At 47.5% G+C, this 115,343-nt stretch carries 101 protein-coding genes and 1 pseudogene (2 of these 102 only partly in view); 27 read left to right on the top strand and 75 right to left on the bottom strand.

Going from position 1 to position 115,343, the window contains the following annotated elements:
- From ACYVI9_RS01285 to ACYVI9_RS01295, 3 genes are all read left to right on the top strand, one after another.
- On the top strand, positions 1-220 hold the 3' portion of the coding sequence (locus ACYVI9_RS01285; RefSeq protein ID WP_460759583.1) for a hypothetical protein. The gene continues 449 nt to the left of window position 1, outside the view; only the last 220 of its 669 coding nucleotides appear in the window; the start codon falls outside the window, past its left edge; it ends in the stop codon at positions 218-220.
- 15 nt (positions 221-235) lie between these two features.
- Positions 236-2,305 carry a flotillin family protein gene (locus ACYVI9_RS01290; protein WP_460759586.1) on the top strand — a complete coding sequence of 690 codons (2,070 nt, stop codon included), beginning with the start codon at positions 236-238 and terminating at the stop codon, positions 2,303-2,305.
- Between the two features lie 153 nt (positions 2,306-2,458).
- Positions 2,459-7,306 carry a DNA repair ATPase gene (locus ACYVI9_RS01295; protein WP_460759589.1) on the top strand — a complete coding sequence of 1,616 codons (4,848 nt, stop codon included), beginning with the start codon at positions 2,459-2,461 and terminating at the stop codon, positions 7,304-7,306.
- Between the two features lie 23 nt (positions 7,307-7,329).
- On the opposite strand, the gene hemL is transcribed toward ACYVI9_RS01295, so the two are convergent.
- From hemL to ACYVI9_RS01350, 11 genes are all read right to left on the bottom strand, one after another.
- Positions 7,330-8,625: a glutamate-1-semialdehyde 2,1-aminomutase gene (gene hemL, locus ACYVI9_RS01300; protein ID WP_460759591.1), complete on the bottom strand. Its 1,296-nt coding sequence runs from the start codon at positions 8,623-8,625 to the stop codon at positions 7,330-7,332.
- 50 nt (positions 8,626-8,675) lie between these two features.
- Positions 8,676-9,215, bottom strand: a complete 540-nt coding sequence (locus ACYVI9_RS01305) for an STM3941 family protein (protein ID WP_460759594.1) — start codon at positions 9,213-9,215, stop codon at positions 8,676-8,678.
- 21 nt (positions 9,216-9,236) lie between these two features.
- A complete protein-coding gene (hemB, locus tag ACYVI9_RS01310; protein WP_460759597.1) occupies positions 9,237-10,223 on the bottom strand; it encodes a porphobilinogen synthase in 987 nt (328 codons plus the stop codon).
- A gap of 10 nt (positions 10,224-10,233) precedes the next feature.
- A complete protein-coding gene (gene hemF / locus ACYVI9_RS01315) occupies positions 10,234-11,169 on the bottom strand; it encodes an oxygen-dependent coproporphyrinogen oxidase (RefSeq protein ID WP_460759599.1) in 936 nt (311 codons plus the stop codon).
- A 7-nt stretch (positions 11,170-11,176) separates the two neighbouring features.
- Positions 11,177-13,078, bottom strand: coding sequence for a M1 family metallopeptidase (locus tag ACYVI9_RS01320; RefSeq protein ID WP_460759602.1), 1,902 nt, complete (start codon positions 13,076-13,078; stop codon positions 11,177-11,179).
- A 7-nt stretch (positions 13,079-13,085) separates the two neighbouring features.
- Positions 13,086-14,129 (bottom strand): uroporphyrinogen decarboxylase, encoded by a 1,044-nt coding sequence (gene hemE / locus ACYVI9_RS01325; RefSeq protein WP_460759605.1) that lies wholly within the window; start codon positions 14,127-14,129, stop codon positions 13,086-13,088.
- Positions 14,130-14,885, bottom strand: a complete 756-nt coding sequence (locus ACYVI9_RS01330) for a uroporphyrinogen-III synthase (RefSeq protein ID WP_460759608.1) — start codon at positions 14,883-14,885, stop codon at positions 14,130-14,132.
- 8 nt (positions 14,886-14,893) lie between these two features.
- Complete coding sequence (hemC, locus tag ACYVI9_RS01335) at positions 14,894-15,871, bottom strand: hydroxymethylbilane synthase (RefSeq protein WP_460759610.1); 978 nt, start codon at positions 15,869-15,871, stop codon at positions 14,894-14,896.
- Complete coding sequence (gene hemA / locus ACYVI9_RS01340) at positions 15,840-17,090, bottom strand: glutamyl-tRNA reductase (RefSeq protein WP_460759613.1); 1,251 nt, start codon at positions 17,088-17,090, stop codon at positions 15,840-15,842. The genes hemC and hemA overlap by 32 nt, the downstream gene beginning before the upstream one ends.
- A 130-nt stretch (positions 17,091-17,220) precedes the next feature.
- Positions 17,221-18,612 (bottom strand): hypothetical protein, encoded by a 1,392-nt coding sequence (locus ACYVI9_RS01345; RefSeq protein ID WP_460759616.1) that lies wholly within the window; start codon positions 18,610-18,612, stop codon positions 17,221-17,223.
- 87 nt (positions 18,613-18,699) lie between these two features.
- Positions 18,700-19,854, bottom strand: coding sequence for a DUF418 domain-containing protein (locus ACYVI9_RS01350; RefSeq protein WP_460759619.1), 1,155 nt, complete (start codon positions 19,852-19,854; stop codon positions 18,700-18,702).
- Between the two features lie 220 nt (positions 19,855-20,074).
- Here ACYVI9_RS01350 and ACYVI9_RS01355 point away from each other — a divergent pair, with 220 nt between their 5' ends.
- A complete protein-coding gene (locus ACYVI9_RS01355; RefSeq protein WP_460759621.1) occupies positions 20,075-20,869 on the top strand; it encodes an HAD family hydrolase in 795 nt (264 codons plus the stop codon).
- On the opposite strand, the gene ACYVI9_RS01360 is transcribed toward ACYVI9_RS01355, so the two are convergent.
- The 5 genes from ACYVI9_RS01360 to uvrB form a co-directional block, all read right to left on the bottom strand.
- A complete protein-coding gene (locus tag ACYVI9_RS01360; protein ID WP_460759623.1) occupies positions 20,866-21,846 on the bottom strand; it encodes a glycosyltransferase family protein in 981 nt (326 codons plus the stop codon). The two genes, ACYVI9_RS01355 and ACYVI9_RS01360, sit on opposite strands and share 4 nt — an antisense overlap.
- Before the next feature lie 51 nt (positions 21,847-21,897).
- Positions 21,898-22,734, bottom strand: coding sequence for a UDP-2,3-diacylglucosamine diphosphatase (locus ACYVI9_RS01365; RefSeq protein ID WP_460759626.1), 837 nt, complete (start codon positions 22,732-22,734; stop codon positions 21,898-21,900).
- Between the two features lie 124 nt (positions 22,735-22,858).
- Positions 22,859-23,254, bottom strand: a complete 396-nt coding sequence (locus ACYVI9_RS01370) for a hypothetical protein (RefSeq protein ID WP_460759628.1) — start codon at positions 23,252-23,254, stop codon at positions 22,859-22,861.
- Entirely contained in the window at positions 23,251-23,670 is a 420-nt protein-coding gene (locus ACYVI9_RS01375) for a BACON domain-containing protein (protein WP_460759631.1), read from the bottom strand. Before ACYVI9_RS01375 ends, ACYVI9_RS01370 begins: the two co-directional genes overlap by 4 nt.
- Before the next feature lie 104 nt (positions 23,671-23,774).
- Positions 23,775-25,811 carry an excinuclease ABC subunit UvrB gene (gene uvrB / locus ACYVI9_RS01380; protein ID WP_460759633.1) on the bottom strand — a complete coding sequence of 679 codons (2,037 nt, stop codon included), beginning with the start codon at positions 25,809-25,811 and terminating at the stop codon, positions 23,775-23,777.
- 186 nt (positions 25,812-25,997) lie between these two features.
- Here uvrB and ACYVI9_RS01385 point away from each other — a divergent pair, with 186 nt between their 5' ends.
- On the top strand, positions 25,998-27,440 hold the full coding sequence (locus ACYVI9_RS01385; protein ID WP_460759636.1) for a S41 family peptidase: 1,443 nt from the start codon (positions 25,998-26,000) through the stop codon (positions 27,438-27,440).
- 163 nt (positions 27,441-27,603) lie between these two features.
- On the opposite strand, the gene ACYVI9_RS01390 is transcribed toward ACYVI9_RS01385, so the two are convergent.
- The gene (locus tag ACYVI9_RS01390; protein WP_460759638.1) at positions 27,604-28,431 is read right to left on the bottom strand and encodes a glycoside hydrolase family 16 protein; all 828 of its coding nucleotides are present in this window, start codon (positions 28,429-28,431) and stop codon (positions 27,604-27,606) included.
- A 602-nt stretch (positions 28,432-29,033) separates the two neighbouring features.
- The gene (hflX, locus tag ACYVI9_RS01395) at positions 29,034-30,221 is read right to left on the bottom strand and encodes a GTPase HflX (RefSeq protein WP_460759641.1); all 1,188 of its coding nucleotides are present in this window, start codon (positions 30,219-30,221) and stop codon (positions 29,034-29,036) included.
- 186 nt (positions 30,222-30,407) lie between these two features.
- Here hflX and ACYVI9_RS01400 point away from each other — a divergent pair, with 186 nt between their 5' ends.
- Entirely contained in the window at positions 30,408-31,382 is a 975-nt protein-coding gene (locus ACYVI9_RS01400; protein ID WP_460759644.1) for a deoxyhypusine synthase family protein, read from the top strand.
- A 59-nt stretch (positions 31,383-31,441) separates the two neighbouring features.
- On the opposite strand, the gene acpS is transcribed toward ACYVI9_RS01400, so the two are convergent.
- The 9 genes from acpS to ACYVI9_RS01445 form a co-directional block, all read right to left on the bottom strand.
- Entirely contained in the window at positions 31,442-31,816 is a 375-nt protein-coding gene (gene acpS, locus ACYVI9_RS01405; protein WP_460759646.1) for a holo-ACP synthase, read from the bottom strand.
- A 27-nt stretch (positions 31,817-31,843) separates the two neighbouring features.
- Complete coding sequence (gene yidD / locus ACYVI9_RS01410) at positions 31,844-32,074, bottom strand: membrane protein insertion efficiency factor YidD (protein ID WP_460759649.1); 231 nt, start codon at positions 32,072-32,074, stop codon at positions 31,844-31,846.
- A complete protein-coding gene (gene rnpA / locus ACYVI9_RS01415; protein ID WP_460759651.1) occupies positions 32,049-32,447 on the bottom strand; it encodes a ribonuclease P protein component in 399 nt (132 codons plus the stop codon). Before rnpA ends, yidD begins: the two co-directional genes overlap by 26 nt.
- Positions 32,448-32,561: 114 nt before the next feature.
- Positions 32,562-32,717 (bottom strand): 50S ribosomal protein L34, encoded by a 156-nt coding sequence (gene rpmH / locus ACYVI9_RS01420; RefSeq protein ID WP_214448476.1) that lies wholly within the window; start codon positions 32,715-32,717, stop codon positions 32,562-32,564.
- A 157-nt stretch (positions 32,718-32,874) separates the two neighbouring features.
- Positions 32,875-33,696: a glutamate racemase gene (murI, locus tag ACYVI9_RS01425; RefSeq protein WP_460759654.1), complete on the bottom strand. Its 822-nt coding sequence runs from the start codon at positions 33,694-33,696 to the stop codon at positions 32,875-32,877.
- An 80-nt stretch (positions 33,697-33,776) separates the two neighbouring features.
- Positions 33,777-34,340 carry an OmpH/Skp family outer membrane protein gene (locus ACYVI9_RS01430; RefSeq protein ID WP_460759656.1) on the bottom strand — a complete coding sequence of 188 codons (564 nt, stop codon included), beginning with the start codon at positions 34,338-34,340 and terminating at the stop codon, positions 33,777-33,779.
- A 163-nt stretch (positions 34,341-34,503) separates the two neighbouring features.
- On the bottom strand, positions 34,504-35,016 hold the full coding sequence (locus ACYVI9_RS01435; protein WP_460759659.1) for an OmpH/Skp family outer membrane protein: 513 nt from the start codon (positions 35,014-35,016) through the stop codon (positions 34,504-34,506).
- A gap of 65 nt (positions 35,017-35,081) precedes the next feature.
- Complete coding sequence (locus tag ACYVI9_RS01440) at positions 35,082-37,820, bottom strand: BamA/OMP85 family outer membrane protein (protein WP_460759661.1); 2,739 nt, start codon at positions 37,818-37,820, stop codon at positions 35,082-35,084.
- 203 nt (positions 37,821-38,023) lie between these two features.
- Positions 38,024-38,776 (bottom strand): isoprenyl transferase, encoded by a 753-nt coding sequence (locus ACYVI9_RS01445; RefSeq protein ID WP_460759664.1) that lies wholly within the window; start codon positions 38,774-38,776, stop codon positions 38,024-38,026.
- Positions 38,777-38,942: 166 nt separating this feature from the next.
- On the opposite strand from ACYVI9_RS01445, the gene ACYVI9_RS01450 reads away from it, so the two are divergent.
- Entirely contained in the window at positions 38,943-40,670 is a 1,728-nt protein-coding gene (locus ACYVI9_RS01450; protein ID WP_460759666.1) for a M14 family metallopeptidase, read from the top strand.
- A 238-nt stretch (positions 40,671-40,908) separates the two neighbouring features.
- Here the strand turns inward: ACYVI9_RS01450 and ACYVI9_RS01455 are convergent, their stop codons facing one another.
- From ACYVI9_RS01455 to ACYVI9_RS01485, 7 genes are all read right to left on the bottom strand, one after another.
- Entirely contained in the window at positions 40,909-41,799 is an 891-nt protein-coding gene (locus ACYVI9_RS01455) for a hypothetical protein (RefSeq protein ID WP_460759669.1), read from the bottom strand.
- A gap of 93 nt (positions 41,800-41,892) precedes the next feature.
- Positions 41,893-43,080, bottom strand: coding sequence for a glycine C-acetyltransferase (gene kbl, locus ACYVI9_RS01460; RefSeq protein ID WP_460759671.1), 1,188 nt, complete (start codon positions 43,078-43,080; stop codon positions 41,893-41,895).
- Positions 43,081-43,172: 92 nt separating this feature from the next.
- Positions 43,173-44,336: a DNA polymerase IV gene (gene dinB / locus ACYVI9_RS01465; protein WP_460759674.1), complete on the bottom strand. Its 1,164-nt coding sequence runs from the start codon at positions 44,334-44,336 to the stop codon at positions 43,173-43,175.
- A 61-nt stretch (positions 44,337-44,397) separates the two neighbouring features.
- Positions 44,398-44,874, bottom strand: coding sequence for a DinB family protein (locus tag ACYVI9_RS01470; protein WP_460759676.1), 477 nt, complete (start codon positions 44,872-44,874; stop codon positions 44,398-44,400).
- 424 nt (positions 44,875-45,298) lie between these two features.
- Positions 45,299-46,381 (bottom strand): hypothetical protein, encoded by a 1,083-nt coding sequence (locus ACYVI9_RS01475; protein WP_460759679.1) that lies wholly within the window; start codon positions 46,379-46,381, stop codon positions 45,299-45,301.
- Positions 46,382-46,432: 51 nt separating this feature from the next.
- Positions 46,433-49,063 (bottom strand): CHAT domain-containing protein, encoded by a 2,631-nt coding sequence (locus tag ACYVI9_RS01480; protein ID WP_460759682.1) that lies wholly within the window; start codon positions 49,061-49,063, stop codon positions 46,433-46,435.
- Positions 49,051-51,009: a PKD domain-containing protein gene (locus ACYVI9_RS01485; RefSeq protein WP_460759684.1), complete on the bottom strand. Its 1,959-nt coding sequence runs from the start codon at positions 51,007-51,009 to the stop codon at positions 49,051-49,053. The genes ACYVI9_RS01480 and ACYVI9_RS01485 overlap by 13 nt, the downstream gene beginning before the upstream one ends.
- Before the next feature lie 132 nt (positions 51,010-51,141).
- Here ACYVI9_RS01485 and ACYVI9_RS01490 point away from each other — a divergent pair, with 132 nt between their 5' ends.
- Both ACYVI9_RS01490 and ACYVI9_RS01495 read left to right on the top strand, forming a co-directional pair.
- Complete coding sequence (locus tag ACYVI9_RS01490; protein ID WP_460759687.1) at positions 51,142-51,714, top strand: RNA polymerase sigma factor; 573 nt, start codon at positions 51,142-51,144, stop codon at positions 51,712-51,714.
- Complete coding sequence (locus ACYVI9_RS01495; RefSeq protein WP_460759689.1) at positions 51,701-52,414, top strand: tetratricopeptide repeat protein; 714 nt, start codon at positions 51,701-51,703, stop codon at positions 52,412-52,414. The genes ACYVI9_RS01490 and ACYVI9_RS01495 overlap by 14 nt, the downstream gene beginning before the upstream one ends.
- A gap of 7 nt (positions 52,415-52,421) precedes the next feature.
- Here ACYVI9_RS01495 and ACYVI9_RS01500 read toward each other — a convergent pair whose 3' ends face one another.
- From ACYVI9_RS01500 to ACYVI9_RS01535, 8 genes are all read right to left on the bottom strand, one after another.
- Positions 52,422-52,697 (bottom strand): hypothetical protein, encoded by a 276-nt coding sequence (locus tag ACYVI9_RS01500; protein WP_460759692.1) that lies wholly within the window; start codon positions 52,695-52,697, stop codon positions 52,422-52,424.
- A 176-nt stretch (positions 52,698-52,873) separates the two neighbouring features.
- On the bottom strand, positions 52,874-56,638 hold the full coding sequence (locus ACYVI9_RS01505; RefSeq protein WP_460759694.1) for an SNF2-related protein: 3,765 nt from the start codon (positions 56,636-56,638) through the stop codon (positions 52,874-52,876).
- 194 nt (positions 56,639-56,832) lie between these two features.
- A complete protein-coding gene (locus ACYVI9_RS01510) occupies positions 56,833-57,558 on the bottom strand; it encodes a 2-phosphosulfolactate phosphatase (RefSeq protein ID WP_460759697.1) in 726 nt (241 codons plus the stop codon).
- Positions 57,559-57,604: 46 nt separating this feature from the next.
- Positions 57,605-58,690, bottom strand: a complete 1,086-nt coding sequence (gcvT, locus tag ACYVI9_RS01515) for a glycine cleavage system aminomethyltransferase GcvT (RefSeq protein WP_460759700.1) — start codon at positions 58,688-58,690, stop codon at positions 57,605-57,607.
- 212 nt (positions 58,691-58,902) lie between these two features.
- The gene (locus ACYVI9_RS01520) at positions 58,903-60,240 is read right to left on the bottom strand and encodes a peptidylprolyl isomerase (RefSeq protein WP_460759703.1); all 1,338 of its coding nucleotides are present in this window, start codon (positions 60,238-60,240) and stop codon (positions 58,903-58,905) included.
- Between the two features lie 156 nt (positions 60,241-60,396).
- The gene (gene infB / locus ACYVI9_RS01525) at positions 60,397-63,177 is read right to left on the bottom strand and encodes a translation initiation factor IF-2 (RefSeq protein ID WP_460759705.1); all 2,781 of its coding nucleotides are present in this window, start codon (positions 63,175-63,177) and stop codon (positions 60,397-60,399) included.
- Positions 63,178-63,285: 108 nt separating this feature from the next.
- Positions 63,286-64,533, bottom strand: coding sequence for a transcription termination factor NusA (gene nusA, locus ACYVI9_RS01530; RefSeq protein ID WP_460759708.1), 1,248 nt, complete (start codon positions 64,531-64,533; stop codon positions 63,286-63,288).
- Between the two features lie 45 nt (positions 64,534-64,578).
- Positions 64,579-65,043 carry an LSm family protein gene (locus tag ACYVI9_RS01535; RefSeq protein ID WP_460759711.1) on the bottom strand — a complete coding sequence of 155 codons (465 nt, stop codon included), beginning with the start codon at positions 65,041-65,043 and terminating at the stop codon, positions 64,579-64,581.
- A 437-nt stretch (positions 65,044-65,480) separates the two neighbouring features.
- Between ACYVI9_RS01535 and ACYVI9_RS01540 the strand changes: the two genes are divergently transcribed.
- Entirely contained in the window at positions 65,481-65,705 is a 225-nt protein-coding gene (locus ACYVI9_RS01540; RefSeq protein ID WP_460759714.1) for a hypothetical protein, read from the top strand.
- Positions 65,706-65,715: 10 nt separating this feature from the next.
- On the opposite strand, the gene ACYVI9_RS01545 is transcribed toward ACYVI9_RS01540, so the two are convergent.
- A complete protein-coding gene (locus ACYVI9_RS01545) occupies positions 65,716-66,138 on the bottom strand; it encodes a YybH family protein (protein WP_460759717.1) in 423 nt (140 codons plus the stop codon).
- Between the two features lie 24 nt (positions 66,139-66,162).
- Positions 66,163-66,564, bottom strand: a complete 402-nt coding sequence (locus ACYVI9_RS01550; protein WP_460759720.1) for a MerC domain-containing protein — start codon at positions 66,562-66,564, stop codon at positions 66,163-66,165.
- A 158-nt stretch (positions 66,565-66,722) separates the two neighbouring features.
- Here ACYVI9_RS01550 and ACYVI9_RS01555 point away from each other — a divergent pair, with 158 nt between their 5' ends.
- The 3 genes from ACYVI9_RS01555 to ACYVI9_RS01565 all read left to right on the top strand — a co-directional run bounded on the left by ACYVI9_RS01555 (position 66,723) and on the right by ACYVI9_RS01565 (position 69,384).
- Positions 66,723-67,331: an SCO family protein gene (locus ACYVI9_RS01555; RefSeq protein ID WP_460759722.1), complete on the top strand. Its 609-nt coding sequence runs from the start codon at positions 66,723-66,725 to the stop codon at positions 67,329-67,331.
- Between the two features lie 6 nt (positions 67,332-67,337).
- A complete protein-coding gene (locus tag ACYVI9_RS01560) occupies positions 67,338-67,772 on the top strand; it encodes a Fur family transcriptional regulator (protein ID WP_460759725.1) in 435 nt (144 codons plus the stop codon).
- 355 nt (positions 67,773-68,127) lie between these two features.
- On the top strand, positions 68,128-69,384 hold the full coding sequence (locus ACYVI9_RS01565) for a hypothetical protein (RefSeq protein ID WP_460759727.1): 1,257 nt from the start codon (positions 68,128-68,130) through the stop codon (positions 69,382-69,384).
- On the opposite strand, the gene ACYVI9_RS01570 is transcribed toward ACYVI9_RS01565, so the two are convergent.
- From ACYVI9_RS01570 to ACYVI9_RS01590, 5 genes are all read right to left on the bottom strand, one after another.
- The gene (locus tag ACYVI9_RS01570) at positions 69,381-69,767 is read right to left on the bottom strand and encodes a hypothetical protein (protein WP_460759730.1); all 387 of its coding nucleotides are present in this window, start codon (positions 69,765-69,767) and stop codon (positions 69,381-69,383) included. The genes ACYVI9_RS01565 and ACYVI9_RS01570 overlap by 4 nt on opposite strands.
- A 162-nt stretch (positions 69,768-69,929) precedes the next feature.
- Positions 69,930-70,406 (bottom strand): hypothetical protein, encoded by a 477-nt coding sequence (locus ACYVI9_RS01575; RefSeq protein ID WP_460759732.1) that lies wholly within the window; start codon positions 70,404-70,406, stop codon positions 69,930-69,932.
- 8 nt (positions 70,407-70,414) lie between these two features.
- Entirely contained in the window at positions 70,415-70,747 is a 333-nt protein-coding gene (locus ACYVI9_RS01580) for a hypothetical protein (RefSeq protein ID WP_460759734.1), read from the bottom strand.
- 41 nt (positions 70,748-70,788) lie between these two features.
- On the bottom strand, positions 70,789-71,349 hold the full coding sequence (locus ACYVI9_RS01585; RefSeq protein ID WP_460759737.1) for an RNA polymerase sigma factor: 561 nt from the start codon (positions 71,347-71,349) through the stop codon (positions 70,789-70,791).
- 69 nt (positions 71,350-71,418) lie between these two features.
- Complete coding sequence (locus ACYVI9_RS01590) at positions 71,419-74,301, bottom strand: outer membrane beta-barrel protein (protein ID WP_460759739.1); 2,883 nt, start codon at positions 74,299-74,301, stop codon at positions 71,419-71,421.
- 178 nt (positions 74,302-74,479) lie between these two features.
- Here ACYVI9_RS01590 and ACYVI9_RS01595 point away from each other — a divergent pair, with 178 nt between their 5' ends.
- The 4 genes from ACYVI9_RS01595 (at position 74,480) to ACYVI9_RS01610 (ending at position 78,356) form a co-directional block, all read left to right on the top strand.
- Positions 74,480-75,070: a DUF5606 family protein gene (locus tag ACYVI9_RS01595; protein WP_460759742.1), complete on the top strand. Its 591-nt coding sequence runs from the start codon at positions 74,480-74,482 to the stop codon at positions 75,068-75,070.
- A 138-nt stretch (positions 75,071-75,208) separates the two neighbouring features.
- On the top strand, positions 75,209-76,921 hold the full coding sequence (locus ACYVI9_RS01600) for a M3 family oligoendopeptidase (protein ID WP_460759744.1): 1,713 nt from the start codon (positions 75,209-75,211) through the stop codon (positions 76,919-76,921).
- A gap of 151 nt (positions 76,922-77,072) precedes the next feature.
- Entirely contained in the window at positions 77,073-77,738 is a 666-nt protein-coding gene (locus ACYVI9_RS01605; protein ID WP_460759747.1) for a YceI family protein, read from the top strand.
- A gap of 108 nt (positions 77,739-77,846) precedes the next feature.
- Positions 77,847-78,356 carry a DUF2911 domain-containing protein gene (locus ACYVI9_RS01610; RefSeq protein WP_460759749.1) on the top strand — a complete coding sequence of 170 codons (510 nt, stop codon included), beginning with the start codon at positions 77,847-77,849 and terminating at the stop codon, positions 78,354-78,356.
- A gap of 57 nt (positions 78,357-78,413) precedes the next feature.
- On the opposite strand, the gene ACYVI9_RS01615 is transcribed toward ACYVI9_RS01610, so the two are convergent.
- From ACYVI9_RS01615 to ACYVI9_RS01625, 3 genes are all read right to left on the bottom strand, one after another.
- The gene (locus ACYVI9_RS01615) at positions 78,414-79,103 is read right to left on the bottom strand and encodes an SIMPL domain-containing protein (protein WP_460759752.1); all 690 of its coding nucleotides are present in this window, start codon (positions 79,101-79,103) and stop codon (positions 78,414-78,416) included.
- 161 nt (positions 79,104-79,264) lie between these two features.
- Complete coding sequence (cysK, locus tag ACYVI9_RS01620) at positions 79,265-80,176, bottom strand: cysteine synthase A (RefSeq protein WP_460759755.1); 912 nt, start codon at positions 80,174-80,176, stop codon at positions 79,265-79,267.
- A gap of 52 nt (positions 80,177-80,228) precedes the next feature.
- Positions 80,229-81,062 (bottom strand): serine O-acetyltransferase, encoded by an 834-nt coding sequence (locus tag ACYVI9_RS01625; RefSeq protein ID WP_460759757.1) that lies wholly within the window; start codon positions 81,060-81,062, stop codon positions 80,229-80,231.
- Positions 81,063-81,197: 135 nt separating this feature from the next.
- On the opposite strand from ACYVI9_RS01625, the gene ACYVI9_RS01630 reads away from it, so the two are divergent.
- The 4 genes from ACYVI9_RS01630 to ACYVI9_RS01645 are packed head-to-tail and all read left to right on the top strand — an operon-like array spanning position 81,198 to position 84,052.
- Positions 81,198-82,043, top strand: coding sequence for an ABC transporter ATP-binding protein (locus ACYVI9_RS01630; RefSeq protein WP_460759760.1), 846 nt, complete (start codon positions 81,198-81,200; stop codon positions 82,041-82,043).
- Between the two features lie 6 nt (positions 82,044-82,049).
- Positions 82,050-82,859 carry a hypothetical protein gene (locus tag ACYVI9_RS01635; protein WP_460759762.1) on the top strand — a complete coding sequence of 270 codons (810 nt, stop codon included), beginning with the start codon at positions 82,050-82,052 and terminating at the stop codon, positions 82,857-82,859.
- Between the two features lie 30 nt (positions 82,860-82,889).
- Positions 82,890-83,261 carry a GntR family transcriptional regulator gene (locus ACYVI9_RS01640; protein WP_460759765.1) on the top strand — a complete coding sequence of 124 codons (372 nt, stop codon included), beginning with the start codon at positions 82,890-82,892 and terminating at the stop codon, positions 83,259-83,261.
- A complete protein-coding gene (locus ACYVI9_RS01645; RefSeq protein WP_460759767.1) occupies positions 83,258-84,052 on the top strand; it encodes a hypothetical protein in 795 nt (264 codons plus the stop codon). Before ACYVI9_RS01640 ends, ACYVI9_RS01645 begins: the two co-directional genes overlap by 4 nt.
- A gap of 163 nt (positions 84,053-84,215) precedes the next feature.
- Here ACYVI9_RS01645 and ACYVI9_RS01650 read toward each other — a convergent pair whose 3' ends face one another.
- The 7 genes from ACYVI9_RS01650 to ACYVI9_RS01680 form a co-directional block, all read right to left on the bottom strand.
- On the bottom strand, positions 84,216-85,145 hold the full coding sequence (locus ACYVI9_RS01650; RefSeq protein WP_460759770.1) for an FAD:protein FMN transferase: 930 nt from the start codon (positions 85,143-85,145) through the stop codon (positions 84,216-84,218).
- Between the two features lie 104 nt (positions 85,146-85,249).
- The gene (locus tag ACYVI9_RS01655) at positions 85,250-87,439 is read right to left on the bottom strand and encodes a PepSY domain-containing protein (RefSeq protein WP_460759772.1); all 2,190 of its coding nucleotides are present in this window, start codon (positions 87,437-87,439) and stop codon (positions 85,250-85,252) included.
- A 63-nt stretch (positions 87,440-87,502) separates the two neighbouring features.
- Entirely contained in the window at positions 87,503-87,982 is a 480-nt protein-coding gene (locus tag ACYVI9_RS01660) for a DUF2271 domain-containing protein (RefSeq protein ID WP_460759775.1), read from the bottom strand.
- Between the two features lie 81 nt (positions 87,983-88,063).
- Positions 88,064-89,599 carry an ankyrin repeat domain-containing protein gene (locus ACYVI9_RS01665; protein ID WP_460759777.1) on the bottom strand — a complete coding sequence of 512 codons (1,536 nt, stop codon included), beginning with the start codon at positions 89,597-89,599 and terminating at the stop codon, positions 88,064-88,066.
- A 311-nt stretch (positions 89,600-89,910) separates the two neighbouring features.
- On the bottom strand, positions 89,911-91,320 hold the full coding sequence (locus ACYVI9_RS01670) for a hypothetical protein (protein ID WP_460759780.1): 1,410 nt from the start codon (positions 91,318-91,320) through the stop codon (positions 89,911-89,913).
- A gap of 59 nt (positions 91,321-91,379) precedes the next feature.
- Complete coding sequence (locus ACYVI9_RS01675) at positions 91,380-92,828, bottom strand: TonB-dependent receptor (protein ID WP_460759782.1); 1,449 nt, start codon at positions 92,826-92,828, stop codon at positions 91,380-91,382.
- A 135-nt stretch (positions 92,829-92,963) separates the two neighbouring features.
- On the bottom strand, positions 92,964-93,782 hold the full coding sequence (locus tag ACYVI9_RS01680) for a carboxypeptidase-like regulatory domain-containing protein (RefSeq protein WP_460759785.1): 819 nt from the start codon (positions 93,780-93,782) through the stop codon (positions 92,964-92,966).
- A 307-nt stretch (positions 93,783-94,089) separates the two neighbouring features.
- On the opposite strand from ACYVI9_RS01680, the gene ACYVI9_RS01685 reads away from it, so the two are divergent.
- Together ACYVI9_RS01685 and ACYVI9_RS01690 are read left to right on the top strand one after the other, a co-directional pair.
- Entirely contained in the window at positions 94,090-95,154 is a 1,065-nt protein-coding gene (locus tag ACYVI9_RS01685) for a helix-turn-helix transcriptional regulator (protein ID WP_460759787.1), read from the top strand.
- A 131-nt stretch (positions 95,155-95,285) separates the two neighbouring features.
- Positions 95,286-95,951, top strand: a complete 666-nt coding sequence (locus ACYVI9_RS01690; RefSeq protein ID WP_460759790.1) for a DUF2461 domain-containing protein — start codon at positions 95,286-95,288, stop codon at positions 95,949-95,951.
- Positions 95,952-96,033: 82 nt separating this feature from the next.
- Here ACYVI9_RS01690 and ACYVI9_RS01695 read toward each other — a convergent pair whose 3' ends face one another.
- Entirely contained in the window at positions 96,034-97,026 is a 993-nt protein-coding gene (locus ACYVI9_RS01695) for an aspartate-semialdehyde dehydrogenase (protein ID WP_460759793.1), read from the bottom strand.
- A 256-nt stretch (positions 97,027-97,282) separates the two neighbouring features.
- Positions 97,283-97,588, bottom strand: a complete 306-nt coding sequence (locus ACYVI9_RS01700) for a hypothetical protein (protein ID WP_460759795.1) — start codon at positions 97,586-97,588, stop codon at positions 97,283-97,285.
- A gap of 224 nt (positions 97,589-97,812) precedes the next feature.
- On the opposite strand from ACYVI9_RS01700, the gene ACYVI9_RS01705 reads away from it, so the two are divergent.
- Positions 97,813-98,214, top strand: coding sequence for a winged helix-turn-helix transcriptional regulator (locus ACYVI9_RS01705; protein ID WP_460759798.1), 402 nt, complete (start codon positions 97,813-97,815; stop codon positions 98,212-98,214).
- Between the two features lie 16 nt (positions 98,215-98,230).
- On the opposite strand, the gene ACYVI9_RS01710 is transcribed toward ACYVI9_RS01705, so the two are convergent.
- From ACYVI9_RS01710 to rlmD, 8 genes and pseudogenes are all read right to left on the bottom strand, one after another.
- The gene (locus ACYVI9_RS01710) at positions 98,231-98,794 is read right to left on the bottom strand and encodes a cupin domain-containing protein (RefSeq protein WP_460759801.1); all 564 of its coding nucleotides are present in this window, start codon (positions 98,792-98,794) and stop codon (positions 98,231-98,233) included.
- Positions 98,795-98,967: 173 nt separating this feature from the next.
- Positions 98,968-99,888 (bottom strand): PfkB family carbohydrate kinase, encoded by a 921-nt coding sequence (locus ACYVI9_RS01715; protein WP_460759803.1) that lies wholly within the window; start codon positions 99,886-99,888, stop codon positions 98,968-98,970.
- 91 nt (positions 99,889-99,979) lie between these two features.
- Positions 99,980-101,263, bottom strand: a complete 1,284-nt coding sequence (locus ACYVI9_RS01720; RefSeq protein ID WP_460759805.1) for an ABC transporter permease — start codon at positions 101,261-101,263, stop codon at positions 99,980-99,982.
- Positions 101,264-101,295: 32 nt separating this feature from the next.
- Complete coding sequence (gene cysS / locus ACYVI9_RS01725) at positions 101,296-102,798, bottom strand: cysteine--tRNA ligase (protein WP_460759808.1); 1,503 nt, start codon at positions 102,796-102,798, stop codon at positions 101,296-101,298.
- 309 nt (positions 102,799-103,107) lie between these two features.
- A complete protein-coding gene (locus tag ACYVI9_RS01730) occupies positions 103,108-104,223 on the bottom strand; it encodes an endonuclease/exonuclease/phosphatase family protein (protein WP_460759810.1) in 1,116 nt (371 codons plus the stop codon).
- A 531-nt stretch (positions 104,224-104,754) separates the two neighbouring features.
- Positions 104,755-105,666 (bottom strand): annotated as a pseudogene (locus ACYVI9_RS01735) (rhomboid family intramembrane serine protease); the annotation flags it as partial.
- Positions 105,667-105,740: 74 nt separating this feature from the next.
- The gene (locus ACYVI9_RS01740) at positions 105,741-106,382 is read right to left on the bottom strand and encodes a rhomboid family intramembrane serine protease (protein ID WP_460759813.1); all 642 of its coding nucleotides are present in this window, start codon (positions 106,380-106,382) and stop codon (positions 105,741-105,743) included.
- 60 nt (positions 106,383-106,442) lie between these two features.
- Positions 106,443-107,864, bottom strand: a complete 1,422-nt coding sequence (gene rlmD, locus ACYVI9_RS01745; RefSeq protein WP_460759815.1) for a 23S rRNA (uracil(1939)-C(5))-methyltransferase RlmD — start codon at positions 107,862-107,864, stop codon at positions 106,443-106,445.
- A 170-nt stretch (positions 107,865-108,034) separates the two neighbouring features.
- On the opposite strand from rlmD, the gene lptB reads away from it, so the two are divergent.
- Entirely contained in the window at positions 108,035-108,823 is a 789-nt protein-coding gene (gene lptB, locus ACYVI9_RS01750; RefSeq protein WP_460759818.1) for an LPS export ABC transporter ATP-binding protein, read from the top strand.
- A gap of 45 nt (positions 108,824-108,868) precedes the next feature.
- Here the strand turns inward: lptB and ACYVI9_RS01755 are convergent, their stop codons facing one another.
- From ACYVI9_RS01755 to ACYVI9_RS01780, 6 genes are all read right to left on the bottom strand, one after another.
- Complete coding sequence (locus ACYVI9_RS01755) at positions 108,869-109,147, bottom strand: hypothetical protein (RefSeq protein WP_460759820.1); 279 nt, start codon at positions 109,145-109,147, stop codon at positions 108,869-108,871.
- 154 nt (positions 109,148-109,301) lie between these two features.
- Positions 109,302-110,126 carry an SDR family oxidoreductase gene (locus ACYVI9_RS01760; RefSeq protein ID WP_460759823.1) on the bottom strand — a complete coding sequence of 275 codons (825 nt, stop codon included), beginning with the start codon at positions 110,124-110,126 and terminating at the stop codon, positions 109,302-109,304.
- Between the two features lie 48 nt (positions 110,127-110,174).
- Positions 110,175-110,729: an LPS export ABC transporter periplasmic protein LptC gene (lptC, locus tag ACYVI9_RS01765; protein WP_460759826.1), complete on the bottom strand. Its 555-nt coding sequence runs from the start codon at positions 110,727-110,729 to the stop codon at positions 110,175-110,177.
- 35 nt (positions 110,730-110,764) lie between these two features.
- Positions 110,765-112,192 carry a hypothetical protein gene (locus ACYVI9_RS01770; protein ID WP_460759828.1) on the bottom strand — a complete coding sequence of 476 codons (1,428 nt, stop codon included), beginning with the start codon at positions 112,190-112,192 and terminating at the stop codon, positions 110,765-110,767.
- Positions 112,164-112,892 (bottom strand): type III pantothenate kinase, encoded by a 729-nt coding sequence (locus ACYVI9_RS01775; RefSeq protein WP_460759829.1) that lies wholly within the window; start codon positions 112,890-112,892, stop codon positions 112,164-112,166. The genes ACYVI9_RS01770 and ACYVI9_RS01775 overlap by 29 nt, the downstream gene beginning before the upstream one ends.
- An 83-nt stretch (positions 112,893-112,975) precedes the next feature.
- Positions 112,976-113,614 carry an LON peptidase substrate-binding domain-containing protein gene (locus tag ACYVI9_RS01780; protein WP_460759832.1) on the bottom strand — a complete coding sequence of 213 codons (639 nt, stop codon included), beginning with the start codon at positions 113,612-113,614 and terminating at the stop codon, positions 112,976-112,978.
- Between the two features lie 149 nt (positions 113,615-113,763).
- Between ACYVI9_RS01780 and ACYVI9_RS01785 the strand changes: the two genes are divergently transcribed.
- Complete coding sequence (locus ACYVI9_RS01785; RefSeq protein WP_460759834.1) at positions 113,764-114,669, top strand: glycosyltransferase family 2 protein; 906 nt, start codon at positions 113,764-113,766, stop codon at positions 114,667-114,669.
- A gap of 481 nt (positions 114,670-115,150) precedes the next feature.
- Positions 115,151-115,343 carry the beginning of a glycosyltransferase family 4 protein gene (locus ACYVI9_RS01790; protein WP_460759837.1) on the top strand. Its footprint extends 827 nt past the window's final position, so 193 of the gene's 1,020 nt are visible here — the first part of the coding sequence; the start codon lies at positions 115,151-115,153; its stop codon lies beyond the right edge, outside the window.

Genomic DNA, 115,343 nt, shown 5'->3' on the forward strand with positions numbered 1-115,343 from the left:
AGGGGAAGAAAGCATCGATTTTATTGGCAAAGTGGGCGCGGTCTATTCTGTCGTCAAACCTGATAAGCTGGGCCAGATTGAAATCAGAAATCAGGGAGATGTCATTCGGGTTTATGCAAAATCGATCGATCACGAAATCTATGAACCGGGCAGTCAGGTCATCATCCTGGAAGCCTCCCCGGACCAAAAATTTTTCTTCGTACAATCTTATAACCTGTAAAAATCAAAACATAATATGGCAAACTACTCTTTTTATATAACCGCCGGCTTTTTGATCCTGGCCGTTGTCGGTTTGTTTTTCTGGCTGATCTCCATGTACAAAAAAGTAAGCCAGGGAAAGATCCTGATCAGGACCGGTCAGGGTGGTGTGAAAGTATTCTTCAATGCAGGCCTCGTAATTCCCGTACTCCACAAACAGGAGATTATGGATATTTCGGTCAAAAAACTGGACATTGAACGTATGGGGAAGGAAGGTTTGATTTGTAAAGACAATATGCGGGCCGATATAAAAGTAGCTTTTTTTGTACGGGTCAATAAATCCGCTAATGATATTATTAATGTAGCGCAAACCATTGGTGCGGACCGCGCCTCCTCTCATGATACACTGACAGACCTGTTCGAGTCAAAATTTTCCGAAGCACTTAAAACCGTGGGCAAAAAATTTGACTTCATTGAACTCTATGAAGCCCGCCGGGAATTCCGGGAAGAAATTATAAATATCATTGGCACGGACCTGAATGGCTATGTGCTGGACGACTGCGCGATCGACTATCTCGAACAGACCCGGGTTGAACTCCTGGATAAGGACAATATTCTGGATGCAGAGGGGATCAAGAAAATTACTGAACTGACAGCAGCACAAAATATTAAAGCCAATCTGATCCGCAGGGATGAGGAACGAACGATCAAAAAACAGGACGTGGAAACCAGGGAGGCCATTCTGGAACTGGAACGCCAGTTAAAGGAAAAAGAAGAAACCCAACGTCGGGAGGTGGAGAATATCAAGAGCAGGGAGCAGGCGGAAATTGACTCAGTACGTGAACAGGAAAGACTGCGTTCTGAGAGAGTTCGGATACAGACAGAAGAACAACTGCAGATTCAGGAAGAAAATAAACTTCGCCAGGTAATTATTGCCGCCAAAAACAAAGAACGTGCGGAAGCCGTGGAAACAGAACGTGTATTGAAGGACAAGTTTCTGGAAGCAACAGAAAGAGAACGCGTAGTTTCACTGGCCGGTATTGAAAAAGACAAAGCCCTGGAAATCGAAAAGAAAAATATTCAGGATGCCATACGCGACCGGGTAGCGCTGGAAAAAACGGTGGTGGAAGAACAGGAAAAAATAAAAGATGTACAGGTACTCAAGGAGGCCAACCGCCAAAAGGACGCAGCCGTAATCAAAGCCAGCCAGGAAGCCGAAGCCAAACTGATCGAAGAAGTGAAAAAAGCAGAAGCACAGGAAAAAGCGGCTACCCATGAAGCCCAGAAAGTAATTATTGAAGCCAATGCCCGCAAAGAAGCCGCAGGCAAGGAGGCAGAGGCCCGCAAAACCATTGCAGATGCAAAAGCCAAGGAAGAAGCCACCGTGGGTCTTTCTGAAGCACAGGTCATGCATGCGAAGGCGGATGCTGCCGAAAGGCAGGGCTTTGTAGATGCCGCTGTAATTGAAAAAACAGCCGTAGCTGAAGCGGCCGGCATAGAAGCGAAAGCCGAAGCCAAACGAAAGGAAGGGCTGGCAGAGGCAGAGGTTATCCGTGAAAAAATCGTCGCAGAAGCCAAGGGTATCGAAGAAAAATCGCACGCCATCAAATTACTCAATGATGCCGGAAAAGAACACGAAGAATTCCGCCTTTCCCTCCAGAAGGACAAGGAAGTAGAACTGGCCGAAATTCATATTCAGAAAGATATCGCCGAAGCCCAGGCCATGGTGCTGGGTGAAGCATTCAAAAATGCGAAGATTGATATCGTGGGTGGAGAAAATACATTCTTTGACAATGTGGTGCGTCAGGTATCCAATGGCAAGGGACTGGATAAACTCATCGACAATTCCAACCATCTCTCGCAGCTTTCGGAAAACCTGCTGGGCGGTGAATCCGGTTCGGATAATATAGTGGACCGACTCCGTGAAATGGCAGACCGATACGATATCAGCAGCGAAGACATTAAAAACCTTTCGGTAGCGGCACTGATCGGCCGGATGCAGTTGGCTGCCGGCAGCAGTGATAAAGGCTTTTTAAACAATTTGCTGCAAATGGCCAGAAACATAGGTATTGAAAATAAGAAACTGCCGCAGATCGGCAGGGGCTGATTCCATCGCCGGATCAAAATCATCCGACCCCACCGGTCGGACTGATGCAGGATGCTATCGCACAGGTCAGTTAGCGTCCTGTTTTGTCGGCGCTCAATTCCGTTCGGCCCACCCACAATAATAAGAATACCGCAGCTGCGGCAACCGTGACATATGGCAGAAAATACCACCGATATACAAATGGATTCGGGAGCCTATGAGGTTATCCTACAAAGGCTCAGGGTCCAGAAAGAACAATTACTGGAGCAGGTAGATCAGCTCAACAAAGACCGTAAGGAAGTTTTTGGTGCTACCGGTTTTGAACTGCTGGCCAATCTTAGAATAAACACCCAGAATAACTGTTTTGCCAAAGATATCGTTGCCCTGGGCCAGTTTTGTCTTTTTGGCTATAATGTTCAATTCGGACTTCGCCAGGATATTGATATCGGCGATGTATTCAGTATGTACCATTTTGATGGTAAAGAATTTACCACCAGTGACCTTTCCCTGTTACAGGATGAAAACTTCATTCTGGAATTCAGAAACCTATACAAATATTTCCGATACGCTTCTTTTTCGCGCTTTTATCGAAACGGCAATCTGCTGTACATGATCTTTCAGCAGACCGAAAATGTGCAGGATATCAAAGCCTTCAAATGGTTGATCCAAGACGGTCAATTGCAATTTATCGATGCGCGAAGTGCACATGATATCCGGTATCCGCCTCAACATGATTTTGAGTGGATCCGGGCAACCCGCGACATGCAGCGAGGCGGAAAGAGTCCGCATGTATCAATTCTTGACCGGGTATTTGTGGAAACCATTAACGGAGACCTTACCATCAAAGTGGAGGACAATACCGAATCAGGTAAGGGCATTTACCGCGAGGAGGTTGCGCAAAAGGATCAGACGCTGGATGACAGTGAAATTTATTTTGCGGACCTGGGAAATATTATTCTGATGAATATCCGGCCCTATATGGAAGACTGCCGGTACTTTATCTATAATGACAAGCTGAAACATATCACCCGTGTAGATACCCTGGCAGATGCCGGACTGCTTCTGCCGGAAGAACAGGGCATCCTGTTGTCCAACGGATACTACCTGCAAAATGGTGATCATAAGATTTTTGATCGTAAAATTGATCAGCTGAAATTTGCCGCCCGTGTGGATGCGCCGAATGGCGAAGATTTTTTATATATTTTCTATCAGGAGAACAGTTACAGTTATGTATTGCTTTCCTATAATGTCATCGAACAGCAGGTACAAACCCCTATTTTTTGTAATGGCTTTACCATCTTCAACAAGGGTAAACTGGTGTATTTTATTGCGGAAAAAGATCCATCGCGTCACCACCTGCTGCAGGTCTGGCAGACCCCGTTTACCAAAGAACTGCTGCTCAACGAAGCCCAAAGCCAGCATCATCTTTATAAGATCGGCAATAAGGCGATTGTCCACGCCATGGCAGAAATCCGCGAATTGCTGGTATTGCTTAACCAACAGGACAATTATGAAGGGCTGTATGATGATCTGTTACAGAAAAGTCAGGAAATATATGATTCATTTTTCTGGATGCAGGACGAAACCCATTACCAGTTTGCTGCTATCCTGAAGGCCATCAGGCAGATCGCAACCAATGCCATTGATGAATTTAAAAAAGTGGTGCAAATGCGACAGCAGGCTGAACGATATACCCGGCAAGCTGTAGAGAAGGCTGAGAAGCTCATTTTTGAAGTTCGTACTTCCAAAAAGGAAACACTTCAGGATTTTGTTGGCTTGCTGAGCCGGCTAAGAATTTTTCGGGGCGAACTCATCGGACTGAAAAAACTGGCTTATATGGACCAGCAGCTTATCGACGCGCAGGAGGCCGAAATTGCAGAAAAGTCGGACGCGCTTTCCAAAGACTGCGTCGGGTTTCTGCTTCGGGATGACGCACTGGATTCCTATAAGCAGGAGCTCAGTAACCTGCAGGAGCAACTGACTGGCGTTAGTAAAGTAATCGAAGTCCGTGATCTGGAGCAAAATGCTGCCTCGATGGCATCCGGCCTGGAAATGCTTATTGAAATCATCAATCAGCTGAAAATTGAAGATGCTTCTCAGACCACCCGTATCATCGAGCAGATTTCTCAATTATTTTCCCAGCTCAATCAACTGCGTACGCGATTGCAGAACCAGCGCAACGAACTGAATAAACAGGAATCCGAAGCCGGATTCCAGGCACAGATCACGCTACTGGATCAGTCAATTATCAACTTTCTGGATATGGCGGATACGCCAGAGAAAGTGGATGAATACCTATCCAAACTAACAATTCAGTTGGAAGAAATTGAAATGCGTTTTGCGGAATGGGCGGAAGTACAGGAAAAGGCTGCCGAGAAAAGACAATCCCTGTATGACAGTTTCGAAGCCCGTAAAGTACAGCTGCTGGAACAGAAAAATAAAAAGACCCATCAATTGATGCAGGCAGCAAACCGTATTCTAACCGGTGCGCGCAATAAGACAAAACAACTGGACAGTGATACCGAGATTCACGCGTTTTTCTCCTCGGATCTTATGGTCGGAAGGGCCCGTCAGATCGCCCGTGACTTGCTGCAATTACAAGATACCGCCAAATCGGAAGAAATCCAGCAGCAACTCCTGGTACTCGAGCAGGAAGCTATCCGAAATCTGAAAGATCGCAAAGAACTATATGTAGACGGTACCAAACTGTTGGCCATGGGGGCGCATCGTTTTGTCATCCAGTCACAACAGATTGCATTATCACTGACGTATAAAGACAACTGCTACTATTACCATATAACCGGTACTTCCTATTTTGAGCCCGCAATTCACCCGGAACTGGCGACGTTGGGAAATGTGGTCGCCCAGGAGTTTGTTTCTGAAAACAATACCGTTCCCAGGGCCATGTATTTTACATGGAGGGTGCTGCAATCCTTCAGTAACCGGCAGTTACCGGAAGAACAGACATTGCGAAGCGCCGTCAGCAACTATCTGACCAGCCACACCGCTGAAGGTTATGTCAAAGGTGTGCATGACGCCGATGCTTATATCCTGGCCAAGAACTGGCTGGAGCTGCAACAGGATCTGGGTCTGTTATGTTTTCTGCCGACGGAAAGGGCTGTTGTTCATTTATTTTGGCACTATCTGAACGAAAAGGAACAAACGGCAATCAGTCGACAGATCGAAGCCGTAAAGTTTTTGAAGGATCATTACCAGCAGGAATACGAAATACAGCTGTTTATTGAAAGAGCGGCGGAAAAAATCACCGCCTTCCAATTGAAATATTTTCCGGAAGAAATTGTCGATACCCGAAAGTCCGCCGCCTACCTGTATAATAAAAATGCCGGTGAGATTGCCATATCCCGGCAGCACCATGAAATCTATGCCGCTTTTAAAAAGCACTTGAAAGCCGATTTTATTGATAAGAAATATGAAACCAGTCTGCAGGATCTACACCAGGACCCCTCCGTCCTGCGGGCGCTGGTGGGAAGTTGGCTCGAGCGATTTGCGCAGACCAGTGACATAGCGTTGCCGGCGCACCTCATTTTTGAATTGTCTGCCCTGCTCATTGCAGAAACGAAGACTGCTATCACGATTCTGGACGCCTCCGAGCAACGGAAGGTCGCCGGGTTGCAATCGATATCCGGTACTGACGGATCTTTTACATTGAATCACTATTACTGGGTCCGGCAACTGGAAGATTTTGACCGGCAGCAGGTGCCGCGATTTACCCGCCTTCAGGAATTGAAAAGACAGCTACTCCAGGAAAAAAATCAGCAGCTTCGTCTGGATCATTTTGCAACCGAAGTACTGAGTTCTTTTGTACGCAATCAGCTGATCAATAAAGTGTATTTTCCTGTCATTGGGGCCAATTTTTCCCGCCAGATCGGTGAAGCCGGTGAAGCCAAAAGAAGCGATCGCAGTGGTCTGCTGCTGTTGGTTTCTCCACCAGGCTACGGCAAAACCACTTTAATGGAATACATCGCAGATCGTCTGGGTCTGGTATTTATCAAAATCAATGGCCCCTCACTCGGTCATGATATTCGTTCTGTTGACCCGGGTGAAGCCAAAGACGCGGCTGCTAAAGCAGAGCTTGTGAAGCTGAATCTGGCTTTTGAAATGGGTGACAATGTCATGTTATATATAGATGATATTCAGCATTGTCATCCGGAATTTTTGCAGAAATTTATTTCACTGGCCGACGGTCAGCGAAGAATGGACGGTGTCTTTAACGGTCAGTCCAGGACTTATGATCTGCGTGGCAAACGTTTTGCACTGGTGATGGCTGGCAACCCTTATACCGAATCAGGCGCCCTGTTTAAAATACCGGATATGCTGGCCAATCGGGCAGATATTTATAACCTGGGAGATATGACCGCCAACAATAAAGCGGCTTTTGAGATGAGTATGTTGGAAAACGCACTAACATCGAATTCGTATTTACGACAGCTCACCCAGAGCGGTAATGAGAACCTGTATACGCTGGTCGATTTTTTGCAGCAGCCCGAATCACCCCTCCCCAATCTGGAGGGCAATTTTTCCGCCGCAGAGATCCAGGATTTTATCAAAGTCGTGCAACATGCCCTCCAGGCCAGAAATGTCGTATTAAAGGTCAATGCCGCGTATATCCAGTCAGCGGGTACCGAGGACGGCTTCCGCCAGGAACCGCCTTTTAAACTTCAGGGCTCCTACCGGAACATGAATAAAATACTGGCGGCGGTTCAGCCCATCATGAACGAAGCGGAAATCACCACGCTCCTTTTAGAACATTATAAGAATGAATCCCAGACCCTTACACGTGATGCAGAAGCCAACCTGCTCAAACTACGTGAAATCATGGGTCTCCAGACTGCACAGGAAATGGCACGCTGGGCGGAAATAAAAACTGAATATAAAAAATACCGGATGCTCAAGGGACTGGACGAGCAGGACAAATTTGCTCAGGTTATAGCACAGATGAATCAGTTCGTCCAGGGACTGGAAGGAATCAGGACCGTTTTGGAACAAAAACCCGGCGACTGATCAATAGGGCCGCTGTCGGCCAACTAAATGGCTTGTACCGCTTCCGCCACCATGGCAATGGTATGGTCCAGTTCTTCATAACCCAGGGCATTATTGAGAAACCAGCTTTCAAATGCAGAGGGTGGCAGGTAGACCCCTCTTTTCAACAATTCATGAAAGAAGACGCGAAAACGCTCCGTATCCGCCGCAGCCGCACTCGCAAAATCGGTCACCGGTTGTTCTGTAAAATGAATGCTCATCATAGAGCCCAGCTGATTGATCACAAAAGGCTGTCCCCAGTCCTCCAGGACTCTGCGGATGCCCGAAGCCAGATAAGCAGTTTTCTGATCCAGTTCGGTAAGTAGTTCAGGGTGGCCTTTCAATTCCTGCAATAATGTATAGCCGGCAATCATTGCAATGGGATTGCCACTCAGGGTACCCGCCTGGTATACCTGTCCCACCGGCGCAATATGATCCATGATTTCCTTTTTCCCACCGAAGGCCCCTACCGGCATACCGGCGCCAATGACTTTCCCATAAGTCACGAGATCGGCCTCAACGCCCAGTTTCTGCTGAGCACCCCCAGTCGCCAGCCGAAATCCTGTCATTACCTCATCAAAAATCAGCAGCATCCCTTCGCGATCGCAGATCCGGCGCAGGCCTTCGACAAAGCCTTCCCGCGGCAGGATACATCCCATATTGCCAGCCACCGGTTCCAATATTATGGCGGCCAGCGTTCCCCGATGCGCCTGCACCAGCTGCTCCACGCCCTCCAGATCGTTATAGGCGCAGGTCAGGGTATCTGCACTGGCACCTGCAGTGACACCTGGTACGGTTTGAATATTAAAAGTAGCCACGCCGCTTCCTGCTTTCACCAGGAAAGGATCGGCATGTCCGTGATAGCAACCCTCAAATTTGATAAATTTATTTTTCCCTGTATAACCCCGGGCCAAACGAAGCGCGCTCATACAGGCTTCGGTACCACTGCTGACCATCCGGATCAATTCCAGGTTTGGCACCATGGATCGGATCAGCTCGGCCATTTTAATCTCCAGCTCAGTAGGAGCACCAAAAGAGGTAGAACCTGCTGCCTGCCTGCAAATCGCCTGGACCACAGGCTCATAAGCATGCCCCAGAATCATTGGACCCCAGGAGGCGATATAATCAATATAGGCTTGCCCATCCACATCATAGAGATAGGCCCCACGGGCCTTTTCTATGAAAACAGGTGTTCCACCAACACTTTTAAATGCCCGCACCGGGGAGTTCACACCGCCCGGAATACTTTTCTGGGCTCTTTCAAACAGCATCCTGCTGGACGCATAACTATATCTGTTCATTGCAAATATTTCAAGTTCTCAGACCAGCTGCGGCATGCAGCGGTCCTGGTTTAAGTACGTATCGCCTTTTGCTGTTGTTGCTCATAGGCTGATTTAACGGTTTCAAAAAGCTGAGCAGCATCGGTTCTGAGCCGGCTGACAGCAATATTCACCGGCGTCTTCAGTGATTGATAATTCAGCTCCAGCATTTTCCTTTTCACAGTATTGGTTTCCTGCTGGATATAGGCTTCAGGGTGGCGGAGCATGACCGTAAGAAAATTCTCTCCGGCCCCATGCATTTTTTTGATACCGGCAATTTCCTCCCAGGGAACCTGGGCAAAAAGCACCCCCATGGAATTATCCGTAATACCTGCATCATCAATCAGAAGTCCCGGCTTGCGCTTGAATACCTTATTGGATACGATCGTAGCCGCCAGCACAAATATAACTGTGCCCACGTACCCACAACCCCGTACAAAACCATAATGATTTCCTTTGACAAAATACTGGGGATGGGTAACCATAAAGGAACAAAGGATTACCGCAATGACAAAAAAGACAAACATCCTGATAGCTTTTCTTTTATCAATCGGTATTTTGATCGGCGTCATTAATTCATGTTTTAAAAATGTTTAACTATCCTGCAGCAGGCGGGCAGCAGCTTTCGCAAAATAAGTGGCGATCAGATCTGCACCTGCTCGCTTGATGGAAGTCAGGCTCTCTATAATCGCTTTATTCTCATCCAGCCAGCCCCGTTCCGCCGCCGCCTTAATCATGGCATACTCACCACTGACATGATAAGCGCTTACCGGCAGGGTAACCGCGTTTTTGACCTCACGGATAATATCCAGGTAGGCCATCGCAGGTTTAACCATTACGATATCCGCTCCCTGCGCTACGTCCTGCAAGGTTTCATTAATGGCTTCAATCCGGTTGGCATAATTCATCTGATAGGTTTTCTTGTCGCCAAAACCAGGACTGCTGTCCAGCGCATCCCTGAAAGGACCATAGAAACAGCTGGCATATTTGGCACTGTAACTCATAATGCCGACATCGGAATATCCGTTTTCTTCCAGGGCCGTACGAAATGCGCCGATACGGCCGTCCATCATGTCGCTCGGTGCTATAAAATCAGCTCCTGCAGCTGCATGACTCAGGCTCATTCGGGTCAGTGCTTCTACTGTGGCATCATTGAGGATGGTACCCCGATCGGGATCGACAATACCATCATGCCCGTAAATCGAATAGGGATCCAGGGCGACATCGGTCATTACCACGAGATCAGCAAAACGATCCTTTATTGTTTTTACGGCGCGCTGCATCAGACCTTCGGGATTCCAGGCTTCTTTACCTGTATTGTCCTTGAGATGATCTTCGGCCTTTACAAAAAGCAATACAGACCGGATGCCCAGGTCCCATAAGGATTGAATTTCATCAAGGATCAGATCCAGGCTCATCCGATAATAACCGGGCATGGAACTTATCTCTGTTTTCAGATCCTTTCCCTCGTCAATAAACAACGGGACAATAAAATCCCGGGGACTCAAATCGGTCTCCGCTACCAGTGACCTGAGTGCGTCGGATTTTCTTAGTATGCGATTGCGTCTGATTAAATGCATGCTCATTAATTTATGTAGCGGCTGTAGCAGTTCCCCCGAGCCAGTCCCGGGGATGCTGACATGCCATTAGTAATTGTTCTTCTTCCGATCCCGCGGCGGGCTGATAATTATAGTCAAAACGAACGGTTGGGGGCAGACTCATCAGGATGCTTTCTGTCCGTCCGCCTGTTTTCAACCCAAATATAGTCCCTCGATCGTGAACCAGGTTGAACTCAACGTAGCGCCCCCGCCTGATTTCCTGCCAGTACTTGTGGGCGGCTGTAAATGGCATTTGCTTTCTTTGCTCTACAATAGGAATATACGCCTGGGTAAAACAATTGCCATTGGCCTGCTGGAACCGGAACCAATCCTGCTGGTCCATTCCGGCGCCAGGCTTCAGGTGGTCGTAAAAGACACCGCCGATTCCCCGCATCTCAAAACCACGGTGGGCATTGTTAAAATACTGATCACATTGCTGTTTAAACTCCGGATACCATTGGGTGCCAAAGGGATCCATGGCTTCTTTCAACTGGCGGTGAAAATGCACGGCATCGGCTTCAAATAAATAATAGGGCGTGAGGTCTGCACCGCCTCCAAACCAGCAGTCTTTCAATTTACCTTCCTTATCATAGAGCTCAAAATATCTCCAATTGGCGTGGGTAGTGGGAACAAAAGGATTGTAAGGATGTATCACCAGACTCAGGCCGCAGGCAAACCAACTATCTCCTTCCATGCCCAGTTGCCGACGCATGGTATCAGTTACCGGCCCATGCACTACGGAACTGTTCACCCCACCCTTTTCAAAGACTTCGCCATTACTGATAACCCTGGTCCGGCCCCCGCCGCCGCCTTCCCGCTCCCATTTATCTTCCCGGAACACAGCGTGACCGTCAGCAGCTTCCAATGCAGCACAAATTCTGTCCTGCAGGTTTTCTATATATCGGATCCAGTCTTCTTTAAAAGCCATTATTCGGTTATTTTCGATTCCATTTGTTATCCTCCGGCGTGGCGTCCATAAAGATACCACCGTCAATTTCAATAGTCTTTATCTGATCCATCTCAGTTACCTGCAGTTTGATCAGGGAAGCGGATTTCCAGGCAGTCGGGGTGTAGTGAAACCGTTTTTGTCTTCCGTCAACAAAGGTCATCACCAGGTCAAAGGGTATGGCAAATCCACCCCGGTTCTCCACGGAGACATAACGTTCATCCACCGCCTGTATGCGAACATCTATATAATTATTGGTAAAAAACCAGTTCTGAAAAAACCAGTCCAGATCCTGACCGGTGCCTGTATTAAAGGCATTAAAGTAATCCCAGGGTATGGGATGTTTGCCGTTCCACTGTTCCATATAGAAATGCAGGCCTTTTTTAAACAGGCTGTCTCCCAGCAGGTCCTTCAAAGCCAGGTAAGACAGGGCGGCCTTACCGTAGGAATTATTGCCATAGCCCGGACCACTGACCTGTGTGGACATCGTAATAATCGGTTGATCCTGTTCCGCGGAGGGATCACCGATCCATCTTTTTACCCGAAAACCTTTGAAATTGGCTTCGGCGGATGGCTTACCCGCATAGCTGATGCCAATCAGGTACTCCAGTGCCGTGGCCCAACCTTCATCCATAAAGGCATAGCGGGTTTCATTAATCCCCATATAAAAAGGAAAATAAGTATGGGCAATTTCATGATCCTGTACCAGGCGGCCAAATGCGTCATTGGCCTGTTCACTGCCAAAATCAATTTTGGAATCATTGACCATCATCGGATATTCCATGTCTGCAAAGCCCTGAAAGGCGATCATTTTTGAAAAAGGATAGGGAACGCCTGGCCAGTTATTGCTGAACCAGGCCAGCGCATAATTATTATAGCGTACGGAATTCAGAAAACTCTGGGCGCCGGCTTCATAGGCCGCCTGTGTACTGGCCCTACGGCCGGTACGATTGTCGACAATTACACTGGAAGCCTGCCAGACATAACTGCTGCTGAGTGCAAAGCAAATATCCGTAATATGGTCCGCTTTGAATTTCCAGACATTCCAGGGTTGCTGCCGGGTAACTTTTCCCTGCTGCATTTCAGAAGCGTCCGCAACGGTGATCACAGAATCGCTATTATAAGATTGTTCCAATCGGTCTGCAATCCCGGGCAGCAGTACTTCCCGGGGATTCAAAAAATCTCCGGTAGCATATACCACATAATTTTGAGGAACTGCCACCGAAAAACGGTAGTCATTAAAATCGTTATAAAACTCTGCCCGATCAGTATGCGGAATCCGGTCCCATCCATTATAATCATCATATACTGTAATGCGTGGATAACTGTAGGCAGCGTAAAAAGTCGTGGCATTAATCTGCCCCTCCCTGCCACTTTCCCTGGAAAGCGGATAGGACCAGCTAATGCTAATCTGGGTAGTGGTTCCGGGCGCTATGGGTGTTTTCAGCGGAATATCCGCTACGGTACCCCAGCCGCTGGCATCTGCCTGATAGTCGGCCCCGTTAATCCGGAGTTGATGTAAAGTCAGTCCCTGATCCAGAAAATCCGCAGCGACCTGGCCACTGCGCGGAGAAGTGGGTTTGTGTATATTATTTACAAAACGGATGGGAAGCACTTTCAAACTATCGGGACTAATATTACTGTATTGAATCTGCGCCTCTCCGCTCAGGATACGGGTGACAGGATCCATTTTGAAACTCAGGTCATATACCCCTTTATTTTGCCAGTAAGCAGGTCCCGGGCGCCCATCCGGGGCGCGGGTTCCCTTTTCGTAGGCTGTTTTTATGTTACGCGGCATATACAGCGACTGGGCCTGTACGGAAACAGCCAACACGGCGATCCAGAATATTGGGAGCATCAAACGTTGAAACATTCCTGTTGATTTTAACATGCGTACTTTATTTTTCCGATGATTCAAAACGGAAACTCTTTACAGTATCCACAAATGCCCGGGCATGGTCTACCGGAATATTCGGAAGGATGCCATGACCCAGATTAGCGATATGACCGCGGGGGCCGAAAGCCTGCAGCATGGTCCTGACTTCTTTGCGAATCTCGGTTACCGGCGCCAGCAATTTGGCAGGATCAAAATTGCCCTGAAGCACGACTTCAGGACCGGCCAGCCGGCGGGCCATTTCAGGCTCGATGCACCAGTCAATTCCGAGTCCCTGGGCACCGGTGGCCTGCATTTCCGGCAGTGAAGACCAGGCGCCTTTGGCAAAAATTATCACCGGAACCTCATCTTTCAGCGCTGTCACAATCTGACGAATGTATTGCAGGGAAAATAGTTCAAAATCCCGCTTACCCAGGAGACCACCCCAACTGTCAAATACCTGTAAAACGTCGGCCCCGGCCGCTACCTGGCCTTTCAGATAGGCAATTGTCGTGTCCGTAATCATTTGTAATAACCGATGCGCCAGTACCGGATGCTGGTAGCAGAAGCCCTTAGCCTCATCAAAGGTCTTGGAGCCCTTGCCCTGCACCATATAGCAAAGCAGGGTAAACGGTGCTCCTGCAAACCCAATCAATGGAACCCGGCCGTTAAGTTCCTGTTTGATCATTCGAATCGCTTCGAAAACATAGCCCAGTGTTTCTTCGGTATCCGGGATTCTCAGACGCTCCAGATCCTTTTCTTTTTTGACTGGTTCGGGGAGCAACGGCCCCAGATTTTCTACCAGCTGCACTTCCAGACCCATAGCCTGCGGCACTACCAGAATATCTGAAAACAGAATCGCGGCATCTACGCCGATAATATCCACCGGCTGGAGGGTAATTTCACAAGCCAGTTCCGGGCGCTGGCAACGTTCGAAAAAAGAATATTTTTCACGTAGCCGGATATATTCCGGTAGATAGCGTCCTGCCTGCCGCATCATCCAGACCGGGGTACGTTCAGTGGGTGCACCTTTCAGCGTTCTAATTATCAGGTCATTCTTCAGTTCCATCTATTGTTGCTTAATTGTTTGAATTAATTGTTCTATAACGGCTGGTGCCGTAGCTTTTGGCGCCGTATACACCGGATTATCCATCCGTTGCTGAATGGCTTTCGTTGTAGTACTGCCTATGGAAAACAGGGGAACCTGCTTTGGGATATGGTTCAGACTGCAAAAACTTTCCACGCCACTGGGACTAAAAAACAGAACCGCCTGTATGGGATCCGGAACGGACACGGGTGTGAGTTCGGTCTCATACACGACGTATTCCCTGACTGGAATACCAGCTGCCGGAAGCAGGTCCGGGATGCTGTTCATGCGGCGGTTGCCGCAGAAAAAATACAATTCCTTTACCCCGGGAAATTTTTGTATTTCGGCTGCCAGTTCGGTACCATAGGCGGCTGTCGCCAGCAATTGGGATCCAGGGAAACAGGCTTCCACCGCCTTTTGGGTTTCTCCATGAATGGAAAATAATTTCCAGGTAGGCTTTGTCGGCAGGAGCGCCGCTACCGCCTTTGCTGCAATGCCACTGGTAAAAGCCACATGTATGACACGATTAGCCAGTGGTGCCAGACTGGCCTTTAGCGCATTTTCGTTCCGGGGCCGGGTGCGTATAAAAGGGATTTGGTTGATTTGGATGCCGGCATCGGCTGCCAACCGGATGAGGGTATCGGGAAGGATCTTGGTACTGACCACCGCCGCCGGGACGCCGGCTCCCGGATTCCCGGGCGCGCTTTGTTCACGACCACCTGCTGTTGAAAGCGCCATATCCTTGATTATTTATCGCTGTTGAGCTGATCCAAAATTTGCTGACCACCACCGGCCAGTAATTCCCGGGCGGATAAAAAGCCCGCTTCGCCCATCTGGGCGGTTGTAAAAGTTTTTTGTACGGTCGCCATATCACTGCCATCGGGCGATACAATATTGCCCGAAAATAATATACCGTCTTCATGCGGTAAAGCCAGGGCGCTGATCGGCGTGGAACAACCGCCCATTAAAGCACTTAAAAAATTTCTTTCCTGATGTACGCAGGTAGCGGTCGATGCATCGTGAAGTAAATGGCAGGCTTCCAGGACGGGGTTATCACCTGATCGCGCCACGACCATAATGGCTCCCTGTGCCGGTGCCGGCAGCATCCAGTCCAGTTCCATACTGCCTGTAGGTCTGCGACCGATCCGCTCCAGTCCCGCCGCAGCAAAAATGGCTCCCTGCCAATTACTGTCCGCCAGCTTCTGCAGTCTTGTATTAACATTACCACGAAGATTCTCGATCCGGGAACCAGGGTAGCGATGCCACCATTGCGCCTTACGGCGAATACTGCTGGTGGCGACCTGCAATGGAATGGTTTTCAGATCGGCAGGATCCTCCTGTTCCAGCAATTGCTGTTGTTCGGCATTCAAATGGGGCCCGAAGACCAGCAGGTCCTTATAACTGGCCCGCTTCAATACGGCCGCCTCTACAATACCAGCGGGAAGCTGTACCGGCACATCTTTCATCGAGTGCACGGCAATATCTATGGATTGATTCAATAAAGCGATATCCAGGCTACGGGTAAATACGCCCTGAACACCCATCGCATATAAGGGTGTAACCAGGTCGATATCTCCCTGACTTTTAATGGGCACTAAACGGGCCGGCAGGCCATGCTGTGCCAGTAAATCATGTACCAGTTGCGCCTGCCAGAGGGCCAGTTCGCTGTCCCGTGTGCCAATTCGAATGGGGTCAGTTGACATCAGGTGTTTGCAAATAGTCATTAATCAAATTAATAAACTGGCAACCCTTGTCATTTCTTGTCTTCAGATTGACCGCCAGTTGCTTGACGGCTTTCTGCGCTTTGAGGGTCTGCTCCTTGAGCTGGGCATCCCTTGCAAATTCACAGGCCGGTAAATGCAGCCGGTCAATTTCCTGTAATTTACTTTTCCAGGTTTTGAGATGCAGGGCAAAACGGTAGTCTTTCAACCATTGCCAGAATGCTTCGGTATAATGGGCAATAATGGCTTGGGCCTTGGGAATTTCATTTCGCCGGCGGGCCAGTGTTTTATCGAGTATCCTGGTGGAAATTTCATCCACATCAATCACCAGCTTACCCGGTATCTTTTTGACCAGTGGATCCACATTCACCGGTACGGAAAGATCCAGGATCAGTTGGTCTTTATGGTCGGTGAAATGCTCGGCCAAAACCGTGGGTTCATTCGCATTGGTGCATACAATTACGACGTCTGCTTCGGCGATGGCAGCGGGTTTATCGCTATAAGCCCGAAAATGAAATGCGCCCTCAGCTGCCAGGGCTTTGGCAGTTTCATCCGTACGGTTCATTAATGTAATCCGGGCATCCGGAAAATAAGTGTGCAGGTTCTTGCATACATTCCAGCCAAACTTCCCGGTTCCAATGACCAGCACTTTGTCCATATTATTGGCTGGTATCGACTGTAGCAGTTCGATAGCTGCAAAAGACACTGAAACCGTACCGTTACTCAGGGCGGTTTCGGTTTTTATTCTTTTGGATGCCTGTAATACAAAATTAAGGGTACGATCCATGACCGGACCTATGACGTCCCTGGACTTGGCATATTCCACTGATTTTTTGAGTTGCCCCAATATTTCATAGTCACCCAGAATCTGGGAATCCAGTCCGGATGCCACCTGAAAAAGGTGCTGTAGGGCCGGATCGCCGTTCTTGAGATAAGCGTATTCGAAAAATGTGGGTTTATCGGCCTTACAATGGTCCAGCAGCAGGTTGACCAGCTGCATGACGGATTCCGCAAATCCGTAGATTTCAGTACGGTTGCAGGTCGATACCACAAAGACACTTTTCAGCCCGGCCGCCCTGGCATCCAGGGCAAGGGCGTCAAATTGCTCATTATTTATGGAAAATAAGCCCCGCGTTGCAGCATCAGCCTTAAGATAGTTGATTCCTGCCACACAAAATCGATCCAGGACCTGTTTTGAAATATGAAAATCTTCAGCAGACATGTGAGTCCTGCAAATGTATACAACCTGCACATGTCAAACGTCACAAATTTGTCATCACATCATCAGGGGACCCTCAGAAAAACCAAAAAAGCCGGGAACACCGGCTTTTTTGACAAAAAGATGATCGGGATCAGTTCCCGGTCTGATAAGCAGTAATAACTTCCGAAACACTGATTCCGCCATCTGTATCGTACTGCTTCAGGCGTACAAAGATTTTGCTTTCGGGGTTGGTAAGTACTGCCTCACCTGATTTATCGCAGGAGGCCAATGCCGTGCCCATACCCAACAGGAGTACCAGCATTGCGGGCCAGCGACGTTTGGGACGCAGCCCTAAAGCGATCAGTGCCAGGACAATGGCGCTGATACCCGCCATTGCCATCGCCCGGGTTACCGGTGTACTGAAACTATAATAAAGCGCTTTGTCTGAATTACCGCCATCCGCTTTCGAAAACACGGTGCCCGCCTTAGCGAAATGGACGCCATCAGCTGATACTTCCACATCGAACTTCTGATTATTGGTCTCACTCATTGTACTCCAGTTCACCTCGAGCATTCCAGCTGAAATGGCCGCCTTGATCGAACCGTACCGGACAGGCAGGACCGTATTGATCGGTAAATACACGGTGGCCAGATCGGCAATATTGGCGGCATTACCGGAGCTGATCGGACCGGTAATGGTGATGGTTGGATCCGTCGCTGATACCTTACTCATAAAATAGATGCCGCCATCACTCCCGTCCTGAACTGCGATATAAAAATTTCCGGTAGAAGAAAGTGCCAACCCCACTACAGGCCCGACGAAATTCTGACCGTCCTGATCTACCACGTCCTGCTTTTTCACCATATCTGTAACACCGTTGCTACTGTTAGATATCGCGGACTTTGCCGCATAATAGATGACCGCCTGACCTCCGGGCTGATCCAGATTTACCAGTGCATACAGGTTCCCACTGCCATCAAGGGCAATATCACCATTATTAAAATTAGTGGCAGGGGCCTGTCCTTCCAGCGTAATGGTTCCTAAAGACTCCAGATTCGTTGCCGTACCGCCGGCACCGGTCTGAAACCGGAGCAGGTAGACATTATTCGTTCCCTCTTCGGTAGCCAGTATATATACCCAGTTTCCAGGTCCGGAAGCCATTCGCCTGAAAAAAACGTTGGCAGTATCGACAGTCCCATTAGCATCACCGGAAAGCACTTCCATTCCTGTATCCGGAGCCGTTGGGGTGGAACTGGGGTAGGCCGGAATAGCGCTGACAGTAAACGTACCCTCATTGCCGGAAGACGATGAGATATAATATAGATAACCATTGGCCGCATAAGCCAGTGCAGCGCCAACAGTTGACTGATCCGTGGAAGCGTAGTTTAATACAGGTCCTGAAGCGGCGCCGTTATCAGGATCAACTCCGCCAATCTGCGTAATGCCTCCTGCTCCCCAATTGTTAATACTGTAAATTTCATCTTGTGCGTTAGCCAACACAAGGCTGCTCATTGCCCACAGGGCAAGAATTAATTTTTTCATAAAGTTTCTAATGTTTAGTTCTACTATATACTACAGATCAAGACTGATATGTACATATTCGTATAAGTATTGACGCGAGAACTGGAATTATCCATTGGACCATTTCCTCCAAAGGGATTCCAAGGGTCCGTAAGGATGCCTGGTTAGCCAGATCCGGGAAAACCAGATTTGGACCATTACAAATACCAGATACAGGAGAAAAACGAAAGTCGCCGGAAGATTTGCAGCCAGATTCAATCCATAGGGAGCAAAGGCAAAACCTGCCAGAATTGATTGCAAAACATAATTGGTTAGACTCATGCGTCCATAGAACCTTAAGGATGGCAGCAGTTTTGAAAAAATGCCGTCGTATAGGATACTAAAACACATGATATACAAAAAAGCAACTGAAACACAATACCAGTTAAAACTTATCACCCTGAGTTGCTCTGCTGTAAATCCGGTCTTTCCCTGGAGCCAAAACTTACATAAAATCGAAATAACTAGTGCAAAGATAGGCAGGGCAATGTATTTCCAAAATCTTTTTTGTTCGCCTATGAATCGTTCATAGAAACGGCTTTTCCCGCAGCTGTACCCCAGTAGGATCAGTCCAAATGTTTGCAGCAGACGACCTGACTCTACCGACCATCTTAAACTGCAATACTGACCCAGGACTATATTGGCCCGAATATTTTCCACAATTCCGCCATTGGCATTTATGAGATCAAGTTGCTGTTTAATCGCTACCGTGTTCCATTGAATGAGCGGTTGGCCACCGTGGCTGCTTCCATAGACAAGGTTGATCCATTCCAGCGGTTGTAACAAGCCACAAACACCTAGTACTACGAGCCACTTCACCGGCAAACGCATCAGTGGAAGCAGGACCAGGCCGCATAGTGCGTAAGTCAGTAGTATATCGCCGCTGGGAAAAAATACGGCATTCAAACAGCCAAATCCGATCAACAGTAACAGTCGTTTAATAAAATAAATGGTGCGGTAATCACTTCGCCCTTTGATCTGTAGAAAAAAAGACAGACCGAACAGGAAGGCAAAAATCGGAAAGGTTTTACCGTAGAAAAAATGGTACCCGAACTGCTCGAGTAATTTATCTGCAGCAGCCATCACCGATTGCGATGTGAACGCTCGGGGCTTATAATTAAAACGGGTCAGAAAATGGTGCAACAGAATGCCCAGCAGGGCAAAACCTCTCAACGCATCAATCAGCTCAATACGATATTTTTTATTTGTGCTTCGTTCAGACATGTCGCTGCAATCCCGACAAAAATAGCAAACTAGTTCTGTACGGACTACCCAATATATCAGGCGTCTCCCACTTACATGAATATGATACAACAGACTGATAGCCAGATCGCATAACCGGAAGATCTGCTTCCTGATTCAAATATAGACAGTACTGTTCCCTGTTCGCCTCCCGTCAAAACTGTACCTTTGCCGCTTTATTTTAATTCAACCATTTTTTTCAATGATCAAACTCATTGCCATCGATCTGGATGGTTCTTTACTTACGGACGACAAACGACTACCACCCGATTTTTTCCAGATAGCGGGCGAACTGCAGCGTCGCGGCATCCTGCTAACGATCGCCAGTGGTCGGCCGCTCAGTAATATCCGCTCTGTTTTTGAGCCCATTAAAGAACAGATTTACTTCGCCAGCGATAACGGAAGCTACCTGGTTTTTCAGGACCAGGAACTGATCGTGAACAGTCTGGATCATGCAGCTCTCGTAAAGTTTATCGGAATTTCGCGACAAATTCCCGAAACCTATCCGGTGCTCTGCGGAAAAAATATCGCCTATGTTGAACACCTTGATGAAGTTTTCCAGCAACAGGCCCTAAAGTATTATCAGGAATATGTGGTGGTCAAAGATCTGGCTACGGTTCAAGATGAAATTCTTAAGGTATCACTTTGTGACTTAATCGGTTCGGAAGTCAACAGTTACCCGTTTTACAAGGCGTTCGAAAACGAATACCAGGTCGTTGTGTCGGGCCAGCTCTGGCTGGATATTACCAATAAGGATGCCAGCAAAGCTACCGCTATCAGAAAAATTCAGCAGCAAACCGGTATTCGGCCGGAAGAAACCCTTGTATTTGGTGATTATCTCAATGATACTGATATGATCCGGGAAGCGGCCTACAGTTATGCTATGAAAAATGCCCATCCACAGATTCTGCAATTGGCCAAATTTGTTACCAATCTGGATAACAATCATTATGGTGTTACCGAGACGATCAAGCAATTACTGGATATTCAGCTTTAAGTACGGAACAGCCGTTGCATAATCTGAGGCACGGTCCTGCTGTAATCTACCTGCAAAGGCGTATAATCCCGCATCCATTTTTTAAACTGGAGGGGAAAATCACGGCCCGCTACATCGAGGGTCATCACACCCATTTGTTGTAAAGCCGCTGCATTGCAGCATTGCTCATACTGCCCCCGGATGGGAATGGCCAGTAACTGCTTTCCCAAATGCAGGGCTTCGGCCGGCGTCTCAAATCCCGCGCCGGCGATCAGGCCCCGACAATTAATCAGGCTGCTGTTAAAAAGCCGACGGTCAACAGGCATCCAGCAAATATTGTCCTGCCGGCTGCTTTGAGCATGGTAGATCGAAAAAATATGAAATTTAAAATCCTTTAACCCGGAGAACAATTGCCAGAGTTGCCGCTGACAATAAGAAGGAAGATAGACAGTAATATGTCCCTGGTCTCTGGGTTGTGCTTCCAGAATTTCCTTTTTAATCACTGGAGGAAGTATAAAATCATCATAGGGTTTAAAATGAAGACCCAGATACTGTTCCGCAGGTGCAAATCTTTTCAGCAACCATTCCCCTGTCCTGCTGATCTGCGGCGGGCGGGGCACCTGCAGCGACTGGAAACTCGCCTGATGGCCAAAATGGATAGACCGCAGGTTTTTCAACCGGCAGGCAGCTGCGGTGAGATAATCATAATCATTGAGAATCAGATCATATTCTTCGACGGGCAAATGACTGATTTGCCGGCGTAGGTAAACCGGATTCACAGACCAGGCAGTTTTCCAGTAATTCAGGCCACCATGACAGCTGTAAAACAGACTCAGGCCGCGGCTTCTGTACTTAATGGGGGCTTCCAGACGAAGCTGGCTATTCCCGCCACTCAGGAAAATATCCACCTGACCGTACTGTTGTAGATAAGGCAATAATTCCATACAACGACTGATATGGCCATTCCCGGTTGCCTGTACGGCATAGAATATTTTCATGTTGTTTTTTTTTAAAATCTGCTATCATTCTGCCCGGTCAGGCCGCATAGATTATTTCGACAAGGAATAAAAATAATAGGCGACTTCGGCGGGTAATACTTCAGTTGCCGGCCGGGCTTCTTCTCCGGATATGTCCGGGTGGGGCTGGTCCTCATACTGGTATAATTTCCAGTCTCCATCACAAAACTCAAGCGCCGTCATATGTTCTACCCAATCACCCGCATTTAAATAGGTGACCGAACCCCTTTCCGTTGTAATAACACGTTGGCAGGGTTGGTGAATATGACCACAGATCACGGTATCAAATCCTTTTTCGATGGCCAATGCGCCGATCTTCTGCTCGAAGGCGGTCACATTGAGTATCCGCTTATTAAACTGATGCATGGCCGCTTTTGCAAGTGATCGCTTCTCCTTTCCCAATACCTGCGTCAGCCTGTTGAAGCAACGGTTAAAGCCCAATAACAAGGCATAACCATTGCTGCCCATTCGGCCCCAGAACCGGGCTTGTCGGGTGGTTGTATGATCAAAAACATCCCCATGAAATATCCAGGTTTTCCGGCCATTGACTTCAATTACGATTTTATCGGTCAATATAAAGTCGCCCATCTGCAGATCCGTATATTTTCTTAAGACATCATCATGGTTCCCGGTAATATAGATCACCCGGGTACCCCTGCTGAGCAAGTTAAAAATTTCCCGGATGGCCTGAATATGGCTTGCCGGAAAGTACCTTTTAGAAAACTGCCAGCCGTCAATGATATCTCCGTTGAGGATCAGCAGCTGCGGTTGGATACTTTTGAGATAAGCGGTAAACGCTCTGGCACGGGCCGCGTAAGTGCCCAGATGCAAATCACTCAATACCACCAGTTCTACCTGTCGTTTGGACATCGTTTAGGGTTTCTCAAAGGTCCCTTGGTGGTATCAACTAATTGTTACGGCAGTATTATTTTGCTATTATCAAAAAGGGGCATGCGCATCGGCCTGCCGCAATTCATATACGTTAAAGGATGACTCATTCTTCAGGCAAGGTCCCCTGAGGACCTTCCTGGAACACCCTGAAGCTCAGGGATTTTCCGGTAGTTGTGGTGACCGTAACCGTATCCATTCTATTATAGGTTGAATTGGAAGTCACAGTCAATTCCAGTGCGCCTCCGGTATGACGGATAGCACACCAGCCTGTTGTGTCTTTATGGGTTATACGGTTTTTCCATTCTGCTGTATCTATATTGGTTGCGACCGGCACCAGACGACTTTGGGCAGCGGGATTGAATTCAACCAGTTTATAAGCGTCTGCAATTCCAAAATAGGGCCGGTCAAGCTCTTCATACAGCTCCGTCACTTTCTGACAGGACAGGAGCCAGAAACCTGTAATCAATAAGGTACTATATAAAAGTTTGTTTCTTTTCATTTGCGGTCATCTTTGGATAGTACCAGTTTTTTAAAATTCTGTGCGGCACCCGATGCAGAAACTTCCGCTGTATGGATTCGCTGGTAAACCACAAAAGAACGCTGCTCGCTACTGTCGTTCGTCACGGTGACTATAGCATATCGGGGCTGGCCCAGACTGTTACTATCGGCGGTCAGCTCAAACTGATTGACCGCAATTGAATCTGCCTGAAGCCAGTCTTCCTGGGCTACAGCTACTTTCCAGGGCGCGTCCGATTCCACGGTAATTGCTCTTTGCTCTTTATCCCCCGAAAAAATCAGCGTATCGCCATATACCTGTACCTGCATCCTGTAAAATGTATTTTTTATTGTCACGTTTTCACAGGCCGCTAATATAGCCGTCAGGATGATTACCAGATATACGATCCGCTTTTGCATGGCGATAAAAATAAGAAAACACTAAGGACAAAAGCCCTTATTTGATAAATTTACCAAGAAATTACAAGCCGGTGCCGCTGTTGCGGCAAACACCTGCCAGGCTGTTACTTCATGGCTTCCAAATCTTTCTGCAACCGGAACATCTCGTCTCTTAACCTGGCGGCTTCCATAAAATCCAGATCCCGGGCCGCTTTCTCCATTTCCTTCTTTGTTCGGGATATCGCTTTTTCCAACTGAGGAATGGTGGAATACACCAGTTCCTCTTCGCCGGCCAGGGGCACCGGATCCGCACTGAATGCAATCGCCTGAGGATCCTTTTCGTCAAATCCTTTTATTTCCAGAACGCTGGTCTGTTTAAAGACATCTTCCTTGGACTTTATAATCGTCCTTGGTGTAATATGATGTTCGAGATTATAAGCCATCTGCTTTTCCCGGCGCCGATGGGTTTCATCGATGGTACGTTGCATGCTGCCCGTCATGCTGTCGGCATAGAAGATAACCAGGCCGTCCACATTCCGGGCCGCCCTGCCGGCGGTCTGGGTCAGTGATTTTTCATTTCGCAGAAAACCTTCCTTATCGGCATCCAGGATCGCTACCAGGCTCACTTCCGGCAGATCCAGGCCTTCCCGCAATAAATTAACGCCCACCAACACGTCGATCTCACCGAGACGGAGTTGTCGCAGGATCTCAACCCGGTCGAGGGTATCCACTTCACTATGTATGTATTTGGATTTAATATCGATGCGGTGCAGGTATTTGTCCATTTCTTCGGCCATACGTTTGGTGAGCGTGGTAACCAGCACCCGATCCCCTTTCTTCACCCTTTTATCAATCTCATCCAACAGGTCATCGATCTGGTTGACGCTGGGCCTCACTTCGATCGGCGGATCCAGCAAGCCCGTGGGCCGGACGACCTGCTCTACAATGACACCACCTGTTTTCTCCAACTCATAGGCATCCGGTGTTGCCGACACATAAATCACCTGGTTCTGCAGGCTCTCAAACTCATGAAAATTCAGGGGCCTGTTGTCCAGCGCTGAAGGCAGCCGGAAGCCATAATCTACCAGGATCAATTTTCGACTCCGGTCACCGCCATACATACCGCTGACCTGTGGCATGGTCTGGTGACTTTCGTCCACCATCATCAGAAAGTCTTTGGGAAAATAATCCAACAAACAGAAAGGTCGGGTACCGGGACTGCGACGATCAAAAAAACGGGAATAATTTTCAATGCCATTACAATAGCCCAACTCGCGAATCATTTCCATATCGAATTCCACCCGTTCTTTAATTCTCTGAGCTTCGATCAATTTCTGATTGCTGCTGAAATATTCGACCTGTGCCTGCAGTTCATCCTGTATTTCATGAATCACCTGCTGTAGCATGTCCTTGGGTGCCACATACAGATTGGCAGGGAAAATAGCTACATGCTCCAGCGGACTGATCCGCTTACCACTGGTTATTTCAATGGTTTCAATTTCTTCAATTTCATCGCCAAAAAAACTGATCCTGTAGCCGTAATCGACATAAGGCAGGTTGATGTCTACCGTGTCACCTTTAACGCGAAAACTGCCCCGGCTAAATTCTTCCGTACTCCGGGAGTAAAGAGAATTTACCAACCCATGCAATAAAGCCTGGCGGGAAATGGTCTGACCCCGATTGATACGGATAATGCTGTTTTCATAGTCCGCCGGATTACCGGCACCATAGATACAACTGACCGAAGCGACCACAATAATATCCCGGCGCCCGCTGAGCAGGCTGGTAATGGTACGCAGCCGGAGCTTGTCCAGTTCTTCGTTTATGGCCAAATCTTTCTCAATATAGGTATCACTTACAGGCAGATAGGCTTCCGGCTGGTAATAATCATAATAGGAGACAAAATATTCTACCGCATTCTCCGGAAAAAACTGCCGAAATTCTCCGTATAGTTGGGCTACCAGGGTTTTATTATGGGTGATGATCAGCGTGGGGCGCTGGGTATTCTGAATCACATGCGCCATGGTATAGGTCTTACCACTACCCGTCACGCCAAGCAGGGTCTGATACTTTTCACCGGCTAGGACACCTTCTGTCAGTTGGGCAATGGCCGCCGGCTGGTCCCCGGCGGGCGGAAATGGACTATGAAGTTTAAAAGACAAAATCTATTTTTTAAAATATGAATTCCAAAGTTAAAAGATTAACCCAAGACGGTGAAAACACGCGATGCTAAACTAACCAGGCCCGGAAACGCCTGTTAAAACTGAACTCGGTGCCGGGATACCTGAAACGGAGCTTAACGCATTTGCAGGAAATAGTTTATTTTCCATTCCCATTTTAAATAGTTCATGAAATTAGTTTCCGGATTCCTGCTCTTGCTTTTCTGCGGTTCACTGAATGGCCAGCCCATCTATTCCCCAAAACAACTATCCGATGATCTGAAAATCTTACAGCATATCATTTTACACACTTACCCCGCTGCAAGTCAATCAGAAAGAAACAGATTTTTGGAGAAATGGGACAGCCTGGTGGCCCGTCGTCCAATGAAAGAAGGTACTGCCATCGACCTGCTTAGATTAATTTCCAAATCCGATCTGGCTGTTCATTATGATGATCACGCAGGAATTATTCTCAAGGATGAAGCCTATCCAACGGGTCCTGGATATTTCCCTTTGCCTGTTTACGCACTGGACGGACATCTCCTGGTTAATGCAGAAGGTACAGAAATTCCTTTTGGAAGCATAATTGAAAACATTAACGGCCGGGCGGCATCCTCCATTCTGGACACATTAATCGGCAGCCAGACCATGCGACATTTTCGGGAGCACCACTTATTCAGATCCTTTCCCGTACTGTACTACTTAAAATGGGGGGCATCGTATGTATTCAATATCCGGTATCGCAGTCCCGGAGCGCCGGAAATAATTCAAACGGCAGCAGTTAAAAGCCTGAACTTAACGCAATGGCTCCAGATGCGACAGCAGGAAATTTACCCGCTGTCCAGGGACCATCCCTCCCCACCCCTAACTGCAAGATATGAGCAGCAGACTCAAACCTATTACCTGAGAATTAGTCGTTTTACCGGGGAATCTTCCGATACGATTGCTGCGAAAGAAAAATTCAGATCGAGACTGGATAGCCTGTTTGCAGATGTCAATGATAAAAATCCGAAGGAGCTGATACTGGATATCCGGGATAATGGTGGTGGGCTTATGGACTTAGCGGCATTGCTTTTTTCCTATTTGGGCGATACCATCCTGAAACAGTCTTTTGATTTAAAAATGCCTCCGGTCAAAAAGATACCCCTTCATCATCTAAAACAGATTGACTTGCAACGGGTACTGAATGGCTCCGATGCACGAAAAAAACTGTACCGACTCTACGATGGTTTCCAGGGTCAAAAAACCTTTGCATGCCAACATCTTGTTTTTGAAATACCTAAACCTACACATCCTTACAAGGGCAAAGCATCATTACTGATGAACGGCGGCAGCTTTTCTGCAGCTGTCTATTTTGCAGCTTTATTCCGTCAGCATAATAGGGGCATCATTTATGGGAGCCCGGCGGGCGGTAACATTCGGCATTTGACCGCAGGGCATATACTTATGTATGAATTACCCCATTCCGGCTTACTCGTGCAGGTTCCGTTAATGCTGATAGACCTTGACAGGAATTTTTACAACTTTAATAAAGAGGGAACAGTCCATCCGGATATCAAACCTGACTTTGGCAAACGCTATAAAAATTTTCTAGAGAAAAAAGACCTGGATACGGGTGCCCTTTCCCGATAGCTGTCATGCCGTCAAAATAATCGTAACCGGCGACCATGCAGCATCGCATTTTTATAATACAGCCCCTCAATGATAAGTAGGAGACGCCGGAAATACTGCTGCAGATCACAGTTCCCGGAAACCATCTGAAAATCTAAGCCCGCGGTATTTTGGCTGAACCGGTCTATTTTTTCTGATAGACCCGGACATAATCCACTTCTAGCTTTTTCGGTAATTCCGTACCCGACGGATCTCCTCCATTCATGCCGCCCAAAGCAAAATCAAAAAGCATATACTGCGGTTGTTTGAAAGGATGAAATTCGCTGCCATCCTTATTCACCAGATTTTCCATCGGTTCGCGGATCAATAATTCGTCGTCTACATAAATAGCAATGGCTGAAGCGTCCCAATCCATCCGCCACACATGAAATTCCGCGGCCCATTTGGCATCGACCGGCCGTTTCTTACTAAACCAAAATGCCTTATAGCGCTCGTCCGTACCGATAGCAATATTAGCCAGCAGGCTATCCCGATAAAATTCCATGATATCTATTTCTCCATTGGAAGGCCAGTCTTTCTCCACTCCAAGCATCCACCAGGCCGGCCACATACCTGTACTGACGTCGATCCTGCCCCGCATTTCAAATCGTCCGTACAACCATTGCTGTTTTCCCCGGGTGATGATACTCGCAGAAGTATACCGAATGTCCTTTCGGTTGGTACGCCAATCCCGGCTGCCGGCGACAAAATTCGGATTTGGTTTTGATTCCCGCCGGGCTTCCAGAACCAGGTAGCCATCTTTACAGTAAGCGTTCTCCGGCTGGTACCACTGCTCCTCTTCATTTCGAACAAAACCCAGCTCATAACTCCAGTTCGTACTATCCGGAGGGCCGTCATGATTAAATTCATCCGCCCAAACCAGCGCGTAATCACTTTCAGCCGGTTCAGAACGCTGTTGACCTGTGGACTGGCAGGCCGTCAATACCACCAGCAGATAAAAAAACTTGTTCATTAGATTTGTTTTTAAGCGTTCAAAAGTACCAGCGCCTGTCGGTGCTGTTACCCACCGACGCTCCATTCGATATCCGTCAAATCTGATCCTGATCCGTCTTCAATAATCCTGCTTATTATTGCGGATCATTTGGATGCTGATCCAGTTCGGGCTTCTAACCACTGATCGATTGCGGAATCGGCATTAAATAATTCTTAGAAGTATCAAAAAACCATTAGGGCGACTCCGGAAGAATGCATTTATTCGTTGGCAGGAAACAGGTATCCGGCTGATCGGCCAATGTCTTTATACGGTCCGTCTAAGAAAGCATGTGCTGATGCGGTTTACTACCAATATCAATGATCTCACTTATGCGGTGCGCATCCATAATTTCAGGTATTTCAGGGAACAATTCAAGAAACGTTATGGGATCGCCCCCTATCCAATATATCCGAAAATACAACCATTCTTTATAACAAGGAAAGCAGCAGCAGTATAAAAAATCTAATGCCCCTTTCCGGGATCAGGAAAGAGAATACCTACTGGCAAGAATACAGAGACAACTGATCTGAAAACCTGTCAGTGCATCGCTTCAGCAGACGGAAATCACTTAAAAATCCTGCTCAATAAAACATGGTCTTGTAGGGGTAACGAATGGCGTAGAGCTCTTTAACCTTTTGCAGGATAATTTCTCTGAGGCCGTCTACATTGCTGCGCGCCAATGCCGACACAAATACTACATTACCATTCAAATCACGGTACCAGCGATCATACAGATCCCGCAGTATCTCTTCCTTGGTCTCATCAGCAAGCCATTCGTCAAAAGTCTGCTGCTCATATAAATCCATCTTGTTGAAAATCGTGATGACCGGCTTGTCAATCACTTTCAGCTCCTCAAGGGTTTTATTCACCACCGCTAGCTGGTCCTCATAATTGGGATGGGAAATGTCCACCACATGCAACAGGATATCGGCTTCCCGAACTTCATCCAGCGTACTTTTAAAGCTTTCTACCAGATGGTGGGGCAGTTTTCGGATAAAGCCCACCGTGTCGCTCAACAAAAAGGGCGTTTGCTCATACACCACCTTGCTGGTAGTCGTGTCCAGTGTGGCAAATAATTTGTTTTCTGCGAATACATCCCGCTTGCTCAGCAGGTTCATGATCGTGCTTTTGCCCACGTTGGTATAACCCACCAGAGCGACCCGGATAAATTCTCCCCTTTCTTTGCGCTGGGTAAAGGACTGTTTATCGATCTCGGCGAGTTTTTTACGCAGTAAACTGATCTTGTCACGGATAATCCGCCGATCGGTTTCAATTTCGGTTTCACCCGGACCCCGGGAACCAATTCCACCGCCCTGGCGTTCCAGGTGGCTCCACATACCCCGCAGCCGGGGCAGGATATACTGGTATTGTGCCAGCTCCACCTGTGTCCGTGCCTGTGCTGTTTTAGCGCGATGGGCGAATATATCCAGGATCAGGTCCGAGCGATCGATAACTTTTATTTTCAATTCTTTCTGAATATTATTGATCTGCGCCCCGCTGAGTTCATCATCAAAAATCACCAGATGGATATCGTGAGCAATCACATACTGCCGAATTTCTTCCAGCTTGCCCTTACCGACAAATGTTCGGGAATCCGGATGCTGTAATTTTTGAATAAAACGCTTGCGGGTTACCGCACCGGCCGTTTCTGCCAGAAAGGCCAGTTCGTCCAGGTAATCGTTCACCTGTCGCTCGGTCTGCTGCTGCTGAACCAGACCCACGATGACGGCATGCTCCGCAACCTTAGTTTGCTTCTTCTTTTCTATCATATTGAACCGACAAAGGTAGGAAAGATTCAATTGACCGATTGTCCTGGTCCTGTAGCCGGCAGAAGAGCCCCACGACAAAATCCATCGACCGCCGCTAAGCCCCTTCGAGTTGGCCGGTTTGCTGTATTTTTGCCCGGGCCTCCCGAGGCTTATTCATTTGAAGGATCATTAAAATTATACGCAATCATGAACAAAGGACCTGTTTCAAATTTTATCAGCCATCATTACCGGCATTTTAATGCGGCAGCCCTGATGGACGCCGCCAAAGGTTATGAGACCCATTTACTGGAAGGTGGTAAAATGATGGTCACCCTGGCCGGAGCGATGAGTACGGCAGAACTGGGTATCTCACTGGCGGAGATGATCCGTCAGGACAAAATTCATATCATCAGCTGCACCGGTGCCAATCTGGAAGAAGATGTTATGAACCTGGTAGCCCATTCTCATTATAAAAGAGTACCCGAATACCGGGACCTGACACCGCAGCAGGAATGGGATCTCCTGGAAAATCATTACAACCGGGTTACCGATACCTGCATTCCGGAGGAAGAGGCCTTCCGCCGCCTGCAACAGCATCTGGTAAAACAGTGGCAGCAGGCAGAAGCGGCCGGTGAGCGTTATTTTCCCCATGAATTTCTCTACAAGACCGTGCGCAGCGGTGAACTGGAACAGTATTATGAAATTGATCCCAAAGACAGCTGGATCCTGGCGGCAGCAGAAAAAAACCTGCCAATTATATGTCCGGGCTGGGAAGACAGCACCACGGGTAATATCTTTGCCAGTTACGTGATCAAGGGCGAACTTCAGGCCAGTACCGTGAAAAGCGGGATCGAGTACATGGTCTGGCTGACAGATTGGTACCGCAATAACAGCGGTGGAAAAGGTGTTGGCTTCTTCCAGATCGGGGGCGGCATTGCCGGAGATTTTCCGATCTGTGTGGTCCCGATGATGTACCAGGATCTGGAATGGCATGATGTTCCTTTCTGGAGCTATTTCTGCCAGATCAGCGACAGTACTACCTCCTACGGTTCTTATAGTGGTGCGGTACCCAATGAAAAAATTACCTGGGGGAAACTGGATATCCAAACCCCTAAGTTCATTGTAGAAAGTGATGCGACCATTGTTGCGCCCCTGATCTTTGCCTGGATCCTGGGCTGGTAGTTCAAAATAGATTACAGAAGACCGCAGTTGCTGATGATCCGCACTGCGGTTTTTTGTTTTTAATCCTCGATGATGACCACGGCCGCGGCGATGCCTTTCAAATGACTTAGAGACAGTTTAATTTTGGATAGGTCCAGATGGCTCAGCGTGGCTGCGGTGTCTCCGGCCAGGCTGAGCTCCGGCTTGCCGTTATCATCTCCACTGATGATGATCTCATGATAGGCAGTGCCCTTGGCCCAACCGGTACCCAGGGCTTTAAAGAAAGCCTCCTTGGCGGCAAATCTGGCACTATAATGTTCAAATTTATGGGTCTTGGGCTCGCAATAGGCAATCTCCACCGGATGGAAGACCAACTCCCGAAAGCCCTGCTCTTTTTCTATTTTTTCCTGTACCCTTGTCACTTCGATGACGTCCAGTCCGATTCCAGTTACCATAAGGTTTATTTTTGAAGTTCCCGGTACTCAGGGAACAGGATCATAGCCACTGCCGCCCCAGGGATGGCAGCGGGAAATTCTTTTCAGGGCCAGCCAGAACCCTTTAAACAGGCCGTATTTCCTGAATGCCAGTAAGGCATATTGCGAACAGGTAGGCGTATACCGGCATTTGGGTCCCAGCCAGGGAGATATTACCCACTGGTAGATCTTTATCAACAGGATAAAGGGCCAGCTAAGTATTTTCAGTAATTGTTGCATCCAGGGTGGCTAATAATTTTAGAAACAATTGGCGGCTGTCCTGATACAATAGGCTATAGTCCGGAAGCTCCCGGCCGGTATATAATAAGAAAACTGCCAGACTGCAATGATGCGCTTCGGTCCAGTTCCGCAGGGGTTCCTGCTGCAACCGACAAATTTCTCGTAATATTCTTTTGATCCGGTTGCGGTCCACGGCCCTTTTGAAATTCCGGCTACTGACGCCGACACCAAATTTCAGGCCTGCATTCCCCGTATCATTAAGAAATATCAAGCGAACAGATTTTCCCCTGAAGCGTTTTCCGCTGTCAAAAACAGCCTGCAGTTGCTTGCTGCTTTTCAGTCTCCTGGAAGGGGGAAGCCCATAAGTTTTCATCCGTATCTTGTGTTTTTTCACGGATCCTTGCCTGCTTTGGACAGCCAGGGGACTCCGTAAAACAAAAATAGCTCCCTTTAAGGAGCTATCCATATTTTCTGACCGCCGGGCGGCTTACTTCAATCTGCTTTCGTCAGAAACTGTAAGTTTTTTGCGTCCTTTGGCACGGCGACTGGCCAATACCTTACGACCATTAGCAGTCTGCATGCGTTTACGAAATCCATGGACTGTTTTACGACGGCGCCGGTGTGGTTGAAAAGTACGTTTCATATTCTAAATTATTTTCACTTTTAAAAGATGCAGCATGGGAGAACATGCCCGGGTTACTTATCACAGGAAATCACCACATTTCCTGGTTGTGAAAGGACGGCAAAGGTAAGGAAAAGCCCGGACCTGGCGAAGCCTGCGATTAAAAAATCGCATCATCCTATAAAGCGGTAAACTGACTTTGTATGGGTGCCCCGAAAAAAAGACTCCCCTTTTCATTGAAATCCTCGACTGAATCTGTCGTAAAGAATTGCAAATCACCATTTTGACTGCAATTCTCCTGAATTTCGGGATGCCGTTCCAGATAAGCTGCCAGGCTGTTGGCCACGAGTGCTCCCTGCCCCATCAGCTGTACATCTACCGGCAGGTATTCCCGGATCTGATCCGCCAGGAGCGGGTAATGGGTGCAGGCCATCAGGACCAGATCAATATTTTTACCCTCATGAAACAGCCGGTTGAGGTATTCCTTTATAAAATGCGGCGTACCCGGATTATCCATCTCATTGTTTTCAATAATAGGTACCCACATCGGGCAGGCCTGCTGAAAGACGGTTAGATCCGGAAAAAATTTTTCAATTTCTATGGGATAGGAAGCGGAACTGACGGTTCCCCGGGTAGCGAGGATGCCCACCTGCCGGGTCTGGGTATGAGCGCCAATGACCTCGGTGGTAGGCCGGATTACACCCAATACTCTTCTGTCCGGGGCGATTCGGGGCAGGTCCAGTTGCTGGATGCTGCGCAATGCCTTGGCGGAGGCTGTATTACAGGCCAGGATCACCAGCCGGCAGCCCCTTGAAAAGAACCATTGGACGGCTTCCAGACTGTATTGATAAACCGTCTCAAAACTCCGGGTCCCGTAAGGCGCCCGGGCATTATCGCCCAGGTAGAGATAGTCATAGTCCGGTAGTCTCCGGACCATTTCCTTTAAAACGGTTAAACCGCCGTAACCGGAATCAAATACACCTATCGGGGCTTTATCCATAATGGAGCAGGTCTTATGGTCCAAAAATAAAAAACCGTCTGCATACAGACGGTTTAATTTTTTTGTTCCCGATTACTGGCTTATTTGGCGCCGCCCGCTGCGGGTGCGGTCGCACCGGCCGGCGGTGTGACATTGCCTTCAGCATCGACCTTAATACCCAGTTTCTGTGCGATCGGAATATTGAGGATATCGCCGGGAGGTGCAACTACGACCACCTGCTGATCCAGTACATGGGTATAACCCTTCTCTTTGGCATAGGCATTAATGGCGTCCATTACTTTTTTATACAGGGGCCCAAAAAGCTGGCCTCGCTTGGCCTGCGATACTTCCTGCGCTCTTTGCTCCCAGGTACCGAGAATCTGGCCCAGGCGGTTTAAGTCATTTTCCAGGGCGCTTTTTACAGAGGCGTTGGTCGCTGCCTTATGCAGGCTGTCTTTTTCCTGATATTCATTCATCAGTTTGGTATAGGTACCACCGACGGAATCCTGTTGCCATTGTTGAAATTCCTGCTGGGTCTTCTGCGCTTCAGGCAGATTGTAGACCAGGGCATCTACGTTCACGTAACCGATTTTCTGGGCACCAGCGCTCAGACCGCCGGCAATAACCAGACCCAATGCAATCACAATAAATTTAACTTGTTTCATCTGATTTTTTTCGTTTTTAATTGAAAGATGCATTTCGACCAGCCACTTTATTTTTCCTGCGGCCTCCCTCCTGCATCTGTTACTTCAGTTTTTTTTTAATTTTGAAACCAAAGACTGTGGTATGCGCCACGGCTTTAATTTTTCTATTCGCTTTATTTTCAGTTTATTTTAACCTGAGCTCTTTCAAAAGTTCCTCGCTTTTGTCCAGCTTTGGGTCGGCAAATATAATGGTTTTCCCTTCACTTTTATCCAAAACGAGATCGTATCCATTGGCAGCTACCAGCCGTTTTACAGCATCGGCTACCCGGGTCTGCAGGGGCTCCATCAGCTCCATTCTTTTCTTATACAAGTCCCCTTCAAATCCAAATCGCTTTTTCTGAAGTACCATGAGTTCTTTTTCCATTCTAAAGAGTTCATCCTCTTTTTCCTGTTTCATATTATCGTTCATCATCGACTCCTGTGCCTCATAATCCGCATAAGTCCGGTCCAGGGTCGCCTGCTTGGTATCGATTTCCTTTTGCCAGGTAGCTGCCTGGGCATCTACTTTTTTCTGAATTTCTGCGTATTCCGGCATTTTTTCGAAAACATAACGGGTATCCACGATGGCATATTTCTGTGCCTGTACAGAGAGATTTGCCAGAACCAGTCCCAGTAGTAACACAAATAACTTTCTCATATTCTTAAATATTAAGTTTAGCAATTGACGTATATGCGCCTGTCGAAGTTGCTTAAACGGCACCTTTATTCCGGTTCAAAGCCCAGCATAAAGGTAAATTTACCGGCATTTTTAAGTCCCTGTCCGGGTTGCAGTCTGTCCAGACCCACCCCATAATCGAATCCAAGTAATCCAAACATCGGCAGGTAGAACCGGGCACCCAGACCGACACTACGGCGCAATTTAAACGGATTATAATCGCGGTAATCTCTCCAACCGTTGGCAGCTTCAAAAAAGGCCAGACCAAATATGGTACTGCTGGGGTTGGTTACCAACGGATAACGCAGTTCCGCCTGGTACTTATTGAACATGATGAAGAAATTACTGAAATCATTGTTCGAGACATTTTCTGGATTGATGGTCGGATCTGAAGTATTGTAGATTGGATAACCCCGCTGGGCAATGATATCAAAACCTGTCAGTGAGAAAGTCTGGTTCATACCTGCATCACCCAACTGGAATCGTTCGAAAGGAGAATAGTCCAATTCGGAATTATACCGGCCGATAAAACCATATTTAGCGGCAAATTTCAGGACAAACTGCCGGTCTTTGTTCTCACCCTTGCCCCGTCCGAGGGGTACATACCACTGGGCGCCAAAACGCCATTTATGGTATTCAACGTATTTAAACCGGTTTTCAGAATTAATCTCGGCGCCCAGCAGTGAATAAGGCGGTGTGAACTGCACACTGGCCATGATCTCACTACCACTGCGGGGGAATATCGGATCAAATACCGAAGACCGCTGCAGGGCCAGCTTGAAACTCAGGTTATTGGAGATACCATTATTGAAGGGCAATCCATAATTATAACCCATGTTCTTGACCTTATACCGGGTAAAGGAGGCCGTATACATCAACGTAAAGTAGTCATCCGGCCAGTTCAGGCGTTTACCCAGCCCGATTGAAAAGCCGTTTACCGTCAAGGAAGTATCCTTGGAATACCGGTACCGGTTATTGGTATAATCGTAGCCGAGCGTCGAATTATACTTACTATTATTATAGGAGATCGTGAGTGAATTACGTTTTTTACCGCCGAGCCAGGGTTCAGTAAAGGTCGCATTATAGGAGCGGAACAACCGACCATTGGACTGCACCCGCAGGCTCAGTTTCTGTCCATCCCCCACCGGCAATGGATCCCAGGCTTCCTTTTTCCAGATATTGCGGATGGAGAAGTTGTTAAATGTCACCCCCAGGGTACCGGTCAGGCCGATGCCACCACCCCATCCAGCCGAAAGTTCGAGCTGATCGGAAGACTTTTCCTTCAGATTCCAGTTGATGTCCACCGTACCGTCATTCTGATTGGGCATCGGTTGCGGACTGATGGATTCCTGCTCAAAATAATTCAGGGCATTGAGTTCCCGCACGGTACGCATCAGATCGCTCTGGCTGTACAGGGCGCCGGGCATGGTCCGCATTTCCCGCCGTATTACATGGTCCTTTGTGCGGTCATTACCGCGAATATTGATGTTCTTGATCCGCGCCTGCGGTCCTTCAATGATTCTGATTTCATGATCGATGGTATCTCCATGGATCGCGGTTTCCACCGGTACGACCTGAATAAACAGGTACCCCTTATCCCGGTAAGCCGTCTGAATATCCTGTGCATCCTGGCTGGGTTCCAATCCCAGGGCCTTGTTCAGGATGCCGGCATCATAGGTATCGCCTTCGTGAATGCTCAGGATTTGATTCAGCAGGGTATCGCTGAAAACAGAATTTCCCTTCCAGCTTGTTTTACCGAAATAATATTGCTGTCCTTCCTTTACCTTGATGTCAATATACATCTTATTATTCTGCACCACCTGAGTGTCGGCAAGTATCTGTGCATCCCGATAGCCGCGGGCGTTGAAATAACTCAGCACTTTCTCCTTGTCCTCATTGTATTTTTTACGATTGAACTTAGAGGAAGAGAAAAATTTAAACCGGAAATAAGGATCCAGCACTTCCAGTGATTTGGTCCCGGAAAGAAAGCCCCAATCATTCATATATTCCCCGAAATCATACCGGTCGATAGGCCCATAGGTACTGATATACCTGGACGGATAGAGCGTCATCTTGGTCATTTCCTTGGTCCCCTTCATCTTCTTCTTCAGTCTCAGGCTGCTTATTTGCTTATTTCCAAAGAAATTAATCTCGTCTATCTTAACTTTCTTTCCCTTATTGATCTTTATGGTCAGGGCATTGGAGTTCTTCAAAATGGGATCCGGCTTTTCAATCAGGTCAACTTTGACATCATAAAAACCCTTTTCTTCATAATAAGCCTCCGTCAGGTCAATTATATTGCGGCGGGTATTTTCTGAAAGAATGGTCGTTTGTTTGGCAATACCCGTTTTCTTAATCAACTCTTCCTGTTCTGTCTTCCGGGCACCTTCAAATTTAAAGTCGCCCAGCTTCGGCCTTTCTGTCACTTCCAGCTCCAGGCTGATTTTATCGCCGTTCACCCGGGTAACATACACTTTTACATCCGCTACCAGCTTCTGACGCCAGAGGTTATTGATCGCCCGGGAAAACAAATCCGTTCCCGGATAGGTAAAACGTTGACCTTTCTGAAGTCCGGCTACTGAAAGTACGATGGTCGAGTCCAGGTAGGAAGCGCCTTTGACAGTGACCTGCTCAATGACATACTCACGTTGCTGTCTGGAATTCAACCATTCTGACAATTGAGGATCTACCGATGTTACCGGAATTGTATCTGTTTGGGCACATACCGCATTCACTGTGGTGGTCAGGACCATTAAAACACAAAACCGGGATAAGAAAAACTGCATATTCGGGTTTAAATATCGGTAATCAATTTAAGTTTTTGCAAAAAGCAGGAAGTTAATTTTTAAATCACTATTCGGTAGACACTCTTTCCTATTGCGGCGGCAAATTAAAGGTAAAAAATGGAAACTGAATGTTAAAAGCATCCTGATAAACGTTATATTTCAGCCAAAGCGGATCCAAAACAAGCTGAACAGCAACTGTTTGTTCACGAGCCCTGGTTGATCTGTTTGGAGGTTTTACCAAAACGCCTTTCACGATGCTGATAGTCGATCAGTGCTTTATACAGGTTGTCTTTACGGAACTCCGGCCAACGCACGTCGGTAAAATAGAGTTCAGCATAAGCCAGTTGATACAACAAAAAATTACTGATCCGGTATTCCCCACTCGTACGGATCATGAGCTCGGGATCAGGAAAATCACTGGTGCACAAGTATTTCTGCAGCACTTCCTGATCGATTTCTTCCACCTGAAGCCGGTTCTCACGAACTTCATGGGCGATATTCTTAACCGCATTCAGTAATTCCCAGCGGCCGCTGTAGCTCAATGCCATAATCAGATTTAGTCCGGTATTGGCGGCAGTAATTTCCAGCGCCTCCTGTAGTTCCTGCCGGGCATAAGCCGGCAGCATGCTCATATCTCCGATAACATGCAGTTTGATCCGGTTTTTATGCAGGGTTTCCACTTCCTTACGGATGGTAGAGACCAGCAGTTCCATCAGGCCAACCACTTCATATTCGGGCCGGTCCCAGTTTTCCGTGCTGAAAGCATACAGTGTCAGGTATTGAATACCCAGTTCCGCGGCCCCCTCCACAATATCCCTTACACTTTCTACACCATGGTAATGACCAAATAGACGGTCCTCCCCCTGTTCCTGTGCCCAACGACCGTTGCCGTCCATAATGATGGCCACATGCTTTGGTAATTTACCTTTATCGATTTGATCTGTTAAGGATGCCATATTGTTCAGAAGCGGTGACAAAAATAAATAATATGGACAAAGTAGCGAATAAAAAACCGCCGGGCCACTGTCAGGCGCGCAGCGAAAAGACGACGACTGGTCGTTTTTTGAGCTTTCGCCGTCCATTTAAGCGGACATGGCTTAATTTCAGGGCTAAAAAGATATTATGGCCCGAGCATTGCTTTTCCTATTGCTGCTGCTGCCCCTGCATCTGCTAAGTCAGTTGCCTGCAACCGTTTTTGAACAATCAGCCGGCCGGCAAACAGCGACCTACCGTGAAATTGTCCACTGGTGGCAACAGGCAGATCAAGCCAGTGAAAAAATCAGGGTTTTTAAAATGGGGCCGACCGATGCAGGTAAACCCCTGCATCTGGTTATTATTTCCAACCAACAGGTAAAAAATCCCCATCAACTGAAAAATGAGGGCCAGCTGGTGCTGCTGATTAATAATGGCATACATCCAGGAGAACCAGATGGCATTGATGCCAGCATGCTATTGGCCAGGGATATTGCCAATGGTAAGATTCCGTTGCCGGACCAGTTACAGCTGGCCATCATTCCGGTATACAATATCGGCGGTAGTCTGAATCGATCGGAAAATTTCAGGGTCGACCAGAATGGACCCGAAGCTTTCGGTTTCCGGGGTAATGGCCAGAATCTGGACCTGAACCGGGACTTTATTAAGGCGGATTCCAGAAACGCGCTGTCTTTTGCTGAAATCTTTCATGCGGTGGATCCGGAACTTTTTGTGGATAATCATGTCAGCAATGGTGCCGATTACCAGCATGTGATGACCCTGCTCACCACACAATACCAGAAACTGGGTGGCGCAATGGGTCAGTACCTGCATGAGGTCATGGAACCGGCCTTATACCAACTGATGCAACAGAAGGGCTATGATCTGGTGCCCTATGTCAACTTTGATCACCGGCAGAAAGTAGAACAGGGATGGCAGGGCTTTTGGGACGCACCCCGGTACAGCACCGGATATGCTGCTTTATGGCATAGCTTCGGATTTATGACGGAGACCCATATGTTGAAGCCTTATACCCAACGTGTGCAGTCGACCTATGCGATGATGGTATCGATGATGGAATTTGCGGCTATTAATTACAAAACCATACAGCGACTGCGCACCGAAGCCATCGCAGCCAGCCGGCAGCAGGCCTATTTCCCGCTCAACTGGCAACTGGACAGCAGCAGGTACAGTACCATACAGTTCAGGGGCTACCAATCTGAATATCGCAAAAGTGAGGTATCAGGCCAACCCCGACTTTACTATGACCGGACCCGACCCTATACCCGGGCAATACCCTTTTACGATCATTACCAGTCCATCGACTCAGCCAAAAGACCTTCAGCCTATCTGATTCCTCAGGGTTGGTGGAAACTCACCGAAAGGCTGCGGGCTAATAAAATACGGATGTTTCCCTTAGAACAGGACAGCCTGATACAGGTTGAAATCTGCCATATTGAATCCTGGAGCGCAGCAGCGCGTCCTTATGAAGGACATTTTCTGCACCGGGACCTTCAGACCCGCACCAGCCATCGTCTGGTCAGGTTCCGAAAAGGAGACTGGTATATACCGATGGATCAGCCGGCCAATCGCTATTTGATGGCCACCCTGGAACCCGCTGCAGAAGACAGCTATTTTCGGTGGAACTTTTTTGATGCCATCCTACAGCAAAAAGAAGGCTTTTCAGATTATGCCTTTGAACCCATTGCGGCAACTTACCTACAGGACCACCCTGATATCCGACAACAACTGGAAGAAAGGCGACGTAGGGACAGCAGTTTTGCAAAAGATGGTGCTTCCCAATTACGATTTGTTTTTCGGCACTCACCCTTCATCGAGCCGGCATATCTGGAATATCCGGTTTACCGCATACCCTGATTGCCAGGAGCTGTGAACTACCCATTGGCTAAAGACCAATGTACTTCGTGCTTCACAGCGATTTGCTTACTGCTCCGAGGAGTTAGAAGTCTTACGATCGCTCCACACGTATACGCGCAAGTCCCTTACGAGGTTTTTACATCTTATACTGATGTTACAATTGTACTATATTATACAAGAAAACAATTTTGTGCCTTAGATCCCAAAAGCTAAAAACTTTTGGGTTTTACGGCACGGTTTATAAATGATTCAAAAAATAATACAACCCATGAAAATGATCGACATGGTCCGGCGCCGTATTGCCCGCAAATCCCAGAATCTGAAAATGACCCGCACTGGCGCGGCTTAGTTGCTGCATGCCCCCGGGGCCCCATTCCAATACCGGGCGGGCACGAATATTGAGTTTTTGCAGCAAATAGTCTGCTGCTTCAGTAGTACTTACGAAGGTGCCTGGGAAAATAGCCGAGTGGGTAAACAGAAAGTGTTTATTCCCCCAAACTGACGCCCGGGCATAATCTACAAAGGGCTGCATGGCCATACTGTCTATTTTTCCTCCCGCGGCCAGCAGACGGTTCTCGGGCATATAGGAGGCGTGGAGTCCATCCAGTAACAGGACCCCGTCTACCCGCTGAAAAATCCCGGGCTGGCGTAGCAGGCTGCGGACGGCGCCGTAACCGGCACTAAAGCCACTGAACAGCAAACGCCCTTTTACCGGACGGCGACCGAGTCGCTCCGCGACCATTTGCCATAACCGGGATTCCAGGGCTGCGAATATGCTGTCAGTAGCAAAAGCGCGGCTGTAAACCCCCGAGCCCGTTCCCAATTGCACCGAAACCCCGATCAGGTTGCCCTTGTATTTTTCAGCGGCATAAGCAACGGGCAAAAATCCTCCGTGAAAATGCACCAGGAGATCAGCTTTTCGGCGGACCCGGAAATGCCGGGGCAGGTAGATCATGATCCGGGCACCGGCGAACCCTTCCATCGGTATGCTGATCCCCCTGCCGGTATCCATTTCGATACGTTGATGGCGGCGCAGGTGTTCCTGCATCGGCGAAGGATTTTGGGGCAGGGGTGGGATTTGCTGTCCCTGTCCGATCAGCGGAGCCAGCAGCCACACCAGCCCTGGCATTCTGTATTTTAAGAAACGGTGCATTAAATTAAAGTCCCGAAAGGTTTATTCCTCCTTCAGGACTTTAAAACTAAAACTTTTCCATTATTCGGTTTATTTCAGCACGCCCAATTCCCGGCCAACCCGGGTAAATGCAGCAATGGCTTTATCCAGGTGTTGTTGTTCATGAGCAGCGCTGAGCTGTACACGGATTCTTGCCTGACCCTTAGGTACCACAGGAAAGAAAAACCCAATGACATAGACACCTTCCTCCAGCAATTTGGCAGCAAAGTCCGCCGCCAGCACCGCATCATAAAGCATGATCGGCACAATCGGATGTTCGCCTTCCTTGATATCAAATCCGGCAGCGGTCATTTTTTCCCGGAAATAGCGTGTATTAAACGCGAGTTTATCCCGGAGTGCAGTTGACGCGCTCAGCATATCCAGCACAGCGATGGAGCCCCCCACAATAGAAGGCGCCAGGGTATTACTGAACAAATAAGGCCGGGATTTCTGACGCAGCATATCAATGATTTCTTTGCGGCCGGAAGTAAATCCGCCGGATGCACCACCCAGGGCCTTACCCAATGTGCCGGTGATGATATCAATCTTTCCAACAACGCCACGATATTCATGGGTACCCCTTCCTGTCTTGCCCAGGAATCCGGTGGAATGGCATTCATCGATCATAATCACGGCATCATATTTTTCGGCCAGGGCCACGATCTTATCCAATTGCGCTATCGTACCATCCATACTGAATGAACCGTCGGTCACAATAATGCGGCTGCGGCATCCGGCCGCTTCCTGAAGTTTTGCTTCCAGGTCCTGCATGTCATTATGCTGATACCGAAACCGCTGGGCTTTGCAGAGCCTGACACCGTCAATAATACTGGCATGGTTCAGCGCATCCGAAATAATTGCGTCCTGGTCGTTAAATAACGGTTCAAAAACGCCACCGTTGGCATCAAAGGCTGCCGCATACAGAATGGTATCCTCGGTCCCCAGAAATGCAGAAATTTTCTGTTCCAGGGTTTTATGTATATCCTGGGTTCCACAAATAAACCTTACGCTGCTCATGCCGTAACCATGAGAATCGATCGCTGCATGAGCAGCACGAATCACTTCCGGGTGTGCGGACAAACCCAGATAATTATTGGCACAGAAATTCAGTACTGTTCGTCCGCCTACCTGAATCTCAGCACCCTGAGGGCTGGTGATGATGCGCTCCGTTTTATACAGTCCCGAATTTTTAATCTCTTCGATCTCCGTTGCTATTCGCTGGGTAAAGGTTTCATTCATGATAACTATGCTATTATTTTTACAAATAAAAAGATTTTTAGGTTAAAGAGGCGGTTCTGGCCCGGAGCAAACGGTTGCACGAATTTCCCATTTTAATCCTTCCGCATTGTCCGGGTGACTGCCTTGGTTACGGTCTGATCTCCGAATCTGTTTTTGATCCCGTCAATGGCCTTATACAGTTTCAGTTTCTCTTCCTGGGCATGAAACAAATCCATCTGCATGCCGCTATCTGCCAGCCGGCTGAACCGGACGCCGATCAATCGTACCGGCCTGCCCCGCTGGTACATCTGATTAAATATTTCCTTTGCTTTCCCTATTAAGTCATCATCCAGCGAAGTAAAGGGAATGGATTCCTGGCGGCTCGTCGTTTCAAAATCGCTGTAGCGAAGTTTGACGGTCAGACAACCGGTATGTTTATCGTCCTGGCGGAGGTCATAAGCATTTTTCTCTGTGAGCCGGATCAGCTGACTGTGTAAATAGTCCATATCTGTCTGATTGGTCGGAAAAGTAGTCTCCCGGCTCATCGATTTCTGTTGCCATTCAGTCTGGAGCTCCGCCGAACCTTCGCCATGTGCTTTTTGCCAGAGTTCCCTGCCCCATTTACCCAGTTTATGTTCGAGCAGTTCCACCGGCGCAAGGGCAATATCCTGAATCATATGCAGGCCCATGGCACGGAGCCTGGCTTCCGTTTGCCGGCCTATGCCATTGATCTTCTCAATACCCAGCGGCCATAAGAAAGCCTGTTCCCGACCATGGGGTACCTGCAGAAACCCATTGGGTTTGGCTTCATTGGTTGCCATCTTGCTGATAAATTTAGCTGACGACAGGCCACAGGAAATCGGCAGGCCGGTTTCGCGGATAATGTATTCCCGCAGTTGCCGCACATAAGTCACTACATCAAAGAACCGGTCCATGCCGGTTAAATCACAATAAAATTCATCGATAGAAGCCTTCTGAAATAAAGGCACTTTGGCGGCAATAATATCAGTTACTTTCCTGGAATAATGCGCATATTGATCATAGTGGCCCTTCAATACCACTGCCTGCGGGCACAATTTAATTGCCGTCGCCATCGGCATCGCTGAATGAACCCCGAAAGCCCTGGCTTCATAACTGCAGGTTGATACAACCCCCCTCCCAGATGTCCCGCCAACCACTACCGGAAGGCCTTTGAGTTCCGGCCGTAACAGCAATTCCACTGAAACAAAGAAGGAATCCAGATCAAAATGGGCGATATATCGCTTGGGGTCATTCACCGTTCAAAGTTAATTTTTTTATCGAAGCAGGTTATACCTGTCAGGATAGAAGACCGTGCATTCAGGCCTGAGCAGCCAGGTACTTTTGCAGCATCAATATCTGACCCAAATGATAATGAACATGTTCCACCTGACCACAGAAATTATTAAAAGCGCTACTATGTCCCGGAAGGATCGGACTGTATAAATTACCCGTATCATAACCTTCTATCGCCTGCGCCAGTTCCTCAGCAGAATGCAGGTTGTCGGTTTTCAATTCCCGCCAGTCCGCTTCTGCCTTTAGAGGAGGATGTAACATTCCGTTGCGGGCATCTATTTCTGGCGCTGTTCCCTGGGCCCTTTGCACAATCACCCGGTTCCAGAAGCTGATATGGTGTAAAATCATGGCAATACTGTTGGGTGACAGCGGGGTAACCTGTTGCGCCGTCTGAAAATCAACACCTGACAGGGTATCCGTAATGTTGACATCTGTCCAGTTCCCGCCCCGATGGACAGCGATCAGATGCGCTGCCAGCTCCCTTTGTAGTTTGTTATTCATGGGGTTTTTTAACAAAAGTAGCGGCTTCAGGCGGCCTGAGGCGGTTAAAGCAGGCAGAATTTACTTTTTGTGGAAAAATATGCTGGACGTCAAACCATAAATCCGCCGAAACACAATGGTGACGGGCTTCTTAACAAATATTTACACCGCTGAATAAGGTGAAATACATCAATACTTGGTTTTATGCAGGCTGGAAAGCCAACTATCTTTGTGTAACAATAACACAAAGGGGTTATTTAGCGGAACAGGAACAGTGAGCAACAACTAGATTTTTTTAAGATTTTTCATATGGCAAGCAATCGTTAGAGGTCAGTCCGTTTCTACGGAAGGACCTTTTTTCTGTTAGGGACTTTTTTAAGACCTGCTAAAAACGAAAACAGGATTGCGTGAACAACCCTGCTTCGGTGATTTTCAAGGATACAGATTATTTGGTGCTCATCTGGTTAATTAAATTCAATAACTGGGATTCAGAAACTTCCGCCAGGTTAAAACTGAATGCCACATAGTCCTTTCCGGAATCCGGAGTCCCAATAGTAACATCCCGCATCTCTGCATAGAACTTTCCGTTTCGGGCGCTGATGGCCAGAAAAGTTCCTTCCTGACCAATCGGGATGGTATTCTGATAGCTGAGGAATCCTTCTTTTCCTGCCGCCGGCAGCATAATGGTATTATACAGTTTGATCAAACTATTCGTTCCGGCAGTTTTGAAAAGCAGCATACTGGGGTCCTGACCCATGTAATTGGTACCGGTTTCCGGATTAAACTTGTCTCCAAAATAGCCAAGAACAGTAGTTTTGGGACGGGGATCGCTATATAGGGCGTCGCAATTGCGCCATTCACCAAGTGCGTCCAGCGGGAAAATGGTAGTAGCTCCTGCACTCACACCCCATCCGGGTATCTGTGACCAGGCTACACCCCTTCTGACCAGAATTTCCTGGGTAATGCTTACCGAAGCATTCTCATGATTATAGCCACTAAGTGTTTGTGTAATGGTGGTATCTCCGTCCCACATGGGTATTTCCCTGGCATTTCCGTCAGCACCGACGCCAATGGGTACCTGCACCATGACCGGCTTCTGGACCGGGTTGAGTTTAAGCGCATTACCGTTTTGCCGGGCGTCTACAAAAATTTCACCAAAAGACTCCAGAAAGGCGCCTTCATCAGTAAGGGTGGGTTTATCAGCCAGAATCATATTATTGGCGCTCAGAATGTCTCTCGCGAAAATATCTACGGGACCGGTGACGGGTGCGCCGGAACCATCGGTAAATACGCCGGCTGGAAAAGTAATCGTCGTACCGCTGGCCAGTGTAATGATACCACCGGCGGCAGCGTCAATCGTAAAATGCTGATTTTCCGGTGCATGTTTCTTAAAAAAAGCATCCATCAAAGCAGCAGAATTTTTATCATCTGTATTCCAGTCATTGACTGGAGCTTCTGATTTACGGCAGGCGTTGAAAATAAGCAGCGCCACAGCAAGAACTGACAGGGTAAAATATCTCTTTTTCATAACAGGCATTTTAGGAATTAATGAATCTTGTTTACCCCTATATCAGCAGGCTTAAAGATTTGTTACCCCCCTGTTATAATTTTTTTTTCTATAATATTTCCATCCTGCGTAAGCGGCGACCAACAAGACCAACAGGCCGATCACGGGCAGATAGTTATATCTGTTTTTTTCTACTGCTATGTTAAGTTGTTGGTCACCACCCTGATAAAACAGACCGGCCCAGTACCAGGGATTCCTTTCCGCCACCGAAGTTCTTTGTTCCAGATAAGCCGCCCTGGCTGCCTGCAATGCCTGCGAAGGGCGATGCAGCTGGTGAAGTGCCTCATAAAAAAAGCGCATCATTTCTGAGGTAGCGCGGTCGTCAGCCTGCCAGCGAGTAGCCACCACACCACCCACACCCTTGCTTAGAAAGGCCCGCCCCAGACTCAGCGGACCTTCGTGTTGGAGATAAATGCCATTGCCGGTTTCGCAACCCGCCAGCACAACCAGCGGACATTGGGTGGTCAGGTAACGAATCTGACCAAGCAGCAGTTTTTGCTTCAGTAAAATAAAGGCAGGCTGCGCAGCATCACCTGCAACCGCATGGGAAGCCACATGAACAATTCGGTTATGGTTCAGACTGGCCAAAAAAACGCTGTCACTGGCAGTATCTGCCTGGTGGCAGCGGGCGCCAAAATCCGATTTCAGATAGGCCGCTTCTTCACGGGCAAAAGGCAGCGCCGGAAATCCCAGATGTGGATGTTCCAGACTGAATACTTCAAGACCTTCAGCTTCCTGTACGTTCGGGTCACTGAGCAGGCTCAGCAAGGTATACTGATAGCTCAGACTATGGGCCTGACCCAGAAATTCCGGCTGGTCAGCGCGGAGCGTAAGGGCTTCAAAAGGTAAATGATACAGTGCACCGGAAGGGGCAATAATCAGCGGTCGTCCCGCCGGGATAGGATCCAGTAATCGTTGATAGAGCCGGAAAGCTTCCTTATTATATGCCGTGGGGTCGTTGTTAAAAGCAGCCGGGCCCTGATAAAAATATCGGTCCGCAAAAGCATATATCTCATCGAGGCGGGCGCTGCTGTCTATTTGCTGATCGAGACCACTGCTGTCGATTGTGATCCGGTAGATCAGATTATCTATTGCATAATAACTGATGATCGTCTGGTGGGTCGCCAACACTAACAAACGGTTTTGGAACCCGGTAAAAGAAGGTGCTTCTAAAGTTTGTCCGAACTGGTTTTCGGTAAGACTAAGCTGGTACTCCTTGGAACGGATGCGGTTTTTGATCTGTTGCCGACGCAGGGTATCATCCTGCTGCGCCAGCAGCAGATAATCATTTCTCAGGGCTTCAAACTGATCCGTTGCTATCTGTGACGATTGCTGCCAGCGTCGTGTACGTTGTTGTTCATAGATCAGTTTTCTGCCTTTGGATAGTTCGGTCATCCATAACGCCTTCCATAAATACATGGACTGGCCCGTAGCTGCATAAGACCGATGGTGCCAGACAATGGCCCGTTCTGTCTCTTTCTCGTTCGTATATATGCTGTTATCGGTAAAATCGGCAACACCGATCAGTTGCTGGGTATAATAGTCATTCAGAACAGCCTGTACCATCCAGTAGGAGCAGCTGTCGGCATTCGTTTTCATCTCATAGGCCGCGGCCAGCCCAAATAAAGAACTGGTTACTGTAAAATCAGGATAAAGTCCTTTACTGTCTCTTTTGAAAAAATCCAGGGCCCGGCTGAACCAGCTAATGGCAGTATCTGCAGATTGCTGCTTCAGACAGGATGCCGCAATTTCATTGGCAATACGCGCGCGCTGGCGGGGCGCGGCTTCCGCACTGTAATACCAGGCCTGTTTCAGGAAATGGAGCGCGCGGTACGGCCGGCCCTGCTCTGCCAGAATCCGAGCCTTATCAGTCAGTGCATTCAGGTACCAGCTCCGATTGAGCGGACCGCGGCCCAATGCCAATGCGTTCCAATGAGCGGCACTATCCGTATGACCCCGCTCCAGCCATGCCGCCGCTTTCAGATTGTACAACAATATGGCAATCGGATCGGCAGGCTGCTGCAGTGTCCGCAGTCCCCTGTCGGCAAGCTGCAGTACGGAATCAAAATGCTGCATATAAAAATGCGTTGTGGCAAAATTGGCATAGAGCGCCGGCAGCATATTTGCTCTGTCGTGATCTACTGCCGCAGTGATCATGGTTTGCTGAATAAAAACGGCTTTGGAAAAATCCCCCATCCGGGTATAATTATTACCCAGAGGTTTGCCGACATATTCTTCAATATTCATGTCCAGACGCAGCTGCTCATCTTTCTGTTGCTGATAAAAATCCAAAGCCTGCTCATACCAATGGGTAGAAGCCTGAATCTGTCCGCTTTGCAACAGATGATAAGCCAGGTTGATCTGCAGGTCGTAAAATGCCAACCGTTCATTCTTGGTTTCGGGGGGCCGCCAGATCAGCGCCATCAACGAATCCGCCCGGTCAGCCAATTCCGGATGCGCGTCCAACTGATCAAAAAAAACGTAGAGACAGGCGGTGAGGCTGTCCTGACTTTTATATGCTGCATACGCTGTATTCGGCGACGGGTCCGGGGTAGCAGAGAGACAGCACCATACCAACACCACAGTAAGCAGCAGGGTTACGGGAAGCTTATAATATGGGCATCGTTTGTTTACAATCTCCATCCGGCATAGATATAGCCAAAGCTACTGTTTTTGCCGTTGTAATAATATCGGATACCGACATGAGGGCCTAGTTTCACTTTTCCCAACTGCAGATCGGCAAAGGGCTGAAAGCGCCAATTGCTAAATGCGGATATTGTTTTTGAGCTGTTGACAGGATAAGCAGTCAGTCCCTGGTCGTTGAGACCCGCTATATAATAGGTATGGCGGGTGGCCGTCTCCCCACCGATATCTACCGTCACGGCGGCCCCGGCTCCCAAGGAAATATACTCGTTGAAGTTATAACGTATTTGTAGTGGTACGGCTTTCAGCTGATGTATGGTGTGACTGGCAGAAGAATCGAAGGTTTTATAATCATAACGGCGCCCATCTTCCCCACTGATGACACCTGGCCTTTCGATACCCCTGACGGACACGCCCTGGGTACGGATTCCGAGCTTATAATAGAGCTCCAGTTGCAGGAAAGGCAGATAAGGGGCAAGGGGCGCCAGCCCTATACCGGTCACGAGGCCATCACTGGTCACGCCTTTTCCGGTAAAAGATTTTTCAAAACCCGCCATAACTACAGGGGAAGGACTTTTTTTAAACCTGCCGGTAGCAAAATTGGTGATTACCGGCTCATTTCTGTCAAAGTAAATCGCCGTCCGGGATCTGAAAGGCCGGTTTTCCAGTTTCTTGCGGGTGACAATACTGAACTCCATAAAACCTTTTGTACTGTCCTTATCTTCCACGCCTTTTTGATCCGTTCCGGGTAAATAAATGCCATGGAAAGTGAACAGGGCGCCCTTTTCATTTCTGGTAATTTCCCAACAACCGCGCTTTTCCCTCGCAAGACTGTCACAGGGAGGGCACCAGGGAGACATATCCGTTACCGTGATGGTTTGTGGATCGAGGACTGAAGCCATCGTGATGTCCAGGGCAATTTTACGGGCTGGCCCTTTCCCGTTATTCTGAAAACGTACTTTATAATCCAGGGGTTTATGTTTTTTGAGGAACCGGTAACTGATCCTGCCACCTTTGATATTCATTTTATTGGGATCATGTGAATTCACCACCGGAACATTGAGCTTGTGCATCACCGGTTTTCCTTTCTCCGGCACATAGACCCCCGTTATGGTTAAAGTAGCATTGGTGTCTTTGATCATTTCCGGCGTAACATATAACTCCAGAAAGGCAAAGCGGGTAGCAGCAGGCGCCATTTCGCCCAGGTCAAAACCGTATACATCATTATAAGCGGCGAACATATCGGCCAGCAGGTTCTCGGCATCCGCTGCTTTTAATTTCTGTACAAAATGGGCTGCGGGGCTGCCGCTTTCTGTTATGGTCAGCGGCTGGCTGAGAAAAGGAAGACCTGCTGAGTTTGCTGCAATCAGCCTTTCCTGATTAAAGAACCGAAATCCGGAACTATCAAAACATTGCTGCTCAAAAATTTTTTCATTGAGTAGCAGATAGAGTTTACCGCCATCCGCCTGTGCCAGCTGATTCTTCCAGCCGGCAATCAGTACCATGGTATCGCCGGGCTTGGCCATACAATTGTACTTCAATTCAAAATGACCGTTGGCTTTAAAGAAATCCTTCTCTGCCACCGAGGGAGATACAGACTGGTTTGCTACTGCCTGCGCAACCTGCACTTTCCGGTTACGGCGCTGTGGCTTCTTACCATCATCATAATTATTGACCGCGTACATGATTACATCATAATCGCCCGGCGTTTGGTAGGCATGTACAGGATTTTCAGCAAAACTGAAATGCCCGTCGCCAAAATCCCATAGATAGGTATAAAAAGGTGCCGGAGCCCCAGGAATCTGTGTCAGTTCCGGTAAGGGAACGGAGTAGTGAAACAGCCGATTGCTATCCGGACCTACCTGAATAGCACTATCCGCTAACTGCGCTTCCAGCCTGCCGGTTATCAGCAGCAGTCCCCCCAATAAAAAGATGATATATTTCACAAAAGGCAGTTTTATGGTATATCAAGTCAATCAGTAAATTGTTACCTCTGTCCAAATCCTGCGGAGTGAATTTATCCAAAAATTCCAAGTCAGGGTAATTTTTCTTTATTTTAGCTACTTATAATCAAACTATTGCACCCCGACCAGCAATATATACACGCCTTAAAATATCATGACGCCAAACTTATTGACGCGATCTATCGGAATTTTGCGCCGGGTATCCGCCGCTACCTGGTTGCCCGGGGCGCAGACGCAGAAGAAGCGGGAGATATTTTTCAGGAAGCACTGATAGATATTTATAAACGGGCTTCGGACGACAGTTTTGAACTGAGCTGTCCGTTTGAAGCTTTCCTGCTCCTGGTGTGTAAACGAAAATGGATCAATGCAGCAGAAAAAAAACAACGCAGTGGGGTAACAAAAAGCCTGGATGAAGGATATCATCATGTGGCTGACACGATCGACTCCGCGGCGGTGTCAGCCAGTGAGCAACTCGACCGGGAATCCCTGGTGATGAAAATGCTGCAGCAGATCAGCAGCCGATGTCGCGAGATTATCATGGCGAGCTATACCCAAAAATCGCAGCAGGAACTGGCCGGGCAGCTCGGGGTCAGTTATGCTTATTTAAGAAAAAAGAAATCTGTCTGCATGGCTACTTTGATTGAAATGGTCCGAAAAAACACCATAAAAGGCGATGGAAAATTTTGAGAAAATAGAGGCATATACCGCAGGTTGGCTCTCCGAGACAGCGCGCCAGGACTTTGAAGCGGAACTGCTCAGGGATCCGGCGCTCCGGCAGGATTATGAGGACTGGCTGGCAGCCGACAAGACCCTTCGCCGGCAACTGTCGGATCCTGAAGGCGTCCGTCGGCTGGAGCAACTGCTCCGCCCCCTCCAACAGCAATATTTTACAGCATCCACAAAGCAGGCGCGCCTCATACCCTGGAAAAAATACCTGACGATTGCCATAGCGGCAGCCGTCTTACTGCTGGTTTGGCTGATGGTTCCCGGTGGTCCCGGAAGCTATCAATTACCGGAGATGCCGGCAGCCCTGGTACGTGGCAACGTCAATACTATAAATCAGGCAGCACAGTATTTTAACCAGGGCGCATACAGTAAGGCCCTGCCACTATTGAAAACTGCACTTGCTGCCGATCCCGGAGATGCCACTTCGGCTTATTTCCTGGGACTCTGTTATTTTAAAACCGAGGATTTTGAAAGGGCACTGCCGCTATTGGAACAGATAGCAACCGGGAAATCGGTGTATCAATCAGACGCCTGTTTCTTTACTGCACTCGCGGCCTATAAGATGGATCTGGTGGCGAAGGCCCGCATCTTTGCCGGTCGGGTACCCGAATCAGGCAGGTATTATAAAAACGCAAAAAAGCTGCTGCAAAGTACGCGCTAAAGTCGGATCAATCGCCTTGTTTAAAGAACTTGCCAAAGACGCCGATATATTGTTCTTTGCTGGCTGCCGCTATCTGCTTTCCGGCTTCGGTCAGCGGTCTGAAATAGGTTACTTCTGCCTGAGAGTATAGAAAGTGGTTGGTATACGACACCGTGGGTGGTGCATCGAATGTAGCAGGCCCGGATTGTATAAAGTCCATAAAGGCCTCCTTCCTGGGATTGGTGAAAAACGCTACTACAATTACCAGCAGGATCAAAATACTAATCAGTCTGCGAAATTTCATATTTAATTTTTATAAGCCCTTTAGATACTGACACAGAAACAACGGACAAATGACTACCGGAACCGGCAGAAAACCAATAACGCTTCCGGCTCGGGGTGCCGCCTGCGCTTTGATGCAGATCGAATGGATGCCGCTATCCTCCTACAGGACCCAGGATGACTCCATAGTATAACGTATTAACTGAACAAATACTCTACATCATCCTTGGTCAGTGATTTTACAAAACCGGATTCATCAGATATCAAATCTTTTGCAAGGGCCTTCTTTTTTTCCTGCAGTTTCAGAATCTTATCCTCAATGGTATCCTTACAGATCATCCGGTAGGCGAATATGTTCTTGGTCTGTCCGATACGGTGGGTTCGATCAATAGCCTGCTGTTCCACTGCAGGGTTCCACCACGGATCCACGATATACACATAATCTGCCGCTGTCAGGTTCAGCCCCACACCGCCGGCCTTCAGTGAAATCAGAAAGACCCGGACTTCATCATTATTCTGGAAATTCTGAATGGCTTTTTCCCGATCCGGCGCAGAAGTGCTGCCATCAAAATATTCGTAACGTATCCCCAGTTCATCCAGCTTTCTGCGAATCAACCCCAGCATTCCCAGAAACTGAGAGAAAATCAGGGCTTTGTGATCACTCATGTCTTCAGTGATCTCCCGGGCAAGCTCATCGATTTTAATGGAATGGTTTTCAAAAACCTCATCCTCATTGAGAATGGCCGGTGAATCACAAATCTGCCTCAGTTTCATGAGACCTTGCAGGATCGTCAGCTGGGAACGGCCCAGGCCCTTGGTATCAATGGTACCCAGAATCTTATCCCGATAATCATTCCGGTAGGCATCATAAATTTTCCGCTGTTCATCGCCCATCTCACACCAGAGAATCATTTCCTGCTTTTCCGGCAGATCCCTGGCCACCTGTTCCTTGGTGCGACGCAGTATAAAGGGATACAGGATTTTACGCAGGTGCTCCTTGCGGTCCGCTTCTCCGAGCTTGTCGATGGGAATGGCAAATTCCTGTCGGAAAAATTCTATGCTGCCCAGCATGCCGGGATTCAGAAAATTCATCTGTGCGTAAATATCAAAAGTATTATTCTGCAAGGGTGTACCGCTCATACAGAGCCGGTGTTTGGCATTGAGCAACGAAGCCGCACGGGTCACTTTACTGGAGGGGTTCTTAATGGCCTGACTCTCATCCAGCACCAGGTAATCAAACTTTATGTTCAGAAAAAATTTGATATCACTTCGCAGCGTACCATAAGTCGTAATGGTAATATCATGTTTCAGGAGTTCCTCAGTATCCCGGGTTCGGGTACTCCCGTGATGAATATAATAGGAAATACCCGGCGTAAATTTCCGGATTTCATTTTCCCAGTTATATATCAGGGTGGTCGGACAAACCACCATGGCTTTCATTTCAGGATGCTGGTCCTTATAATACTGCAGAAAAGACAGGGCCTGTACGGTCTTTCCCAGACCCATATCATCTGCCAGAATACCGCCCCAGTTAATATGTTGCAGGTAATTGAGCCATTGAAAACCCGCCACCTGATACGGTCGCAGGATTGGTTTCAGTGCTTCTGAGGGCGCCACGTCATGAATCTGTTCAAAATCCTTGAGCCGGCTGTATTTTTCTTCCAGTTCGAACTGCAGTTCCTCTTCGTTCTTAAGTTCGTACAGCTCATCAATCACGCTTTTGTGGTATTGGGAAAGTTTCAGCTTATTATTGCTGCCTTCACCGACACGGAACAGAAGGGCGTATTTTTTCAGCCACTCATCCGGCAGGATCCCAAGGGTGCCATCATTGAGTTGAACATATTGTTGTTTCGCAGCGAGTGCCCGTTTTACCTCAGAGATGGATACTTTCTGATCACCAAAAATAATATCTACTTTGGCATCAAACCAGTCAGTATTGCTGCTGATAAATATTTTGGTTTGCGGTTTGGCTGTGTTGAACCGGAAATTGTGCAATGCGTCATGCCCGAAGACAGGTACCTGCATTTCCTTCATGGCATCCACAAAAAGAAAAAACCAGCTTTCCTTCAGTATCTCCGATCCTTTTAATGCCAGGGTTCCCTCCTCTTCATTATGGATAAAATTGGAATGGAGGTTTTTCAGTTTCTGAATAAAGGCTGCTTCCTTTTCGCGATTCCGGTGTATGGCCAGGATCTTATTGCCATCCGGTATCAGCATGACCTGTCTTCCCACGGCGGCCGTTTCATGACCCTTATAGGAGAAAACAGGATTAAAAACCAGATAGTCCCCACGTTCGGCCAGGAATAACTTCACTTCAGGGTCCGCCCCCTTGATCGGTTGCATGAGCGAGGGATCAAAATCGGTCTTATACTGCCGGGCCAGCGGCAGGATAAAACTGAATAATTTCTCCGGCCAATCTTTTTTAGATATTTGTATCCGGCCTTCCGGTAAAAAGGGCTCCAATAATGCAACCGTTTCGGCGTCCGGCATGGCATAGACCTGATGGTTATACATATAAATCAGGGAACTGGCTGCTTCATTATCTTCCAGCCCGTACACCATTCCTCCGATCCGTACCAGACATTCACAACTATAACCCGCTGTACCCTGATCCACATAAAACTCAATTGAAGCCGGTTCCGGCATCGCATCCACATTCTGGATATGTTGTGTTATGAACTTTTTGCCCTGAGGCAGGACAAAAGCCATCGGCTTACCTACCTGATCCGTCAACAGCTTTTTTAACCTGGGTAACAGGTATTCATTCGCGAGTTGTCTTTGGTCGGCCGTCAGCTCAGGATTCTCGGACTCGGCCATTTCCTCCAACTGGGTGAAAGGCGTATTGCGCAACAGATATTTTCGCAGTTCAGGTTCCTGTAATTTTCGGATGGTATTCAACAGCGCTGCATCAGACTCAGTAAACGCGCTGGTATCGATATATTTCGTGACGTCCAGCGCGGTTACTTTTCCCAGAAAGTCATCCTGCTGTTCGTTGGCTTCTCCACTAACAGCCTCAATCGAAAAAAACGGGTAGGTCTTTCGATTGAAATTAAAAACAAACCCCAGTCGGATAAGGGGTCGCTGTTCTTCCGAAACGGCCACGTCCGTCTCCGCAGCCGTTTCCGGTTGCTGTACGGCCGGCAGCGGTTTGCGAAGCTCGCCTGTGGGATTGTTGACGCGTTTGATGCGACTATCCAGCACCCGAAGAAAAGGTTTGCCGTCTTTGAATACAAATTCGAACTTGCCTTTTAAATCGTCAGCCAATGAATATCCATACGCTTCCAGTAAACGATTTTTTTCAACATCCCGATTGCGAATGGTATCAAAATACCCCGAGCCATGCTGACGGATCAGTTGCAGTAGCAGAATTACTTTAGGCAGACAAAGCGGATACTCCGAATCCTCGTACTCACAACTGGTGTCAAAATTTCTTTCTTCGTTCTTTCGGATTACGACCTGCCAATTGGTATCATCAAGCAATACAGATGCCTTTACGGTCTCATCTTTGGCTGAAATAATTTTTGCTTTCTTTTTCTGAAGAAACTTTTCGGCTTCGTTAAAACTTTCTGCGCTACAAAGCGCCCTTACTGAACGCAGATCGAGGTTCCGCAACTTGATCACCGTATGACGTTGATCGTAATACACATCTTCATCCCCCAGTTGCCCCTTATCCATCAGCTCCTGCAACTGAAACAGGGAAGCCACTTCATGTTTGCAGATATCGCCCAGATTATAGGGACAGGTGCAACGTAGTGAAATCTGCCGCGGATCGCTGTATTTGTGAATATGTACTTTGTAGAAATTACTATAAGCGTCATCTTTCACTCTGAAGACAACCGTTCCGGTCAACTTGTCAAATTCCACCAATTCAACGAAACCCAATGCATGCGTCTTTTTTCCGCGTCGGATCACTTCATCAGTTCCGTTGGTATAGACATGTTTTAATATGTGAGGTAATGCCATAAATCTTCCTGTCCCCTGCTTACCTGAACGCAGGCAGTCGGGTAAAAATTATTAAAAAAATATCAATCAGAATTCCTGCTCTTTAGAAAAAACAATCGGCAAAAATAAAGGAAAGATTCCCGCTTTTCCATAGCTTTTGGACAATATTTTACATTCACCGGAATGCGCCAAATAAAATTGTATCTTTACAAGTTTTATCCAGCAATCAGACGCCCTTCCTGATAAAGAGGCAGGACATCGGCCAGGTCCTGCGAGAGACAGTACTCAATGTCATCAATGTACCCAAAGCGTTTTACCAGCCGATGGTAATGCGTCAGGTTTGCCGCATAAGTCAGCAGGTCATCCTTGTGGGCAGTATAAATTTGCTCCGCCATAAATGAACTATCGCAATGCACACTGAAGCGATCCCTGACCTTATGAATGACTGCTCCCGCAAAAAGCGTGTCTTCCATATTGAACCGGTCTTTCCAGCCGGCACAGGCCAGTACCACATCTTTCCCCTGTTCCATCAGATAATTGCAAACAGAAGAAAGATTCGGGAAGGATCCGGTAATTATTTCCTGGGCACCGTTAGCAAGTGCCATATACAGCAGCCGGGTGCCATTGGTAGTCGTCAGCACCAGTATTTTATCGTTAATAAAATCCCTTTTATACTCCAGTGGTGAATTCCCGTAACTGAGCCCTTCGGCCAGCCGACCGTCCCTTTCCCCCGCGGCAATCCCTCCTTCCCGCTGACTGATTTCGATTGCCTTGGACACGGCATCCACCGGAATCACATAACGGGCGCCATTATAAAGGGCCGCGGCTATTGTCGAAGTTGCCCGGAATACGTCAATAACGACCACCACGGCATCTTTTAAATCATAAAGATGCAGCAAGGCGGGTGAAAGGGAGGTAAACAATTTAGGTTTTTCCGGCATGGAAGTTTTATTTAATTCAATCTGGTCCTGTGAAAATGGATGACGGCTATACAAAAGGCATTTTTACTACAGTCGCCGCCAGTAGTTTATCACGGACTTTGATAAAAATAGCCGAACCAATACCTGCATGGGCAGTTGCTACATAGCCCAGACCAATCGCCTTGTCCAATGTAGGCGACTGGGTACCCGAACTGACCTGACCAATCCTAGCTCCATTACGGTCAGTGATTTCGTAACCGTTTCGCGGTATGCCGCGATCCGCTAACTGAAAACCGACGAGCTTCCTTGATACACCATTTTGTTTCTGCGCTTCCAGGATAGATTTTGCAGTAAACTCCTTGGTAAATTTGGTGACCCAGCCCAGGCCCGCTTCCAGCGGGCTGGTCTCGTCATTGAGGTCGTTGCCATAAAGACAATAACCCATTTCCAATCGCAGGGTGTCCCGGGCGGCCAGTCCCACCGGTTTCAAGCCCTGCGGCCCGCCTTCCCTGAAAATTGCCTCCCAGATGGTATCCGCCGCACCGTCCTTTTCCTCAAAGTATATTTCCACGCCACCTGCGCCGGTATATCCTGTTGCGCTGATCAACACATTCGGTACCCCGGCGAAATGACCTTTGGCAAAAGTGTAATATTTCATATTCATCAGGTCGATATCCGTCAATGCCTGGAGGATGGCGGTCGCCTGGGGCCCCTGAATCGCCAGTAAGGCCGTCTTTTCGGAAATATCATGCATTTCCACCTGACGGGTATTCTGTTGGCTAATCCACTGCCAGTCCTTGGCAATATTGGCCGCATTCACGACCAGCATATAGACTTTACCGGCTTCAATACAATACACCAGCAGATCATCGATAATACCACCCGCTTCATTAGTAAGAATACTGTATTGGGCCTGGCCTTCTTTCAGTTTGGCAGCATCATTGGTTGTCAGCCGCTGAATGAGTTCCAGCGCCTCGGGCCCTTTCAGGATAAATTCCCCCATATGACTGACGTCGAAAACGCCGGCCTGACGGCGTACCGTCTGGTGTTCTTCGGTAATACTACTGTAACTAATTGGCATATTAAAGCCTGCAAAAGGCGCCATTTTCGCACCCAGGGCAATATGCTGTTTTGTAAAAGGCGTTTGTTTCATTCCTTATTGATAATTTTTAAATATTATATCTGACCCTTCCGGAACCTGCGGTCAGGTTGTACCTGTAACAACGCCGGGATCCGGCCACAAATTTAGGGGAATCGCCCTTCGGTATAGTTTTTTTTACATCAGAGGTATTGGCAGTAAGGCCGGAAACTAAAATACCCGGAAACTGTCCGGGTATTTTGAAAGTATTTGGTTCGAAAAAATCACTAAAATCCCCGGTTCTCCGTGGTATTAAACTTACGCAGATTCGAACACTGGTCCACCGCTTCCTTATCCACCAGGACATAAAAATTAGGAATGTTTTTGTTCAGCCAGTTTTCCAAAGCCTCATTCTTTTTCTGGCTCAGCGCCATATCATTGATACGACTGTAATCATCGGCGAGGTTCATACGGTGGGCATCGGTACGGCTACGGAGATAAACGATCCGCACCCCTCTTTTTCCCTGTTCATTGGTAAATGCTACCGGCATTGAGTAAGCGCCCACTTCCATTTTACCTACGGTCAGTGCCATTTCCTTGTCCAGCTGGTCGATGTTTACATGCGTTGAACCATCCTGATTCAATACATAGGGACCATAATTTTTTACCGCTTCATCCTCACTATAACGGTAGGCGGCATCCTTAAAGGATATTTTTCCGGCGATGATATCGTTTCTTACGGAATCCAGTTTGGCTTTTGCCGCATTGATTTCCACATCGGTGACCGGAGGAGAACGCAGGATCATTTTTACGTTGGCATTATCGCCACGCCGGGCATCCAGTTGGATCAGGAAAAAACCGAATTTGGGCGACTTCACCGGCAGGGAAATCTCACCCACTTTCAGCCGGAATATGGTAGACATAAAAATCGGATCCCATATCTTGTCGTTCCGGTTGATTTCGTAAGTTCCGCCTCTTTCCCGGCTTCCGGGATCTTCAGAATATTTTTTCGCCATGCTCTCAAAAGACACCGAACCCGATTCTATCTGTTTGCGGTAATTCATCATCTCATTGTAGACATATTCATCCACTTCGGGTGCCGATTTGGGGTAGATATTGATCTGACCCACTTCCAGTTCCGATTCCAGGTAAGGAATACTGTCAGCGGGTATCTTGTCAAAAAAAGTCTTTACTTCGGTAGGCGTGATATGTACATTTTCAACGATATCCCGGCGCTTGGCATTGGCCAGCATCTGTTCCTTGATCTGCGGCCGGCTTTCTTCCTTCAGCTGGTAGATGCTTTTGCCTGCAATCTCTTCAAGTGCCTGTACACTACCATACTGCATTACGAATTCCCGGGTGCGCAGCTCCATCTGGGCTTCCACTTCCTCGTCACTGACCGGCAAGGAATCCCTTTCAGCCTGCAGGGCCAATATCTTTGACACCAGCGATTGTTCCAGCATGATACAGGCGGCATTCGGAGGAATCTGCTGCCCATACCGCAGCATATCAGAGATCGAGTTCTGGATTTCCGATTGCAGGATAATCCGGTCCCCGACGGCACCCAGTATCTTGTCGACAACGACCTTCTGTGCCTGACCCTGCGCCCCTGCGTTTACCGCCATACACGTTAACAATAAGGCAGTTACAGTATTTCTGATTCTAAGCATAATACAAATGTAAATGGTTCCCTTAGCCGGATTGTCCGGAAGCGCAGTATTCACAAAATATTAGGAAAGGCTGCGCGGGTCCGTAGCCACCCCGCTGACGGGGTCTTGCGGCTATAAGGTACGTTTTACTTCTTCCAGTTCGTAGGCCTCGACAATATCGCCCACTTTAATATCACTATAATTTTTAATGGTCAGACCGCATTCCATACCTGCCAGTACTTCTTTGGCGTCATCTTTAAAGCGTTTTAAAGAGCCCAGTTCGGCTACTGCATTTTCGCCTATCGGATAAATAACAATACCATCCCGGATCAGGCGTACTTTGTTGTCCCTTTTGATCTTACCGTCGAGCACAAAACTACCCGCCACGGTGGCTTTATCAAACTTAAAGACTTCCCGGATTTCGACATTGGCTGTAATCCGTTCTTTAACAGTAGGTTCCATCATGCCTTCCATGGCACGTTTCACGTCTTCAATCGCATTATAGATGACCGAGTACATATTGATTTCTATACCCGCATTTTCTGCCAGTTTCGAAGCCTGGGAGGAGGGTCTTACATTAAAGGCGATGACGATCGCATCGGAAGCTTCCGCAAGCACGATATCGCTTTCGTTGATCTGACCCACTCCTTTATGTATGACATTCACCAGAATTTCTTCCGTTGAAAGTTTCTGCAGTGAATCACTCAGGGCTTCTACGGAACCATCCACGTCCCCTTTAATAATAATATTCAATTCCTTGAAATTACCCAGGGCCAGACGACGGCCAATTTCATCCAGGGTAATATGTTTTTTGGTCCGCATGCCCTGTTCGCGCAGGATCTGTGCCCGCCGGTTGGCGATATCCTTGGCTTCGGATTCGTCGGCGTAAACTTTAAATTTCTCACCAGCTTGCGGGGCGCCGTTCAGACCCAGAATGACCGCTGGTGCCGAAGGACCCGCTTTAACCTGTTTCTTATTTCTTTCGTTGAACATGGCTTTCACCCTTCCGTAAAACTGACCACTAACAACCAGGTCACTTTGTTTCAGGGTACCGTTTTCTACCAGCAGGGTCGCCACGAATCCCCGGCCTTTATCCAGGGTAGCTTCCAGGATGGTTCCGGTAGCTTCCCGGTTGGGGTTGGCTTTCAGTTCCAGCAATTCTGCCTCCAGCAGGATCTTTTCCAGCAGTTTATCGACATTGAGCCCCTGCTTGGCCGACAATTCCTGACTCTGAAACTTACCGCCCCATTCTTCCACGAGTATATTCATCTGGGACAGTTGCTCATAAATCCGGGTTGGATTGGCACCGTCCTTATCGATCTTGTTGATGGCAAATATCATCGGCACACCAGCCGCCTGCGCGTGACTGATGGCTTCCTTGGTCTGAGGCATCACCGCATCATCTGCCGCCACGACGATCACCGCAATATCGGTCACTTTGGCCCCCCGTGCACGCATCGCGGTAAAGGCTTCGTGGCCGGGTGTATCCAGGAAAGTTATTTCACGGCCTTCAGCTACCTGTACCCGGTAGGCACCGATATGCTGGGTAATACCGCCGGCTTCCCCTGCTACTACATTGGCACTTCGGATATAATCGAGCAAAGAAGTTTTACCATGATCCACGTGTCCCATAATCGTTACAATGGGACTGCGGGGACGTAAATCAGCTGCATCATCTTCCAATTCCTCGTCGTCCTCCATCTCCATTTGCTTCTCCATATCGATGAACTCCACATCAAAACCGAATTCTCCTGCAACCAGTTCAATGACTTCGGCATCCAATCGCTGGTTGATCGAAACCATGATGCCCAGTCCCATACATTTACTGATCACATCAGCAAAACTCACGTCCATCAGGTTGGCCAGTTCACTGACGCTGATAAATTCTGTGACTTGTAGCTTCGTGTCTACCTGTTGCTGGTTGGCTTCTTCCGCCTCATTTCTTTTATCCCGGCGTGTTTTGGATCTGGTATTCTTATGTCTGCCGCCGCCGCCACTCAGTTTGGCCTGGGTCTCGCGGATCTTTTCCTGTATTTCTTTTTCATCGATCTGCTTGTCTTCCCGGCCACTTCTTCTGTTGGAGGAGCCGGTTCCGGTGTTGCGATCCTTATGGAAGGGCCGTTTGGCAGCCGGATCGGGCTTGACTTCCTTTCTTTCGATGGGGATACGTTTGCGTTTGCGCTTCTCCTCCCTTTTGGGTCGGGTATCACTATCCACAGGCAGATCAATCTTACCGATGATCTTGGGTCCTTCAATTTTTCCCGCCTGTATCTTGGTAATCTCAGGCGCGGCCGGTACGACAGGTTGCGCTGCGGGTACCGGCGTGGGGGTCGGCTGTTCCGGCTGTTCCGGCTGAACTGCCGCCGGTTGCTCCTGTTGTGGTTCCGGCTTTATTTCGGGTTCCGGCTTTTTAACCGCCTTTTTGGGTCGGGTGGAACTTTCGATGGCAGAAAGATCGATTTTATCCAGTACCCGAAGCCCTTCAATTTCCGGGGCGCTAATTTTCACCGGCTCTTCGGGCAGCTCAATGACGGGCTGCGCGGGTTCCGGCACTTCTTCCGGTTCCGGTGCCGCAGGCTGCTCAATCACCTCCGGTTCAACGGGTTCCGGTTCCGGGGCCGCCGGCTCGGGTTCGGCATCCGCTTTAACAGGTAATTCAGGTTCATCCTTTTTCTTTTTCACTTCTGCTGTAACACCCCTGGGCAGATCCACCTGATCGCTTTTGATTTTAGCGGCTTTATCACTTTGAAATCCCTGCTGCAACGCCGTATACATGTCTTCAGACAGTTTGGACGAAGGCTTCAGGTCGTCTTTGCTGAATCCCTTATCTACCAGGAACTCTATAAGTGTATCCTGACCGATATTGAATTCCTTGGCGGCCTGTAATAATCTTGGAAGTTTTTTTTCTGCCATAAAATTTTATCACCTGACGACACCCCGTACATTTAGGTGCGTCCGGATTTTTTTATAATCTGTAATCCCCGAGGCGGGTCCGGGAGCCGCTTGCACGGCGCATCGCTGCTATTCCCTTTCCAGCTCTTCCTGCAGGATCCTTCTAACGTCATCCACCGTTTCTTTTTCCAGATCGGCTCTTTTTTCCAGCTCAGTGGGTGACATGCGCATGACCGCCCGGGCCGTATCGCAACCGATCTTTTTCAATGCGTCAATGACCCATTCATCAATTTCATCACTGAATTCTTCGAGATCCACATCAAATTCCTCTTCGTCTTCTTCACTATCACGGTAAACATCCAGTTCAAAACCTGTCAGTTCGGAAGCCAGTTTAATATTGGCCCCTCTTTTCCCGATGGCCAGGGATACCTGATCCGGCTTCAGGAAAATACTGGCATGTTTATTCTCTGTATCGACGCTCATGCTGGTGATTTTTGCAGGCGTGAGCGAGCGCTGAATGAGCAGCTGGATATTATTGGTCCAGTTGATCACATCAATATTTTCATTTTTCAGTTCCCGGACGATACCGTGAATCCGGCTACCTTTCATACCTACGCAGGCACCCACCGGATCGATCCGGTCATCATAGGATTCCACGGCCACTTTGGCCCTTTCACCCGGATCCCGGACGATTTTCTTAATGATAATCAGTCCGTCGAATATCTCCGGCACTTCAATTTCCAGTAATTTGGCCAGAAAATCAGGTGAAGTTCTGGACAAAATAATCACAGGATTATTATTTTTCAAATCCACACGGGTTACCACGGCACGAATATTCTCCCCTTTTTTGAAGTAATCCTGGGGTATCTGTTCGCTTTTGGGAAGGATCAGCTCATTCCCTTCCTCGTCCAGTAACAGGATTTCTTTTTTCCAAACCTGGTAAACTTCAGCACTGACGATTTCACCAATGCGGTCTTCATATTTTTTTGCCAGTACATTTTTCTTCAGGTCACTAATTCTACCGGCCAGGGTTTGTTTGGCTGCCAGTATGGCCCTGCGTCCAAAATCCACCAGATCGATCTCCTCATACAAATCTTCCCCTACTTCATAGTCTGGCTCCAGTTTAATTGCTTCAGAATATGCTACCTGGGCAAGCGGGTCTTCCACTTCATTATCTTCCACGATGGTGCGGTGCCTTACGATTTCAAGGTCCCCTTTCTCCGCATTCACGATAACGTCAAAATTCTCGTCACTACCGTACTTTTTGCGCAGTAATGTTTTAAAAACATCTTCAACCACTTTCATCATGGTGGGGCGGTCTATATTTTCAGCGTCCTTAAAGTCCTGAAACGCTTCAATTAAATTAATACTTGCCATAGTAATGCATATTTAACGCGGTTTTTGCAGCTACTGCTGCATTTTTTAAAATTTAATTTGAATATATGTTGATTTGATTGTTGCCATGGGTATCCTTTCTGTATGGACTACTGCCTTCTTTCCTTTACCAGTTGTGATTTCCAGCAGGATATCTTCGGCACCGGCCTCCAGCAGTTTTCCTTCCTTTTTGGTTCCGTCCACAAGCACCAGCTCCACAAAACGATTTAGATTTTTCTGATACTGCCGGAGCATTCTGAGCGGCTGGTCCAGACCCGCGGATGAAACTTCCAGCGAAAAGTCCCCCTCCGGAAAAAGCGCCAGCTCTTCCAGCCTCCGATAAAGCGCACGGTTATAACCTACCAGGTCGTCAATGCCCACCCCCTGATCTCCATCGATAAATACTTTGATATTATGCGTGGGCTTAACGGTAATGTCCACCAGAAAATGGCCGCTGTCCGGCTCCAGTAGTCCTGTAATAAGTTCCTTAACCTTTAGAATTACATCGTCCATACTCAAGTACTGAGAATAAAGAAGGGAACGGTCACCGTTCCCTTTCTCAAAATCAGGCCACAAAGGTAAACTATTTTTTGATATTTAACCCTATAAAAATTGGTGTAAGTCCCATCGGTCTTTTACTTTCAGGATCTCAGCAATAAAAATATTGTCTTTCTGAAAAAAATCAGGCGCGTTATAGCATTTGGGGCGGTAAAAATCTGGCAGGGCTCTTAAAGCGGGGTAGGCAGCAAGCAAAGGACTGCCAACCCTTAGGTGCAGCAATAAATTTGCCGGCCCCGTGATCCTAATCTTCTTTGGTAATTGAGTAATTCAGCGCTATTCTCGCTAGTTGATAAAACATTTTCAGAACTGCTTCGTTATCTTAGTATAACGGAAAGCTGCCCGGAGGCATTTTCTGTCAATCGAGATCAATTAACCTTATATTTTTTTGGATGAGTTTTATCGGCGTTCTGCTACTGGCAATGTTTTTATGGTTCATGTACAATTTTCTGGTAAAATTTGTATTACCCATCTATCGTACCACCCGTAAATTACGGCAGCAGTTCAAAAATATGTCAGAAAATACCCCTTCCGGAAACCAACAGGCCCCTCAGCCACCCAAAGAGAAGCCTGCCGCCAAAGTGGGTGAATATATTGAGTTTGAGGAGGTTAAATAGTGCCGCCCGCTCAGCTCGAATGATCCTGGACTATGCACCATATTCCCCTAATTTTTTGAAATAAAAGGCTGAAACTTCCCTGAATATCGCCAGATTTTCTGCGAATATGCCATTTGCCCACCATATTGATCCATTCTGCGTTAAGTTGACGGGTTTTCAGTATGCGTAGATCCAGCCGGCCCATCGCCGCGGTATCCGGATAGTTTTTTTTGTACCGGTCCAGGGCCGCCTGCCAACCATAACTGATTTCTCCGCCACCTACAAATACCAGACTGTCCGATTTCAGGTACCCCTCCATAAAGCCTTCCAGGTCACCCCGGTTCCAGGCCAGTTGCTGCGCTGTTATGATTTTTGATACGGCTTCCAGATCCCGGTCCTGGGCCCGGAGCAGCAAACTGCTGCAAATGGCTAAAAGAATGAAGCTTAATTTCATACGACATTTTTTTGTATAGCGGCATTAATAGTGATCATGATGGCAATCCTCTTTATGCACGCCTTCGTGGTGGCGACAGTATCGAAAATTCAGATAATGGGCCAATACGATCAACGAGACAGCCGGCAGCAGCAGGTACAGGTGCCAGTCATGCCATAGTTCCTTAAATACCAGCAACAACATCCCCGCTACAAACAATACCAGCGGTAATTTGCGGTGGTGATGCTCCAGATAACCATGTCGGAGTCCGTAACTGCCAATGGCCAGGGCCAGCAGGATCATCGTGATTTCCACTGCTTTATTCTCGACGATATCAGCACCGAATAAGGGCAGACTGGCCAGAAAAAGCGGCAATACAGCACAATGGATCGCACAAGCCAGCGAGGCGGCGATCCCCCAGGCATCCCAGTTGATCTTTGATTTCATTGCGGCAAAATTATAAAAAAAGCAACAATGTTGCAAATATTAGTCCGAATATTTTCCGCTGCCCTTTCCTGAACAATGTGAAGGGAGGGGTGTTTTGTTAATACCATGTATTTTTGCGTTTCCCCTCCCGGAGGAAATATTAAAATCGAAGAATAATAATGAAGAAATCCAGGTTTTACTATGTACTGTTTTTCGTGGTTTTGGCCATCGGTTTTTACTATCTGGTCTCCTACCTGATACCGGGATACAGTGATAAAAAAATTACGCCGATCAGCAAAGTGGCTGCCTTCAATTTTACCAATCAGGACGGTCAGCCCTTCTCCAACCAGGATGTGGACGGAAAAGTATATGTGGCTGAATTCTTTTTTACCACTTGCCCGGGTATCTGTCCGATGATGAATGCCAATCTCCGTCAGGTCTATGAAAAATTCAGGGGGCAGCCGGATTTCAGGATTCTTTCCTATACCTGTGATCCGCAGACGGATTCTGCCAGCCGACTGCGGCAGTACGCGGATTCCATGGGTGTGGATACCCGTCAATGGGTATTTTTGACCGGCCGGAAGGACAGTCTGTACAATATGGCCCGGCTAAGTTACACGATTGACGATCCGACCAATAACCTGACCCGAATTGAAGATGATTTTCTGCATACGCAACACTGGGCCCTGGTTTCCCGGAAGGGTGAAGTACTGCGCATTTATGACGGGCTCAAGGAAAAAGAAATCGAACAGTTGGTAGATGATATCCAGCAGCAATTGAAATTGTAAATTCCGATGCATCAGGTTGCGACAATATTAAAACAGAATAAACTCAGTGTTACAGAGGGCCGACGCAGGATCCTGGAACTTTTTTTAAACCATTCCGGGGCCCTGGAACATGCTGATATTGAGAAAAATGCTGGTGCGCATTTTGATCGCGTTACCATTTACCGGACCCTCCAATCCTTTGTGGAAAAAGGCATTATTCACGTCATTCCGTCGACCGACAACACTATCAAATACGCCTTATGTAAAGATGACTGTAGTGAGGGTCATCACCATGACCACCATGTTCATTTCTATTGCCGTCGTTGTGAAAATACATTTTGCCTGGACGACGTGGTTACCCCCCGCATTGATTTACCGGCAGGTTATATGTTGGCGGAAGTAGATGTAGTTGTCAAAGGTATTTGCCGCAATTGTGGAAAGCCGGCAACGGGTAGGTCTTGAAAAAAAAGCCCTGATGTGGAAACATCAGGACTTTTGATTAATGTTTTGATTAACCTGCAATATAATTCATTTCTGAAGCTTTTCCAAATATTTTTTTGTCCTGCCCGCAAAGACGGACTGAGATTTTAACCCCCTTTTACAAATTAAGCGTCGGGTGCCTCGTTGGTATGGGTTAATTTTGCCCGCAACTCCCTGCCACTACTGTTTGCATCAGCAAACCGGCGACCTCCTGAAGGAAAAAAGGAGCAGCTGCATAATAAATATTGGGTTTTACCGTTGAATTACTAATTGATTCACATAGGGTTATCCGCCCATGCAGTCCGGCCTCCCCAAGGAACCGGAAATTTTCAACTGGATGAAGTGGGCCCTGTTTATGGAAATGCGTGGCAGGCGCATAACCTCCCGAATTACGGGAGTCCTGCGAATAGATATGTTATTAAGAAAAATCGTTGTATTACTCCTCCTGATTCCGACCTTTCACGCGTTGCGCGCGCAACCTGTGGTGGAAAAAAAATATGAATGGCATCAACAGGGTTTCTATATCCTGAATCCTGCGTTTGCACACCGAAACCAGGAACTGGTATTTGTCCGGCAACGCAGCGGCAAGGACAGTAGTAACCAGGTCGCAGGATTTACTGCGGGCGCCCTGAAAAATTTCCTGGGCGGCTCGGCCAGTACCCGGATTTACGATCCGGTGATCACTTTACTGGATATCGGAAACCGGCGGTTTTCACTGTTGGATTATGGATGGGCTCCGGCTTTTTCGCCAGATGACCGCCATATTGCTTACAGCTACCAGTTGCAGCCCCTACAAAAAGGTGACCGCCTTTATGCAGCTGCCCTCCAGGGCAATTATCTGAAGCTTTTTGATCGGAACAAGAGCGCCTCCCGGGCGATCACGCGTCAGGGGCGCTTTTATCAGACGGACCCGTTTTTCGCTGATTCTTCGAATATTGTGTATAAAACGGGTGAAAGAGTCAATGGTCCATATGGGGGCGGTGTTTCGTTTAATAATATCAGTCTGAAGACCGGTAAAATCACGGTGGTACGCCTGGCAGCCATCAAACACCGGCTCTATACATTAATGGGTGACGCTTACAAGCTGGACGACCGGCTTGCCTATACGGTCTATGCCCCGGCAGATACCGGCAGAGGTATGGCTGCGCGTTACGAACATCTATTACTCAGCGGTACGGACACGCTGCAACATTTTGGAACCAGAGCGTATACCGACCTTAATTATAAAATTGCTTTTAACGATAAAAAGGAAATCCTATTTATCCAGGATAATAGTTTTACGGCTGAGGATACCAGTTTTCTGGTGGCTTACAAGAAAGGTCGCGCCCTCCGTAAAATACCGCTGCCCTTTAAATTTACCAGGTGCTTCCTGAGTCCTGACGGGGATTACCTGCTCTATATCACTGCAGCACAGGAAGCTTTCTTGGCGGATACACGTAATTGGGCCCGTACCCAACTCAATCTGCCGAAGCAGGCCTTTCATGGCGTACGCTGGGATGAGCAGGGTCAACGGCTGGCGCTGGTACAGGATCATCCAACCCTCAGCGGCACTGATATTTTATATGTATTTTCGGTAAAACAGCGCCGGAATTAGCGCTTTCTGCGGGCGTTTTTCATAGAAGGCTCTATCTTGCCTTTCCATTTTTTATACCCTTCGGTACCCAGAATTTTCTTTAAATCAGCATCCCGCCGATTGATCAGGGTTTCATTTTTCTTACGTACACTCTGAAAGTCTTGACGGTTCAGCCCCTGTGCCAGGCCTGAGGGTTTTTGCAGGTGGTTGCGTAACTGTTCCTGCTCGGTATAAAAAGAAGTAAAAACGGCTTCAGTCTCCGCACGTTTGTCCTTATCGAGGGGCATACTGGCATCTATTCTTTCAACTACATCACGCACTTTCTCTTTTACCGAACTGCGTTGCGCCCGGACTGCCGTACTTAACAACAGGGCGGCCCCGATGATTAATGCTTTGGCTTTCATCCTCAAAAATTTTTCAGCTTACGGATGCCGGCCCGACCTTTCACCATTGCTGCCAGGTGGCGGGGCTGCATCACCCAATAGTATCTCATTATTTACTATTATATAGAGGTCCTAATGTACTAAAAGTTGCAAGCAGTATCAAAATTAACCGTTTCCCGGTTCTTATTTGTTTTTGGAACCACTGCTGGAGCGTGATCGGTTCACCATTCTGGACATCAGGGAATCGTAAGCGGCAATTTGCTGTGGTTTACAGATTTTTCTGGTAAGTTGGATATGTTTAAAGGCATTAAACTCCACCAGGCTTTGCAGTTGTCCGATTGAATCCGCCAACAGTTGTGCAGCTGAATCCGGAGTGTCTGTATGATGGGTCAGTTCCAGCAAGCGTTCTTTCACCTTGCCGATTTGTTTCATGTTTTTCTTGGCTACCGCCCAGTTTAGTTCGCGAATCTTCTGAAATTCAGCGACCTGCGTTTCGTCAAAACCGATCTCACGCTTCAGTATACCCACAAACCCGCTTTTTTCTTTGGGTTTTTCGGACTTTTTATTGCAGAACAGGAAATAACTCAGCACACCGATATTGGTGAGCAGTAATAATACGATAATAAAAATCAGGGTTCTGTTACGTGAGCGGCTGTTCATTTTTCTATCTACTGATTAAAGCTGGCAGTCAGGAAATAATCGTTATTGTGAAAGATTTCAGTTTCAATATTATCATTCGTTTCTACGACAGCAGTGCCATTCTCCTGACCCGCCTCGGCTTCTGCGCCCGAAACCAGGTAAAAATTAGCACCCAGAATCACCACCAGACAGCTGATGGCTATTGCGGGCCGGGCGATAAACGCTACCGCTTTGGACCAGAAACTTTCCTGTTCCTCGAGGCGTGCCATTACCCTTGTATACATAAACGGCCGTGCCTCAACCGGTTGGATACCGTCCAGACTGTTAAGAATATTATCTATGTCGGAAGTAGAACGAGTCATATTCTTTTGACGTTTAATTTAAACTTTTCTTGTTGAACCGGCTAACCCGCTTCCAGAATTTTACGCAAATTGTTTTTAGCCCGATGCAAAAGGGACTCAATCGAAGATACCGATGTTTGCATTACTTCGCTCACTTCCTGATAACTTAGCCCTTCTACCTTGTTCAAAATAAATGCAATCTTCTGATTTTCAGGAAGTTTATCCATTGCCCGAAACAAAATGGCAGCGTTCTCCTTGCGGTCCATTACGACCCCCGGGTGGTGAAAATCGGGGGGATTCACTTCTACCTGATTGTCATCACCCAGAATACTTTTAACAAATCCAAACCGCTTTTTTCGCTTCTTCTTGCGTTCATGGTCCAGGGATTTGGTGGTCGCAATCCTATAAATCCAGGTAGATAATTTGGACTCGCGCTTAAAACTACCGATCGACTGGTAAACCTGGACAAAAACCTCCTGAGCCAGATCTTCTGCATCTTCAGCATTCTTTACAATACTGAAACAGGTATTATAGACCATGTTTTGATAATTGTCCACAACAGCCTTAAATGCAGTCTGATCGCCCTCTTGTAATTGCGTTACCAGTTGTTCCTCGCTAACCAAGTTTTCTTCGCTTAGAGTTAATTGGCAGCGATATTACTACATTTTTTTAAACCAGAGTTCTAAAGATCTTTAAAACATGGGACCACCGGGCCCCCTGCCACCCCCTCTGGGAGAACCACCTCCGGGAGGAGGCCCGCCACGCCAATCTCGTCCACCTGTTGCTTCGGTCGAGGAAGCGGCTTTCCCTTTACCGAAATTACGCAGGCTGTAAGTGAAGGTAAGCATAAAATATTGCTGCAAAACCCGATTCTGCGCATCTTCAATATAATTAGCCTGAACGGTCCGCGAAATGCTCTGATTCTGCTTCAGCAAATCAAAAACCGATAATTTCAGTTCCCCTGCCTGTTTTTTCAGGAACTTCTTTCCGATGGCCGCATTCCAGAGCCAATAAGACTGGTTGTAACTTTCGGAAAGGCCGCTGTAATTCTGATTGCGGACATCGTTTTGCAGGAACCAGCCTGATTTGCTGAGCAGGTTCAAAAACAAGCCTGCTTCCTGGTTGACATACCGGTTGTTCTGGTCATTAGCGGTATTGATCGAATTATTGAAATTGGCTGAGTAACTCAGATTAAAATCCACATACTCACTAATATTACTGGCCCATACTACGCCCCCGCGGTAAGTCGTCGAGGTCGTTTTGGTACGCAGGTAATTGATCAGGCCCGGTTGATCAGAATAACTCAGACCCGCGTTCAGATTAATATTGGATTTGATCCAATTCACCGGAATACTGTAATTCAGGAAGGCATTAATATTCTTATACCCGTTCATATTAATCGGTTTCACAAACTGGGAGCCTTTCTTGACCACGATACCGTTCTGGATCACAGAGTCAGCGCTGGGGATATACGTTGCGTTGGTAATATAGTTATCTGCCAGCTGACCGAAGATATTGGCAAAAAAGCTCTTGCCGGATTTACGGTCAATATAGGAATAACGAAAAGAAGCGTAATTCGAATAGGACTGCTTGAGCGCCGGGTTACCACTGCTTACATTCAGGGTACTGCCCGAAATAGTGACCACATCCTGCAACTGGTTGACGGATGGGAAATCAGTACGGGCCCGGTAAAACAGGCGGAAATTACTATTGCGTCCGATTTTCTTAGACCAGCGCAGACTGGGTAATATGGCATTGAAATGCTGGTCCACATATGCGGATGTCGGGAAGGTGCGCGCACTTTCCAGTCGTGAATTCTGGAGGTCAACTCCTACTGAAAACTGGTTGTCCCGGCTGCGACCCAGGCGGTAATTCAGTTCTGCGGTATTGGTAGTAATGTTATTATCAAATTTGTTGGAGAATTCGGGTTGAAAAATCTCGTTTTCATCTTCATCGTACTGGTGGGTCTGTTGATCCGCTTTGTTTTTTTGGATTTCATACTCATATTCTATTTCGAACTGTCCCTGCCGCCCTACCGGTTCGGTATAGGATGCCCGGGCAGACAGCCGGCTGCCATTGGTATTATTGATCTGGGTCTGATTGAGCAGTGAATCCGTGGTACCCATGGCATCGTAATAACGCAACTGGTTGTAATTGTTTGAGTTTCCGTCATTTCTGGTCCAGGAGTTCCGCAGGCCCAAAGACAGACTCCGGCCTCTCTTGGCAAAGGAATGCCGGTACATAATATGGTTATCAATATTATAGCCATGGCGGTCCGAAACCGAGTTACCCGCCGCATTATTAATGGAATCCAGGTCGTTATAATAGGAATAGCTAGAACTCGTGGTACGGGTCTCACGATTCTGGAAACTTACCGAAGGAATAATATAAATGGTATTGTTGGAGTCGATTTTATACTCCATCCGCATATTCAGGCGGTGGTTAAAATTATCACTGTTGGACAGGGATTTATTACCGGTGTACAGGATACTGTCCTGGGATAGTGTCGTCTGGCGGTAAGATTCCGATTCATTGGTATTCCGGGAATTATTAAAGAAATAACTCGCTGCAATATCGAATTTAGACCCCCATTTATCACTGAAATTGACGCCCAGAGCATTGGTCCGGCTGATCCCGTCCTGCTGTCCTACAGTAAAATTACCTCCACCACCACGACCGCCACGACCGCCACCACCACCGCCGCCGCCTGAAACACCCAACAGGTCCTGGGAGGCAAAATTCTGCTGGTTAACATTATTAAAATTACCCACAAAGGCGAGCTGTCGGTCACCGTTAAAAAAACTTACATTACCGCCGGCCGCATAACGCTCATCGGTTCCGTAACCCGCATAGATCCTTCCGAACTGACCATTCTTACTGATTTCTGATTTGGTCACAATATTGATGGCCTTAACCGAGTTTCCGTCATCAAATCCGGTCAACTGGGCCTGATCACTCAAACGGTCAAATACCTGTATTTTATCCACTATTTCAGAAGGCAGGTTCCGGATGGCCATCGTGGCATCCTCCCCAAAGAAATCCTTACCGTTCACGGTTACTTTTTTAACTTCCTCGCCCTGTGCGGTAACATTTCCGGCGCGATCCACGGTAATGCCGGGCATCTTCTTAATCAGGTCCTCGACGGTCGCATCCGGATTTGTCTTGAAATGGCTGGCACTAAACTGGGAAGTATCTCCTTTCTGAGAGACTGCCGGTGCTGAAGCTACAATCACGACCCCTTCCAGGGTCGTTGTTTTTTTGGGAATATAGACATCATCCAGGTCCAGATCCGGCAGGGAATCGGTCAGGGAGACCGGTAATGCCAGGGGTTCAAATCCAACGGAACTGGCTTTGAGGATATAATTACCCAATGGAAGACTCCGGAACAAGAAAGATCCGGATGCATCCGAAATGGTGGAAGCCACAATATTACTGTCCGCGGCAGCTGCCAGTTGTACCGTAGCGTCTTTAACTACAACCCCTTCCACCGGGTCCATCAGGGTTCCTTTAATGGATTGCGCCCGGGTAACCAGGCTACCCGCCAGCAAAAAACAGCCTAAAATGAAATACTTCATAAATATACAGAGATAAAGACTTGTTGGACGCTGAAACACGTTTAAACCTTCGTTTCCATCAAACATATGCGGGTGCAGGGAGGCGCAGCGAGGGTCGGGAAGGGTCTTAAATTTCCAAATTTTCTGTTCCAATTGCCGCGGAATATTTTATCTTGCGCCACTTAACAATTATTAAGATATGGAGTATAATAAGTTAGTGGCAGTATCAGGATTACCCGGTTTATATGAGTTGATCAGCAGTAAGAAGGACGGTGCGATCGTACGTTCGCTCAGCGACCAGACAACCCGTTTTGCGGCTACCCGTATCCATCAGTTCTCCCATCTGGAAAGCATTGAAATCTATACAACCGGAGCTAATGTGAACCTGATTGATATATTCCAGGCCATGGAAAAATCTGGCGACGCACTACCTGACCTGAAAGACCCCAAGGCCGTCAGGTCCTATTTTGAGCAAGTGTACCCGGAATTGGATTTTGACCGCGTTTACCAAAGTGATATGAAAAAAATGGTAAAATGGTTTGAAATGCTGAAAGCGACCGGCGTAGAAATCAAGGCGACCCAACCCGAAGCTGCGACTGAAAGTGAAGCAGCGACAGCGGTTGAGGCGCCGGCTCCGGAATCAGCAAAGAAGCCGGCTGCAAAAAAAGCCAGTACGAAGGAAAGCAGCGAACACACTGAGACGCAGCAGGATGAGAAGACGCCTGCCAAAGCACCAGCGAAAAAAGCAGCCACCAAAAAGAAGGCCGCGCCTAAGAAGAAAGCGGAATAATAACCTAAAACTGCCTTTAGCAGTCAATCTCAGACTTACCGGGGGCGCAGTCACGGCCGGAATGGACGCAACCTCACCTCTATGGGCACTGCTGCCTGATTTTGATGGCCGTCACGGTCCACGTTAAAAAAATATACCATGAACGCAGCGATTCAACCACGGCCCCGACAGTTTTTGCCGGCTGATTTCACCGTCACCGACTGGCCCTCCCTGGAACCTTATCTGCAACAATTGCAGGATCGGGCACTGTCTTCCACTGCCGACCTGCAACAATGGTTGCAGGACCTGAGTGAATTGGAAGCCGTCGTCAGTGAAGATGCCTGCTGGCGCCAAATTAAAATGACCTGTGATACGACTGATCCGCAGCTTACTGCTGCTTTTAACCAGTTCATGACCGAGATCCAGCCGCGGTTGCAACAGGTTTCTGATCAGTTAAACCGCAAACTGATCAACTGTCCGCTGACCAATAGCCTGACTGATCCGGCTTTTAACATTTATCTCAGAAATGTCAGTAAGAATATTGAACTCTACCGGGAAGAAAACAGCCACCTGCTTGCTGAACTGGCGGTGGAAGCCCAGCAGTTCGGCGCGATCAGCGCTAAAATGACCATTTCAGAAGATGGTCAGGAATATACCCTGCAGCAGGCCGCCAAGTTCCTGGAACATCCGGACCGGCAAAAAAGAGCGTCGGTTTACCGGAAAATTGCGGAACGCAGGCTACTGGACCAGCCGGCGCTGGATGACCTGTTCGACCGGCTGCTGGAAAAAAGAAATCAGGTGGCACGCAATGCAGGATTTACCGATTACCGCGATTACCGGTTCAAGGAACTGGGTCGTTTTGACTATACCAAAGAGGATTGCTACCGGTTTCATGAATCGGTAAAACAATATGTCCTACCGCTGGTCGAGGCATTGTACCAACGTAAGAAATCTAAGCTGGGGCTGGAGCGCCTGAGACCCTGGGATCTGGAAGCGGAGCCTGTGGGTACACCGCCTTTAAAACCATTTACCGATGGCGCCGATCTGCTGGATAAAACCATCCGTTGTTTTCAGGAACTGGATCCTTTTTTTGGTGCCTGTCTGCAAAAAATGCAGGAGCTCGGCCGACTGGACCTGGAAAGTCGTAAAGGAAAAGCGCCGGGAGGCTATAACTGTCCGTTGGCAGAAACCGGCGCACCTTTTATTTTCATGAATGCGGCCGGCACATTAAATGATGTCATTACCATGGTTCATGAAGGCGGCCATGCAATTCATTCCTTTCTCAGCCATCCCCTGCCCCTGACGGGTTTCAAAGAATATCCCACCGAATTTGCAGAAGTCGCCAGCATGAGTATGGAATTGTTCAGTATGCAGTACTGGGGGGAATTCTTTCCCGATGCGGCCGAACTGAAAAGAGCCCGCGAACAACAACTCCTGCGGGTGATCACCATTTTCCCCTGGATTGCAACCATAGATAAGTTTCAGCACTGGATCTATGAAAATCCCGGTCACAGCCGCCGGCAAAGGCTGGAAACCTGGAATGCCATATCCGAAGAATTCCGGCCATCCAGCCTGGATATCAGCGGTCTGGAAGCATATCGGGACTATAGCTGGCAGAAACAACTGCATCTGTTTGAAGTTCCGTTTTATTATATCGAATACGGCATTGCCCAGTTGGGCGCCATTGGTCTCTGGCAGCAATTTCAGCAGGATCGTCCTCAGGCGCTAAAACATTATACCGGGGCACTTAGCCTCGGCGGTACCCGCAGTCTGCCGGAATTATTCCAAGCAGCCGGTTTAAAATTTGATTTTTCTCCGGAATATGTACGGGGCCTGACCGATTTTGTGGCAGCCGAAATGGAAAAAATCTAATATATAATTTAAAGGTGAAGTGTTGGGGAAATGGCGCTGTACCAACCTGATTTTGGGAATTCCATCAAAAAAAACCAGAGGAAATCAAACAAATAGCTTTTTTTCTTTGTTTTTAGTGCACAATTAGTTTTAAACTTAAACTCCTGAATTCATGACGACCATACAAAAGAAATGGCTGCCACTGCTTACGCTCACGGCTTTTTTTGCCTGCAAATCCGCACCTGAAGCCGACCAGGCCAAAACGGAGGAAAGCAAGGAAGTAGCTACTCCGGAAGGGGCCAGTTACCATACAGATTCCACCCAGGTGATACATTTTATCGGCACCAAGCCGGTAGGGGAACACCATGGCAGTTTCCAGATTACAGAAGGAACTTTTTATGTCAAAAATGCCGCCGTCGTCACAGGTGGCAAACTCACTTTTGACATTGGCAGCCTGAACATTACGGATGTAGATACTTCCGGTACCACCAAACTGAAAGGACATTTATCATCAGCGGATTTTCTGGATGTCCAAAAACATCCCACAGCTACTTTTGAAATCACCTCAATTGAAGATTTTGTGCCGGACAGTACCAATAAGCTGGTTCTCAACGGTGCTACCAATACGATAAGAGGAAACCTTACTTTAAAAAAGGTAAGCAAAAATGTATCTTTCCCCGCCATCATCTATGTAACAGCGGATAGTCTGACCGCCAAGGCCAACTTCAATATCAATCGGACGGACTGGGGTCTGATCTACGGCAATGATCAGTCGCTGGGCGATAAATTCATTCGGCCTGAAGTCAATATAAATTTTGAAATCAAAGCGGTCAGGTAAGCGGTTAATGTCTTTTTTGAATACAACTGATTCAGAGACAGCCCCGTTGGGGATTTGGCAGGTTATTTGTACGCTTCTTATTCATTTGCAGCATTAAAATATAACAGCATGAAGAAAATTTTACTACTGGTATTGAGTTTTACGGTTTTGTTTTTTGTCAACGCACAAGAGAAAGCCCCCAAAAGCCCGGCTGCCAGTGCCACCGGAAAATCTGAGACAGGCGCCGTCCTGACGATAACTTATGGACAGCCATCCGTAAAAGGCCGCACCATCGGTGAAGATCTGGAACCCCTGCCGGGCCAAATCTGGCGGACAGGCGCCAATAAAGCCACCGTACTGGAAACTTCCAAGGATGTTACTATTGACGGCAAAGCCCTTCCCGCAGGTAAGTATTCCCTGTTCACCCTGGTGGATGGTGATGAATGGACCATTATTCTGAATAAAACATGGGATCAATGGGGTGCTTTCAAATACAAATCCTCCGACGATGTTTTACGCACGAAAGTGAAGGCGGAAAAAGCAGCGTCCTTTTCTGAAAAACTGACTTTTGAAATTGGTGCTGGCGGACTGGTTACCCTGCTCTGGGGCGATAATAAAGTCAGCTTTACAATTAAATAAGTCTACTTTGGTTAAAACAAAGCCTCACGGTGGTAACCACTGTGAGGCTTTTATTTTTTAAAGGATTTCGAACCTGCAGAGTACGGAGGCTTCTACTTTCAGGGTTTCAAAATCCAGATCGGCTGCGCTGTCTGCCGCCTTTTCCTTAAACATGGCAGCATTGGCATAAACAGGTCGGGCATTGAACTGTTGTTCCTGAATGAACAGGGCCTTTCCTGCCTGCTGACCCGCCGCTTCGCATAATAAACCGGCTTTTTTTCTGGCGGCTTTTACGGCTTCCACTTTCACTTGCTGACGATACTGTTCAATTTCAGAACTCTCAAGCTTTTCGATCTGGGCATTGGTAATGCCAATATCATCCAGCGCCAGGAAAACCTGTCCCGCGGTTTTTCCGTCGTGTACCAGTATCTGATATTGCTTACTCAGCAACAGATCCCGGTTCAGAAAGCCTGTCTTTAAATTACCCGAAAGGTCCTTGATAAAGACTTCTTTCTGGGTATCAATACCCAGCTTCTTCAATGCCTGTAATAGTTCTTTTTCCTGTCTTGCTACGGAGTACTTGGCTTTACTGTCTTTTTCGCTTAACAGAACGCCGATATAGATTTTATCCGGTGTATATTCCAGTTCCGCAGTTCCGCTGACTTCAATGTAATTTTTATCCAGAAAATTTTTTGTGCCCTGTGCCAGCGCTGTGCCTGAAATCATCAGGGCGATCAATGCGCTAAACAGAATTCTACAATGTTGCATACATAAGGTTTTAAAGTAAAAAAATATATACAAGGGATGTCCCCGAAAGCGGGAATACACAGTCCTTAGCAAAATTTTAGTAATTCAGGTCTTTCTTCCTAATTCTTTTCAAAAAGACAAAACGGATGCAACCCTGAAAGGAACCCCAGAGGCGACGATGGTTAGAACAGACCATCCATGCTTAGATAGCGTTCCCCGGTGTCATAGTTGAAAGTCAAAATGCGGGCTGTTGCCGGCAGTTCCGGCCATTTCTGGGCGATGGCCGCCAACGCAGCGCCGGTAGATATTCCACCCAGTATTCCTTCCTCCCGGGCCAAGCGGCGGGCATATTCATAAGCCTCCGGTTGTTCTACGGCAATGGCAGCGTCCAGTACTGACTGATCAAGTATGGTAGGGATAAAGCCTGCACCCAGCCCCTGTAAGCCGTGCGCACCCGGTTTCCCTCCGCTGATAACCGGAGACTGTGCGGGCTCGACCGCCCATACCTGAATACCTGGCTGGCGGGCTTTCAGGGCCCGGCCCACCCCACTGATATGTCCGCCGGTGCCGACGCCGGAAATCAGGTAGTCAAAGCCCTCAGGCATATCCTCGATGATTTCGGCGGCGGTTTTATGAAAATGCACTTCGGTATTGGCAGGATTGTCAAACTGCTGCGGAATCCAGGAATCCGGCAGCGTTCCTGCCAGTTCTGCCGCTTTCTGTATCGCACCTGTCATCCCTTTCTCACGTGGCGTCAGCACAAACTCTGCTCCATACACGCTCATAAGTTTACGCCTTTCCCGGCTCATACTTTCCGGCATAACCAGTATCAGTTTGTAGCCCTTGACGGCAGCCACCAGTGCCAGACCGATACCTGTATTACCGCTGGTGGGTTCAATAATCACGGAATGCGGCTGTAACAGTCCTTTCGCTTCCGCGTCCTCAATCATGGCCAGGGCAATCCTGTCCTTAATACTGCCACCCGGATTGGAGCGTTCCAGCTTCATCCATACTTCCGGGCCATCGCCAAAAAGACGGTTAATGCGTACCAGCGGGGTGCGGCCAATCGTGGCTAAAATGTTTTGGGCTTTCATAATACTTGAAGGAATCTGGCAGCCAACTGGTTTCATCAGCCGGCAGAATGTTCTAAATCACGAAATTCAATATGTCATTATCGGCTTTCAATTTATCCTTTACCGTCACTTCGCTTTTATGAAAAACGACAGAATTTGACGGGACACTATATGTCAGCCAGACGTTTCCACCGATGACACTGTCTTTACCGATAATGGTATCACCACCCAGAATGGTGGCGCCGGAATAAATTACTACCCCGTCTTCAATGGTTGGGTGCCGCTTGGTGGCCGCCATGGTTTTGGCCACACTTAAGGCCCCAAGGGTTACCCCCTGATAGATTTTAACATTCCTGCCGATCACCGTACTCTCTCCGATCACGACCCCGGTACCATGATCGATACTGAAATAAGGGCCGATGGTGGCACCCGGATGAATATCAATGCCGGTCTTGCTGTGCGCATATTCACTGAACAAACGCGGGATCACCGGCACCTGCCTGCGCGTCAGCCAGTGTGAAAGCCGGTGAACGGCGGTCGCATAAAAGCCAGGGTAAGCGGCCATGACTTCTTCCAGGGACTTAGCAGCGGGATCCGACTGCAATAATGCCTCCGCATCCATCAGCAGGGCTGCATAAATTCCAGGCAAGGCTTCAAAAAAACCCGCATTGATCTTTCGCACTTCTTCGTCCGCTCGGATCACATCCGACAGGATACCATCAAAACGCTTTTTCAGCGATTCAAGCTGCTCTCTTAATTGTGCTTCACATTTATGGTCAATATCATTGGGCAGAAACAATATCGTATAAAGCTCATCCATAAAACCCTCTACAGCACCTTTATCAGGGAAACCGGAAAAGCATCTGGAATTGCGTTGGAATAAATTCTTGATAAAATCTTCACTCATTGATGACAGGTTGAAAATAGCTGACAAAATTAACGAATACAGTCAAAACCATCCCCGAGGAAATTAATTTGGAAAATAAACGGGAGCACTTATCTTTGTAGTGTACTACTATATTAGTACACTAAATCATTAAACATGATCCATATCCACGATTTGCATTTTGCCTACCGGAAAAAAAAGGTTTTTGACGGACTCTCACTGTCCTTTTCGCCTGGCCATATATATGGCTTGCTGGGCAAAAACGGTACCGGCAAATCCACCCTCCTGAAAAACATCGTCGGCGCCCTGTTTCCTCAGCGGGGAACCTTGTCCGTGCTGGGTCAGACACCGGCCAAACGAAGTCCCCGCCTGCTGCAGGAACTATTTATTCTGCCGGAAGAATTCTATCTGCCTGATGTGTCCATTGAAAAATACCTGAACGGCAATGCGCCTTTTTATCCCCGGTTTAACCGGGAGCAATTCCATTCTTATTTACAGGAATTCGAGATTCCCCTGCGGCACCGCCTGCAACAAATGAGTTATGGTCAGAAGAAAAAAGTGTTGATCAGTTTTGCCCTGGCTTGCAATACTTCCGTACTGTTGATGGACGAACCTTCCAACGGACTGGACATTATGAGCAAGAGCCAGTTCCGGAAAGTCATTGCCGGCGCCATTGATGCCGACAAATGTTTTATCATCAGCACCCATCAGGTCAAGGACCTGGAAAGTCTGATAGACCGCATTACCATCATCGACGAAGGAAAGATTCTTTTTGACCAACCCATCGGTCAAATCAGCAGCCGGCTGGATTTCAGTTACGCCTATGAAGGTCAGTCGACTGAAGATATTCTGTACAGGGAACAATCCCTGAAAGGCCATGCAGTTATTTCCCGAAACCCAACCGGCAGGGAGGGTCATATTGACCTGGAACTACTCTACAAGGCGGTAGTGACCAATGGAGAAGCACTGAAAGCTCTATTTAATCATCCAGCTAAAAACTGATAGGATATGACAACAAATTTTAGTTTCAAACGACTGCTTCAACTCACCGCCAAACACTGGGCTGAACACCGGCGGTTTTACCTGATGTCGACACTGGCCCTGCTGGGATTACTGGCTATCGTATTCGCCATCTGGCTACTTACTGATGGCACCCATTACGAGGAATCCAATCTCTATGGCGTCGGTCTGTTCGGCTTATTTATAATCGGCGCCATATTTGCGAGCAATGCTTTCAGCATGCTGGGTACCAAAGACAAGGCCATCTACTGGATCAGCTTCCCTGCCAGCCATCTGGAAAAACTGCTGGTTGTTCTGTTTTTTAACGTCATCGTCTTTTCATTGATCTATATTGTTTGTTTCTATTTACTGAAGACCCTGGCCATGACCTATGTAGACCTGATGATCAGCCGGGAACCCCATCGGTTCAGCCTGAATCCCATGGATTGGACCCGTCCGAATGGATTCGGACAGGTCCTGCCGTATTTTCTATATGCCTTCTTCGGATTGCAGGCCGCCTATCTGCTGGGCGCTGCCAGCTTCAAAAGATTCAGTTTTATCATCACGACGATTATGGTCGCCCTGCTGATTTTTTTGGTGGCTTATTACACCCATAAAATATACAGCTCCGGATTTAAGGGCTACAATTTCAACATATTTGAACTCTCGGAAAACTATAGCACTGCCGGGGACGAAGGGCGGAAAGTTTATACTATACCCGGATATCTGAAAAGCAGCATCTTGTTTTTTCTGCAATTTTTAATCGCACCCCTGCTATGGCTGGTCACCTGGTTTAAATTGAAGGAAAAGCAATGCTAATCTTTCTTCGCTCGCCTAAATTTGAAGATTATGCAATTTGACAATAACACACAGGCCATTTATCTACAGATCGCAGATTATGTGTGCGAAAAAGTACTCTTAAAAGAATGGGAGGCCGAAGCCAAGATTCCCAGTGTGCGGGAACTGGCCATTCAACTGGAAGTTAATCCCAATACGGTGGCCCGGTCTTATGAATTTCTAAAACAGCAGCAAATCATTTATGATAAGCGGGGCATCGGTTATTTTATCACTGCAGAAGGGTTGAAAAACACAACGGCCTACCGCCGGCAGCAGTTCCTGCTCAAAGAATTACCGGCGCTATTCAGAAATATGTTCCTGCTGGGTATCGAACCCGGTGACCTGACCACCAAATACGAAAAATTTAAAAAGCAATTCGCATGAAATCCAGCAATACACTGTTGATCGTAATACTGCTCCTCCTGTTTTCGATTCCGTTGCTCCTCGCCGGCGCTTTTAAATCCGCCATCAAAAATCAACGGTATCGTCTGGAAAATAATCAGGGTTTTACAGTCGAGGCCCCCACCCGGACCGATGCATTTAAAGTCATTAAAATTGATGGCCTTGAACTGGCTACCGGTTCTATTGCTCCCCTGAAATGTCATATCCAAAAAAGCGACAGCTACGGCTATCTATTCGACAACTATGATCCGCAGAACCCGGTAAAAAACAGATCGGATAGTTGTTCCATCAGTCAGAAAGGAGACACACTGGAAATTCATTATAATATTAAAAAGGATGTCGCACTACAACCACAAAACTTCTATACGGGTATTGACATACAATTATTCCTTCCTGATACCGCCACGATTATTGCCCAAGGCGTCACCCTTGAACTGAACAGTCTCACGGGCGATTTGCCTTCCTCGTTAAAGCTGGATTTATCCCGGGGGGCTGAACTAATCATGAGGAGCGTGCTACTGCGAAGAGCCGAACTCAAAGATTCTCTCACTGAAAGCAAACGGGCCCGCCTGAACGATTACCATATCAGTAGTGGGGCTTCAAAAATTAATATTTCCGGCTTCCTGCATTTCAATCAATTGAATATCCTGGCGGATTCAAAATCCAGTCTGGAAATTTCCGATGATGTGCATATCGACCGGCTGAAAACTGACCTGGATGATCTGACCAAAGTCGATATGTCTTATGGTCTGCTGCGCAAGGCGCAACCCTAAGCAAATGGATGGTACAATTAAAAGTAATTGACGGCATCCAGGTTTGTGAATCCAGGTTGCTAAATTTACCCTGCGACGGTAACTGAGATTCCGACTTATGGTAACCCCTGCTGTCTGCTTGGGATGGAACGAAAATACAAACGCTCCAAATAGACGAGCAGGTTTAGATTTTCTCCATCCTGAAACCGGGACTTTTGACATATTTACCCTTGTCGGTAATCATAAAGGCTTTGTACCCCGGAAACCGTTTCAAGAGTTTCAGTCCCGCCTTTTGCCCCAATACCATAATTGAAGTACTGAAGGCGTTGGACATTTCCGCACTGGGGCCGGTAACCGTCACACTGGTGAGGCCGGTAGCCGGAAAGCCGGTAGCGGGGTTGATGATATGTGCATATCGTCTGCCGTCGATCATGGCATATTTTTCATAACTCCCTGAAGTGGTAATTGCGCCTTCAACGGGTATGGCACCTACCAGATGATCGTTTTTAAAGGGATCATTGATACCGATACGCCAGGGCTTTCCATTTGGTTGTCGGCCCCAGGCCCGGATATCTCCCGTAGCATTGATCAGACCGGCGGTAATACCTCTGGCCATCATCATATCCCTGCATTTATCAGCAGCATAACCCTCACCCAGGGCACCAAAACCTATTCTCATGCCGGGCAATTTTAAAAAAATGGTAGAACGATCCTTATTGATGATGATATTTTTATACCCGACATTTCTTCTGGCTTTTTGAACTGCTTCGGGTGACGGCATGGCCGTCATTGTTCCATCAAACTTCCATATCTTTTCCATCGCAGCAAAACTGATATCGAAAGCACCATTGGTAAGTTCAGAGATCTTTATTGCCCGCTCGGTGAGTTCGAGCAATTCCTGATCGACTTTTACCGGGCGAATCCCGGCATTCCTGTTAACCAGTGACACCTGGGTCTCCGGCTTCCAGTCAGAGATCAGGTATTCGATGCGTGAAATTTCGGCAATTACCCTATCGATATTTTGTTCGGCTGCCAGTGAATCTTTGGCGACGATGGTGATTTCAAAATTGCCACCCATCAGATAAGCGCTGCGGCTGCGCTTCACCTGTGCCATGCCTGTTAGAGCAGGTAATATAAAAACAAATAGAAGTAAATATTTAAAACGCATCATTTCGTTCAAATGAACCCGAAAGATAAAGAATCTTCTGCGTCGATAGGTTAGTAGCAATCCGTAAGGATTTTTCCTGCTGTTATCATTTTTTCCAGGTCCAGTTCCGGTTCCCTGCTACAGAGATCTTCCAATACTTTCAGTACATCATGCTGCATGGATAAAGAGCCACATAACATGATGACACCTCCGGCTTTGAAGAAAGCAACCAGGGAAGCCCCGTTTTTTAACAGGCGGTGACTTACATACTCCTTTTCCTCGGCACGGGATAGTACCAGGTGCAATGCGGAAAGCCTTCCATTTTCCAGTTGTTCCTTTAAAAAGGGTTCATACAATATAAAGGAAGATCGGTTACGAAAACCGCAGTAGAGTACTGTCGGTATCTTTCGGCGATTCTCGTTGATCATACCCAGGAAGGGCGCAATGCCGGTACCGTTGGAGACCATAATAATCTGTCGGGCGCGTCCCGGAAAACGAAAATGCCGGTTTTTAATGAATTTAACAGGGATCTGCTCACCGGGTTGTAAATGGTTCAGGTAATCGGATCCCAACCCCTGTTTATGTAATTTGACGCTCAACTGGAAGTATTTATCAATCCTTCCAATGGAATACAATCTTTCGCGATGATCATTCCCGGGATAAATGGCCATTAAATCTCCGGATACCGTCGCTTTCGATGCAGCGCATTGAAAGCGGATCATAAAACAATCTTCTACATCCCGTTCTGTACGATCGACAACGATCGCTTTTTTTAAGGTGGCCCGGTCGGGTTTCAGCAGCTCCCGGGGCAATATCAGGGATAATTGCGTCTCACGGGTCCAGGCCGTTATCCAGTCACTGAAATCCTGCGGAGATTTATCGTTAACGGTATATACAGGTAAAATTTCTGTAGCCCAGGTGGTGTTTTCCAGTAGGGTTTGTATATCGAAGGCAAATTGACAAAAATGGCTATAACTCCTGGAGCCAAAGCCTACAATGGAATACTGAATATCCTGAACCTGGGGATATAACTTTATACGTTGGGCCAGCTTTTTAGCATTGGAGGGCGGATCACCCTGCCCGTAAGTGCTGGTCATTATGATTAGCTGTTCCGCATGGGGGAAGACGGTATAGTTGGAAAGATCCGTGATAAACGCCTTTTCACCCTGTTTGATCAGTTGCCGGTAAATAGCATCCGCGAATTTAAACGTGGCACCATTCTCCGACCCCACCAAAAGAACGATGCGGGCATGCTTGGCCTTGAACCTGTTTTTGGTTTTGCCACGCCTGCGTTTTAGGGTAATCGCGAAACCCGAGTAGATAAAGAAAAGGATATAGGCAGATGCCAGTGCCAGGATCAGGGCCCAGACAGTACCTGAGCGACCGGTATGCCAGCGCAGACTGAAATCCGCCAGTTGGTAAGTCTTACTGTAATCTGTTTGGCTCAGGATATCGCCGGTAAACTGATTGACACATAATTCGCGGTCCCTCAACTGCACATAGTAATAGTCCTCCGGAAATTCAGAGAACGGGTACTGTAGCTTCTGAAGTTTGTTGAGCGGCGTTTGGATGAAGACCGGAAAATTACCTGGTTCCAGCAGCGGTTCTTCGCGTATCTGGCTTTCGTCGATTTGCAGGCGGGCATTTTCAGGCGCTGGCAGGAAGCGATAGACGGCAATATAGGTACCCGTCAGGGCGATCGCCAAAATAAAAAATAAAGAGAGTCGGCCGAATACGACGTGGTAGTACTGGGCAAAGCCCGTTTTTTCGACCACGGAGAAGAAATGCCGCCACCCGTTTTGCCGCTGTACCACCAGTAAAACACCTAAAACTGCAATCAGGATCAAAAGAAAAGCCGAGATACCTATCAGTATTCTTCCGGTTTCGTGCAGGAAAAGTGAACGGTGTAAAGCCGTCATCCATTGAAAAAATGCCGGCTGTGGTTGCGGAATGCCAAGTATTTTGCCCGTAGCAGGATCTGCATAGGCTTGTTGATCACCTCCTTCTTCTTGGGCATATTTAATCAGCACAAACTGGTTGTCATCGATACTGATTTCTTGAATACCCGGATATTTTTCTTTCAATAAGGATACCGTCTGCGCCAGGTGGAGCCGATCAAAGCCATCCGTCTTATAATGATGTGCTTTTTCAATAACCGGTTCAAATGCCAGAAAAATGCCCGTTATAGAAGCGACTGTCAATAATAAAAATGAAGATATGGCCAGTGTTAAATGGCTATATCTCCAGACGGAAAGGATCATTTCTAACTTGTAATGCTGATGGTAGCCGGCCCTGCCAGCATCTCAGCGCATTAAGGATTCCACTTATTTGCCACTAAATCTTACGTACCTGATATAGCCCTTGCCATCCGTTTTGGCGGCCAGACCGGCCGTAGTCAGCGGCACTTCCACATCTTTGGTGTGGTATCGTTGCTCTTCCACAGCCGATTCAAAACGAAGGCTATAGCCGGCATTCAGCTTTTTGCTGTCGATGACCAGGGTGACGACCGCCCGGTCCCCACCGCCGATGGAAGCGCCAGTTACTGCACTGATCTTCTCTTTGGATTTATTCTGGAATTTATACCATTCTTTTAAAGTGTTGAACCATTGTTTATCCGGTCCCATTACCCTTAAAGTTTTCTCGTAGGCACCCTGAGGATTGATGAGCGAAATAATTACATAGGCTTTTTCTCCCTGATAGCTGTTCATCTGAACCATACATTTATAGGAGCTGGTCTGGGCCGCACCCATACCGGCAACCAGCAGCAGACTACTGACAACCAGAGATTTTACGAATATTTTCATGGGAATGTTTTTATGTATTACAGGTACTGAAATAGGATGGATTCCCGAACCATTCAAGTGGCGGGATGCACGCCTCCGATTTTATTCTAAGAAGCCAATTGAAATATTACTGGTTTTCAAAAATTCATTGTCTTTAGCCAGATCATAGGCTGTTTCATCGAAGACGGTTTTCAGGCTTTTTTTACTGCCTAAGGCAATTAAAGATTTGAGGATCTGGTCATCCCTGGCGATTAAAGCCGCCTTATGTAAGGGAGAAGCGCCTTGGCTGTCCTGGGTATTAATATCTGCCCCCAGCTCGGCTGCTTTTTTGATCAGTGCCAGATTTTCTTTAGCGACGGCCAAATGATACAGTGAGCTGCCATCGCCCTGTAGGGCTGTTACATCCAGCCCCCTGCTTTTTAATAGCGCCAGTTTTTGGGAGAAATCATTATCCTGACCACCCGCAGCGCCACCCGGCCGGATTTCCCTGAAAGAATCAAACCAGTGGTAGGCCAGGTTATGGCCGTCCTTGTCGACCACGGAAATATCAGCCCCTTTTTCCAGCAACAAACGCACGGTTTCGGCTGATCCGTTAGCAACGGCTCTGGTGAGGGCGGATTCACCTTTTTCATTTACCGCATTGATGTCAGTAGTGCCCGCCAGCAGGGTAGCAAGGAGTGCCGCATCCCGGCCATTTGCGGCATTGATCAATACGGTGTTACCCTCATTATCTTTTTTGTTGATATCCACCCCCTTGGACAGAAAGTAATTAACCAGCTCGGCATTGGGACGGCGCACCAGATTATGCAGGAGAGTGCTGCCATCTTTGGGATTGATTGCTTTTGGATCCAAATCTAATGTCTCTACCAGGTACCGGTAAACTTCAATACCATTTTGTAATCCCCTGGATCCCTGGGTGGCAAAGAAAAGGGCCCGATTGGTAGGCGCAATTCCTTTGACTTTCAGCTTTTCGATGATTGCTATATTGCCCAGTTTGGCTGCATAATCTGCCAGTGTGCTGCCAAACTCGTCTTTATCCTGATAAGACAGGCCCTTGGTGACAAAATAGTCTGCCAGCTTAAAATCATTATCTCTGGCGATTGCCTGCATCATTAATGTTGCACCATCCTCATACGTTTTTCCGGGATCCACGCCGGCTTTAAACAGGGCTTCGTACACACCTAAATCGGGATTACCACTCGATGCTGCATTGGAAATCACACTGGAGCCATGACTGTCGGTCAGGTGGACGTCGGAACCTTTTTCGATGAGATAATTGACCAGCTCGACATTGCCCCTGGAGGCAGCCCAATGTAGGTAGGAAGCGCTGTGATGGGTTTTCTTTTTGACATCATTGCCTTCCTGCTCTACCATGAATTTGATGGTTTCTACAGGCGCTTCATTCAGGATGGCCCGGGCGGTTGGATCCCAGGAAGCCGCGTCAGACGCAGAAGGACTGTTGCCTTTGGCGATTTCGGCTTTTACCTGGTCTACCGTGGGTTTGGATTTCCAGAAATCAGCGCTCATCAATGTATTGGAAGGACGGTCCGTTGCGGGCCTTTCCGGACGGCCAACGCCTGGCTGCGCATAAGAAATAACAGTAAGGAGTGTCAGGACGCTCAGTAATATTTGCTTCATGTCGGTATGTTTATCGGTTGCCTGGAATCCACCAGAAAAGTTTCTTTGTAATGGGTTGGATAACCCCGAAAACCTTTCAGTGGATGTCCTGTTGGCAGCTGTTTTTTAATTCACAACTTGATGAGAAAACCAAGCGCGAAGGTATAACCTGTCGCGCGCGCATTACTTACGAAATGCGGAAAAAATAGGACGGAATCCGGAAAATTTCAGATTGCTTAATGGGTTATTATTCCAATACCTGATGGGTCCCTGTTTAGCGCCCGCTGCCCCTTACACAGGGGCAGCAGACGGATAGTAAGGATATGCTTCCATTAGTAAGCACCCAAATAGAAACTACCGGATTGGTTCTTCAGTTTCGCCCCTTTGGAAATTTGTTTGGTCTTCCAATTGATCAGATACAGGTTCCCGTCCACACCATTGGGTGTCATCGGTACGTATACATAATCACCGGCCAGTCCAATATGCTGAAATTGACCAAACGTCCCCGTTAACGATGTACCTCCGTTTTGAGCCGCGGAAAGCCCGGAAAATCCGACATCATTCTGGTTATCAGTCGTGAGTTTGGTAGCTGACTTCGCATTCAAATCTATCAGGGCAATAAAACCGCCGGGCATATCTGATTCTGTGTACAATACCACACCAATGCCATTACTGATATATTTCCAGGCGCGGATGGCTACATCATTCGCGGTGCCCAGGGCTGTTTTTAAATTGAAATTATAACTGTTGTCATAATCGTCGGTCGAACTGCTGATTCGAAGAATCTGGGCGCCGGAGGTAGCAGTTGCCTGATACAAATGTCCATCTGAACCAACATATTGGGACATGGTACGGTAAGAGTGGTTATTCACTTTGCTGATGGAGGGATCGGCAAAGATTAACTTCGGATTAGCCAGGGAAGGATAGTCAACCACCAGGGTAGCCGTACCCAATTCCCGGGTGCCGGAGCTCCAGGTCTGGTTGCCGGAAGCGTTCACGCCGGATTTTTTGGAAGGATCCGTTCTGCTGAGATTACATCCGATAAAAATTTTGTTCTTGGCGGCATTCAATACCGGTACATCGATACGTCCAATCTGGTATCCGGCTTTTGTCTGTTCTGCTGTAAAGGGAATTGTGAAGGTTGCCTGACGGGTAATCTGGGGATCATTCAGGTTCAAAACGGCGATTTTGGCCGTACTGGTCACATCTACAAAATCGGCACCTGCACCCGCACCGCTGCCTTCAACCTCCGCTGACGCATAGACGCCCACACCGATCCCCTCAGCTGCAACAACCCAGCGGGGTGCGGAACCAAGAATCGGTTCGGTATTTACTTCTTCCCGGGTATCTGCGAAATTCTTTTCTCCCTCCACTTTGTATTTGTTGAAGATACCACCGTCGGTTCCGGTATACTGAATATTGTACAGAAAATTACCATTGGCGGATCCCTGTACCCGGGCCGTACGCTGGGAGCGCAAGCCATAGCCGTTGGTAAATACATTGACTTCGAAATCAGGATTAGCAGCCTGTTCCAGCGTTATAGCATAAGCCATGGTGCCTCCGTTTCCAGCCGTTCCGCCATCATCCGGAAAAGCGGCGGTTAAAGTGACATATTTTCTGTCCCAGGCATCCGGACCTGAAGGACCATCGACAACCGTCGTTTCACTTTTCTTACAGGCGCCCAGGGTACCGGCTACCAGTACCGCGCCAAACATCAATCGCTGTAAAAGGGTTTTGTTCATATACTTGTTTTTGGCGGTTATCGCCCGGGTGTTATTGTTACCCGACAGATTCCGCAGGTTTATTTTTTAAAATTGTTAAGCGTATAATTGAGTTTTATATAGAAAGCCCGGCCCGGTTTCTGGACCCCGAAATTGTCATATACTTCCGCATTGAAAATATTTTTACAATCCAGGCTAACCACCAGCCTGGTGTCCGGGAACCGGTAACTGGCACCCATATCATTGGGAAACTGGGCGGGGGTCGTAAACCATTCGGATTCAATCCATATTGTACTGAAGGGCGCTACATAACCGACATTATAGTAGAGGTTCAGGACTGAATTTTTCTGGAGCAAATGATTCAGCCGGTACTGGAGACTTCCGTTGATGGTGAAAAAAGGTTCATTGGGTACCTGGTGGTTATACAGACTGTGCGGATTGCCCCTTTCATCTTTTTTTTGCTTGAACAGGGAGTTGAACCGGGACACGTTCAACAAGGCATTCAGTTTGTTATCGTAGATATAATTCAGTTCCGCTTCAAATCCCACGGACTGCGTCTTGGAAAGGTTTACAAACTGAGTGACCTGTATGTCTTCTACCTGGTTCTCCCGGCCCTCTATCACCGGATCCGTCCGGGTTTGCTGGATGATTTTATCATAGCCGTTTCTCCAGAAAGCATTGCCGTAGAAAGACCATTTATTTTTGGGGGATCTGCCGACACTGTACCGCGCACCCAGATTGTAGTTCACCGACAATTCAGGCAGGATATCCGGGTTGGGCAGCAGATTATTTTCCGGCTCGCCGTAAATATGGCGATCGGTCGGCATGATAAAGGATTTTTCGGCAGAGGCGATGATAAATCCCTTTGGAATCACCTGATAGGACAGGGTCCCTCCATAACCCTTGTTATCTCTTTGGGTTCTGTTTTTTTCATAGGTCATGGTACTGCCCGTTTCGCTTACCGGTATCCGCTGATCGGTAATATAGATGGCGTATTTTCCAAATAAATTGGTTCTCAGCTTGCCATTAAATAGTTCCGATTCATAGTTGAGCGCCCAGATATTGGAACTCAGATTGTTTTGGGTAACCCATCGAGTTTTTTCCGGATGCAGCAGGTCCCTGTCTTTCCGGTCGGAATGTTCAAATTTATGGTTCAATGAGAAGCGGTGATTCGATAAAAGGGTATAAGCCAGATTGGAGCGTATATTGGAGATCGACCGGTCGATATCGCTGATAATGGCATCCCCCTGCTGGCCCTTACCCGGCTCGTAGCCGTAGGTTTCCGGAGGACCTTCGGAGTTTTTGACCAGTAAAGTACCATCCCAGTTGTACCGCAGGCTCACGGTATCCTGGAGGTAGGTATTACGCTTGCTGTGGACCGCGTTTACGGTTAAAGCCAGCCCTTCGGTGAACAGGTTTCTTTTGGTATAGTTCAGGCTGAATACATGGGCCTGGTACTCATTAAACCTCCCGAAATAAGGCTTGGTCATGGTAATACCGTGGGGTACTTCCTTATAGGAATCCGACACATTGTAGCCGACAAAGAACTGGTCGGCCCATTTGACATCTGTAAAACCCAGTTCAAAGCGTCCGCCAATCGTTTCAAACGCATCATTGGGTCGGCGAATGCGGTAATTTCGTACAATACGACCGCCCGGCAGGGTTTATTTGGAGAACTTGCCCCACATTTCATAATTGTTGTCGGAGTGGCTGAAAAAACCGGAAGCCCTGGCAGTCAGGCCATTTTGGGAATTGCGATACAGGGCGCTCAGGTCCGCCCGGTAGGAATTAAAGGAGCCATAAGATAGCGAAGCGGCTATATTATTGGCCGACGCATCTTTTTTCATCACCACATTAATGGCACCGCCAATATAATTACCACTCAGGTGAGCGGGCAATACCCCCTTGTATACTTCTATCCGCTCAATCATCGCGGGCGGAATATTGTTCAGGTTAAAGGAAGACCCATAAGTGGAAATTTCGATGCCATCCAGAAATAAGCCGATCGTACTTCCCGACATCCCATTGAGATTATATTCAATAGGAGCACCTTCACCGCCATTCTGCCTGACCCTTACCCCTACCGTACGGTCCAGTAATTCGTTGGTGGTCAGGTTGCGTAAAGAAGCCTCCTTGGTATCGATAATAGCTACTGCAAAGCCCTGGGTTTCCAGGGATCTCTTTTTGGTCATGGTCGCTACGGTGACTTCCTCCAGGTCCTCCTGTTTTGATTTTCTAATCCGGATGTTCAGAATAATGGTCTGGCCTGCCGGGATTCTAATTTCGGCATGCTGGGATTCATAGCCTACCCGGCTCGTAGTAAGCTTATATTGACCCGCGGGAAGACGCAACTCGTATTGGCCCTGGGCATCGGTAACAGTGAAGCGGGCATTTTCAGAGACGCCAATGGTGACCTTCTCAGCGGGTTGGCCTTTTTCATCGGTGACTATGCCTTTTACCAGACCCGTTTCCTGTGCCAGCAAGTTTTGGCAAAAAAGGAGCACCAGACCGCAACAAAAAGCCCAAACCAAAGTCTTATTATATCCCATTTGCATACACTTGTTTACTGTGGAGAACTTATGATCTGCGCGATTGCCGTAACGGTTGTTGGTAGACGCAGGGGTGCCCGCCACTTTTCAGGCTGCAAAGGTGAAATGTCTGGTTAACTGGAAACGGAAAACTAATAACGCAATCGGGAATTTTGAAAGATTTTCCGGAATTCGTAAACCCTTCAGCAGAAAAGGCGGGACATTTGGGGTGCGATTAAAACCTTACTAGGCAGGATAAGAAATGGCAAGTGCAGTACCAGAATTGAATGAAGTATCATTACCTGAAGCTATAATTCCCTATTCCGCGCTTTTCCGGATGGAAGCGCACGAAGTAGCGGAATCCAATCGCAGCGACCTGTTCCATCCTGACAGCTGTGATTTCTACGAATTCCTTACCAAAGACCTCCATTTTTTACGGATTCTGGGCAGTGCGCCCGAAACCCGAGACTTTTCCTTTAAAAGTAACAAGCCGTATGTGAGTCTGGTATTTTCGTTTAAATGCCGGAGTATTTTTAAAAATCGGTTGACGGGAAGAACATTTGCGGATGTACCGCATAACCAAAGCGGGATGATATTTATCAATACCCAGGTGTTTGAGCATGCATGGGCTACGGAAGCGAATTCAGAACTTTATATCATTAATATCGAAGTAGACTATTTTAAACGGTTTCTGTCACTGGATAACCCGATGCATGAAACTTTTTACAGTAGTCTGAAAGAAAATAATCCGGTTCTGTTAAACGAACGAAGCATCAAGGTGACGGCGCGCATGAGAGCACTGCTGTATGATATGTTCCTTTTTGAACACAAAAGCTATTATAAAGCTCTTTACCTGAAGTCCAAACTTATCGAATTGCTAATGCTGCAGTTCCAGGAATATGAGACCAGCTTTAAAATATCGGGAGCGACCTATATCAATGGGTGCAACCTGGTGAAAATGCAGGAAGTAAGAGGTATTATTGATGAAAATCTCGCCAAACCCTGTAGCTTGGTTGATCTGGCCCAACAGGTGGGAACCAACGAATGCTACCTGAAAAAACACTTTAAGCAGGCTTTTGGCACGACCGTTTTCAGCTATCTGCACCAACAGCGTATGGAACGCTCACGCCAAATTTTGTTGAACGAAAACAGAAAGATCGCCGAGGTAGCCAGGCTCGCTGGTTACAAATACGCGTCTCATTTTACTGCCGCCTTCAAAAAATATTTTGGCTACCTTCCCCATCAAATTAAAATCTTGCTGGTAACCCTTATGCAACAATCAGAAATAGTTATTGGATTGGATTGGCTTAGGGTTACTATTGCTTAGGAGTCTTGGCATAAGTGTCCCTTTTTTTGCCCGACTATCGATTTCCTGTCAATGACCGGTCTTTTCAAGCGGATTTAAAAGGTCTGCAGTATATTCGCCTGAGGACCTCAACCTGTCCCTGATATATAGTTATGATTCAAGCCGCCACCTTAAGTTTTCTAAAAAAGCTGAAAAAAAACAATAATAAAGCCTGGTTTGACCGGCATCGTAGTGACTACGAAGCGGCTAAAGCTGATTTCGCATCACTGGTGGACACCGTTATTGCCGGCTTTGGCAAAAAGGATCCGGCGATTGCCCATCTAAAGGCCAAGGACTGTATGTTTCGCATCAACCGGGACATTCGTTTTTCTAAAGATAAGACCCCCTATAAAACCAATTTCGGAGCATTCATTAACGCCGAGGGAAAGAAGTCAATGACCGCCGGCTATTACCTGCACCTGGAACCGGGCCGCAGTTTTGCCGGAGGTGGCATGTGGCACCCCCCCGCTCCGATGCTGACCAAAGTAAGGCAGGAAATCGATTATAATCTGACGGATTTTGAAAAAATCCTGCTGACAAAATCTTTTAAAAAAATATATGGGGGTCTGGATCAGGATGAAGGCTATCTGCTGGTTCGGGTTCCCAAAGGGTATGCAGCAGATAATCCAGCAGCAGCCTACCTGCGTTTCAAGAGTTATGTAGCGACTGCCGCGTTAACCGATCACCAACTGACGGAAAAAGGTTTGGTGAAACAATTGATCACCACTTTCGAAACCCTGCAGCCTTTGAACCAGTTTCTGAATCAGGCACTGCAATAAGGTCCAGCCATACCGGTAAAAAGCCGCTACCGCATAACGGTAACGGCTTTACAATCATATAATTCAGGATCCAGGCCGCGTCTTAGACCAGATTATTGGCCACCAGATACTCGGCGATCTGAACCGCGTTGGTCGCGGCTCCCTTACGCAGGTTATCGCTAACGATCCACAGGTTCAGGGTTTTGGCCTGGGTTTCATCCCGACGGATCCGTCCCACAAATACTTCGTCTTTTTCATGCGCATCTTTGGGCATCGGATATTTTTTATTCTCCAGATCATCTACCACAACGACACCTGGTGTCTGTTCCAATAAATTCCGGATATCCGCCAACTCAAACTCATTTTCGAATTCAATATTCACACTTTCACTATGACCGCCCATTACCGGTATACGAACGGTAGTAGCTGTCACCCGAATCGAGTCGTCTCGCATGATCTTTCTGGTTTCGTTGACCATTTTCATTTCTTCCTTGGTATAACCATTGTCCAGAAATACATCAATCTGCGGAATGACATTCAGGTCAATAGGATAAGGATAAGCCATGGGATATTCAGTATTGCCGCTCCGTTCCCCCATCAGCTGATCTACCGCCTGCTTGCCTGTACCGGTGACACTTTGATAGGTAGAAACAACGACCCGCTTCATCTGATATTTCTTATGCAGGGGTGCCAGTGCCACAACCATCTGTATGGTAGAACAGTTGGGATTGGCAATAATTTTATCATTGGTCGACAGGATATCAGCGTTGATTTCCGGAACGACCAGCGGTTTGGAGGGGTCCATTCTCCAGGCGGAAGAATTATCCACGACGGTGATGCCTGCGGCCGCAAACTTCGGGGCCCATTCAGTAGAAGTACTGCCACCGGCAGAAAACAAAGCCACGGCAGGTTTGGCAGCTATGGCGTCTTCCATGCTAACCACTTTATACGGGGTGCCTTTAAAAACCACTTCCTTGCCTACGCTTCTTTCAGAAGCAACCGGTACCAGTTCTGTTACCGGAAAATTCCTTTCCGCCAATACCTGCAACATTTTAGTGCCCACCAGTCCTGTAGCACCCACAACTGCAACTTTCATTTTTCTTTCGATTTAAGCCTCCCGGTGACCTTTGAAAGGTTCGGGAGTGGGTTAAAAAAAACCTTCCGCTTTTGCGGAAGGTCTGTTCAAGAATTTTATGTCTGCACACAAAAATGGAACCTTCCGTCAGGAATGTTTCTTCATCTTTGTATGTTTCTTTATTGTCATCGGGTTGCAAAAATAGATGCAGATCAACTATCTGCAAAATATTTTTTTATCCCCGACCGCCAGGCCTGAAATATTGACCGGATAATCGCTATTTGGGCGTTACCGGAATTACCGAGGATTTCTTATTAAAAACGGTGGATTTACGGGTAAGCAGCCACATGATGGTAAAAGAAGGAATGACATCGGTACCCGGCAGCAATTCTTCCAGAAAATTGAAAACACCACCAAAGAGACCTTTTGCGCCACCGAAGGTTCTGGCAAAAATAATGGCGGATATGGGTGCCCAGATCACATCGGCAAATTCTCCTACGCCCGGAACGGTAAAACTGAGCATACCCAGGGCGTCCATCAGGATACAAAACAATAAAGAAGGTGTGGTTTTATTATTTGTCATATTACAGGAATTTTATTTTAAGAGTACAAAATCCCTGCTACAGTTGTATCCGGGTCCGCAGTTGACCGTAATATTTGGGGGATTCGCCGAAAAAAAGCCCCGAAAAGGGGCTTCTATATTATAATCGCTGCGTCTTAAAACCATTTAAAACCAGGAACTGCTACCTGTAAAAAATAGCTGCCGGAGGCAATTTCTTCCACTTGAAGAGCGTTAGTTTTGTATATATGAATGCGGAACAGGACTTATACAGAGGTTGTCCGATTCAATACGCAAGACAATTTATTGCCGGTAAATGGCAAATGGGTATTCTATGGAATTTAAGGAACAGCCCATTACGCTTCTCTGAAATTAGCAGTATGTTGCCTGGTATTCCAGACAAAGTACTGGCAGAGGAATTAGATTTTTTTGTTGAAAAGCAGGTGGTTGTAAAACGAACCGTTGATATCCCTAACGTAAGAACAGATTACTCACTTTCTTCCCTGGGAGAAACGCTGATACCGGTTATCAATACTATTTTGATTTGGGGCTACAACCATCTCCAGGATGAAAAAGTAATCGCTCAGATGACTGACACACCCACAACAGCTATACGATCCATCGAAACGCTTATCCGGCAGACACATTAAATTAAACGCCCTATTTCTAAACTTTTGGAAACTTTATTCCATATTTTGAGGCTGTTGCAATAAGTTTTGCAATATCGGGCTTCCCACGCGGCATAGGCGGCAGGCGAAGTGCTTCAGCCGGTTCGCTCATTTCAATAAAATAGTTTTCAAAACCACCTGGTGTAAGGAGCATCAGGGTTTCGAGGGTTTCTGTTTGTATCTTAAAGCTATGTTGTATGTTTTTAGGCAGGAACATTATTTCCCCGGCCGTCGCTTTAAATTCAGTATTGCCTACGGTGTATATTACTGTGCCGTCTAGCACCAGAAACGTTTCATTTTCTTTTGTATGTATATGTGGCGGTGGTTCTAAACCACGTCTTTCGGTACAACGTAGCAATGCATAATTGTTATCTGTATTTTCTTTTCGAATCAGTACAGACATCAAATGACCGATATACCAATAACTATTTTGCTTTTCCCTCCTTGAAAGGATAGCTGGTAAAGAAGTGATTGATGGTTGCCCACTGCCGAGTAATTCACTGGCTACAAAGAAAGCACTGGCTAAACCGGATGCTTCCAAAAAGGATTTTCTGCTGAGCATCGTTGGATGTTTTTTGTAAAGCTAGCCGTACTGGAATAGAAAAAGATGTGCACTTACCTTTTGGTAAGTGCACTAATGGGAAATGCATCTGGTATTGAACTATAGTATTTAAATCGGTATAGCGACATTAGTCCGACACATCCAACTTAAATAGCGCAAAGGCAGCATCCGGCCTACAGATCTGCCTGATAGTTAGTAAGTTCCTTAAACTGTTCCATACGCTGATGTATATCTTCTGCGGTAATTTCCTTAAGCCGGGTCGTTCCGAATTTTTCTACGCAGAAGCTGGCCAGGGCACTGCCTACGATGATAGCCGTCTTCATATTCTCAAAGGAAACATCACCGCTCCGGGCCAGATAGCCAATAAATCCGCCGGCAAAACTGTCGCCCGCTCCGGTGGGATCAAACACTTCTTCCAGAGGCAGCGCCGGCGCTACAAAGACTTTATTCTCATGAAACAGCAGCGCACCGTGTTCCCCTTTTTTAATAACCAGGAACCGCGGGCCCATGGTCAATATTTTCCGGGCTGCTTTGACCAGCGAATACTCCGCAGTCAACTGGCGGGCTTCACTGTCGTTAACCAGCAGTACATCCACTTTACTGATCACTTCTTCCAGTTCGGGGAGTGCTGCATCCATCCAGAAATTCATGGTATCGAGAACGATCAGTTTAGGACGGGTATTCAATTGCTTTATTACACTGAGCTGAACAGCCGGAGCCAGATTGCCCAGCATCAAATACTCCGCACCCTGATAAGATGCCGGAATCACCGGTTTAAAATCCCCCAGTACATTGAGTTCTGTGACCAGGGTATCCCTCGTATTCATATCCAGATGGTAGCGGCCGGCCCAGAAAAAAGATTTACGATCGGGTACCTGCTCTACAGCTTCGATGCTGACACCCCGCTCCTGCAGGGCCTTCAGCTCTTCCTGAGGAAAATCATATCCAACTACCGAAACCTGCCGGATCGGCTGCCCCAGATGGGCGGCGGCATACGCGATATAAGTACCCGCGCCGCCAATGATCTTATTCGATTTTCCAAATGGCGTTTCAATATCATCAAAGGCCATCGATCCAACGACTATAACTGACATATGTTCAAATTTATTTTTTTAAAATTACGGGGGCAAAGGTAAAGGAATAGCACCAAGCGTCATTTCCGAAATCCGACCGTTAATTCCTGGCTCAGATCAGGCGTTGTTTTTTCATTCCTGCAAAAGCAATTAGTTGAAAAACTACAATCATGAGCGCGATAATACCCAGTGCCATCAAAATATCCCTGAACCGTCCTCCTTCCAGTAAAAGGCCATAAAATGCTTCCAGGCACCAGTGCAGGGGGGAAAGCCGCATGAGCTGCTGCATGGATGCCGGCATCGCAAAGGCCGGTACCAACAGACCCCCGATGGCCGCAAAAAGAACAATCGCCACCGCACCGATCCCATTACTCTGTTCCTGCGTTTTTGCAAATACACCAATCATAATGGCAAAACTGGCCGCACACCAGCCGCAAAATATAATGACCAGCAACAAGCTCAGCATATCTTTGGGCCATCCCATAGCAGGCAATCCCATCATCGGAAAAATCCATCTGCCAATGGAAAAAATAATCAGTGCCTGTATCAACGTGATGAGCACATAGGTAATTTGTTTGGATACCATGGCGAGACCCAGTGAAGTAGGCAGGGTTCTGAGCCGCATAAAACTGCCGCTGCTTTTCTCCCGTACAATACCTGAGCCCAGTGAAATCACGATAAAGAACATGGCAAAAACGGTCCAGGCAGGAATATTATGCTGGGTCGCGTTGCTGACAACAGTCGTACCGTCCCTTGAGATAGCGAACTGCTCCACTGGTGTCTGATTCGTCAAAATCTGTTGTTCCAGCGACTCCGGCATCGCAGCCTCATCATTGATGCCGGCGTAGAGTTCGCGCACAATATATTTACTCTGTACAATCTGCAATACGCTGCTCAAAGCGCCCTCAATGCCCTGCCGGAAGGAAGCCTGTAGTACCGGATGATAATATAATTGTACCGGCATTGCAGCAACCTTAGCGGTATCAGCAGCAGCCGCATCAACGGCAACCACCTGAAGAGCCTGACCGGCCACCCTTTGGGAACGCGCCAACACGTCACTACTGTAACGCGCCGGAATGATCAGGCCCAGGAGCGCATCTTTATCCTGCAGGCGCTGTTGTAATATATCCGGATTTGCATTGGCCGGTAATTTTTTCAGGGTGAACATACCGCCTTTTACCAGTGATGACTCAAGTTCCTGTCCCACTGGCCCTTCATCCCTATTTAAAAAAAGCAGGGGTACTTTCTTGTCATTGACGAGTTCAAATGTACTGTTCTGTACAGTGGTAATCACAATAGCCAGCAGAATGGGCATGATAAACATCAGAATCAGTCCCACTTTATCGCGCACCATGATGCGCCAGTCCTTCTTTATAGTCGCCCAGAGTTTGTACATGGCAGAATATTCTATGAAACCGGCATTTCTGCTCAGGCAAATTCCCAACTCACCGTGCCGTCCTTTTCGTCCTTCAGCACAATCCCTACGCGGGCCAGCTGGTTTCTGATTTTATCTGAAGTCAAAAAATCCTTACGACTACGTGCCTGCGTACGGATATCTATGATCAGTTGCATCACTTCCTGCAACTTTTCGTAATCAGCACCGGTAATGTTTTTCAATCCAAAAATGTCTTCCAGGTAGAGCCGGAATGACGCCTTCAGTTTTCCCAGTACAGATGCAGACAGCACGCCGGCATCCAGCGCTTTGTCTTTAATCCCGTTGATTACGGGCACCAGTTCAAAAAGATTTGCCAGCGCTTTGGCCGTGTTAAAATCATCTTCCAGAAAACCCGGAAGTTCACCGATCAGCCGCAGTACCTTTTCCTCGAGTTCCGGATCACTGGCGGGTTGGACAGAACCGGATGCGGCGGCTTCCAGTTTTATCAGGTTCTCATAAGCATCCCAGAGCCGTTTCAGTCCCTTCTCGGATGCCTGCAGGGCTTCATTACTGAAATCCAGGGTACTGCGGTAATGACTTTGCAGTATAAAGAAACGGACGACCATCGGATGATAAGGCTGCTGGAGCAGTGGATGTTCTCCACTGAACAATTCGGTAAGCTTGATTACATTATTATAGCTCTTACCCATTTTACGTCCATTGATGGTAATCATATTATTGTGCATCCAGTAATTCACCGGTGCCGTATGATTACAGATCGTGCTTTGCGCAATTTCACTTTCATGGTGCGGGAATAACAGATCCATACCCCCTCCGTGGATGTCAAATTTTTTGCCCAGGTATTTGGTTGCCATGGCGGAACATTCAATATGCCATCCCGGGAAGCCCTCGCCCCATGGACTTTGCCAGCGCATAATATGCTGGGGCGGTGCAGCTTTCCAAAGCGCAAAATCCGCCGGGTTATTTTTTTCCAGTTGTCCGTCCAGTTCCCGGGTATTACTAATGAGGTCATCAATTTTTCGACCACTGAGTAATCCGTAATCATAGGAGGAAGCATATTTCTTAACGTCAAAATAAACGGAGCCATTGCGCTCATAGGCATAGCCGTCTGAGATCAGCTTCTTGATCATTTCAATCTGTTCTACAATATGACCGGTAGCCGTTGGCTCTATGGAAGGGGGCACGGTATTGAATTGCGCCATGGCCCAGTGAAACAGGTTGGTATATTTCTGTACCAGTTCCATGGGCTCCAGTTTCTCAAGTACCGCCTTGTTGGAAATCTTATCCTCTGCATCCCGGCCTTCTTCTTCAAAATGCCCCGCATCCGTAATATTCCGTACATAGCGGACCTTATAACCCAGCTGTGTCAGGTACCGATATACCACATCAAACGTAATATAGGGGCGGGCATGCCCCAGATGGCTTTCCCCGCTTACGGTGGGTCCGCAGACATACATCCCTACATGCCCGGGTGTGATGGGGGTGAAAACTTCTTTTTGTCTTGAAAGTGAATTATATATCTTTAAATCCGCCATATGCTGCCTCTGAGGTTTGGCTGCAAAAATAAAGTTTCTTGACAGAGTCGGCCTAGTTTTATAAAACGTGCCGTAAAACCCAAAAGTCTTTAGCTTTTGGGATGTAAGGCACAAAATTGTTTTCTTGTATAATATAGTATATTTGCAACATCAGTATAAGATGTAAAAACCTCGTAAGGGACTTGCGAGTACACGTGTGGAGTGATCGTAAGACTTCTAACTCCTCGGAGCAGTAAGCAAATCGCTGTGAAGCACGAAGCACATTGGTCTTTAGCCAATGGGTAGTTCACCAGAAACGTCTGCTGGCCCCTAATTTAACCGGAGATCGGCGATGATCATATAATGATCAGATAAATTACTGGTGATTCTTTTGAACTGGCCTACCGAAAAATCAGGCCCGGTGAAAATATAATCGATCCGCAGTGTGGGCGAAAGGGAACTGTAAGTGCGCCCCACTCCAAAACCTTTCTGAAGGAAAGCATCCCGCATATTGCCCTTAATGGTCTTATAGGTATAGGAATTGGGTACATCATTCAGGTCGCCACAGAAAATGACGGGATAAGGACTGTTGCCCAGAACACTTTGCACCATATCTGCCTGGATGCTGCGATGCCGGATCGCCACCGCCAATTTGGAGACGATGGAACGGGCATTTCCCAAGATGTTACCCTTGGCACCTTTCAGTTCTTCAATTTTAGAAATATCTTCCTTACGAAACTGATTGGACTGCAGATGGGTAGTATAGACCCGGACCGACCGGTTTCCAATTGCAATGTCCGCAAAAACCAGTGCTTCGGGCAGTGTGGGCCGGGGATAGCGGACCATGCCCGTGTCTGCAATGGGGAATTTACTGAATATCACACTTCCATTGAACAGTCGATCACCATCCACATCATGGGAAAAATAATAATACGGATAGTCCAGGCCTTTGGAAACTGCCACAATATTGTTATACCAGTCGGGATTGATCGAAGAGGCAAATTCCTGCAGGCAGAGGATATCAGCATTTACAGCTTTAATCTGTCGCAGCATTTTGTAGCGGGTCTGGCTGCCTTTGTTATTATTACGAACCATCTCTATAAACCGCGCCACATTCCAGGTCGCAACACGGATATGCTGATCTGGTGTATCGGCTTTAAAAGGCGGTGTAAAGAACTTAAAGGCCAAGAAATCGGTAATGGCGCCGCCACCGATGATCAGGGCGATGCCAGAAATCAGGGCCCATTTCCTACGAATAAACAACCAGAAAACGGTAAAAAAAATAACGCCGGCCAGAAGAAAAGGGAAGCTTAGACTGATCAGGGCCAGCAGGGGCCAGTTTTCAGGATCGATATAGGGATTGATGCAGGCCAAGAGGAACAGGACGACCAGTGCTGAATTTATCAGCAGCAAAACCCGATTGCTTATTTTCGCCAAAATACTCATGTTCCGAATTAGACCTGAAAGATAGCCAAGTCGGCCAATACAGGCTAATCCCCCACCGATAAATTTTTAGTGCTGCGTAATGATTGCTCTTTCCGGAAAGCGGACTGTTTCGGGGCAGGTGCCAAAGAAACAAGGTCTTATAGCCGGATTAAAAGCTTGATAATCAGTATGCCTATTTTTTTCATCGGCTGGAAGGCCTGGTTGCGGTAGATTCAAGATAGGGTTAGCGGGATAACGCATTCAGGTCCTGTATGCTGCTTTTTATAAAACGTGCCTTAGATCCCAAAAGTCTTTAGCTTTTGGGATCTAAGGCACAAAATTGTTTTCTTGTATAATACTGATATTTGCAACATCAGTATAAGATGTAAAAACCTCGTAAGGGACTTGCGCGTACACGTGTGGAGCGATAGTAAAACTTCTAACTCCTCGGAGCAGTAAGCAAATCGCTGTGAAGCACGAAGCACATTGGTCTTTAGCCAATGGGTAGTTCACTGGAAAGGATTACTTTTTGAGATCTTCACGGCTGGCTCTTTTCAAAAACTCCTTTTCTTCGGTTGAGAGGCTCTCATATCCCTTTTGATTGATTTTGTCCAGAAGTTCGTCCACTTTTTTCTGGGTCAGTTTTGGAGATTTCGTAAAAGGTGCTTGTGTCGTCTTGTAGTAAAGCGCAGATTTTATCGATTGCCTTTGTGCAGATCGCTTTTCCGGATTAAACAGATTGCCGGCCCAGTCATACAGACGGTTCATCCACTCACTGCCGTCGAAACCCCTTCTCAATGTAAAAATGAACAGGTAACCGGTCAGTGCACTGGCCAGATAGGTCAAATAGAGCACCGGATGATTGGGTGGCAGGGTGGCAAAATTTACGACCAGAAAGATGAGTGCAATTATCCATAATGAAATGCCCCTGGCCAGCATGGGTAATACCTTGTAGCTGGGGCTGACGGTGGTCGCCGCTATGCAAACTGCCAGGATACCGGGATTACTACCGGTCAGATAACTGAGTTCAGTTCCTGTTTCGGGCAGCCACCGACCCAATATCAGGAAGACCAGTGCCCCTGCCAGAGAACCGTAAATAAAAACCGGAACGACTTTCTTGAATCCTGTGAGATCTGTGAAAATAAACCCAAAGCACCAGAGCCATAGCATGTTGGCAAATAATGCCCAAACGCCGGTATGGACAAATGAATAGCTCAACAGGGTCCAGGGGCGTTTCCAGAGCCGGGCGGTATCATCCGAAAGGGCAAACCAACTCAGAATATGCTGGCTAAAATAGGCACTGATATCTGTATCTGCATCGGGGCCAAGCCGGACATAGTTGATGGCTTTAAAGAATGCCAATACCACAAAAACAATCATCGCAATGGCGATCAATACCACGACCGGATTGATTTTGGAACCGAAAGACAGCCGGCTATCAAAATTTCTGTCTGAAATGCCCATAATTAAGTGAAAAATTTGCCTGGTTTTTCGTTTTACACCGGGAACAGTCGGTTATCAACGCCTTTGATCCAGTCTCAATATAACGTTTTCCGATTGTTTTTGTTCCATATTTTTAACAAAATAAACCCGGTCAGTGCACCGCCCAAATGCGCATAGTGGGCAACATTATCGCCACTGTACCTCGACACGCCGCCGAAAAGATCCAGCGCAATCAGACCCAGAATTGCCCATTTGGCCTTGACCGGCACCGGAATAAACATCAGGTAGAGTTCCGTATTGGGGAAAGTAAGGGCGAAAGCGACCAGTACACCAAATACGGCACCGGAGGCCCCGATCGCCAAAGTATCATCACCGAGCAGGTATTGCATGGCCAGATGGGCGGCTGCTGCACCCAGGCCACAGATCATATAAAAAATCAGGAAACGTTTGGAGCCCCAGACATTCTCCAGGATCCGCCCAAACATCCATAAGGTGAACATATTAAATAGAATATGAAAAAACATCAATGAGCCGGACGGGGCATGGGCAAACATATGGGTAACGATTTGCCAGGGTCGGAAATAAGGCGTTCCCACGGGCCAAAGACCAATGCGGGCCGTCAGATTATACCTGGGATCAAACAGGATTTGGGCCAGCCAGACAAGTACATTGATGATGATCAGATTCTTAACTACGGGAGGGAATTTTTCTGCCGGTCTGTAATTATAACCACTCATGCGGCAAAGATAGCTATCGGGTTTGAATCCTGAGACAGTTTTCGGCCGGCAGAAGGGGTGTTACCGGAGTTTCAGCTGTACCACATTTTCAATATGCAGGGTATGGGGAAACATATCCACCGGCTGGATTCGGGTAATGGCGTATTTTTCATCCAGGAGCTCCAGATCCCGGGCCTGGGTGGCCGGATTGCAACTGACGTATACCACGGTAGGTGCCGCCATCTCATTGATTTTCTGTACCAGTTTTTCGTGCATACCCGCCCGCGGCGGGTCAGTAATAATCACATCAGGCCGGCCATGGCCTTCAAAAAACTGATCATCACAGATTTTAATGACATCGCCGGCGTAAAATTCGGCCTGGTCCAATCCGTTGATAGCCGCATTTTCCCGGGCATCTGCGATGGCAGCTTCAATGACTTCTACTCCGATGATTTTTCCCGCCTGAGCGCTGCAGAAGATACCGATACTGCCTGTTCCACAATAAAGATCGTACAGGGTTTCCCGACCTGTAAGTTCGGCAAATTCCCGGGTGACCTGATACAGGGCCGTTCCCTGGCGGGTATTCGTCTGAAAAAAAGACTTGGGGCCAATCTTGAATCGGAAATTTTCCAGCTGCTCCATGACATGGCCTTTCCCAAAATAAGTGACCGGCTCGAGATCGTGCAGGCTGTCATTTCTTTTGGTATTAATGGTATAAAGCAGTGAAGTAATTTCCGGAAACTGTTGCAGCACAAACGCCATCAAACGGTTGATCTTGTCCTGATCAGCCGTTCCTACCACAATATTGGCCATCCATTCACCGGTTTCACACAACCGGACCTGCATGGTCCGTAAAAAACCGTGCTGTCCCCTGAGATCATAAAAAGGCCAGCCTTGTTGCAGGGCAAAATCCTTTACCGCCAGCCGTAGTGCATTGGTGGGTTCTGCCTGTAAGTGGCAGGTGTCAATATCTACAACTTTATCCCAGAATCCGCGTGCATGAAACCCGGCAAAACCTGCCGGCTTTGACACCGGATCTGCCGATTGTTTCTGCTGCTCAAAGGCTGCCTTGCTTAGAAAAGCCTCCGTTCCGAAAGTGTATTCGATCTTATTGCGGTAACGCGTAATCGCCGCAGCACCGATGATCGGACGGATCTCTGGCAGCTCCAGTTTACCGATACGCCGGAGCTGGTCTCCCACCTGTTTTTGTTTGTACTGCAGTTGCAGTTCATAAGGTAGTTGCTGCCATTGGCATCCGCCACAGGTTCCAAAATGATCACAAAACGGTGCCACCCTTTTATCCGAATACTGATGAAAACGGGTTGGCCAGCCTTCGGCCCAGTCCTTTTTATTCTTGGTCAGTCGCAGGTCTACCAGATCACCGGGAACGACCTGTTCCACAAAAATGACTTTGCCATCCACCCGGGCCAGGCAGCGGCCTTCGGCGGCATAATCTTCAATCAATACGTTTTCAAGCGTAATTTGCTTTTTCTTTCTGGCCAAAACGAGACAAAATTTTAAGTTCCTGGATAGTATTCGACTGTAAAACCTGCAAATTTACGATTGCCGGACGGATGCACAAATTTCCTGCTGCCGGAGCACCAGAAATCTTTAACACCGAATCGGCGTCGGGGCTGACTTATTCAGCGCTGCTTTCACTATTTTTGCCAATCATGCACATGACAATACGAACCAAGGATCTGGTAAAGCGTTATGGCCAGCGTACGGTGGTTGACCATGTAAGCTTTGAAGTCTTTCAGGGAGAAATCGTGGGATTACTGGGCCCCAACGGCGCAGGCAAGACGACCTCATTCTACCAGGTAGTCGGCCTGATCAAACCGGACGAGGGGGATGTATTCCTCAATGACGAGAATATTACCAAACTTCCGATGTACAAAAGAGCCCAGATGGGTATCGGGTACCTGCCTCAGGAAGCTTCGGTATTCCGGAAGCTGAGCGTGGAAGATAATATCAGTGCCGTATTGGAAATGACCCGGCTTTCCAGGGAAGCCCAGAAAGAAAAACTGGAATCCCTGATTTCAGAATTCAGGCTGGGACATGTGCGTAAAAGTAATGGCGATGTACTCAGCGGGGGTGAACGCCGCAGAACCGAAATCGCCAGGGCGCTGGCAGTCGATCCTAAATTTATACTGCTCGACGAACCTTTTGCAGGTATTGATCCCATTGCGGTGGAAGATATCCAAAGCATCGTAGCCCGGCTGAAATATAAAAACATCGGCATTCTGATCACCGACCACAACGTCAATGAAACCCTCTCCATCTGCGACCGGGCTTATTTGCTGATCGATGGTAAGATTTTTGAGAAAGGCACGGCGGAAGAACTGGCCGCCAACGAACAGGTTCGCAAATTATATTTAGGTCGTAATTTTGAGCTCAAACGTAAAGATTACCTGTACGATGAAGCGGTGCGTCAGGAGCAGGCGAAAGCTGCGGAAGAGTAGTTTCACCGCGATCTATGCAGTTGGACAGATCAGACCTGACCAGGCTTATTCGCCAGGCGCTTCTTCCTGATCCAGTTTATTGTCCCGCACAAACTTGTCCCGTTCTTCTGTGAAATCAGTAATTAATGCATCGGTGGCATCAACGGATTTATCGATAAAATCATGAATATCAGGCAACCGCTGGTCCAACAATCCTATCCCCAGATTAATGTTCTCGGCTTCGACCTGAGCAACCTTTTTCAGTACGGCGGTACCGGAGTTTTTCAGGTCTTCCAATTCCCGGAGTATCTTGTCCATGGCTTCAAGTTTTTCCCTATTGTCCATATACATAATTTTTAAGGGCCTGCTGACGGGGTTATCTCCCGGCTATAGCGAGCTGCCTTGTCTAGTACAAAAACAGGGCCTGAAAGAACATTGAATATACAATTCAATGATTTACAATCTTTTACCGTTCTTACTGTGGAGATTCCCCTGCAATTCAGGATTCCAGGAACAAATCTGTAAAAAGTTCGGCCGTAGGATCCACGGCATATGGACTTAAATCCGTAATACCGGCTGCATGCAATAGTTCCTCATCTATCCAGCAGCGACCGGTGGCTTGAGCAGGTTGCTGTTTCAACAGCTGGTAGGCGGCATCGGCCATGATTTCCGGCTTGCGGCTTCTGGCCGCCAGGGCAGCACCGCCCAGCAGATTTCTTACGGCAGCCGTATCGATCGTAGTCCGGGGCCAGAGGCTATTGGAAGCAATAGGGATTTTCCTGAACTCTTCCGCCCAGCCCATGGCCATCATGCTCATATTGTACTTTGTCATCGTATAAGCGATATGAGGACCCAGCCAGCGGGGGGAAAGATTAATGGGTGGCGACAGCGTGAGGATATGGGCATGATCAGATTGATGCAGGTAGGGCAGACAATGTCTTGTGACGAGAAAGCTGCCCCGCACATTAATTGAGTGCATCAGGTCAAAGCGGTTGGTTTTCGTCTGGGCGGTATCCGTCAGCGCAATCGCCGAGGCATTATTAATTACCATATCAATCCCCTTGAATCTTGCCACTGTCTGTTCCACAGCCGCCACAATCTGGCTTTCCTCTCGTACATCACATGCCAGTGGCAGGGCCTGGCCTCCGGCGGCCTCCACTTCAGCAGCGGCGGTATAAATAGTGCCACCCAGTTTTTCGTTTTCCGTTACTGATTTTGCGGCAATAACGATATTCATGCCTTCACGGGCCAGACGCAGCGCAATAGCTTTGCCGATACCCCGGCTGGCACCGGTAATAAAAGCCGTTTTCTGATGCAAGGACATAACCGTAATTTTTAATTGTATGCTGATAGGACAGTAGCAGCAGAGATTTTACTGCGGCAGATCGTCATCGCCGGTTTGTAGCATTCCCTCCTGTACCTTCTTAAATTTCACACTCGAAAAATCCTGCGGCGCCTCCAGACCATATTTACCGGGAATCCGCTGCCCGGTCGCCGATTGATACAGCGTCGGTCGATCGGTAAAAAATAATTCCTTTTCCTGATCCCACCAGAGATCTTCACAATACAAAGTGTCTCCTTTGGTCGTCACGACTTTCACGCTGTCTCTGAGATAAATCTGGTTCAGGGTTTCATAGTATTTACCGTACTTACTATCCATACGGGTAGTGACCAGTTTGGTGCTGTCGTAAAAATCTACATGTAATTTTTTGGGGAACTCAACATAGGGGGTATCTGCGGTTACGCGAACCATTAATGCAGCCGTCAGCCGGGCTTTTACCTTGCCTCCCTGAGACAGAAAACCTTCAATTTTTATCGCCTCGTCCTTTTGCACCTGCTTCCTGTTAAGGGCATTGATTTCTGTCTCGCTGTTCTCACAACCGAGTACCATTAACAACACCACAAGCTGGAGGATCCTGCTGCGCAAATTGAGTATTTTTTGAGATTGAATGGGTAAATATACTACTTATCGTAGTATTTGGTTTTGCCCCCAAACCACAGATCGGTCAGCGAGAAGCCCACACTCAGCCGGTATAAATTTTCCTTGAGCACATTATCATTATTGCCTCTCTTAATGTACTCAAAACTGAGATTGATCATCGTGGCCTGATTGGGGGCTATGGGACTGTAGTTGGCCAATGGCAATCCGATACCTCCACTAACGCCAAAGACAGGTAAGGTTTGCTGACGGGTATAGATATAATCCGGTCCGGTAAAGAAACCGATCCGGTACATGGCTCTGGACAAATAACTCTTTTTAGCGGCCGGACTGAACTCCGCACCAACACGTAGTTGCCAGTTGCTTTTTACGGCAGTATCTGCCATCCCGTTGAACCGGAATTCGTCCCAGTTGCCACGGGTGAAATCAGCACCAATGGACCAACCGGCTTCATTGTTGACACCACCGCCCACTTTCTCGATCAGGAATCCTCCCGTTATGCTGGAAGGATAGATCAGGCTGCTTTTCTCGCTGCTGCTGGAAAAAGCGGTATCCACGGGAATATATCCTGTTTCGGAATTATAGGTATAAGTTTCGGCAACGGATTCCGCATGGGTATTGAGCTTTTGCTTCCAGTTTCCATAGGCACCCAGACCGATCACAATCTTGTCGCTGGCCTGGATATGATATTGGAGGCCCGCATCAAAGTACAGACCGTTAATAGCCGTCCGGTTTCTGTAATGACCGGCGGCATAGGCCGTGGAATCATTAACGAAAGTTCGGCGGCTGTTATAGTCCCTCGAACCAAACATATAGCCGCCATTAATACCCAGACTCATGTATTGTTTGGCACCGGTCTTGAATTTAACCCCGGTACCCAGAGAACCAATATAGGTGCCCCCCTGGCCTTCAAAAAGTGTCTGTACTGAATCGATCGCCTGTCCGGAATTGGGATCGGTCAGCATACCCCCCGAAGAAATTTTATAATTAATCGAAGTCATGGGTCGAAGTCCGAGTGCGATACCCCAGTTTTTGCGGATGGGGACGCCCAGCATGACATGACTGAACAACAGATTGGTAGATGTAAAACTGGTCTGCCGGCTGGGATCCGTAAGCGTACGACCCTGCCCTTCGGCGCCAATATTGAGCACCGCCCTTCCGGAGTTCAGCTTTTTTGAATTCGGCTGTTGCAGGGACTGAAAATAGGCATAGGAAGCCGGGTTGGAATAATTGATATTAAATCCACTGTTATAGGCCGCAGTAACACCACCCATACCGCGATTGGCCACATTGGCATTCGGTATTTTGTCCCCCAGGCCATAACGGGAATAGGGAGAATTATCCTGTGCGGAAACAGCTAATTGAATCAATAATAGTAGTGCAGCCGGCGTGCGGCATATAAAAGCAGATAGTCTGATCCTTTTAAGTGTTGTTAACTTCACTAATCGCATAAAGGCCTTTAAATATTAACTCAGGGTCGGCAAATATCCTGTTTTTGAGGTGAGATGCCAAATGTTGTATGTCACCGCCGGTTAAGACCACGTTAAAGTTGTCAAATCGTTCTTTATAGGCTGCAATGAAGCCATCCAGCTCATAAGCCATACCCAACACGACGCCGGACTGGATATTGGTATCGGTATCATAGCCCATCAACGGCACATCCGCACGGGCGGACACTACCGGTAATTTGGCGGTATAGTATTGCAAGGATTTCAGCCGCATCTCCAGGCCGGGTGAAATGGTTCCGCCCAGCAATTCACCGTATTTATTGACAAAATTCAGGGTGACGCAGGTGCCCAGTCCGATCAGTAAGAGATTCTTTCCCGGAAAAATATGAACACCGCCCGCCGCAATAGCCAGCCGGTCAGCTCCAATGGTTTCGGGTTTACCTACTGGTGTGGTAATCGGCAGCTTCGATGCCGAACTGAGCAGGTGAAACCGGGTATTACGTTTCAGGATGACTTCCACATCCGGATGATGATTGATCACAGAGGAAAGTATGGAATACTGTGGCTGGTAAGTACGCATCAGCGATTCAATAGTAGCCTGATTATCGTCTTCCATACGCAGAACTTTGGAGATCGTTCCATTGTCAAAGACAGCCACTTTTTTTCGGGTATTCCCAAAATCAAAACAAAGCGTTACTGACATAGCTGATGATGTTGATTCAAAATTTAAGGGATGAAGCACTCCCCTTTTGCCGCTTGCAAAAAAGGGGGGCCGGCGGACCCCGGCTACCGCACTTCGAATCCGCTGATATTTTTAAAATGTCCGTTCATTTGTATTTTTTCCTTCAGTTTCTTTACTGTTTCCAGATCCGGTAGTTTCGCTTCGAAATGCCGTTTGAGATACTCCTGTCGCTGCCGTTCATCTGTAAGTTGTAACAGTTCATATTCCTGTTGCAGACTGAGACCTGAATGATGGGCGATATCATAAGCGTTCAGCGCCGCATCGGGTTTATGAAAATCTTTCTTCACACCGAGGCTTTCATGTAATTGCCGCATTCTTTCAATCAGCATTTCCATGATCCTGGAATTTCCGGCCAGCCGGTTTTCCGGATAGTTGACAATTGCGCCTGAATATAATTTATCCGGAATTTCGCCGATCAGTTCCAAAATCCGGAACATTTTTTCCGCACGGGTTTTTATATCCATTTCGCCATTGGTATAAGTCTGCGCAATTGCCGTTATATGTATCAGGGAACCAAAATCCTGGATCTGATTTTCCATTACTACAGGGATACCGAAAGGCCTGTGCTGCTCAAAACATTCGTTTATCATCTGTTTATAACGGGGCTCAAAGATATGGAGGTTCAGGTCCTCCCCGGGATATACGACCAGTTGCAACGGAAATATGGGAATAAAATTCGTCATATTTTCAAATTTAGCTACAAATATGATAGTTTTGAACGGTTAAGTAAATCACCAGAAATTTCAGGCAGTGTTAACAGTTTGCGATTGCCACCAGGCTATTTTGTTGATCTCTGCCGGCTAAAATTGACCAACCAGGAATTTTATCAGTATTGCAAACATCACCACATTCAAATCAATTCGAAGCGGATGCACCGTTATTTTCCATACTGATTCCCAGCTGGAACAACCTGACTTATCTGAAACTCTGTATTGAAAGCATCAGGAAAAATTCCAGTCACCGGCATCAGGTCATTGTGCATATCAATGAAGGCGGCGACGGCAGTCTGGAATGGGTGGAGACGCAAAAGGACCTTCTGTATACTTATTCCGAAGATAATATCGGTGTATGTTACGCCCTCAATACCTGCAGCAGACTTGCCACTACGGAGTATATACTCTACCTGAATGATGACATGTATGTGTGTCCCCGCTGGGATCAACACCTCTTTGATGAAATAAAAGCCCTGGGGCATAAAGCATTTTTTATTTCCGGCTCCGCTATTGAACGCGTGCCGCAGAGTAGCTGTAGCATCCGGGGCGACTACGGTAGCGGCCATGCTGATTTTAGGGAAGCAAAGCTCCTGGAGGAATTCGACCGATTGCCCCATCAGGACTGGAGTGGTGCCACCTGGCCTCCCAATGTTGTACACCGGGACTATTGGGATCTTGTAGGCGGCTATAGCATCGAATTTTCTCCTGGCATGTACTCGGATCCTGACTTTTCCATGAAACTCTGGCAGGCAGGTATCCGTCACTTCAAAGGCCTTTCAAAAAGTCGGGTCTATCATTTCGGATCCCTTTCGGTAAAAAGGGTGATTAAAAACAATGGTTACTATCTATTCATTCTCAAATGGGGAATGACCAGTGGTACTTTTACCCGCCGTTTTTTACGCCGTGGTTCAGCATTTTCAGGCCCTTTATCCACGACCCGGCTGAACTGGGCCCTCCAGCTGAAGTCAGTCGTAAAACAAATACATGCCATATTTAAATCCCGCAGTCTGAGAGAGAAACGTTAAATTTATTGCTGAGAAACCGTTATTGGAAGCTGTTTACTTGTACTTTTTACGACAAATTTGGCAATTCAGGCGCAGTTAGCCTTATTCCCAAAATTTTTAAACCATTGATTTTCAAAGGCCTGCAACAAGTGTACTTGGTGTGGCCATCACTTTAAAATACAGATATTCAAAGGATTAGTTTCTCCCGGAGTTCAGATGCCGTTTCCGTTCGCAGGTATTCCCTGCCCGGACCCGCTGTAGAATTTATGGCAAAAGAGTTGCAGTTAAGCGAACGGCTGCGTCTATAATCAAAAGCAATTTCACCTTTTGAAAACGGACCAACTAAAGTTTTGATAGATAGTTCAATAACTAAACAGGAGACCGGTAAACCAATAACCTCCTTACAGGAGCATCAGATTATTATGATCAACTTTGATTCAAAATATTCTTTAAAGTCTAAACCATTAACGTGAGTCGAAAAATAATTTTTGATTGCGAAAGGATGAAATATCCCCATACGGGACTTTATCATTTCTGCAAGGAACTCGGAGATGCGCTGCTCAGGCAACAGCCTGAAGATAGCCGGATTTCATTCTATGTTCCGGAGCAGAAACAAAATGTTTTTGGCTCACGACAAGATTATATAATTCAGAATTCCCTGCATAAAGTATGGCCCCGCAATCACAGCAAATACG

Source organism: Niabella terrae, from assembly GCF_054783135.1.

What these genes read in the sequence shown, in the direction of transcription:
- kbl (WP_460759671.1), bottom strand. Translation starts at nt 43,080, where the DNA reads ATGAATGAAACCTTTACCCAGCGAATAGCAACGGAGATCGAAGAGATT.
- ACYVI9_RS01370 (WP_460759628.1), bottom strand. Translation starts at nt 23,254, where the DNA reads ATGAAAAGAAACAAACTTTTATATAGTACCTTATTGATTACAGGTTTC.
- ACYVI9_RS01660 (WP_460759775.1), bottom strand. Translation starts at nt 87,982, where the DNA reads ATGAAAATATTCGTAAAATCTCTGGTTGTCAGTAGTCTGCTGCTGGTT.
- hemA (WP_460759613.1), bottom strand. Translation starts at nt 17,090, where the DNA reads ATGTCTGCTGAAGATTTTCATATTTCAAAACAGGTCCTGGATCGATTT.
- ACYVI9_RS01475 (WP_460759679.1), bottom strand. Translation starts at nt 46,381, where the DNA reads ATGAAAAAGAGATATTTTACCCTGTCAGTTCTTGCTGTGGCGCTGCTT.
- hemC (WP_460759610.1), bottom strand. Translation starts at nt 15,871, where the DNA reads ATGACTATTTGCAAACACCTGATGTCAACTGACCCCATTCGAATTGGC.
- hemF (WP_460759599.1), bottom strand. Translation starts at nt 11,169, where the DNA reads ATGGCTTTTAAAGAAGACTGGATCCGATATATAGAAAACCTGCAGGAC.
- ACYVI9_RS01755 (WP_460759820.1), bottom strand. Translation starts at nt 109,147, where the DNA reads ATGGACAATAGGGAAAAACTTGAAGCCATGGACAAGATACTCCGGGAA.
- ACYVI9_RS01400 (WP_460759644.1), top strand. Translation starts at nt 30,408, where the DNA reads ATGAACAAAGGACCTGTTTCAAATTTTATCAGCCATCATTACCGGCAT.
- ACYVI9_RS01650 (WP_460759770.1), bottom strand. Translation starts at nt 85,145, where the DNA reads ATGGCACAGGTGAAGCGCAGCCGCAGCGCTTATCTGATGGGTGGCAAT.
- ACYVI9_RS01365 (WP_460759626.1), bottom strand. Translation starts at nt 22,734, where the DNA reads ATGTCCAAACGACAGGTAGAACTGGTGGTATTGAGTGATTTGCATCTG.
- ACYVI9_RS01645 (WP_460759767.1), top strand. Translation starts at nt 83,258, where the DNA reads ATGAAATCCAGCAATACACTGTTGATCGTAATACTGCTCCTCCTGTTT.
- hemE (WP_460759605.1), bottom strand. Translation starts at nt 14,129, where the DNA reads ATGGAACTGAAGAATGACCTGATAATTAGAACGCTGAAAGGTGCACCC.
- ACYVI9_RS01690 (WP_460759790.1), top strand. Translation starts at nt 95,286, where the DNA reads ATGATTCAAGCCGCCACCTTAAGTTTTCTAAAAAAGCTGAAAAAAAAC.
- ACYVI9_RS01570 (WP_460759730.1), bottom strand. Translation starts at nt 69,767, where the DNA reads ATGAAAGCCAAAGCATTAATCATCGGGGCCGCCCTGTTGTTAAGTACG.
- ACYVI9_RS01305 (WP_460759594.1), bottom strand. Translation starts at nt 9,215, where the DNA reads ATGACGCCGATCAAAATACCGATTGATAAAAGAAAAGCTATCAGGATG.
- ACYVI9_RS01655 (WP_460759772.1), bottom strand. Translation starts at nt 87,439, where the DNA reads ATGATCCTTTCCGTCTGGAGATATAGCCATTTAACACTGGCCATATCT.
- ACYVI9_RS01535 (WP_460759711.1), bottom strand. Translation starts at nt 65,043, where the DNA reads ATGGACGATGTAATTCTAAAGGTTAAGGAACTTATTACAGGACTACTG.
- ACYVI9_RS01470 (WP_460759676.1), bottom strand. Translation starts at nt 44,874, where the DNA reads ATGAATAACAAACTACAAAGGGAGCTGGCAGCGCATCTGATCGCTGTC.
- ACYVI9_RS01545 (WP_460759717.1), bottom strand. Translation starts at nt 66,138, where the DNA reads ATGAAATTAAGCTTCATTCTTTTAGCCATTTGCAGCAGTTTGCTGCTC.
- ACYVI9_RS01480 (WP_460759682.1), bottom strand. Translation starts at nt 49,063, where the DNA reads ATGGAGATTGTAAACAAACGATGCCCATATTATAAGCTTCCCGTAACC.
- ACYVI9_RS01445 (WP_460759664.1), bottom strand. Translation starts at nt 38,776, where the DNA reads ATGGCATCCTTAACAGATCAAATCGATAAAGGTAAATTACCAAAGCAT.
- ACYVI9_RS01700 (WP_460759795.1), bottom strand. Translation starts at nt 97,588, where the DNA reads ATGACAAATAATAAAACCACACCTTCTTTATTGTTTTGTATCCTGATG.
- ACYVI9_RS01715 (WP_460759803.1), bottom strand. Translation starts at nt 99,888, where the DNA reads ATGTCAGTTATAGTCGTTGGATCGATGGCCTTTGATGATATTGAAACG.
- ACYVI9_RS01760 (WP_460759823.1), bottom strand. Translation starts at nt 110,126, where the DNA reads ATGTCCTTGCATCAGAAAACGGCTTTTATTACCGGTGCCAGCCGGGGT.
- yidD (WP_460759649.1), bottom strand. Translation starts at nt 32,074, where the DNA reads ATGCAACAATTACTGAAAATACTTAGCTGGCCCTTTATCCTGTTGATA.
- ACYVI9_RS01590 (WP_460759739.1), bottom strand. Translation starts at nt 74,301, where the DNA reads ATGAAGTATTTCATTTTAGGCTGTTTTTTGCTGGCGGGTAGCCTGGTT.
- nusA (WP_460759708.1), bottom strand. Translation starts at nt 64,533, where the DNA reads ATGGCAAGTATTAATTTAATTGAAGCGTTTCAGGACTTTAAGGACGCT.
- rnpA (WP_460759651.1), bottom strand. Translation starts at nt 32,447, where the DNA reads ATGAAAACTTATGGGCTTCCCCCTTCCAGGAGACTGAAAAGCAGCAAG.
- ACYVI9_RS01360 (WP_460759623.1), bottom strand. Translation starts at nt 21,846, where the DNA reads ATGAAAATATTCTATGCCGTACAGGCAACCGGGAATGGCCATATCAGT.
- ACYVI9_RS01565 (WP_460759727.1), top strand. Translation starts at nt 68,128, where the DNA reads ATGAAGTGGGCCCTGTTTATGGAAATGCGTGGCAGGCGCATAACCTCC.
- ACYVI9_RS01520 (WP_460759703.1), bottom strand. Translation starts at nt 60,240, where the DNA reads ATGGCGGTAAACGCAGGGGCGCAGGGTCAGGCACAGAAGGTCGTTGTC.
- ACYVI9_RS01555 (WP_460759722.1), top strand. Translation starts at nt 66,723, where the DNA reads ATGAAGAAATCCAGGTTTTACTATGTACTGTTTTTCGTGGTTTTGGCC.
- ACYVI9_RS01710 (WP_460759801.1), bottom strand. Translation starts at nt 98,794, where the DNA reads ATGCTCAGCAGAAAATCCTTTTTGGAAGCATCCGGTTTAGCCAGTGCT.
- hflX (WP_460759641.1), bottom strand. Translation starts at nt 30,221, where the DNA reads ATGATAGAAAAGAAGAAGCAAACTAAGGTTGCGGAGCATGCCGTCATC.
- ACYVI9_RS01435 (WP_460759659.1), bottom strand. Translation starts at nt 35,016, where the DNA reads ATGAGAAAGTTATTTGTGTTACTACTGGGACTGGTTCTGGCAAATCTC.
- ACYVI9_RS01375 (WP_460759631.1), bottom strand. Translation starts at nt 23,670, where the DNA reads ATGCAAAAGCGGATCGTATATCTGGTAATCATCCTGACGGCTATATTA.
- hemL (WP_460759591.1), bottom strand. Translation starts at nt 8,625, where the DNA reads ATGAACAGATATAGTTATGCGTCCAGCAGGATGCTGTTTGAAAGAGCC.
- ACYVI9_RS01495 (WP_460759689.1), top strand. Translation starts at nt 51,701, where the DNA reads ATGGAAAATTTTGAGAAAATAGAGGCATATACCGCAGGTTGGCTCTCC.
- ACYVI9_RS01640 (WP_460759765.1), top strand. Translation starts at nt 82,890, where the DNA reads ATGCAATTTGACAATAACACACAGGCCATTTATCTACAGATCGCAGAT.
- ACYVI9_RS01705 (WP_460759798.1), top strand. Translation starts at nt 97,813, where the DNA reads ATGAATGCGGAACAGGACTTATACAGAGGTTGTCCGATTCAATACGCA.
- ACYVI9_RS01720 (WP_460759805.1), bottom strand. Translation starts at nt 101,263, where the DNA reads ATGTACAAACTCTGGGCGACTATAAAGAAGGACTGGCGCATCATGGTG.
- ACYVI9_RS01730 (WP_460759810.1), bottom strand. Translation starts at nt 104,223, where the DNA reads ATGAGTATTTTGGCGAAAATAAGCAATCGGGTTTTGCTGCTGATAAAT.
- ACYVI9_RS01505 (WP_460759694.1), bottom strand. Translation starts at nt 56,638, where the DNA reads ATGGCATTACCTCACATATTAAAACATGTCTATACCAACGGAACTGAT.
- ACYVI9_RS01510 (WP_460759697.1), bottom strand. Translation starts at nt 57,558, where the DNA reads ATGCCGGAAAAACCTAAATTGTTTACCTCCCTTTCACCCGCCTTGCTG.
- ACYVI9_RS01575 (WP_460759732.1), bottom strand. Translation starts at nt 70,406, where the DNA reads ATGAACAGCCGCTCACGTAACAGAACCCTGATTTTTATTATCGTATTA.
- ACYVI9_RS01600 (WP_460759744.1), top strand. Translation starts at nt 75,209, where the DNA reads ATGAACGCAGCGATTCAACCACGGCCCCGACAGTTTTTGCCGGCTGAT.
- ACYVI9_RS01630 (WP_460759760.1), top strand. Translation starts at nt 81,198, where the DNA reads ATGATCCATATCCACGATTTGCATTTTGCCTACCGGAAAAAAAAGGTT.
- ACYVI9_RS01355 (WP_460759621.1), top strand. Translation starts at nt 20,075, where the DNA reads ATGATCAAACTCATTGCCATCGATCTGGATGGTTCTTTACTTACGGAC.
- rpmH (WP_214448476.1), bottom strand. Translation starts at nt 32,717, where the DNA reads ATGAAACGTACTTTTCAACCACACCGGCGCCGTCGTAAAACAGTCCAT.
- ACYVI9_RS01670 (WP_460759780.1), bottom strand. Translation starts at nt 91,320, where the DNA reads ATGAACAAAACCCTTTTACAGCGATTGATGTTTGGCGCGGTACTGGTA.
- ACYVI9_RS01695 (WP_460759793.1), bottom strand. Translation starts at nt 97,026, where the DNA reads ATGAAAGTTGCAGTTGTGGGTGCTACAGGACTGGTGGGCACTAAAATG.
- ACYVI9_RS01685 (WP_460759787.1), top strand. Translation starts at nt 94,090, where the DNA reads ATGGCAAGTGCAGTACCAGAATTGAATGAAGTATCATTACCTGAAGCT.
- ACYVI9_RS01780 (WP_460759832.1), bottom strand. Translation starts at nt 113,614, where the DNA reads ATGACGAATTTTATTCCCATATTTCCGTTGCAACTGGTCGTATATCCC.
- ACYVI9_RS01320 (WP_460759602.1), bottom strand. Translation starts at nt 13,078, where the DNA reads ATGTTAAAATCAACAGGAATGTTTCAACGTTTGATGCTCCCAATATTC.
- ACYVI9_RS01615 (WP_460759752.1), bottom strand. Translation starts at nt 79,103, where the DNA reads ATGCAACATTGTAGAATTCTGTTTAGCGCATTGATCGCCCTGATGATT.
- ACYVI9_RS01345 (WP_460759616.1), bottom strand. Translation starts at nt 18,612, where the DNA reads ATGAAAAAATTAATTCTTGCCCTGTGGGCAATGAGCAGCCTTGTGTTG.
- ACYVI9_RS01665 (WP_460759777.1), bottom strand. Translation starts at nt 89,599, where the DNA reads ATGAAGCAAATATTACTGAGCGTCCTGACACTCCTTACTGTTATTTCT.
- ACYVI9_RS01390 (WP_460759638.1), bottom strand. Translation starts at nt 28,431, where the DNA reads ATGAACAAGTTTTTTTATCTGCTGGTGGTATTGACGGCCTGCCAGTCC.
- ACYVI9_RS01440 (WP_460759661.1), bottom strand. Translation starts at nt 37,820, where the DNA reads ATGCAGTTTTTCTTATCCCGGTTTTGTGTTTTAATGGTCCTGACCACC.
- ACYVI9_RS01455 (WP_460759669.1), bottom strand. Translation starts at nt 41,799, where the DNA reads ATGCCAGGGCTGGTGTGGCTGCTGGCTCCGCTGATCGGACAGGGACAG.
- ACYVI9_RS01295 (WP_460759589.1), top strand. Translation starts at nt 2,459, where the DNA reads ATGGCAGAAAATACCACCGATATACAAATGGATTCGGGAGCCTATGAG.
- ACYVI9_RS01550 (WP_460759720.1), bottom strand. Translation starts at nt 66,564, where the DNA reads ATGAAATCAAAGATCAACTGGGATGCCTGGGGGATCGCCGCCTCGCTG.
- ACYVI9_RS01610 (WP_460759749.1), top strand. Translation starts at nt 77,847, where the DNA reads ATGAAGAAAATTTTACTACTGGTATTGAGTTTTACGGTTTTGTTTTTT.
- ACYVI9_RS01635 (WP_460759762.1), top strand. Translation starts at nt 82,050, where the DNA reads ATGACAACAAATTTTAGTTTCAAACGACTGCTTCAACTCACCGCCAAA.
- ACYVI9_RS01385 (WP_460759636.1), top strand. Translation starts at nt 25,998, where the DNA reads ATGAAATTAGTTTCCGGATTCCTGCTCTTGCTTTTCTGCGGTTCACTG.
- ACYVI9_RS01595 (WP_460759742.1), top strand. Translation starts at nt 74,480, where the DNA reads ATGGAGTATAATAAGTTAGTGGCAGTATCAGGATTACCCGGTTTATAT.
- ACYVI9_RS01560 (WP_460759725.1), top strand. Translation starts at nt 67,338, where the DNA reads ATGCATCAGGTTGCGACAATATTAAAACAGAATAAACTCAGTGTTACA.
- ACYVI9_RS01290 (WP_460759586.1), top strand. Translation starts at nt 236, where the DNA reads ATGGCAAACTACTCTTTTTATATAACCGCCGGCTTTTTGATCCTGGCC.
- cysS (WP_460759808.1), bottom strand. Translation starts at nt 102,798, where the DNA reads ATGGCGGATTTAAAGATATATAATTCACTTTCAAGACAAAAAGAAGTT.
- gcvT (WP_460759700.1), bottom strand. Translation starts at nt 58,690, where the DNA reads ATGAAACAAACGCCTTTTACAAAACAGCATATTGCCCTGGGTGCGAAA.
- ACYVI9_RS01770 (WP_460759828.1), bottom strand. Translation starts at nt 112,192, where the DNA reads ATGCGATTAGTGAAGTTAACAACACTTAAAAGGATCAGACTATCTGCT.
- hemB (WP_460759597.1), bottom strand. Translation starts at nt 10,223, where the DNA reads ATGCATTTAATCAGACGCAATCGCATACTAAGAAAATCCGACGCACTC.
- lptB (WP_460759818.1), top strand. Translation starts at nt 108,035, where the DNA reads ATGCACATGACAATACGAACCAAGGATCTGGTAAAGCGTTATGGCCAG.
- ACYVI9_RS01625 (WP_460759757.1), bottom strand. Translation starts at nt 81,062, where the DNA reads ATGAGTGAAGATTTTATCAAGAATTTATTCCAACGCAATTCCAGATGC.
- ACYVI9_RS01330 (WP_460759608.1), bottom strand. Translation starts at nt 14,885, where the DNA reads ATGGCGCTTTCAACAGCAGGTGGTCGTGAACAAAGCGCGCCCGGGAAT.
- ACYVI9_RS01500 (WP_460759692.1), bottom strand. Translation starts at nt 52,697, where the DNA reads ATGAAATTTCGCAGACTGATTAGTATTTTGATCCTGCTGGTAATTGTA.
- ACYVI9_RS01350 (WP_460759619.1), bottom strand. Translation starts at nt 19,854, where the DNA reads ATGTCTGAACGAAGCACAAATAAAAAATATCGTATTGAGCTGATTGAT.
- cysK (WP_460759755.1), bottom strand. Translation starts at nt 80,176, where the DNA reads ATGAAAGCCCAAAACATTTTAGCCACGATTGGCCGCACCCCGCTGGTA.
- infB (WP_460759705.1), bottom strand. Translation starts at nt 63,177, where the DNA reads ATGGCAGAAAAAAAACTTCCAAGATTATTACAGGCCGCCAAGGAATTC.
- ACYVI9_RS01740 (WP_460759813.1), bottom strand. Translation starts at nt 106,382, where the DNA reads ATGAGTGGTTATAATTACAGACCGGCAGAAAAATTCCCTCCCGTAGTT.
- ACYVI9_RS01450 (WP_460759666.1), top strand. Translation starts at nt 38,943, where the DNA reads ATGGCCCGAGCATTGCTTTTCCTATTGCTGCTGCTGCCCCTGCATCTG.
- acpS (WP_460759646.1), bottom strand. Translation starts at nt 31,816, where the DNA reads ATGGTAACTGGAATCGGACTGGACGTCATCGAAGTGACAAGGGTACAG.
- ACYVI9_RS01430 (WP_460759656.1), bottom strand. Translation starts at nt 34,340, where the DNA reads ATGAAACAAGTTAAATTTATTGTGATTGCATTGGGTCTGGTTATTGCC.
- ACYVI9_RS01775 (WP_460759829.1), bottom strand. Translation starts at nt 112,892, where the DNA reads ATGTCAGTAACGCTTTGTTTTGATTTTGGGAATACCCGAAAAAAAGTG.
- ACYVI9_RS01605 (WP_460759747.1), top strand. Translation starts at nt 77,073, where the DNA reads ATGACGACCATACAAAAGAAATGGCTGCCACTGCTTACGCTCACGGCT.
- murI (WP_460759654.1), bottom strand. Translation starts at nt 33,696, where the DNA reads ATGGATAAAGCCCCGATAGGTGTATTTGATTCCGGTTACGGCGGTTTA.
- ACYVI9_RS01540 (WP_460759714.1), top strand. Translation starts at nt 65,481, where the DNA reads ATGAGTTTTATCGGCGTTCTGCTACTGGCAATGTTTTTATGGTTCATG.
- ACYVI9_RS01580 (WP_460759734.1), bottom strand. Translation starts at nt 70,747, where the DNA reads ATGACTCGTTCTACTTCCGACATAGATAATATTCTTAACAGTCTGGAC.